We start from the raw sequence: 115,343 nt of genomic DNA, 5'->3' as shown, positions 1-115,343 counted from the left end.
GGCGGTGGGTGAAGAGAAAATCTCGCCGACGGCCACGGCATCCACCAGGCCTGGGCCGACGTAACCGAGGAAGGCCGGTTCATGGCCGGAGCCGCCGCCGGTGACGATGCCGACGCGGCCGGCTGCCGATGGCTTGGCCTTGGTGATGACCCTTGGGTTGGTTTCGTACTGGCGCAGCTCGGGGTGCGCGACCAGGATGCCGCGCAGCATGTCCTCGACCACTTGGTCCGGATCGTTGATGACTCGATTCATAACGCGGGTTCCTGTTCTTGTTCTTGAAGGGCAACACTTTTAATTGTGAAAGCTGGCTTATTGTGGCGAGCAAGCTTGCTTGCGCTGGGGTGCGAAGCGCCCCCAAAAAGCCGCAGACCGCTGCGCAGTCAGCGGGAGCAAGCTCCCTCGCCACAGCAAGCCCGGCTCCCACAGGGTCAGGGGGTGTCGCTGAAGTCAGGGTTGCAGGACTACTTTGAGCGACTTGTCCCCACGCTCCATCACCGCAAACGCTTCCTTGAAGTCCGCCAACGCAAACTTGTGAGTCACCACGTCGCGCATGTCGATCTTGCGGTTACCGATAAAGTCGATGGCGCGCGGGTACATGTACGGCCCCAGGTGTGAACCCAAAATATCCAGTTCCTTGCGGTCGCCGATGATCGACCAATCTACCGTGGCCTCGTCATTGAACACGCTGAATTCGACGAAGCGCCCCAGTTTGCGCAGCATCGCCAGGCCCTGGTTCACCGCCTTGTGGTGCCCGGTGGCTTCGATATAAATGTCGCACCCATAGCCGTCGGTGATCGCGCGGATTTTGGCCATCACGTCGACTTCCGCCGGGTTCCACACTTCGTCGGCGCCCATGCGCAGGGCGAGGGCGGCGCGTTCGGGTTTCATGTCCAGCACGATGAGCTTTTTCGGGTTGCGCAGGCGCACCGCGCCGATAATGCCCAGGCCCAAGGTGCCGGCACCGGCGACCACCACCACGTCGTCATGGTCGACATTCGCGCGCTCGGCCGCGTGCAGCGAGCAGGCCAGCGGCTCGATCAAAATGGCTTCATCCGGCGCGATGGATTCCGGGACTTTGTGGATGATGCCTTCCTTGGTAAAGATCATGTACTGGGCCATGGCGCCCTGCACGTTGTTCTGGAAACCGTAGAGGTCGTGCTTCTGGCACATCCAGTACTGGCCGTGGTTGCAGAAACGGCAGCCCCAGCACGGCACGATCTGCTCGGAGATCACTCGGTCACCGACTGCCACGCCACGTTTTTCTGCGCCTGGGCCGAGGGCAACCACACGGCAGACGAACTCATGCCCCGGAATCATCGGCGGCTTCACATAGCGCGGTTGCTCGGCATCGCCCCAGAACGACGGCGCGCCGCGATAGGTCTTGATGTCACCCATGCAGATGCCGCACAGCTCGACTTTGGTGAGAATCTCGTCGGGGCCGGGCGTGGGCACGTCGACAGTTTCCAGGCGATAGTCTTCCGGGCCGTGGCAGACCACGGCCTGCATGGTTTTCGGGATGACCGGGGAGAGGTGTTCAGGTGTGCGTTCGGTGGCGGTGGACATAGCAAAAACCTCACGACAAAAGATGAATTACTGAATGCTGTAGCCGCCATCGATCACCATGTTGGCGCCGGTGATCATCTGCGCGGCGTCGCTGAGCAGGTACAGCGCCAGCCCGGCGATTTCTTCCGGCTGGGCGAAGCGGCCGGCCGGGATCTGCAATTTGGCCTTTTCACCCACTTCACCGGCCCAGGCTTTTTTGCCCAGGGCGGTCTCGACGATGGTCGGGGAAATGGCGTTGACGTTGATCTGTGGCGCCCATTCCATGGCCAGCACTTTGGTCATGCCGACGATGGCGGCCTTGCTCGCGCAGTAGGCGACGTGACGGTCCAGGCCAATCACGGCGGCCTGGGAGGCCAGGTTGACGATGCGCCCGCTGCCCTGCGCCAACATGTGTCTGGCGCAGGCCTGGGCCACAAAGAAGCTGGCCTTGAGGTTGATGTCCAGGGTGGTGTCCCAGGCGCTTTCGCTGACGTCGATGGCCTTGTCCAGCAACACCACGCCGGCGCTGTTGATCAGGTAATCCAGGCGCTGGAAATGTTCGAATACGCTGTCGATGGTGCGCTGTATCTGGCCGATCTGGCCGAGGTCGACGGCAATACCCAGGTGGCCGTCGCCCAGGCTGGCCGCGACGTGCACCACCGCCGGGTCGCGGTCGAGCAAGGCCACGCGGGCGCCGCGTTCCACCAGCAGGTGGGCGCAGGCCAGGCCAATGCCGGCGGCGCCGCCGGTGATCACCGCGCAACGGCCGGTGAGGTCGAAGGCTTGGTTCCAGAATCCAGACATGAATGACTCCATTTTCGAAAGCAGTTGATCGTTCCCACGCTCTGCGTGGGAATGCCGCCTGGGACGCTCTGCGTCCCGATGTTGGGTGACGCGGAGCGTCACGGGATGCATTCCCACGCGGAGCGTGGGAACGATCAAGCTACTTGCCGCCGCTGACTTGTTGGTACAGCGCATCGGCATTCGCGTTAGTGACGGGCACCCACGGCAGGATGTAGTTCTTGGCGGTGCCATCGCCCCATTTCACGTCCTTGCCGTAGCGCTCCCAGATCACCGATTGCGGCTTGTAGTCCTTGCCGGCCAGTGCGCGCAACGCCACATCCAGCGCGCCTTGGGATTGGGCCTGGGCGTCTTGCAGGAAGGTGGTGACTTCGTCTTTCTTCGCCGCCTGGATCGCGTCCGGCATGCCGTCGATAGAGGTGACCGGCACGTCTTTGGAGGTCAACCCGTGGGACTTCAGCGCCTGCACGGCACCCAGGGCCATATCGTCGTTTTGCGCGATCACGCCGTTGATGCCTTTGGGGTGCGCGTTCAGCCAGTCTTCGGTGAGGGTCAGGGCCTGGGCGCGGTCCCAGTTGGCGGTCTTTTTCTCGATGATCTTGATGTCCGGGTGCTTGCTCAGCACTTCCAGCTCGCCTTTTTCCCGATCGATCTGCGCCGACTGGCCAATCGGGCCCTGGATGATCACCACATTACCTTTGCCGTTGAGCTTGTCGACCATGGCCTGGGCCTGCAGGCGGCCGCCTTCCACGTCGTCGTTACCCACATAAGGCACGGAGGCATCGGCTACTTTCGTATTGGAGGCGATGACCACCACGTCGTTGCTCATGGCTTGCTTCACGGTGCCGACACCGGCCTTGGTGTCGATCGGCACGAACAGGATGGCGTCGTAGTGCTGGGTCACCATGTTTTCGATCTGGTTGTTCTGGGTCAGGGCGTCATAGTTGCCGTCGAACACCGTCAGTTGCACGGTGCCGTCTTTGACCGCCGGGTGTTCTTTCAGCTCGCGGACCCAGTTCTGCATGAACTGGCCCTTGAGGCCGTAGACGGCCGCGCCGATCTTGTAGGTCTTGCCATCGGCGGCAAAGGCAATGCTGCTGGCGAGCAGGGTGAGGGTCGCCGCGGCGGCCAAAGTGGTACCAAGTTTCATGAGTAGAACTCCGGTTATTGTTGTGGGTCGTTCTCTAGCGTTTTTTCTTGCGCCACACGTCGATCAGTACTGCGAACACGATGATCAGGCCCTTGGCGACCTGCTGGTAATAGGAGGACACGCCGAGCAGGTTCAGCCCGTTGTTGATCACGCCGATCAGCAGCGCACCAAACAGCGTGCCGACAATGCTGCCGGTGCCGCCCGACAGGCTGGTGCCGCCGATTACCACGGCGGCAATCGCGTCCAGCTCATAAGAAACCCCGGCCTGGGGCAGGGCGGAGGTGGTGCGTGCCGAGAGCACTACGCCGGCCAACCCGGCGAGCAGACCCGAGACCACGTACACCGAAAACATCACCTTGCGCACGCCGATACCCGAGGTGCGCGCACTCTTTTCATTGCCGCCCACCGCGTACACGTAGCGGCCGTAAGTGGTGTAGCGCAGCACCATCCAGAAGATCAGTGCGACCACCGCAAAGATCACGATGGGTACGCCAATCGGGCCGATCTTGCCGATGCCCAGCGCCAGGTAGGCGTCGGGCAGGTCGGTGATCGGGCTGCCGTCATTGAGGATGAAGGTCATGCCCCGCGCGATGCTGAGCATGCCGAGGGTGGCCACGAACGGCGGGATCGACAGGTTGGCGACCATAAAACCGTTGACCACACCGAGCATCGCGCCGGCAAACATCCCCGCACTGACTGCCGCCAGCAGGCCATAACCCTGGGTCGCAACCATGGCGCTGCACAGCCCGGCAAAGGCCAGGATCGAGCCCACCGACAGGTCGATGCCTTTGGTGAGGATCACGTAGGTCATGCCTACGGCCAGGATGCCGTTGATCGAGGTCTGGCGCAGGATGTCCATCCAGTTGCGCCAGGTCATGAAGTATTCGCTGGAAAACGCCATCACCACGCACAGCAGGATAAACACCAGCGGCAGGCCGAAGCGGTCGAGGGACAAGCGCAGGCGATTGCGCGGCGCGGTGGTCATGGGCGGTGCGATGGTTTTGGCATTCATGAGGCAAGACTCAACAAGGCTTCCTGGGAAAGGGCGGTGTCGGTGCTGATGGTCACCAGTCGGCCGCCCTTGAATACGGCGATGCGATCACTTAAATGCAGCAGTTCCGGGGCTTCGGACGACACCACGATGGCAGCGCCACCGGCGCGCACGAACTGGTCGAGCAGGTGGTAGATCTCCTGCTTGGCGCCTTCATCGATGCCACGGGTCGGCTCGTCGCAGAGCAGGCACACCGGCTCGGTCGACAGGCATTTGGCGAGCACGACTTTCTGCTGGTTGCCGCCGCTCATGGACGCTACCGGCAATTCCAGTGAACTGGTCTTGATCTGCAGGCGCTTGACCATGTCCTCGGCCAGTTGGGTTTCCTTGCGCGCATTGATCAGCGACCAACTCGACAGGCGCTTGTAGGCCGACAGTGCAATGTTGGACAGAATGCTGCCGGTGAGCACCAGGCCGCTGTCTTTGCGGTCTTCGGTGACCAGCGACATGCCGGCGTTGATCGTGGCTTTGGGCAGGCCGATGGGCATGGGCTTGCCTTGCAGGGTCACGCTGCCGGAGTCCGCAACCGTCAGCCCATAGATGCAGTTGAGAAACTCGCTGCGCCCCGAACCCATCAGCCCATAGATGCCGAGGATTTCGCCCTGGCGCAGTTGCAGGCTGATGTCGTGGAACTCGCCATTGCGGCTCAGGTTATCGACTTGCAGGCAGGTAGTGGCGGCGCATTCGCGGCCGACCTTGTGGTCGATGCGTGTCAGCTCCTGGCCGACAATCCCGCGCACCAGGTGGTTGCGGTCGATATCGGCCATGCGCCCGCTTTCCACAAAGGCGCCGTCACGGAAGATGCTGTAGTCGTCGGCGATCTGCGCCAGCTCGCTCAAGCGGTGCGACACGTAGACGATGCCGGCGCCGCGCGCGGTGAGGCGGCGAATGGCCTTGAACAGGGTTTCCGCTTCGCGCTCGCCGATTGCCGAGGTCGGTTCGTCCATGATCATCACCTGGCAGTCATGGCTGAACGCCTTGGCGATTTCCACCAGTTGAATCTGCGCCACGCTCAGGCGGTGCATGGGGCTGGTGGCATCGACCTCGAATTCCAGGCTTTCGAGCAGCTCGCGGGTGCGGCGGTTGAGGGTCTTGCTGTCGACGATGCAACCGGCGCGGCGCGGTTCGCGGCCCAGCCAGATATTTTCGGCGACGGTCATGTAAGGGATGGGCTCCAGTTCCTGGGTGATCATCGCGATCCCCGCCGCCAGGGCTTCACTTGGGCGGTTGAACTGTACGGGCGTGCCGTTGAGCAGGATGGTCCCGGCGTCACGCTGGGTGATGCCCATCAGGATGCTCAGGAAGGTCGACTTGCCGGCGCCATTGCCGCCGCACAGCGCATGCACGCTGCCGGCCCGCAGAGAAAGGCGCCCGTCACGCAGGGCAGGCACCCCGGCGTAAGCCTTGGCGACGTGTTCAGCCTGGAGCAGTAATGGCGTGGCCATCGGCGTGTCCTCGTGCTGTGAATTCTTATTAGGTCGCACAGTCATGTTTTGCTGTGATCATATGTGTATCAAATGAAATTCTGATCAGTCAATCGCTTTCACTAAAAAGTTATAAATACGCCTGTTTGCGCAAATCAAGCCTGTTTATACGGCTTTGACTAGGAGGTCAGCTAAAACTCGCTTGACAGAAGGGCCGCAATACCCGAGAAATAACTGAGCGAAATTTCATTGACTGATCAAATGATCAGTCTAAAGCACCTAAACGGCAGCGGAGCCAGACGCCATGAACACACCTTTCCCGGTGGCTATCGGATGCGATGAAGCGGGTTTTGAGCTCAAAGAGCTGTTAAAGCGCCATATCGAGGCGCTGGGTTACCCGGTGACCGACTTCGGCACCCACTCCACCGCGCCGGTGCTGTACCCGGACATCGCGCTGGCGGTGGCCACCGCCATCAATGCTGGGCAGCAACGCCTCGGCGTGCTGGTATGCGGCACCGGGATTGGCATGGCCATCTCGGCCAATAAAGTGCTGGGCATTCGTGCGGCCCAGGCCCACGACACCTATTCGGCGGAGCGCGCCCGCAAGAGCAACGATGCACAAATCCTCTCTATTGGTGCACGGGTGATCGGCGCCGAACTGGCCAAAAGCATCGTCAAATCGTTTCTGGAGTCGGAGTTTGAGGCGGCGCGTTCCGGGGCCAAGGTCGAGCGTATCAATGCGATCGAGCGCGATGGGCATCAGTAGTGGACGGGACGGGGCAAGAGTCGGGAGAATGGGTTTTTGACGCCGAAACGGAAGCCCGTCCCCATGAGTGACAGTACCCAGCGCATTGCCAGCGATATCGATCAGATGACCGAAGTGGCGATGCTCTATTACCTTGAGAACGTCACTCAGGAGGCCATTGCCAAGCGCTTCGACCTGTCGCGGGCCAAAGTCAGCCGCTTGCTCAAGCGTGCGCGCGATGAAGGGATTGTCGAGGTGCGGGTGTTGCAGCACCCGGCAATGAACAACGAGCTGGAGCGCGCGCTGGTGGAGCGCTTCAAGCTCGACCGTGCGTTGATCGCCGTCGACCACAGCGACCCCGACACCCAGCGCTCGGCCGTCGCCAGCCTGGTGGCCAACTACCTGAACAAAACCTTGAGCGACGGCATGATCGTCGCCGTCGGCATGGGCCGTAACGTTGGCGCGGTCGCCGACAACGTGTTCTTGCCGGTGACGCGCAACTGCACATTTGTCTGCGCGATTGGTGGTTCGCTCAAGGCGGGCGAATACATGAACCCCGACCATATCTGCCGACGCCTGGCCCTGCGTTTTGGTGGCGAGAGTGAAAGTCTGTATGCGCCGGCACTGGTGGCCAACCCGGAATTGCGCGGCGTGCTGATCAACAATGACACCGTGCGCTCAACCCTTGATCGGGCGCGGCGTGCAGACATCGCGCTGATCGGTATTGGCGACATGAGCGAGAACAGCAACATGGTGCGCATGGGCTGGTTCTCGCCGCAGGAGATCGCGCAGGCGCGCTTGTCCGGCACGGTGGGCGACATGATGGGGTATGACTTTATCGACATCCACGGCCAGCCGGCGGTCAACGCGATTCAAGGTCGGGTGATCGGGTTGACCGTGCAGGAGTTGTTTCGCATCCCGGATGTGGTGGCGATTGCCAGCGAGAACACCAAGGCGGCGGCGACGCTTGGCGCGTTGCGCTCGGGGGTGATTAATACGTTGGCGACCACGGTGACGAATGCGCACACGATTCTGGCGCTGGATGATGCGACGCGTAAGTCCTGAATGTACAAAGGTCAAAAACTGTGGGAGCTGGCTTGCCTGCGATACAGACAACTCGGTCTTTCAGTAACACCGAGGTGATGCTATCGCAGGCAAGCCAGCTCCCACAGGGGTTATGTGTTGGGCTTACAGATTTTGTAATAGTTTTGCAGTGTGGGAAATTTGAGTTTCGACTGTACGATTCAAGTCCTTTTCTCACTGCAGGACTTGCATGAACACCCTCTCGGAGCCTCCCAGTCGTCTTTCCCCAAGGCACTCACTGTCGCTGTTCCCGCTGAAGCACCCCGTATTCCGACTGCTAACCTTGTCCCGGTCCATTGACCGCGCCTTGCCGTGTCCGGCGTTCTGAAAACTTTAAAGAGACTCTATTAAATGGAATGGTTAGCGGATCCAACGGCCTGGCTCGGCCTGTTGACCTTGATTGTGCTGGAACTGGTGCTGGGCATCGACAACCTGGTGTTTATCGCGATCCTGGCGGACAAATTGCCGCCGGAGCAGCGCGACCGTGCGCGGTTGATCGGTTTGTCGCTGGCATTGCTGATGCGTTTGGGCCTGCTGGCGAGTATTTCCTGGTTGGTGACGCTCACGCAGCCGCTGTTCGAGGTGTTCGACAAGAGCTTCTCTGGGCGTGACCTGATCATGTTGTTTGGTGGTGTGTTCCTGTTGTTCAAGGCCACCATGGAGTTGCACGAACGCCTTGAAGGCCATGTGGCGCAGCGCACGGGCAATGTGGCTTACGCCATGTTCTGGCCGATCGTGGCGCAGATCGTGGTGCTCGACGCGGTGTTCTCCCTCGACGCGGTGATTACCGCCGTGGGTATGGTGGATGAGTTGGCCGTGATGATGATCGCGGTGATCGTGTCCATCGGCCTGATGATCGTGGCGAGCAAGCCGCTGACCCGTTTCGTCAACGCGCACCCGACGGTCATTATGTTGTGCCTGGGCTTTTTGATGATGATTGGTTTCGCCCTGACCGCCGAAGGCCTGGGCTTCCATATTCCCAAAGGCTACCTGTACGCGGCGATTGGTTTCTCGATCCTGATCGAGCTGTTCAACCAGATTGCCCGCGCCCGTCGCAAGAAGTCGGCGCAGGGCACCTTGCCCGTGCGCCAGCGTACCGCCCATGCGGTGATGCGTTTGCTCGGTGGCCGCAGTTTGGCGGTAGAGGGCGTGGATGACGACGTTGCTGACCTGCTGGGTGAGCCGGATGCCGGCCAAGGCCCGCTGTTTGATCGACGTGAGCGCGTGATGATCAGCGGCGTGCTGCAATTGGCCGAGCGGCCGATCCGTACCTTGATGACGCCGCGGGCCAAGGTCGACTGTATCGATCTGGCGGACGACGCCGACACCATCCGGCAAAAACTGATGCATTCGTCCTATTCGCGCCTGCCGTTGATCCGCAACGGCGCTGTGGATGAGCCGTTGGGTTTTGTGCACAAAAAGGAACTGCTCAAGGAGTACCTGGCCGGTAATGAGCCTAACCTTGAGCACCTGGCGCGCCGGGCGGTCAATTTGCTGGAGAGCTTTTCGATCCTGAACGCCCTGGAGCAAATGCGCCAGGAGTCAACTCACATTGCGTTCGTGATCAACGAATTCGGCGACTTCATGGGCGTGTTGAGCATGACCGACATCCTTGAGTCCATCGCCGGTGAGTTGCCGGACGCCAGCGAAATCGAAGGGCCGGATATTGTCGAGGAGGGCGAGGGCTACCGCGCCAATGGCGCCTTGAACCTTAACCTGGTGCGCCAGCGTACCGGCTTCAAGGCTGCCGCAACCCAGGACTATCAAACCCTCGCCGGGTTGGTGATGAGCCTGCTCGACCGCCTGCCCGTGGTGGGTGATAGCCTCGAGCATGAGGGCTGGCGCTTGACCGTCGCGGCGGTTGAGGAGCGTCGGGTCATACAGGTGCTGTTATTTCCCTTGATGAATAATCCTCAAACAGGTCGCTGAAAAACGCATCAGCGTCTAAGGGGCGGCCAACAAGCTGCTCCTGCACCTTGCCAAACTGGTACACCAGCGTCGCCGGGGTGCCCGATACGCTGGGCACCCTCGGATTTCGGTCGGTATTCACGATCAGTGCTGTTACAGGGCCAGCGTATTGTTTGGCGATGGTCTCGAACCTCTCGTCGAGTCCAACGCAGCCCGGGCAATCGGGATGAGTGAATAACACGATGGCCGCCGCATATTTTTTCAGTTGCGCCTCGTAGTCCTCCAGATCGCTGTAAGTCATGCTTGCAATGCCCATAGGATTTCCTTGCGTGCCCGCTCATAGACGTTGGGTACATACGCTAGAACTGCCGGGCAGGGCCGTCTACTGTCAACCTTCACAGGTAGACATGCTCACGCATCCATGGCGCGCGCACTGCAAGGGTGCGCGGTAACACTGTTCTGGCGCACTCGATTGAGGGTTGTCACCGGTGTGTGGGGTCTTGGGTAGCAAGCCGATTCGAAAGGGTGGCGTAACGCCGCGTCCTGGCCAGTTAACTATCCATATGATTTAAAAAGAATTTATCCCTGACATATTTTTCCGTTAGCGCGTGTGGCACACTTTCTGCTGTCTATTCCGTTGTTACATACCAAGTTCCGGTATAGCGGAATACACAACTCCTGGAGTGCTTGTCATGCATCACCGACCTTCCGTGTTTAAAGCGTGTGTTTTTCTCTTCGCCGCATCGGCTTCCCTCGCAAGCGTTGTGCACGCGGCGGACAGCAAGCTCGATGATGTGCTCAAACGTGGGCATCTCATTGTGGGTACAGGCAGTACCAATGCGCCGTGGCACTTCCAGGGAGCGGATGGCAAGTTGCAGGGTTTTGATATCGACATCGGCCGAATCGTGGCTAAAGGTTTGTTCAACGACCCAAGCAAGGTCGAGTTTGTGGTGCAGTCCTCTGACGCGCGTATTCCCAACCTGCTGACCGACAAGGTCGACATGAGTTGCCAGTTCATCACCGTCACCGCCAGCCGTGCACAGCAGGTTGCCTTCACCCTGCCTTACTACCGCGAAGGTGTGGGCCTGTTGCTGCCGAACAACAGCAAATACAAGGAAATCGAAGACCTGCAAGCGGCGGGCGATGGCGTGACCGTGGCCGTGCTGCAAAACGTGTATGCCGAAGAGCTGGTGCACCAGGCGTTGCCAAAGGCCAAGGTTGACCAGTACGACAGCGTCGACCTGATGTACCAGGCGGTGAACTCCGGCCGTGCCGATGCCGCCGCCACCGACCAGTCCTCGGTCAAGTACCTGATGGTGCAAAACCCGGGCCGCTACCGCAGCCCGACCTACGCCTGGAGCCCGCAAACCTACGCGTGCGCGGTCAAGCGTGGCGATCAGGACTGGCTGAACTTCGTCAACACCGCGCTGCATGAAGCCATGACCGGCGTGGAATTCCCGGCCTACAAAGCCTCGTTCAAACAATGGTTCGGTGTGGATTTGCCAGAACCTGCGATCGGTTTCCCGGTTGAGTTCAAGTAAATCGTAAATCCTGGGGCGTCGCTGACGGCGCCCCGAGCAGGTACTGCCGACCATGAACTATCAGTTGAACTTTGCCGCCGTGTGGCGTGATTTCCCCAGCTTGCTGGCGGGGCTCGGCCTGGGCCTCGAACTGGCCTTGCTGTCGATCGCCATCGGTTGCGTGATCGGCCTGATGATGGCGTTTGCCATGCTGTCCAAGCACCGGGCGTTGCGAATCTTCGCCTCGGTGTATGTGACGGTGATCCGCAATACGCCGATCCTCGTGCTGATCCTGTTGATCTACTTTGCCTTGCCCACACTGGGGGTCCGGCTCGACAAGATCCCCTCGTTCATCATCACCCTGTCGCTGTATGCCGGTGCTTACCTGACCGAAGTGTTCCGCGCCGGGCTGTTGAATATTCCCAAGGGCTTGCGTGAAGCCGGCTTGGCCATCGGTTTGGGCGAGTGGCGAATCCGCGCCTACATCACCGTGCCGGTGATGTTGCGCAACGTGTTGCCGGCCCTGTCGAACAACTTTATTTCGCTGTTCAAGGACACGTCGCTGGCGGCCGCGATTGCGGTGCCGGAGCTGACCTACTACGCCCGCAAGATCAACGTCGAAAGCTACCGGGTGATTGAAACCTGGATGGTCACGACCGCGCTCTACGTGGCGGCCTGTTACTTCATTGCCATGCTGCTCCGTTACCTGGAACAGCGTCTGGCGATCCGTCGTTAAGGAGGGTTTGCATGTACGAGTCCCCAAGCTGGCTGCATGAGTTGTGGATCGCCCGGGATACGCTCTGGGCGGGGTTTCAAACCAGTATTTATTGCTCGGTGCTGGCGATTATCTTTGGCACGCTGATCGGTATCTTTGCCGGGTTGATCCTCACCTACGGCAAGTTCTGGATGCGCGCGCCGTTTCGTCTGTACGTCGATCTGGTGCGCGGTACGCCGGTGTTTGTGCTGGTGCTGGCGTGTTTTTACATGCTGCCGGCGCTCGGTTGGCAGATCAGCGCGTTCCAGGCCGGCGCCGTCGGGTTGACGCTGTTTTGCGGCTCCCACGTGGCGGAAATCGTGCGCGGCGCGCTGCAAGCCATTCCCCGTGGGCAATTGGAAGCGGGCAAGGCGATTGGGCTCACGTTCAAACAATCGCTGACCTACGTGCTGTTGCCCCAGGCGTTGCGCCAGATCCTGCCGACCTGGGTCAATTCCTCCACCGAAATCGTCAAGGCCTCGACCTTGCTCTCGGTGATCGGCGTGGCCGAACTGCTGCTCAGCACCCAGCAAGTCATCGCACGTACCTTCATGACCCTGGAGTTCTACCTGTTCGCCGGGTTTCTGTTCTTTGTCATCAACTACGCCATCGAGTTATTCGGTCGCTACATTGAAAAGCGGGTGGCCTTGCCATGAACCAACCTCAAACCAACCAACCGCTGCTGAACATTCGCGGCCTGCGTAAACAATACGGCCAGGTCGAAGTGCTCAAGGGCGTCGACCTGTCCATGCAGCGCGGCAACGTGGTGACGTTGATCGGCTCCAGCGGCTCGGGCAAGACCACTTTGCTGCGTTGCGTCAACCTGCTCGAAGAGTTCCAGGGCGGGCAGATCAGCCTGGACGGCGAGTCCATCGGCTACAGCGAAATCGCCGGTAAACGTGTGCGTCACCCCGAGCGGGTGATTGCCCAGCACCGTGCGATGACCGGCATGGCCTTCCAGCAATTCAACCTGTTTCCGCATCTGACCGCGTTGCAAAACGTCACCCTTGGCCTGCTCAAGGTCAAGAAGATGGGCAAGGACGAGGCTGTGGCCCTGGCCGAAAAATGGCTGGACCGCGTAGGTCTGCTGGAACGCCGCAACCACTTCCCCGGTCAACTTTCCGGCGGTCAGCAACAGCGCGTGGCGATTGCCCGCGCCATTGCCATGAACCCCAGCCTGATGCTGTTTGATGAAGTCACCTCGGCCCTCGACCCGGAACTGGTGGGCGAAGTGCTCAGTGTGATCAAGGGGTTGGCGGAAGAGGGCATGACCATGTTGCTGGTCACCCACGAAATGCGCTTTGCCTATGAAGTGTCGGACAAGATCGTCTTCATGAACCAGGGCCGCATTGAAGAGCAGGGGGCGCCGAAAGACATCTTCGAACGCCCGCAATCGCCGCGCCTGGCGGAATTTTTGAAGAACATTCGTTTTTAATCAGGAGCAATTTTTATGAGCATTACTCGTTACGGCGCCGGCAGCACCGCCGGTGGTGGCCAGCCGCGACCTTTCGCCCGCGCCGTGGAAGCTGACGGCTGGCTCTACGTGTCGGGCCAGGTGCCGGCGGTAGACGGTGAAATCATCACCGGCGGCATCATCGAGCAAACCCGCCAGACCATGCGCAACGTGGTGGCGATTCTGGAAGAGGCCGGTTACGAACTCAAAGACGTGGTGCGCGTCGGCGTATGGCTGGAAGACCCACGGGACTTCTGGAGCTTCAACAAAGTGTTCGGCGAATACTTCACCCCGGAACACGCCCCGGCACGCGCCTGTGTGCAGGCCAACATGATGGTGGACTGCAAGGTCGAGATCGATTGCGTGGCCTACAAGAAAAAAGGCTAAATGCCCCTCTCTTGAGATCACTGAAATCCAATGTGGGAGCTGGCTTGCCTGCGATGACGGCGTGTCAGGCAGCCCTGGGTAACTGAACCACCGCCATCGCGGGCAAGCCCGCTCCCACAGGGTACCACTGTGCAGCATTACCACTATGACCGGACCGACGACTGCCATGACCGAAGACACCATCAAACGCCGCGCCAAAGGACTGGACCGTGCATTCGATATCCTCGATTTTCTCAAGGAGATCGGCCAGCCCCTGCGCCCGAATGATATTGCCAGCGGCATCGGTAGCCCCAAATCCACCGTCTATGAACTGGTCGCGTCGTTGCTGGAGCGGCGCATTCTGGAAACGGTGGGCAAGGACGGTCACGTCTACCTCGGCCGCCAGCTGTACTTTCTCGGCCAGGCGCACCTGCGCCATTTCGACCTGACCCGCGAGGCCGACCACGCCTTGCAGGAGATCGTCAGCCAGACCCATGAAACCGCGCAGATGTGCCTGCTTAACGGGCGAAAATACACGGTGGCGCTGATGCGCGAAGGCGAGCGGCATTTTCGTATCTCCTCGGACATTGGCGAAAACGCGCCAATCCCCTGGACCGCTTCGGGGCGCTTGTTGCTGGGGCACTTGAGCGACCAGCAGATCATCGACCTGATCGACTACGACGACTTCATCCTGCCGGACGGCCAGCGCCTGCCGCTGGAAACCTTCCTGGCGCAAATCCGTCAAGCCACCCTCGATGGGTTTTTCTCCTTCGACAGCGTGGCCGACACCTTCACCCATTGCTTTGCCGCCCCGGTGCGGGACGCGCAGGGCATCAGCATCGCGACCTTGTGCATCGTTGCACCGCGCGCCGATGCGACCAAAAACTACAACGACTATCGCCGGGTGTTGATCGACAGCGCCAATAACCTGGCCCGGCGTATCAACGAATAGGAGTACTTCATGTCTGCCCTCAATGCCGTTGAAAAAGGCGCCGCTGCCATTGGCGCCCATCTGGTCCGTGACGTCAGCCTGCCGGCCCTGGTGCTGCACCGCGATGCACTGGAACACAACATCCGCTGGATGCAGGCATTTGTCAGCAACAGCGGTGCAGAGCTCGCGCCCCATGGCAAAACCAGCATGATGCCGGCGCTGTTCCAGCGTCAGATCGAGGCGGGCGCCTGGGGTATCACCCTGGCCAACGCCGTGCAGACCCGCGCCGCCTATGCCGGTGGCGTGCGCCGCGTGTTGATGGCCAACCAGCTGGTGGGCGCGCCGAACATGGCGCTGATCGCCGACCTGCTGGCGGACCCGCATTTTGACTTTCACTGCATGGTTGATCATCCGGACAACGTCGCTGACCTGGGGCTGTTTTTCGCCGCCCGTGGCCTGCGCCTGAACGTGATGATCGAATACGGTGTGGTCGGTGGCCGTTGCGGGTGCCGCAGCGAGCAGGAAGTGCGCGAGCTGGCCAAGGCAATCAAGGCCCAACCGGCCCTGGCCCTGACGGGTATTGAAGGCTACGAAGGTGTGATCCACGGCGAACACGCCGTCAGCGGCATCCGTGACTTCGCCGCCAGCCTGGTGCGCCTGGCCGTGGACCTGCAAAACAATGGCTCGTTCGACTTGCCCAAGCCGATCATCACCGCCTCGGGGTCGGCCTGGTACGACCTGATCGCCGAGTCGTTCGAAGCGCAAAACGCCGCCGGGCGCTTCCTCAGCGTGTTGCGCCCCGGCAGCTATGTGGCCCACGACCATGGCATCTACAAAGAAGCGCAGTGCTGCGTGCTTGATCGTCGCGGCGACCTCAACGAAGGCCTGCGCCCGGCCCTGGAAGTCTGGGCCCACGTGCAATCGATGCCCGAGCCTGGCTTTGCGGTGGTTGCCCTGGGCAAGCGTGACGTGGCCTACGACGCCGGTTTGCCGGTGCCGCTCAAGCGCTACAAGGCCGGGATTGTGCCGGCTGAAGGCGATGATGTAACCGCGTGCAAAGTCACGGCGGTGATGGACCAGCACGCGTTCATGAGCGTGGCGCCGGGGGTTGAGTTGCGTATCGGCGACATCATCTCCTTTGGCACTTCGCACCCGTGCCTGACCTTTGACAAGTGGCAGGTGGGTTGCCTGGTGGATGAGCGGTTGCAGGTCGTTGAATCCTTGGATACCTGCTTCTAAACCGCGTCGTGGCCATCGCAGGCAAGCCAGCTCCCACATTCGACCGAGTTCCTTCAGTTGAAATGCATTCCAGCTGTGGGAGCTGGCTTGCCTGCGATGAGGCCCTCCCACACACCAAGAGTCCCCAGGCATGAACACAACTCCCCGCATCGCCCTGATCGGCGAATGCATGATCGAACTGCAACACCGCGCCGATGGCAGCCTGCAACAGAGCTTCGGCGGCGACACCTTGAACGCGGCGGTGTACCTGCGCCGCGAGTTGGGCGCCGTCGGCACGGTCGACTACGTGACCGCCCTGGGCGATGACAGTTTCAGCGATGCCATGTGCCAGCAATGGACCGCCGAAGGCCTTGGCCTGGGCATGGTCCAGCGCCTGCCCGGGCGTCTACCGGGGTTGTACTGCATCCAGACTGACGCCAATGGCGAACGCAAATTTCTCTACTGGCGCAACGAAGCCGCTGTGCGCGACTGCTTTACCACGCCGGCAGCCGAGCCGATCCTGGCGGCGTTGCCGGACTACGACGTGGTGTATTTCAGCGGCATCACCCTGGCGGTACTGGGTGGAGTCGGACGTGAGCGCTTGCTGCAAACCCTGATCGAAACCCGCCGGCGCGGTGGCAAGGTGGTGTTCGACAACAACTATCGCCCGCGCCTGTGGGCGAGTGTCGACGCGGCGCGCGCGGCGTATCACCAGGTGTTGGCCGAGGTGGATATCGCCCTGCTGACCGAGGATGACGAGCGCGCGTTGTTTGGTTATGCCAACAGCGAGCAGGTGTTCGCGGCGTACCCGGCGATTGCAGAAGTGGTGCTCAAGCGCGGGGCGGATGCGTGCTTGATCCGTTGTAATGGCGAGCGCTTTGCGGTGCCGGCGCTGAAGGTCGAGAAGGTGGTGGATACGACGGCGGCGGGGGACTCGTTCAGTGCGGCGTATTTGGCCAGTCGGCTCAAGGGCGGCTCGCCTGAGCAGGCGGCGTTGGCCGGGCATCGGTTGGCGAGTAGGGTGATTCAGGTGCCCGGGGCTTTGATTGCGCGGTGAATGGCCGCCTGCGGCGGTTCGCAGGCAAGCCAGCTCCCACATTTGACTGCATTTTTCCAGTTGAAATGCGCTCAAGTGTGGGAGCTGGCTTGCCTGCGATAGCGGTCCTGAGCCAACCCCTCAGTCGCGGTAAAACACCTGCACCAGGTGGTAACCAAACTTGCTCTTGATCGGCCCGTGCACCACTTTCACCGGCTTCTTGAAGATAACGGCATCAATAACCCCCACCATCTGCCCAGGCCGCACTTCACCCAAATCACCGCCGCGCTTGCCGGAGGGGCAAGTGGAGTACTTTTTGGCCAGCACATCAAACGCTTCGCCCTTGGCAATGCGCTGCTTGAGCTGTTCGGCTTCTTCGCTGGTTTTCACCAGAATATGACGGGCTTGGGCTTTCATAAGGTTCTACCAGGTGTGCGACGGCGCGCGATTATGCCTGAACTCATTCGTCGACGTTGATCATGCTGCGGATTTTAGTCGCCAGCAGATCAATGGAAAACGGCTTGGCCACCATGTCCATGCCGTCCTCCAGGAAGCCCTGGCGCTCGGCGGCTTGTTCAGCGTAACCGGTCATAAATAATACGCGCAGGCCCGGCCGGTGCTGACGGGCGATTTCGGCCAGTTGCCTGCCGTTCATGCCCGGCAGGCCGACATCGGTGACCAGCAGGTCCACGCGCAGGTCCGATTCCAGCAGCGGCAGCGCGGTGCGCGCATCTGCCGCCTGGTGAGCGGTGTAGCCCAGCTCGGCGAGCACATTGACCACCAGCATGCGCACCGCCGGGTCATCCTCGACCACCACCACCGCTTCACCGGCGAGTGCCAGCGGCGCTTCGCCCAAATGCGGCGGCAGGTTGCTTTCCAGCGCGGTGCCGTGCAACCGCGGCAGGTACAGGCGCACGCAGGTGCCCTGGCCGGGTTCGCTTTGGATGGTCACATGGCCGCCGGATTGCTGGGCAAAGCCGTAGATCATCGACAACCCCAGGCCGGTGCCCTGGCCGATGGGCTTGGTGGTGAAGAACGGGTCGAAGGCCTTGGCGAGAATCTTCGGCGCCATGCCGGTGCCGTTGTCGCAGACGCCGAGCATCACGTAGTCGCCGGCCTTGACCGGCTCCAGCGTGGTGATGTCGGTGCCGTCCAGGTAACTGTTGGCAGTTTCGATGCGCAATTCGCCGCCGTCGGGCATCGCGTCGCGGGCGTTGATCACCAGGTTGAGCAAGGCGTTTTCCAGCTGGCTGGCATCGGTGTTGACCGGCCAGATATCTTTGCCCAATTGCACCTTGAGCGTGATATGCGCGCCTTTGGTGCGACGGAACAAATCTTCCAGGGACGCCACCAGCTCGTTCGGGTCCAGTGGCCGGCGGTCCAGCGATTGGCGGCGTGAGAAGGCCAGCAGCCGGTGGGTGAGGGCGGCCGCGCGATGGGCGGACGACACGGCCGCATCGGTAAAACGGCCGATTTCGTCGCTGCGCCCGGCGGCGATATAGCGCTGCATCAAGTCCAGGCTGCCGATAATGCCGGTGAGCATATTGTTGAAGTCATGGGCGATACCGCCGGTGAGCTGGCCGACCGCTTCCATTTTTTGTGCATGGCGCAGTGCGTCTTCGGCGCGCTCACGCTCGAACATCTCGTTTTGCAGGCGCTGGTTGGCCTCGGCCAATGCCTGGGTGCGCTGGGCCACGCGTTCTTCAAGGTTTTCGTTGAGGTGGCGCAGGGCTTCTTCGGTGAGTTTGCGTTCGGTCTCATCGATCACAAAAATGTAGAAACCATTCACCGAGCCGTCATTGCTGAAGCGCGGCAAGTACTTCATCAGCGCATGGCGCGGCCGGCCGTCGCGGTGCGGGGTGATGGTCATGAAGCTGCAGGCCTTGCCGCGCAGCGCGGCGTCGATCTTGTCCGCGCGCCCGGCATACACCTCGTCGCCGAGTACTTCGCGGATGCTTTTGCCGTACAGCTCCTGGGGCGTCATGCCGTACCAATCGAGGTAGGCGCTATTGTTGAGGCGAAAGCGCTGCTCGTGGTCGACATAACCGATCAGCACCGGCATGGCGTTGATGATCAGTTGCAGCTCGGTCTGGCTTTGACGCAGCGCCTGTTCGGTCTGCTTGCGCTCGGTCAGGTCCAGCGCTGCCCCCAGGAAACGCGCCGGGCGGCCTTGGTGGTCCTTGTAGCAGCGGCCGCGGGCAAACACCCAGCGCACCTCGCCATCGGCCTGCAGCAGGCGGTATTCCTCGGCGTATTCGGTGCCGAAGGTGATGCAATGCTTGATGCTGCGCGCGACCATGCCGCGGTCTTCGGGGTGAACGCCGTGCAGGTAGTCACTGATGGGGAGCAGGCCGGCGTCTTGCGGGTCGACACCGTGCAAGTGGGCAAAGTGGGCGTCGGCGATAAAGCGGTCTTCGCCGATATCCCAGTCCCAGGTGCCCACCGCATCGGTTGCCGCCAGTGCCAGTTGCAGACGTTGTTCGCTGTTGTGCTGGGCCTTGAGGCTGTCCTCGGAGCGCTGTTGCAGTTCGAGGGTTTTGCTGCGCCGCTCATTGGTCTCGATGGCAGTGACCAAGATCCCGGCCACGCTGCCGCCTTCGTCGCGCACCGGGCTGTAGGTGAGGTCGAGCCAGATTTCGGTGTCGCGGTTATTGCGTTGCAGCACAAAGCGCTGTTCGCTGAAGGTGCGCACCTGGCCGCCGAGCACCGCGTCGTAGATCGGCGCAGTAAAACTCTCAAGCTCCGGCCAGGTGTCATGGGCCGGTTGGCCCAGCGCCTCGGGATGCTTGTTGCCCGCGAGCACGGCGAAGCTGTCGTTATAGAGCTGGGTGAGCTGGCTGCCCCACAACAGCAGCATCGGCATCGGTGAATGGACGACGATATCGACGGCTGTGCGCAGGCTTTGCGGCCAGTCACCGGCCTCACCGAGCGGGCTTTGCGCCCAGTTCAGCCGCGCAATCAATGCGGCGGCTTCGCTACCGGTGGATGTTCCATTCATGAAAAAGCCCTGCACCTGACACTTTGAAATACGACAACAGCCGATTATCCCGCGAGACGGGAACGGCTGACTACCCCTCGAAAAATAGCATGCATTGAGGCGTTGTCTTCAAATCAGTGCGTCAGAGCTGAAACCTTTCATCCGTCCGCCAGCTCAGGGCGGTTGCGAAACTGTTCCAGCGCCTGCGGGTTTGCCAGGGCATCGGTGTTTTTGACCGGCTCGCCATGCACCACATTGCGCACCGCCAGCTCGACGATCTTGCCACTGATGGTGCGCGGTATGTCGCTGACGGCGAGGATCTTCGCCGGGACATGGCGCGGCGTGGTGTTGGCGCGGATCACCTGACGAATCTGCTGCTCCAGCGCGTCATCCAGCGTGATGCCTTCGTTGAGCCGCACAAACAACACCACCCGCACATCGTCCTGCCAGCGTTGGCCGATGGCCAGGCTTTCCAGGACCTGCGGGACTTTTTCCACCTGGCGATAAATTTCTGCGGTGCCGATGCGCACACCGCCGGGGTTGAGCACCGCGTCGGAGCGCCCATGAATCAGCAGGCTGCCATTGGCGCGCTGCTCGGCGTAGTCGCCCTGGGCCCATACGCCGGGGAACTGGCTGAAATACGAAGCCCGCAGTTTTTTCTGGTCGGGGTCATTCCACAGGCCAATCGGCATGGCCGGAAAGTGCCGGGTACACACCAGCTCGCCTTTTTCCCCGACCAGCGGCTGGCCCTGGTCGTCCCACACTTCGATGGCCATGGCCAGGCTCTTGCACTGCATTTCGCCGCGCCGTACCGGCAGCACCGGGTTGCCGATCACAAAGCAGGAGACGATATCGGTGCCGCCCGACATTGACGACAGGCACAGCTCGGCCTTGATCTCGCGGTACACATAGTCATAACTCTGCGGCGATAGCGGCGAGCCGGTCGAGATCAGGCCTTTGAGGCTGCCCAAATCGTGGCTCAGGCGCGGTTGCAGGCCAGCCTTTTCCAGGGTGGCGAGAAACTTGGGGCTGGTACCGAATACGCTGATTTTTTCCGCGTCGATCAGGTCGATCAGCCGCTCGGGGCCGGGGTGAAACGGCGAGCCGTCATACAGCACCGCCGTGGCACCCAGGGCCAGCACTGACACCAGCCAGTTCCACATCATCCAGCCGCAGGTGGTGTAGTAGAACAGGCAGTCTTCGCGCGACAGGTCGGCGTGCAGTCCGTGTTCCTTTAGATGGGTGAGCAGCACGCCGCCGGTGCCGTGGATGATGCACTTGGGCACGCCCGTGGTGCCGCTGGAGTACAGGATATACAGCGGATGATCGAACGGCACCGGGACAAATTCAGGCTCGCCGCCGGGTTGGTAGAAGTCGTTCCACAGTGCGACCCTGGCGTGGGTGCGGTAGTCCTCGACGCGCGCCTGGGGCTGGGCATACGGCACGATGATCAACTGTTCCAGGGACGGCAGGCGTTCGAGGATTTCATTGAGTTTGGTGCTTTGGTCGATGTTTTTGCCGGCGTAGCGGTAGCCCGCGCAGGTGATCAACACCTTGGGTTCTATCTGGCCGAAACGGTCGATCACGCCTTGGGTGCCGAAGTCCGGCGAGGAGCACGACCAGATCGCGCCCAGGCTGGTGGTGGCAAGCATGCCGACCAGGGTTTGCCAGGTGTTGGGCATGCACGCAGCCACGCGGTCGCCCTGGGTCACACCGGCCGCCCGCAAGCTGCGCTGCAAGCCTGCGACATGCTCGGCCAGTTCGGCATAGGTCAGTTGTTCGCGCTGGCCCTCTTCGCTGACCGCCACCACCGCCGGGTGAGCATCCCGACGGCGCAGCAGGTGTTCGGCAAAGTTCAGGGTCGCGCCTGGGAACCACTCGGCGCTGGGCATTGCCGCGCCTTCGATCAGCGTGGTGCTGGGCGGGTTGCGAAAGTGTACGTCGAAAAAGGACACGATCGCCTGCCAGAAGGCTGGGCGCTGGTCGATGCTCCACTGGTGCAGGGCTGGGTAGTCGCGCAGCTGCACGCCGTAGTGTTGGTTGATGAAGCGCCGGAACTGGTCCATTCGCGTGTTGGCGATGCGTTCGGGGGAGGGTTGCCAGAGGATCTCGGACATTTGCGCAATCTCTTGTTTTTGTACAAAACCTCCAGCCAACACAGGTCGCAACTGTGGGAGCTGGCTTGCCTGATTTACTGGGCCAGCCAGCCGCCATCGATATTCCACGCGGCGCCGCGCACTTGGGCGCCAGCTTCACTGCACAGGAACAACACCAACTCACCCAGCTGTGGCGGCGTCACAAACTCCAGCGACGGCTGTTTCTCGGCCAGCAAATCATGCTGCGCCTGCTGCGGATCAACGCCCTTGGCCGCTCGATCATCAATCTGCTTTTGCACCAGCGGCGTCAACACCCAGCCTGGGCAGATGGCATTGCAGGTGACGTTACCGGTGGCGGTCTCCAGGCCCACCACCTTGGTCAGGCCGATGACCCCGTGTTTAGCCGCCACGTAGGCCGCCTTGCCCACCGAACCGACCAAACCATGCACCGATGCGATATTGACGATGCGCCCCCAGCCCTTGGCCTTCATGCCCGGTAAACTCAAGCGCGTGCTGTGGAACACCGACGACAGGTTGATCGCGATGATCGAATCCCAGCGTTCCACCGGGAAGTCTTCCACGGCCGCCACGTGCTGAATACCGGCGTTGTTGACCAGAATGTCGACGCCGCCGAACTCGCGCTCGGCGTAGGCAAACATGTCGGCAATTTGCGCCGGGTCGCTGACGTCCGCCGGGTGATGCCCGACCTTGCCGCCGAACGCCTGCACCTGGGCGACCGCCGCACTGGCGTCGCCGAAGCCGTTGAGGATCAGGTCGGCGCCGGCCTTGGCCAGGCTCAGTGCGATGCCCAAGCCGATGCCGCTGGTAGAGCCGGTAACCAGGGCGGTCTTGCCATTCAAAGTCGTCATGAAAACCTCACACAATGCCAGTGGCGTAGAAAGTACCGATCACCACGAACACCGCGAGGGTCTTGATGATCGTGATGCCGAAGATGTCCTTGTAGGCTTCGCGGTGGGTCAACCCGGTGACCGCGAGCAGGGTGATGACCGCGCCGTTATGGGGCAGGGTGTCCATGCCGCCACTGGCCATGGCCGCAACCCGGTGCAGCACTTCAAGGGGGATATTGGCCGCATGGGCCGCCGAAATAAAGCTCTCGGACATGGCCGCCAAAGCGATGCTCATGCCGCCGGAGGCAGAGCCGGTGATACCGGCCAGCAGGGTCACGGTAATCGCTTCGTTGACCAGCGGGTTGGGGATGCCCTTGAGCCAGTCCGCCAGCACCAGAAAGCCTGGCAGCGAGGCGATCACCGCGCCAAAGCCGTATTCCGAGGCGGTGTTCATGGCCGCCAGCAGCGCGCCGCTGACCGCGCTTTTACTGCCTTCGGCGAGCTTGCTTTTGATCGCCGACCAGCCGAACACCAGCACCATGACGATGCCCACCAGCAACGCCGCCTGCACTGCCCAAATCGCCGTGAGCTTGGCGATGTCGGTGGTCACCGGCGCGCTCATGCCCGGCAGGCTGAGGCTGTGGGTCTTGCCGTACCACTGCGGGATCCAGTGGGTGAACAGCAGGTTCATCACGCCCACCAGAATCAGCGGCGACAGCGCGACCCACGGGTTGGGCAGCGCCAGGTTGTCGGCGGTTTCCGGCTCGTTGCGCAGCTCGGTGCCATAACCTTCACCGGCGCGTTGTGCCTTGTTGCGCTGGCGCGCCAGGTAGAGCATGCCGGTGCAGAACACGAAGACCGTGCCGATCAAACCCAGCCACGGCGCCGCCCAGGCGGTGGTGTTGAAGAAGGTGCTGGGGATGATGTTCTGGATCTGCGGCGTGCCGGGCAGGGCGTCCATGGTGAACGAAAACGCACCGAGGGCGATGGTCGCCGGGATCAGGCGCTTGGGAATGTTGCTCTGGCGGAACATCTCCGCCGCAAACGGGTACACCGCAAACACCACCACAAACAGCGACACGCCGCCGTAGGTGAGCAGGGCGCAGACCAGCACAATCACCAGCATCGCCTGGCGCGTGCCAAGCAAGCGGATGGCGGCGGCCACAATCGAGCGCGAAAAACCCGACAGCTCGATCAGCTTGCCGAACACCGCGCCGAGCAGGAACACCGGGAAATACAGTTTGATAAAGCCGACCATTTTCTCCATGAACACCCCGGTAAACGCGGGGGCGACGGCGGACGGGTCGGTGAGCAGCACGGCGCCGAGGGCGGCGATAGGGGCAAACAGGATCACGCTGTAGCCACGGTAGGCAGCCAGCATCAGCAGCGCGAGGGCTGCCAGGGCAATGATCACACTCATGGTGTGTCTCCAGATCGAATTGTTATTTTTGTGGGGGTGGTGCGTTGGAGAGGGGCTATAGCGAGATGTGTGCCAATTGATTAAGTTGTTGAAATATATAGATATTATTATTTTGTGCGGGTGCAATTCTTGAGATTATCTCTTTTTTGAGACTGACAAGGATCAAAAGTGGGAGCTGGCTTGCCTGCGATAGCGGTGGTTCAGTTCAATAGGTATTGACTGATGGGCCTCTATCGCAGGCAAGCCAGCTCCCACAGTGGACTGTCTTTGTTTGTGGAGTTTTGTCTATTTATTGAGACTCGCTCATGTCCAATGCCACCATTTTTTTGTACAGGGTCGATCTACCCAGCCCCAACCGCTTGGCGGCTTCCACCACATTGCCTTCACAGGCCTTGAGTGCCGCCGCAATCACCTGCCGATCAAAGCGCTCCCGCGCCGCCGCAAATGTCTCGCCCTCGACCGTCTCCACCCGCCCACGGGCCACCGGGCTGAACGTGCCGATCGCCGCGCGAATCTCTTCGGCATCCAGCACCAGGTCATCACTCAACAACGCCGCGCGTTCCAGTACGTTGCGCAGTTCACGGATATTCCCCGGCCACGCGTGCTGCGCCAGCAACGCCAAGGCTTCGCGGTCAAGCTCATGCTGGCTGCGCAACTCTTCAAGAATCGCCTCGCTCAACGCCGGAATATCTTCCAGGCGCTCACGCAACGGCGGCACCTGGATCGGCAGCACGTTCAGGCGGTAATACAAGTCCGCCCGGAATTCGCCGCGCTTGATCGCCGCTTCCAGGTCCATGGACGTGGCCGCGATCACCCGCACATCGCTGTGCACCATTTCGTTGGAGCCCACCGGCTCGTATTCCTTTTCCTGCAACACCCGCAGCAGTTTGCTTTGCAGCGGCAGTGGCATGTCGCCGATTTCATCGAGGAACAGCGTGCCGCCCTGGGCGATTTGCAACTTGCCGGGGCGGCCCTTGCGGTCGGCGCCGGTGAAGGCGCCCGGTGCTGTGCCGAAGAACTCGGCTTCGAGCAGGTCGCCGGGAATGGCCGCGCTGTTGATGCTGACAAATGCTTTATGGGCGCGCGTTGATGCGCCGTGGATGGCCTGGGCCAGCAACTCTTTACCGGTGCCGGTTTCGCCCAGCAGCAACACGGGCGACTCGGCACTCGCACTGCGTCGTGCCCGGCGTTTGACTTCCAGGCTGGCCGCGCTGGTGCCAATAAAATGCGCGAAGTTGTATTTGCTCTGGCGTGAACGCAGCAGCGAACGGGTGGAGGCCAGCTCCTGCTGCATGCTCAGGTAGCGCTCGATCAGCGGCGACAAGTTGCGCAGCTCATCAAACAGCGCAAACCCGATCGCGCCGATCACCGCGCCTGCGTCATCGTGGATCGGCAGGCGCATCACCACCAACGGGCCTTTGGGCGTGTCCTGGATATCCAGCAGAATCGGCTGATCGTTGCGCACCACCTGGCGTAACAGGCTATTGGAAATCACTTGCTCGCACGGCTGGCCGATGGCTTCATCGGCGCTTTTAAGACCAAAACGTTTGGCGTAGCGCTCATTCATCCACACGATATTCGCGTCGCGATCGACAATCACCGTGCCTTCGCTGGACTGCTCGATGATCTCGAACAGCGACTGGATGGCCAGGCCGCGAACCTGCTGGTAGTCCTTGAGGCTGTCGCTGATGTTCATGCTCACACTGCCAACGCAAAATATGATTGGAATACGGTCCTGTGGGAGCTGGCTTGCCTGCGATGGCGTCCTCAAGATCGCCATCGCAGGCAAGCCAGCGCCTACAAGGGAATGTGCGCCGCCGCCAGCAGCTCTTTGGTATAGGGATGTTGCGGCGCGTCGAACACCACATGGCTCGCACCGCGCTCCACCACCTTGCCGTCCTTGATCACGATCATGTCGTGGGCCATGGCCCGCACCACCGCCAGGTCGTGGCTGATAAACAGATAGGTCAGGCCGTATTTTTCCTGCAGTTCACGCAACAGCGCCACCACTTGTTTCTGCACGGTGCGGTCGAGGGCTGAGGTCGGTTCATCCAGCAGCATCAGCGCAGGCTTGAGCACCAAGGCGCGGGCGATCGCGATGCGTTGACGCTGGCCACCGGAAAACTCATGGGGGTAACGATGACGGCTGGCGGGGTCGAGGCCCACGTCCTTGAGCACCTGGATCACTTGCGCATCGCGGTCGGCCAGGCTGCACGGCGCGTGCACTTCCAGGCCTTCGCTGATGATCTGTTGCACCGACATGCGCGGGCTGAGGCTGCCGAACGGGTCTTGGAACACCACCTGCATCTGCTTGCGCCATGGGCGCATCTGCTGGTTGTTCAGCGGGTCGAGGGCTTCACCCTGAAAACGGATACTGCCGGTGGAATCGAGCAAGCGCAGGATCGCCTGGCCGAGGGTGGATTTGCCCGAGCCGGACTCGCCGACAATCCCCAAGGTTTTGCCGCGCTGCACGCTAAGGCTAATGCCGTCGACTGCGCGCAGCCAGGTTTTGCGCCTGAACAGCCCGCCGCCGAGGGGGAATTGCACGCTCAGGTCGTCGACTTGCAACACCGTCTCACGTTCATCACTGCACAGCGCATCGCCGGACGGCTCGGCATCCAGCAGCAGGCGGCTGTAGGGGTGTTGCGGCGCAGTGAACAGCGTCTCGCAGTCGGCCTGCTCGACAATCTCCCCGGCGCGCATTACACACACACGCTGGGCAATGCTGCGCACCAGGTTGAGGTCATGGCTGATCAGCAGCAGCGACATGCCCAGGCGTTGTTGCAACGACTTGAGCAGCAGCAGGATCTTGCGCTGCACGGTCACGTCCAGCGCGGTGGTGGGTTCGTCGGCAATCAGCAGCTCCGGCTCGCAGGCCAGGGCCATGGCGATCATCACCCGCTGGCGCTGGCCGCCGGAGAGTTGATGCGGGTAAGCCTTGAGGCGCTCCTGGGGTTTCTGGATGCCCACCAGTTCGAGCAGCTCAAGAATGCGTGACTGCGCCGCCTTGCCGCCCAGGCCCTTGTGCAGCAGCAGGGTTTCGCCGATCTGTTTTTCGATGCTGTGCAGCGGGTTGAGCGAGGTCATCGGCTCCTGGAAAATCATCGCAATACGGTTGCCGCGCAGCTTTTGCAAGGTGGCCGTCGACGCGCCGATCAGCTCCTGGCCGCGATACTTCACCGAGCCTGTGGTGTGCGTGCCCGCGTCTGGCAGCAATTGCAGAATCGAGTGGGCGGTTACCGACTTGCCCGAACCCGACTCGCCGACCAAGGCCAGGCATTCGCCAGGGCGCACGTCCAGGCACAGTTTGCTCACCACGGTCTGGCCGCTGAAGGCGACGCTGAGGTCGCGGATCTCGATCAGGTTCATACGCAATTACTCATGAGCGTGGGTCGAAGGCATCACGTAATGCCTCGCCGATAAAGACCAGCAGCGACAGGATCAGCGCCAAGGTGAAAAATGCCGTCAGGCCCAGCCAGGGCGCTTGCAGGTTTTGCTTGCCCTGAGCAATCAGTTCGCCCAGGGACGCGCTGCCGGCGGGCATGCCGAACCCGAGAAAGTCCAGGGCGCTCAAGGTTGAAATTGCCCCGGTCAAGATAAACGGCAGGTAGCTCAAGGTGGCGGTCATGGCGTTGGGCAGGATATGCCGGCGAATGATCTTGCCATCGCCCAGGCCCAGGGCGCGTGCGGCCTTGACGTATTCCAGGTTGCGCCCGCGCAGGAACTCGGCGCGCACCACGTCCACCAGGGCCAGCCAGGAAAACAGCGCCATGATCCCCAACAGCCACCAGAAATTCGGTTCGACAAAGCCGGACAAAATGATCAGCAGGTACAGCACCGGAAGTCCGGACCACACTTCCAGAATGCGCTGACCGAGCAGGTCGACCCAGCCGCCGTAATAGCCCTGCAAGGCGCCAGCGGCGATGCCGATGGCGGCACTGATGGCAGTGAGTGCCAGGGCAAACAGGATCGACACCCGTGCGCCGAAGATGACCCGCGCCAGCACATCGCGGGATTGATCATCGGTGCCCAGCCAGTTCACCGTCGAGGGCGGGCTGGGGGCAGGGCGGGTCAGTTCGTAGTTGGGCGTGTCGTCGCTGAACGGGATCGGCGGGAACAGCATCCAGCCGCCGTCCTGCTTGATCAGCTTTTGCACGTAGTCACTGCGGTAGTCGGCCTGGAAGGGCAACTGGCCGCCGAACTGTTGCTCGGTGTAGCGCTTGAACACCGGGAAATACAGCTCGTTCTTGAAGCTCAGCACCAAGGGTTTGTCATTGGCGATCAACTCGCCGCCCAGGGTCAGGATAAACAGGCCGATAAACAGCCACAGCGACCACCAGCCACGGCGGTTCTTCTTGAAGCGCTCGAAACGCCGACGGGCCACCGGAGACAGATTAAGCATCAGGCGTTCCTCGCGGCGAAGTCGATACGCGGGTCCACCAGGGTGTAGCAGAGGTCGCCGATGAGTTTTATCAAGAGCCCGAACAGGGTGAAGATAAACAACGAGCCAAAGACCACCGGGTAGTCGCGGGATACGGCGGCTTCGTAGCTCATGCGGCCCAGGCCATCGAGGGAAAAGATCACTTCGATCAACAGGGAACCGGCAAAAAACACGCTGATAAATGCCTGGGGAATCCCCGAGATCACCAGCAGCATGGCATTGCGAAACACATGGCCGTAGAGCACCCGGCGTTCACTCAAGCCCTTGGCACGGGCGGTGACCACGTATTGGCGCGTGATTTCATTCAGGAATGAGTTTTTGGTGAGGATGGTCAGCGTCGCGAACCCGCCGATCACCAGGGCGCTGACGGGCAACACCAGGTGCCAGAAGTAGTCGGCAATTTTGCCGATTGTGCTGAGTTCGTCGAAGTTCTCCGAGACCAGCCCGCGCACCGGGAACCAGTTCAGCGAGGTGCCACCGGCGAACAGCACGATCAGGAACATCGCAAACAGGAAGGCCGGCATCGCATAACCGATGACAATCGCGGTGCTGCTCCACACGTCAAAGCTGCTGCCGTGGCGCACGGCCTTGCGAATCCCCAAGGGGATCGACACCAGATAGGTGATCAAGGTGGCCCATAAACCGAGGGAAATGGTCACCGGCATTTTTTCCAGGATCAGGTCGATCACGCTTTTGCCGCGAAAGAAGCTGTTACCGAAATCCAGTTGGGCGTAGTTCTTGAGCATCAGCCACAGACGTTCCGGCGCGGGCTTGTCGAAGCCGTATTGCTTTTCGATGTCCTTGATCAATTTGGGGTCCAGGCCACGGCTGGCGCGCGAGCCGTTGACGGCTTCGCCGCCACCACCGCCAATGCCGCCGCCACCGATGCCCTGCAGGTGGGCAATGGCTTGTTCAACCGGGCCGCCGGGCGCGGCCTGCACGATCACGAAATTGACCAGCAGGATGATCACCAGCGTGGGGATAATCAGCAGCAGGCGCCGCACGATATAGGCAAACATCAGCGCGTTCCTCCGCGTTTTTTCAGCTCGGCGTTCATTTGCTCATTCGTCAGTGGTGTGGGGCTGATTTCCCACCAGGTTTCCAGCGCTTCGTCGTTTTTGGCCTCGATGGCCGGGCGACCGAAACGGTTCCACCAGGCAGCGGAAGTGCCGGGCGGGTAATAGTTGGGGATCCACAGGTAGTTCCATTGCAGCACGCGGTCCAGGGCATGGGCGTAAGTGAGCATCTGCGCCTGGGTGTTGGCTTTGACCAGCCCGCTGATCAGGGTATCGACGGCGGGGTCTTTGAGCACCATGTAGTTGTTCGCACCAGGGTCGTAGGCGGCCTGCGAGCCGAAGTAGTTGTACAGCTCCATGCCTGGCGACGTGGTGACCGGGAAACCGATGACGATCATGTCGTAGTCGCGGGCCATGATGCGGTTGACGTACTGGGACGAGTCTATGCGGCGGATATTCAGGGTGATGCCGATCTGCGCCAGGTTGCGCTTGTACGGCAGCAGTAGGCGCTCCAGACCGGCCTGGGCATTGAGGAAGGTGAACTCCAGTGGCTCGCCGTCGGCGTTGACCAGCTTGTCGCCCTTGGGTGTCCAGCCGGCGGCTTCCAGCAGTGCCAGGGCTTGCAGCTGTTTGTCACGGATCATGCCGCTGCCGTCGGTGACCGGCGCCTTGAAAACTTGGGTGAATACTTCGTCGGGCACCTGGCCGCGCAGTGGCTCAAGAATCGCCAGTTCCTCTGGGGTCGGCGGTTGGCTTGCAGCCAGCGGGCTGTTGGAGAAGAAGCTCTGCTGGCGGATGTACATATTGCGCATCATCTGCCGGTTGGCCCATTCGAAGTCCCACAGCATCGCCAGCGCCTGGCGCACGCGGCGGTCCTTGAACATCGGTTTTTGCACGTTGAACACATAGCCCTGGGCCGGTTGCGGCATCTCTTTGGCCAAGTGCGCACGTTGCAGGCGGCCATCGTCGAGGGCCGGGCCGTTGTAGCCGATGGAGTAGCCCGTAGCGGAGAACTCGCGGTTGAAGTCATAGGCGCCGCCACGCAGCACCTGGCGGGCCACCTCGGTGTCGCCGAAGTACTCCAGGCTCAAGTGGTCGAAGTTGTACAGGCCCCGGCTGACGGGCAAGTCCTTGCCCCACCAGTCGGGGTCGCGGGTGAAAGTGATGGTGCTGCCGGAGTCGATTTTGCTGATTTTGTACGGGCCGCTGCCCAGCGGCGCTTCGTAGCCGCCACCGTTGGCGAAGTCGCGGGTTTTCCACCAATGCTCGGGGAATACCGGCAGGGTGGCGATATCCAGAGGCAGGGTGCGGTTTTCATTGCTGGAAAAGTCGAAGCGCACCTGGCGCTCGCCTTCGACTTCGACGTGTTTGACGTCGGCGAACAGGGTGCGAAAGCGCAGGCTGCCTTGGGTCATCAGCAGGTCGAAGCTGTAGCGTACATCTTCGGCGGTGATCGGCGTGCCATCGGCAAAGCGTGCCTTGGGGTTGAGGTAGAAGCGCAGCGAGAGGCCGTCGTCGGCGCGTTCCATTTTTTCGGCGACCAGGCCGTAAACGGTGTAGGGCTCATCCAGGGAGCGCTGGGCCAGCGGGGCGTAGAGCCAGCCGTCGACCTGGGAGACGCCGATGCCTTTGTCTATGTACGGCAATACATGGTCGAAGCGCCCGATTTCGATGGCTGAGCGTCGCAGGCTGCCGCCTTTGGGCGCGTTGGGGTTGGCGTAGTCGAAATGGGTGAAGCCGGTGGGGTACTTGGCCGGTTCGCCGTAGACCGTGAGGTAGGTTTGCGGGGCCGCGATCACGGCGGTGCTGGCCAGTAGCAGGGCCAGGGTGTAGCTGAAGAGTTTTGTGGAAAAAACCAATCGCATTATCAGCCTTGAGCGCCGGGTGAACAGTAATAGGGATTTGTACGTTAACGGCTTATGGGTTGCCAGTCACTTGATGCACAACGGCCCACCAAAAGGCGGGCCGTTGTTTATAGCATCAGCGCGGACGGGATCAGTCCTGGCGGCTGGTGACTTCCAGCAGGTGGTAGCCGAACTGGGTTTTTACCGGGCCTTGCACGGTGTTGACGGGGGCGCTGAAGACGACGGTGTCGAATTCCTTGACCATCTGGCCTGGGCCGAACGAACCCAGGTTGCCACCGTCGCGGCTGGATGGGCAGCTGGAGTTGGCTTTGGCGATTTCTGCGAAATCGGCGCCGCCTTCGATCTGGGCCTTGAGTTCGTTGCACTTGTCTTCGGTGGAAACGAGGATGTGGCGGGCGGTGGCTTTGGCCATGGGGGTAACTCCTTGAAGTAAAAAGGGTGAGCCTACCGGATTCAGGTGGTTTTTTGTTGGCAAAGTTCCATCTTGTGGTGGGTTGGGTTGGGTTGATTGAGTACATATCCGTTGCTGCGGTAACGGCCACTTAGGGTTCCGCCCTTACGGCGGGTCACTTTTGGCAAACGCCCCAAAAGTAACCAAAAGGTCTTCGCCCCACCACTCGGCACCTCGCTAATGCTCGGTGTGCCCTCACTCCGGCTTGAATCCGTGGGCCGCCGCGATGGGCCATCCTTGGCCCAGCGCGGCTAACCCGGCGTCCTGCCGGGTTACCCACGGATTCAAGCCTGCGTTCGGCCATCGTGGTTAACGGGGCGCCTCAGATCAAAAGCAAGATCAAGATCTACAGCACGGCGGCCTGAAAGCCGACCTGAGTGGTTGAATCAAAAGCGAAAGGCGAAAGCGGATTTGCATACACTGAAGATCTGCTTTTCTGTGGGAGCTGGCTTGCCTGCGATGCAGACACCTTGGTGTATCAGGTACACCGAGTTGATGCCATCGCAGGCAAGCCAGCTCCCACCTTTGATCGAGTATGGCTCTGCTGTTGCTGTTGCTGTTGCTGTTGCTCCGGCTCTTACATCCTTTTCGATGACGAAGTCAGCGGTCTTTTGATCTGCGCTTTTGATCTTGATCTTGATCTGAAATCGCCCCGTTAAACACGATGGCCGGAATCTGACAGGGATTTGGGGGGTAAACCGGCAGGGATGCCGGTTTAGCCGCGCTGGGCCAAGGATGGCCCATCGCGGCGGCCCCCCAAATCACTGTCGGATTGCGGGCATGCCGAGCCATAGCGAGGCACCGAGTGTTGGGGCGAGGACCTTTTGGTTACTTTTGACTGGGCCGGCATTCCGGTCCTTGCAAAAGTGACCCGCTGTAAGAGCGGAAGCATAGGCCGCCGTTACTTAAATAACGGATATGTACACGATCAAACCACAACAGCAGGCACCAAAAACGCAGCTTCCAACAACTGCCGCGTATAAGCATGCTGCGGATCCGCAAAGATCCCCGCCGCGTCCCCCTGTTCCACCACCTGCCCATGCTTGACCACCATCAACTGGTGACTCAAGGCCTTCACCACCGCCAAATCATGGCTGATAAACAGGTACGTCAGGTTGTACTTGGCCTGCAGCCCCCGCAATAATTCCACCACTTGCCGCTGCACCGTGCGGTCCAGCGCGGACGTCGGTTCATCGAGCAGTATCAAGCGGGGCTTGAGCACCAAGGCACGGGCGATGGCAATGCGTTGACGCTGCCCACCGGAAAACTCATGGGGGTAACGATGCCGCGACTCCGGGTCCAGGCCCACTTCCTTGAGCGCTGCAATAATCGCCACTTCCTGCTCGGCCGGCGTGCCCATCTTGTGGATACGCAACCCTTCGCCAACGATCTCACTCACACACATCCGCGGGCTCAAGCTGCCGAACGGGTCTTGAAACACCACCTGCATCTCCCGCCGTAGCGGGCGCACCTGTTGCTGAGTCAAGCGGTCAAGTTGCTGGCCTTCAAAGCGAATCCCGCCTTTGCTGGCGATCAAGCGCAAAATCGCCAGGCCCAGGGTGGACTTGCCCGAGCCGCTTTCACCGACGATGCCCAGCGTCTGGCCCTGGGGCAGGCTGAAGTTGATGCCGTCCACCGCCTTGACGTAATCGACGGTGTTGCGCAAAAAGCCCTTTTTGATCGGGAACCAGACCTTCAGGTCGTCGACTTCCAGGAGTGGCGGCCCGACCTCGTTACTGGCTGGCCCACCGCTGGGCTCCGCCGCCAGCAGTTCCTGGGTGTAAGGGTGCTGGGGCGACTGAAACAGCGTCTCGCAATCAGCCTGTTCAACGATGCAACCCTGCTGCATCACACACACACGATGGGCGATGCGCCGCACCAGGTTCAAGTCATGGCTGATCAGCAGCAATGCCATGCCCAGCCGGGCCTGCAGCTCTTTGAGCAGTTCCAGGATCTTCAATTGCACGGTGACGTCGAGGGCCGTGGTCGGTTCGTCGGCGATCAGCAGTTCGGGCTCGTTGGCCAACGCCATGGCGATCATCACCCGCTGGCGCTGGCCGCCGGACAGTTCGTGGGGCAGGGCTTTGAGGCGCTTGTGCGGCTCGGGGATGCCCACCAGTTCAAGCAGTTCCAGGGTGCGCCGGGTCGCGACTTTACCGGTCAGGCCTTTGTGCAGGCCGAGCACTTCGTTGATCTGCTTCTCGATCGAATGCAGTGGGTTCAACGAGGTCATTGGCTCCTGGAAGATCATCGCAATGCGGTTGCCGCGAATATGCCGGATGGTTTTCTCTTTGAGGGTCAGCAGATCATGCCCGGAATAGCTGATGGTGCCGGCCGGGTGCCGCGCCAGCGGGTAGGGCAACAGGCGCAGGATCGAGTGGGCGGTCACCGATTTGCCCGAGCCGCTTTCGCCGACCAGCGCCAGGGTTTCGCCGCGCTTGATATCGAAGCTGACATTGTTGACCACGCGGTGATGATGCTCGCCGGTGACGAACTCGACGCAGAGGTCGCGGACTTCGATCAGATTGTCCTGATTCATCTCATTTCCTCGGGTCGAAGGCATCGCGAGCGGACTCGCCGATAAACACCAGCAAACTCAACATGATCGCCAACACGGCAAACGCACTCATGCCCAGCCACGGCGCTTGCAGGTTGGATTTGCCCTGGGCCACCAGTTCGCCCAGGGACGGCGAACCGGCCGGCAGGCCGAAACCGAGAAAATCCAGGGCGGTGAGGGTGCCAATGGCACCGGTGAGGATGAACGGCATGAACGTCATGGTCGAGACCATGGCATTGGGCAGGATATGCCGGAACATGATCGCGCCGTTCTGCATGCCCAGCGCTCGGGCGGCACGCACATATTCCAGGTTGCGCCCGCGCAGGAACTCGGCGCGCACCACGTCCACCAGGCTCATCCACGAAAACAGCAACATGATGCCCAGCAGCCACCAGAAGTTGGGCTGCACAAAGCTGGCGAGGATGATCAGCAGGTACAGCACCGGCAAACCCGACCAGATCTCCAGGAAACGCTGGCCGGCCAGGTCGACCCAGCCGCCATAGAAACCCTGCAAGGCGCCAGCGATGACGCCGATGATCGAGCTGAGCACGGTCAGCGTCAGGGCAAACAGCACCGACACACGAAAGCCGTAGATCACTCGCGCCAGCACATCGCGGCCCTGGTCGTCGGTGCCCAGCAGGTTCACCGAAGACGGCGGCGCTGGCGCGGGGACTTTCAGGTCGTAGTTGATGCTCTGGTAGCTGAACGGGATGGGCGCCCACAGCGTCCAGGCGTCCTTGGCCTTGAGCAGTTCCTGGATATACGGGCTTTTGTAGTTGGCCTCCAGCGGGAATTCGCCGCCAAACGTGGTCTCCGGGTAGCGTTTAAGCGCCGGGAAATACCAGCCACCGTCGTAATGGACTGCCAGCGGTTTATCGTTGGCGATCAACTCGGCGCCCAGGCTGAGCACGAACAGAATCAGGAACAGCCACAGCGACCACCAGCCACGTTTGTTGGCTTTGAAACGCTCGAACCGGCGGCGATTGAGGGGGGACAGGTTCATCTCAATGCTCCCGGCTGGCGAAGTCGATGCGCGGATCGACCAGGGTGTAAGTGAGGTCGCCGATCAGTTTCACGATCAGCCCCAGCAGGGTGAAGATAAACAGCGTGCCGAACACCACCGGGTAATCGCGGTTGATCGCCGCTTCAAAGCTCATCAGGCCCAGGCCGTCGAGGGAAAAGATCACCTCGACCAGCAACGAGCCGGTGAAGAAGATCCCGATAAACGCCGAGGGGAAACCGGCAATTACCAGCAGCATGGCGTTACGAAACACGTGGCCGTAAAGCACGCGGTGGTTGGTCAGGCCCTTGGCTTTGGCGGTGACCACATACTGTTTGTTGATTTCGTCGAGGAAGCTGTTTTTGGTCAGCAGGGTCATGGTTGCGAAGTTGCCGATCACCAACGCGGTGACGGGCAGGGCCAGGTGCCAGAAATAATCGAGGATCTTGCCGCCTACGCTCAGTTCCTCGAAGTTGTTGGACGTCAGCCCACGCAAGGGGAACCAGTCCAGGTAACTGCCGCCGGCAAACACCACGATCAGCAGGATCGCGAACAAAAACGCCGGGATGGCATAGCCGACGATGATCGCCGAACTGGTCCACACGTCAAAGTGGCTACCGTGCCGCGTGGCCTTGGCGATGCCCAGCGGGATCGACACCAGGTACATGATCAGCGTGCTCCATAGCCCGAGGGAGATGGACACTGGCATCTTTTCCTTGATCAGGTCGATGACCTTGGCGTCGCGAAAGAAGCTGTCGCCAAAATCCAGTCGTGCATAGTTCTTGACCATGATCCACAAGCGTTCCGGCGCCGACTTGTCGAAGCCGTACATCTTTTCGATTTCCTTGATCAGCGCCGGGTCCAGGCCCTGGGCGCCGCGGTAGCTGGAACCGGCCACCGAGACCTCGGCGCCGCCACCGGCAATGCGGCTGGTGGCGCCGTCGAACCCTTCGAGCTTGGCGATCATCTGCTCCACCGGGCCACCGGGGGCGGCCTGGATGATGATGAAGTTGATCAGCAGGATCCCGAACAGTGTGGGGATGATCAGCAACAGGCGGCGAACAATATAGGCCAGCATTTAATCGCCTCCGCTCGCCGGATCGGCGTTCTGGACAGTGTCGACGGCAGGTTTGGCCCACCAGGTGGCCGTGCCGACGTCGTAACGTGGCGGGACTTTGGGGTGGCCCAAGTGATCCCAGTACGCCACGCGGTAAGTCTTGATGTGCCAGTTGGGAATCACGTAGTAGCCAAACTGCAAGACCCGATCCAGCGCCTTGGCATGGTCGACCAGGCTTTGGCGCGAGTCGGCGTTGATCAGTTCTTCGACGAGTTGGTCGACCACCGGGTCCTTGAGGCCCATGTAGTTGCGGCTGCCGGATTTGTCGGCGGCGGCGGACGACCAGAATTCGCGCTGCTCGTTACCCGGCGAGGTGGACTGCGGGAAGCTGCCTACCAGCATGTCGAAGTCCCGCGAGCGCAGGCGGTTGATGTATTGCGAAACGTCAACGCGGCGGATTACCAGGTTGATCCCAAGGTCTGCCAGGTTGCGCTTGAAGGGCAGCAGCACCCGTTCGAAATCGGTCTGGGTCAACAGAAACTCGATGTTTACCGGCTTGCCGGTGGCGTCGACCATCTTGTCGTCGACGATCTTCCAGCCAGCCTCCTGCAACAGCTGGTAAGCCTCACGCTGCTGGGTACGGATCATGCCGCTGCCGTCGGTTTTGGCCGGCTCGAAGGCTTGGGTGAAGACTTCGGCGGGGAGCTTGTCGCGAAACGGCGCCAGGATGGCGGTTTCCGCCGGGCCGGGCAGGCCGGTGGCGGCCATCTCCGAGTTTTCGAAGTAGCTGCGGGTGCGGGTGTAGGCGCCATTGAACAGCTGTTTGTTGCTCCACTCGAAATCCAGCAGCAGGCTGATGGCCTTGCGCACCCGCACATCCTGGAACATCGGTTTGCGCGTATTGAACACAAACCCCTGCATGCCGGTGGGGTTGCCGTTGGGAATTTCTTCCTTGATCAACCGGCCCTGGGCCACGGCCGGAATGTTGTAGGCGTTGGCCCAGTTCTTGGCGCTGAATTCCAGCCAATAGTCGAACTGCCCGGCTTTCAAGGCTTCCAGCGCCACGGTGCTGTCACGGTAGTAGTCGGTGATGCGGTTATCGAAGTTGTAGAAGCCCTGGGTCACCGGCAGGTCTTTGGCCCAGTAATCCTTGACCCGCTCATAGCGCACCATGCGTCCCGGTTTGACCTCGGCGACCTTGTACGGCCCGCTGCCCAGCGGTATTTCCAGGTTGCCCTTGGCAAAGTCGCGCGTTGCCCACCAATGCTTGGGCAATACCGGCAGTTGGCCGAGGATCAGCGGTAATTCACGGTTATTGGTGCGTTTGAACTTGAACAGCACACGCAGCGGGTCTTCGGCGACCACTTCTTCGACGTCGGCGTAATAGTTGCGGTAGAGCGGCGAACCGTCCTTGATCAGCGCCTGGAAGGTGAACACCACGTCTTCGGCCCGGATCGGGTGGCCATCATGGAAGCGCGCTTCGGGGCGCAGGTAGAAGCGCACCCAACTGTTATCCGGAGCCTTTTCGATCTTGCCGGCCACCAGGCCGTACTCGGTGACGGGCTCGTCCAGACTTTGCATGGCCAAGGTGTCGTAGATCAGCGGCAGGTTGTCTGCGGGCACGCCCTTGCTGATGTAAGGGTTGAGGCTGTCGAAGCCGCCCATGCTCGATTCACGGAAGGTGCCGCCCTTGGGCGCGTCGGGGTTTACATAGTCGAAATGCTTGAAGTCGGCGGGGTACTTGGGTGGCTCGCTGTACAGGGTCAGCGCATGTTGCGGCGCGGCATTGGCTGCGCCGCACGCTAACAAGGCGCCAAACAGGGCGGTGCGCAAGGTCATCATTGGGCTTTCTCCGAAGCTTTCAGCCACCACGCGCTCAAACCCAGGCTATAGGGCGGCGTGGTGACAAAGGCGAACCGGTTGCGGTACGCCAAGCGATGATAGTTGAGGTACCAGTTGGGAATACTGTAGTGCTGCCACAGCAGCACCCGGTCGAGGGCGCGGCCGGCGGCCAATTGTTCTTCGCGGGTCTGCGCCGCCAGCAGTTGGTCGAGCAGGTGGTCGACCACCGGGTTGGCGATGCCGGCGTAGTTTTTGCTGCCCTTGATGGCCGCCTGGCTGGAGTGGAAGTACTGCCACTGCTCAAGGCCCGGGCTCAAGGTCTGGTTGAGGGTGATCAGGATCATGTCGTAGTCGAACTGATCCAGGCGCTGCTTGTATTGCGCCCGGTCAACCGTGCGCAGGCGCGCGTCGATGCCGATACTTTTGAGGTTTTCGACGTAGGGCTGCAGGATGCGTTCAAGGTTCGGGTTGACCAGCAGAATCTCGAAGCGCAGCGGTTGGCCCTTGCTGTCGAGCAGGCGCTGGTCTGAGAGTTTCCAGCCCGCTTCGCCGAGCAAGGCCAGGGCGCGGCGCAACGTCTCGCGCGGGATGCCGCGGCCGTCGGTCTGCGGCAGGCTGAAGGCTTGAGTGAACAGGTTGGGCGGCAACTGGTCGCGGTAGGGCGAGAGCATCAGCCATTCATGCCCCACTGGCACGCCGGTCGCAGAAAACTCACTGTTGGGGTAGTAACTGAGCGTGCGTTTATAGGCGCTGCTGAACAGGGTGCGGTTGGTCCATTCAAAATCGAACATCAACCCCAGGGCTTCACGCACTTTGGTCTGGCTGAAGATCGGCCGCCGCGTGTTCATGAACAAGCCCTGGCTCTGGGTCGGGATCTGGTGGGCGATCTGCGCCTTGATCACGTCGCCGCGGTTGACCGCGGGGAAGTTGTAGCCAGTGGCCCAGTTCTTGGCCTGGTGTTCGATATAGAGGTCGAATTCACCGGCCTTGAAGGCTTCGAAGGCCACGTCGCTGTCGCGGTAGAACTCCACTTCGACCTTGTCGTAGTTGTAGAACCCCTGGTTGACCGGCAGGTCTTTGCCCCAGTAATCCTTGACCCGCTCGAACACCAGCTGGCGGCCCGGGGTGACCTTGGTGATGCGATACGGCCCGCTGCCCAAAGGCGGCTCGAAGGTGGTGGCCTTGAAGTCGCGGTTCTTCCAGTAATGCTGGGGTAGAACCGGCAGTTCGCCCAGACGCAGGATCAGCAGTGGGTTGCCGGCGCGTTTGAATACAAAACGGATGCGATGGCGGTTGAGAATGTCGACCCGCGCCACTTCCTGCAGGTTGGTGCGGTACTGCGGGTGGCCTTCGGTGAGCAGGGTGCGATAGGAAAATGCCACGTCATAAGCGGTGATCGGCTTGCCATCATGGAAGCGCGCTTCCGGGCGCAGGTTGAACACCACCCAACTGCGGTCCTCGCTGTACTCCACCGATTGGGCAATCAGCCCGTAGCTGGAGGTGGGCTCGTCACCGGACGGCGCGTACTGGCCGGTGCCGACCATCAGCGGTTCGTTCAGCTCGTTGACGCCGTATTGCAGGAAATTGGGCGTGGAAACCGGGCTGGTGCCCTTGAAGGTGTAGGGGTTGAGGGTATCGAAGGTGCCAAATGCCATGACCCGCAATGTCCCGCCTTTGGGCGCTGCAGGGTTTACCCAGTCGAAGTGGGTGAATTTGGCCGGGTACTTGAGTGTGCCGAACTGCGTGTAACCGTGGCTCTCGGTAATCGTCGCGTTCGCAGCAAAGCTCAAGGCCAGACTTATTAGTAGAAGGAGGGGACGCTTCAAGTCAGAGATCCGATCCAGGCGGCTTGGGCTTTATGATCGGTACAGTAACAGCTTGTTCCGGTTGGAAAAAGGTGGCTGAAACCACTGGAGATCCAATGTGGGAGCGGGCTTGCTCGCGAATGCAGTGTGTCAGTCAACAGAGATGTTGAATGTGCCACCGCTTTCGCGAGCAAGCCCGCTCCCACATTTGCTCCCCAGTGTTCTTGAGGGGTTAGCGCGGCCCGGAAACCACCAGCATCTGCCCCGGCTTCAACGCCTGGCCAGTACGCGGGTTCCAACGCTTGAGATGTTGCATCTCGACGTTGAAGCGCTTGGCGACGATGTACAGCGAGTCGCCTTTCTTGACCTTGTACTGCACCGGTTTCTTGCTGCTGGCCACCAGTTTGCGGGTGTCCTGCATCACCAGGGTCTGGCCGACCTTGAGGGCCTGGCCATTGAGTTTATTCCAGCGCTGCAGGTCATGTACATCGACCTTGTTCGCCTTGGCGATCAGCGTGAGGTTGTCGCCACTGCGGACTTTGTAGTTGCGGGTACGCCCGGCCACCCGTGTGCTCTCAACTTCGTCGAACACCTGCTTTTTCGGGCGCATCGCCAGCAATTCTTCGGGCTTCATCGTCGAAAGGGTGCTGGTGAGCAACTGCGCCTTGGAGCTTGGCACGAGCAAATGCTGCGGGCCGTCCAGGGTGGTGCGTTGTTTCAGGGCCGGGTTGAGCTGGAACAGTTCGTCTTCGTCGATCTCGGCCAGCGCGGCAACCCGGGACAGGTCCATGCTTTGCTTGACTTCAACCACTTCGAAGTACGGCGTGTTGGCAATCGGGCTCAGGTTGACGCCATAGGCCTCGGGGGCCAGCACCACTTGGGACAGCGCCAGGAACTTGGGCACGTAGTCCTTGGTTTCCTGGGGCAGGGGCAGGTTCCAGTAGTCGGTGGGCAGGCCGAGCTTTTCGTTGCGCTCGATCGCCCGGCTGACCGTGCCTTCGCCGGCATTGTAGGCCGCCAGGGCCAGCAGCCAGTCGCCGTTGAACATGTCATGCAGGCGCGTCAGATAGTCCAGGGCGGCGGTGGTGGAGGCGGTGATATCGCGGCGGCCGTCGTAGGCGCGGGTCTGGCGCAGGTTGAAGTAGCGCCCGGTGGAGGGGATGAACTGCCACAGGCCGACCGCATCGCTGCGCGAATAGGCCATCGGGTTGTAGGCACTTTCGATCACTGGCAGCAGCGCCAGCTCCAGGGGCATGTTGCGTTCTTCAAGGCGTTCAACGATGTAATGAATGTAGAGGCTGCCGCGTTCTCCGGCGTTCTCTAAAAAGGACGGGTTGCTGGCGAACCACAAGCGTTGTTGCTCGATGCGCGGGTTCACACCCAGGCCGTCCTGCAATTGAAAGCCCCGGCGCATGCGTTCCCAGACATCCTGGGGCACTTCGGGGCTAGGCTTCTCTGAGAGCCAAATAGGTTTTTGCTTGATCTTGGCAGCAAGATTGGGTTTGGGTTGCACGGTGGATTGTGCAGCGAAATTGGTCGATTGGCAGCCCGCCAGAGTCGCGGAAACGGCCACCGCCACGGCTTGAGCCAGGCGGGTCAATGCGTCTGAAGAAATGGATTTACGAATAGATGACGACATTGGCTGGAAGTAAGTTCCGGGCAAAAATGTCGGGCGATTCTAGAAAGCGCTTTGGTTCCGGTCAACCATTCAGAAATTCCGTATCAGATTGCATCCGCTTAGAACTTATCTTTCCAAGCCCTCAAGCTAGCAAACACCTCGGCCCCAGTGCGGTTGTCGCGACCGTTCCGTTCGTCCGCTTTTTGTTTAACGGATGTTTCGGCGGTACGCAGGAAAGGGTTAGTACGTTTTTCCAGGGTCAGGTTGGAGGGAAGTGTCATTTCACCACGGGCGCGCAATTGCTTGACGGTCTCGACGCGTTCGGCGATATCGGCATTGTCCGGTTCCACGGCCTGGGCAAATTTGAGGTTACTTTGCGTGTACTCATGGGTGCAGTACACCAGCGTGTCGGCGGGCAGGGCGGCCAGGCGCGCAAGCGAGGCGTGCATTTGTTCCGGGGTGCCTTCGAACAGGCGCCCGCAGCCGGCGGCAAACAGGGTATCGCCACAAAACAGCACGCCCTGGTGGTAATAGGCGATATGGCCGAGGGTGTGGCCGGGCACGCTATAAACGTCGAAGTCCCAGCCGAGCGCGTTGATGCGCGCGTTATCGTGCAGGGCCACGTCCCGCGCCGGGATCTTTTCGTTCGCCGGGCCGTAAACCTTGGCGCCGGTTGCATGTTTGAGCTGTTCGACGCCGCCGACATGATCATGGTGGTGGTGGGTGATCAGGATGTCGCTGAGCCTGTACCCAGGGTTTTGCTTGAGCCAGGCCAGCACCGGCGCGGCATCGCCGGGGTCGACCACGGCGCAGCGTAGGGTATCAGGGTCTTGTAACAACCAGATGTAGTTATCGGTGAAGGCGGGCAGGGCACTGATCTGTATCATTCTTCGATTCGCCAAGCTGAACACTTTGGTGCATCTTAGAACGTCTAGGCGAATTGGAGAATGCAATGACTGATAAAGCGTTCGCCCAGGCCGATCCTGAATGGCTGGCCCTGATCAGCGCAGCCCGTGATTGGCTGTCCGGGCCGATCGGGCAATTTTTGCTGGACGAAGAGCGGCGCATGCTCGAAGACGAGCTGGGCCGGTTCTTTGGTGGCTACCTGGTGCACTACGGCCCGTCGGCCCAGACGCCGCCCGCTGCGCCGCAGGTGCAACGCAATGTGCGCCTGGGCGCGCCGTTGCCTGGGGTCGAGATTGTGTGCGAGGAACAGGCCTGGCCGCTGAGCGAACATGCTGCCGATGTAGTGGTGCTGCAGCACGGCCTGGATTTCTGCCTGTCGCCCCACGGTTTGCTGCGCGAGGCCGCCAGCAGCGTGCGCCCAGGTGGCCATTTGCTGATCATCGGCATCAACCCCTGGAGCAGTTGGGGCCTGCGCCATGTGTTCGCCCATGACGGCCTGCGCCAGGCGCGCTGCATCGCGCCGTCGCGGGTGGGCGACTGGTTGAACCTGCTGGGCTTCGCGCTGGAGAAACGCCGCTTCGGGTGCTATCGTCCGCCGCTTGCGTCTGCCAAGTGGCAAGGACGGCTGGCCGGCTGGGAGCGCCGGGCGGGTGCCTGGCAACTGTCGGGCGGTGGCTTCTATTTATTGGTCGCGCGCAAGATCGTGGTCGGGCTGCGGCCGGTGCGGCAGGTCGCGCGTCAGCCCATGGGCAAGCTGGTGCCGATGCCGATGGCCAAGGTCAACCGCAAGCAGAGCGAACCGTAACCCCTCTTTTTGATTGAAGACCGAGCAACTGATGACCGATACCGTAGAACTCTTCACCGATGGCGCCTGCAAGGGCAACCCTGGCCCCGGCGGATGGGGCGCGTTGCTGGTGTGCAAAGGTGTGGAGAAGGAACTGTGGGGCGGCGAAGCCAACACCACCAACAACCGCATGGAGCTGATGGGCGCCATTCGCGGCCTGGAAGAACTCAAGCGTCGCTGTGACGTGCTGTTGGTGACCGACTCGCAATACGTGATGAAGGGCATCAACGAGTGGATGGTCAACTGGAAGAAGCGCGGCTGGAAAACCGCGGCCAAAGAGCCGGTAAAGAATGCCGACCTGTGGCAACTCCTCGATGAGCAATGCAACCGCCATGACATCACCTGGAAATGGGTACGCGGCCACATCGGCCACCCGGGCAACGAGCGCGCCGATCAATTGGCCAACCGTGGCGTGGATGAAGTTCGGGGCTACAAACAGAGCTGAGCCGGCTGACGTGTTAACATCGCGCCCCTTGATTCACACCACACTGCACACCACCGTTGAGAGCTGAACCCTGATGGCCATCCGATCTGTTGTACTCGATACCGAAACCACCGGCATGCCGGTGACCGATGGTCACCGGATCATTGAAATCGGCTGTGTCGAATTGATGGGTCGCCGCCTCACCGGGCGTCACTTTCACGTCTACCTGCAACCGGATCGTGACAGTGACGAGGGCGCAATTGGCGTCCACGGTATTACGGATGAATTCCTCAAGGGCAAGCCGCGCTTTGCTGAAGTGGCGGACGAGTTTTTCGAGTTCATCAACGGCGCTCAACTGATCATCCATAACGCGGCGTTCGACGTCGGGTTCATCAATAACGAGTTTGCCCTGATGGGGCAGACCGAGCGTGCGGATATCGCCCAGCACTGCTCGATTCTCGATACCTTGATGATGGCCCGTGAGCGTCACCCCGGCCAGCGCAACAGCCTGGATGCGTTGTGCAAACGTTATGGGGTTGATAACTCTGGCCGTGAATTGCACGGCGCCTTGCTCGACTCCGAGATTCTCGCCGACGTTTACCTGACCATGACCGGCGGGCAGACCAGCCTGTCCCTGGCCGGTAATGCTTCCGATGGCAGCGGCTCGGCGGAAGGTTCGGGCAACCGTCCTTCGGAAATCCGCCGTTTGGCGGCGGATCGCAAGCCGACCACCATCATCCGTGCCAGCGAGCAGGATCTGGCTGAGCATGCGGCGCGCCTGGAAGCGATTGCCAAGTCGGCGGGCGCGCCGGCGTTGTGGTCGCAACTGACTCAGCAATAATCACGGCTGAACACGATTAAAAAATGTGGGAGCTGGCTTGCCTGCGTTGGCATCAACTCGGTGTGCCTGAAGTACCGAGGTGCCTGCATCGCAGGCAAGCCAGCTCCCACAGTAGATTTGCGTCGTCTGTAAAATCTTCATTCGCCACATCCCCTCCCAGCTTCTACCCTGAGTGCATAGCCCTCAGGACTCAAAGCACTCATGTACAAAGACCTGAAGTTCCCTGTTCTTATCGTGCACCGTGACATCAAGGCCGACACCGTTGCCGGTGATAGGGTCAGAGGCATCGCCAGGGAGTTGGAACAAGAGGGCTTCAGTATTTTTTCTGCGGTGGATTACGCCGAAGGCCGATTGGTGGCTTCTACCCATCATGGCCTGGCGTGCATGTTGATTGCCGCCGAGGGCGCTGGCGAAAACACCCACCTGCTGCAAAACATGGTCGAGCTGATTCGCCTGGCGCGGGTGAGGGCGCCCAACCTGCCGATCTTTGCCCTGGGCGAGCAGGTCACCCTGGAAAACGCGCCGGCCGATGCCATGAGCGAGCTCAACCAACTGCGCGGCATTCTGTACCTGTTCGAAGACACCGTGCCGTTTCTGGCCCGCCAAGTGGCTCGCGCTGCACGCGCCTACCTTGATGGCTTGTTGCCGCCGTTCTTCAAAGCGCTGGTGCAGCACACGGCCGATTCCAACTATTCCTGGCACACCCCCGGCCATGGCGGCGGTGTGGCTTATCGCAAAAGCCCGGTGGGGCAGGCGTTTCATCAATTCTTTGGCGAAAACACCCTGCGTTCGGACTTGTCCGTGTCGGTGCCGGAGCTGGGGTCATTGCTCGATCACACCGGGCCCTTGGCCGAAGCCGAAGCCCGCGCGGCGCGTAACTTTGGCGCCGATCACACGTTCTTTGTGATCAACGGCACCTCGACGGCCAACAAGATCGTCTGGCATTCCATGGTCGGGCGCGATGACTTGGTGTTGGTGGATCGAAACTGCCACAAGTCGGTGCTGCATTCGATCATCATGACCGGCGCGATCCCGCTGTACCTGTGCCCGGAGCGCAATGAACTGGGGATTATCGGCCCGATCCCCTTAAGCGAATTCAGCCCCGAGTCGATCCGCGCCAAAATTGAAGCCAGCCCCTTGACCCGTGGCCGGCCGGCGAAAGTGAAACTGGCGGTGGTCACCAACTCCACCTATGACGGACTGTGCTACAACGCCGAACTGATCAAACAGCAACTGGGCAACAGTGTCGAGGTGTTGCACTTCGACGAGGCCTGGTACGCCTACGCGGCCTTTCACGAATTCTTTGCCGGGCGTTATGGCATGGGCACCTCGCGCACACCGGACAGCCCGCTGGTGTTCACCACCCACTCGACCCACAAATTGCTCGCGGCCTTCAGCCAGGCGTCGATGATCCACGTGCAGGACGGTGGCGCGCGCCAGCTGGACCGCGACCGCTTCAACGAAGCCTTCATGATGCACATCTCCACTTCGCCGCAATACAGCATCATCGCCTCGCTGGATGTGGCTTCGGCGATGATGGAAGGCCCGGCCGGGCGCTCGCTGTTGCAGGAGATGTTCGACGAAGCCCTGAGCTTTCGCCGTGCCCTGGCCAACCTGCGCCAGCATATTGCTGCCGAAGACTGGTGGTTCTCCATCTGGCAACCACCGTCGGTGGCCGGCATCGACCGGGTCGCCACCGCGGATTGGCTGTTGCACCCGCAGGATGACTGGCATGGCTTTGGCGATGTGGCCGAAGACTATGTGTTGCTGGACCCGATCAAAGTCACTTTGGTGATGCCCGGCCTCAACGCCGGTGGCGCCTTGAGCGACTGCGGAATTCCCGCCGCAGTGGTCAGCAAATTCCTCTGGGAACGGGGGCTGGTGGTGGAAAAGACCGGTTTGTATTCCTTCCTGGTGTTGTTCTCCATGGGCATTACCAAAGGCAAATGGAGTACCTTGCTCACCGAATTGCTGGAGTTCAAGCGCAACTACGACGCCAATGCCAGCCTGGCCAGTTGTTTACCCTCGGTGTTCAAAGAAGGCCCGGCACGTTATCAAGGCCTGGGTTTGCGTGACCTGTGCGACCAATTGCATAGTTGTTACCGCAGCAACGCCACCGCCAAGCACCTCAAGCGGATGTACACCGTGTTGCCGGAAATTGCGATGAAACCGGCCGATGCCTACGACCAACTGGTCAGGGGTGAAGTCGAAGCCGTTTCCATTGACGCCTTGCCAGGACGCATCGCAGCCGTGATGCTGGTGCCTTATCCGCCGGGCATCCCGTTGATCATGCCGGGCGAGCGCTTTACCGAGTCGACACGCTCGATCATCGACTATCTGGCATTTGCCCGTACGTTCGATAGCAGTTTCCCCGGTTTTGTCGCCGATGTTCATGGGTTGCAACACGAAGATGACGGCAGTGGCCGTTGTTACACCGTCGATTGCATCAAGGGTTAAGGATGTTTATGCAAGCTGTAATGAACCCGAAGTATCCGGGGCTCAGCGTTCGGGTCGCCGACGAAGGCTTTGACGCCTACGTGTGGGGCAATGATTTCAGCTTTGAGGTCAGCGCCTATGGCGTACCGGAGATGGGCAAGCGCGTCGACCAATGGGCGCTGGAGCGCATTCTGCCGTACCGCAAGTGTTACGGCATCGACCCGGAAGAGTTCGCCAGTTTCCGCGATGCTCCCGACAGTGCGATTTTTATGGCGTACCTGGATGATCGCGCGGTGGGGCACATTGTGGTCAGCACCAACTGGAATGGTTTTGCCCATGTCGACGAGCTGGCGGTGGCCATGCCTGCACGGCGCCATGGTGTAGCCAAGGCATTGCTGGATGTGGCGCAGTTCTGGAGCCGCAAGAAGAACTTGCCGGGCATGATGCTCGAAACCCAGAACAATAACCTCGGCGCTTGCCGTTTGTATGAGCGCTGCGGGTATGTGATGGGTGGGATCGATCAATTGCGCTATCGCGGGATTGACCCGCAAACCCGCGAAGTGGCAATTTTCTGGTATCGGTTGTTCACGTCTGAGCGGCAGACGGCCTGAATGCCCTTGCCCCTGGCGTTCAGGCCGCGTTGAGGTGCGGCAGGCTAAGTCATGAATCGATCCACGAATGTTCGGTACCAATGGTAACCTGCAACTGGTCACGGAGTGAGCGGTAGTGCTTCTTGGCTTGCTCCAGACTCTGTTTTAGCCCATCAGGCTCACTCAGGCCTTTATTGGCGTAGTACTGGTGAATGTCGTCTTCCAGGCTGAACGGTATACCGGGCACCGCGCCATGTTTGACCTGCTGCATTTTTTCTTTGCTCATTCCATCGAATCCCGCATCGTAAATGTCCGGTCGCTTGGACCTCAGTACATCGTCAAGCAGGTTCGGGCCGACGGTCTCAAAGATCTTGCCTTCGTACTCCAGAAAATCTGAAGTGTAGGTGAACCCGCCGTTGACCTCTCTGGAAAGTTTCGGGCGGTTGGCCGCAAAATACGCTTTGTTTTCAGTGAAGCGCCGGTTCATCTCGGCGATCATTTCGGTGACCACCGGGTTATCCGGTTGCGTGGCGAAGTTACTGGTGTTGTAGAAGGGTTTGTAGTCAGTGATTTTGTGAGCGACTGGTTTGCTGAGCAGCATATCCGAGTCACCCGCGTTCAAACCGGCGGATCCCACCGCGCCTTTGATGGTGTCGTCGGTGTCGAGATAAATGCCACCATATTTATTCATCAACGGATAGCGAGCTACATCGGAAGTGGCGGCAAGGTTTTTTCCTTGGCCTCTGCGGAAGTAGGCATACAGTTCGGTGTTCTTCAAGGGTTGGAAAAAGTCTTCTTCATGCAAATTCATGACGGTGACGCCGGGCGCATCCTTTTCCAGCTTGAGTTTGATGGTCTGCAGCAACTCTGGCGTGTCGGCGTCGACGTGCACAATGGATTTGAAACCGGGCATTTTTTCGGCGTTGGTCGCGATATTCTTGATCAGCTTGTCGGGTATTTCGCCGCCGGCCCAGAAGTAGTGAATGTTGGTTGGGATGGGCCTGATATTGCTGGACTTCTGCAAGATAGCCGGTGGGGTTGCATCGATAAACCTGAAGTTGTGCTCGGGGATCTTCTGGGCATTTTTATATTCCTCCAAGGGTCCCATCTGCCACTTGTTCTTTGCGCTTCTCCAGAAGTACTCGGTGGTGACGCCGTTGGCGTTACCCGAACCGGCCATCCAGGCACCCACCTTGGTATCAAAGGTGGTGACATAGTTCATGCCTCGGTAATTGATGGTGAAGGGGTATGAGGAACCCGTGGTTATTTTTACGTCGTCTACCGGTACGACGTATGTGTTTTCATCGAGTTTCCAGGGTGACGGGGAGTTACCACCCAATAAGCGATTGGCAGTGGCGCGAGGCTCCCAGCCGGCGCTGCCCAGGTCCCGGACCACAATGTTGTCTCGGGCGGCACTGGGGTGTTGGATAACCCGCTGGCCATCCTTGATGGTGGACTGATAGAGCTTGCCGTTGACTTTTATATATTCTTTGTTGTTCGGGCCGACGTAGATATTCGCCTGCAAGCCTTTAACCTGCAGCAGGTCCGGGGAAACGATGGCCTCATATTCAAGCAGCGAGGTTCTATCAAAGACTTTGACGCTCTCACCGGCCGCCGCCGCCGCAGGCTGGAAATCTTTCAACGGTGAACCGTAGGGACGCCCCTTGGTTGCATCGAAGGCATACCATTTGCCGCCCTGGAACAACGCATCACCTTCCAGCATTTCACCAGCAACCCTGGAGGTGCCTATGGCAACCAAGCCATGCTGTGTGCTGGCGGCTTTGAGCACGTCGTAGCTGCCGCTGGCGCCCTTGAGGGTATTGAATACGCTCTTTCCCTTGGACCAGGTCCAGCGGCTGATACCTTTGAGCAAATCGCCCGCACCGCCCAACGGGTTGAGCGCGTCGATTGCGACGGTACCCAGAAACCGGGCGGTTCTTGCTGCACCCTTGAGGCCGGCCACGCCTTTGGCGAGGGCTTTACTCGCATGTGCTGCCTTGCCGGCGCCCAGAGTCACCAGACCGATCACGTCCATGCCAAGGTCAAGCAAACCCTCACCGATATTGCCCTGCGTGAAGTTAACAATCGCAGACCTGAACGGGATCATATTCAGGAAAAACTCCCCGATGGTCTTGTTGGCGGCACTGGTTTTGTCGTAAGACGTTGTTCCTCGGGCATGTTGCAGTAGCTCATCGCCCTGCAAGTCCATGCGTTTGGTGAGTATTTTGGCGATGTAGCGGGTGCGGTCTGAATCGAAGACCTGTGGTGTTACTGTGGTCGCCGGCTTTTCCTTGGCCTGCTCGGCATGTTCGTCTTCGAACGGGTTGAATCGTACGGTTCTATGCAGTGTGTTGGCGTCTCGATTATCGAGCCGGGTGTAGGGTGGCGAGTAAATGTGAGCCAGGTAATTGTGTTTGGAAATGGTCCCGGCGCGTGTATCGATGCGGTAAATATTGACCTGTCCCCCACGGGTGATTTTCACATCCAGCGTATGGCCTTTTTGGATCAGGCTTTTGGTCGAGAAATCGAGGCCGATGAGGTAGCTGTCGGTATGAAAAAACTCGAGTTTTCCATCATCGAAGTTTTCTTTATCTTCGGGTGGCACCGTCGAAATCAGGTATTGGGTCATCCCCGAGTGGCCTTTTTCCAACTCTGCTATGGCCGATGTGTAGCGTTGGGTAAAGGTGTCTGCGACGGAAAGTTCGCCGCTATCGGAAAGCGCGCAAAATTGCTTGATGGGGATGCGTTTGTCATTGGTGACCCAATGTTCGCTGTCATCATTATTGACTTTGTCGCCGTGCATGACGACATCGAGCATTGAATATGTTCCGGGGAAGCGACCGGGGCGTCCTTCGATCAGTCGGGCTTTCGTGAGGTTTTTCGCCTTGAAGACCTCATCGGATATGCCTGGAAATTTCTCCCTGAGCAGTTCCATTCCCAGGTTTTCACGCATCGGGATGGGGGTTGCGAGTGCCCGGCTGATGTCTTGCAAGGTTTGCTGCTGGGCGCTAAAGGTACTTTGCACAGTGTGCATCTGCGTGTCGTCGGGCGTCGTGCCTGCATTCAAGTAGCCTTTGACTTCACCCCAATTGTGCAACGCTTCGCGATGGATATGCTGCGAGAGCGGTGTGCCGATGTCGATGCCCTCTGCGGCGGCGAGCACTTCGCTGTAGGTCATTGTGAGTGTGCGCCCCGGCGATTCAGCTTCCAGCTTGGCGGCGGCGATCGTCAACTGTGTCCAGGGAATGCTGCCGTAGGTCACGCTCGCCGGAATGTCCTTGACCAGGTATTCAGGGGCGCAGTGGGCCAACAACATGCGGGCCGCCAGTTGAGCCGATGCCGCAGAGGCTCGGCCTGTTGCCACCAGATGACGGCTCAAACCCTCGATGACGACCGTGGCCGGTCGGTACCAATGCTGGCGTTGCCCAAGATCAAAGCCGGCAACGCGGTTACGCGCCGGAGTGCCCACGGATTGGGGATTCAGCCCCAGATGAATCGCAGCCAACAAATAGTCATTGACGCTGGTGTTCGTTGCAATGCCGCCCAACCGGGTTTGAATGGCCTGGCCCAGCGCTTGCGCCTTGGCCGATCCCAGCAGCGTTTCTACTGCGCTGCTGGTGAATTTGAAATCATTGCTGGACAACTCGCACGCGGACAACAGATAGCCCAGCACGCCTTTGGGATCAGTCAGTGGCAGTTCCGGCAGCGTTGAGTCAGGAGCGTTCAGCAGGTCGATGATAGCTTGTTTGTCTTGCGCCGAGAGCGGGATCGGCCAGGACAGCGCGCCGCTGAAGTTGCCCAGGGGCGGGGTCTGAACGTGCTTTGTCGCTAGCTGATAAAGGGCCTGCAACGCGTTCAGGGTTTTGGGCAGGGGCAAGTCGCTGCCGCTGAGGTATGTGCCCAATTTGACGATGCTGGTCGGCGCCAGATTGTGCTTTTGATAGTAGCTGGAGCCTTCACAGACCGGTATTGAGGTGCTATTCCAGTGCGACGTCAGCCTGCCTTCGAGCAGGCTTTGTTGCTCACTGGAAAGGGGGGGCGGGAAGGCGGCGTGCAGTTCTTCCAGGCTTGTGCGCAGTTTTGCCGCCAGGGTTTCCCAGTTACACCGATCGGCAAAAGCTTTTTTAAGCGCTGCCGGGTTGTCCAGGGTGCCAGGGGTTGCATCGTTGGCTGAGGCTTCAATCGAATTCGGTTGAGCGCTAGTTAACGCACCGGCGTCCTGCGGTGGGTTGAGACTGGCAGGGTTTTGAAGGGCTCGATCAGTAAGGACAGAATGGAGGGTAGTCATAGAAAACGCTTCCTTGTTTAGAGTATGTCGTCCAGTGGAAAGCACTCGGCTGTGCTTTCTGCTTCTGTGAGTGCGACGCTTCTAGAACAAGGTTCCAGCGGGAGTTTTTAGAGTTTATGTCGGTGAAAGCGCACTAGATGGTGCGCAGGGCGGGGTCAGGTGGATGCAGTAACGGTCAGCAAGGTTTCGGCCTTGTCGGCGACGATTTCCAACAGTGCATTCAACGCCGGAGCAGGTTCAGATTCCTTCAACGTCAATGCGTAAAGGACCACAGGCATCGGCGGCGATAACGGGCACGCATCCAGCCCAGCTTCCCGCGCGCCGAAGGCGGTAAACGGATCGACAATCGCCAGACCCGCTCCGGCCTCCACCATGCTGCGCATCATCTGGTAGGTCTGCACCCGTGTCTGCACCAACGGCAGTGGGCGCAGGGCTTGCAGTTTTGCGTCCAGCAGACGACTTAGCGGGTCGTGACCTTCCAGCCCGATCATTGACTGCCCGGCCAGGTCCTGCAGTGCAATGTACTTTTGCTTGGGTTTGAGCCAGCCATGGGGCGCGAGCAGTTGCAGCTTGCCTTGGGCCAGTACGGTGCTTTGGATTTGTGGGTGCTGCGGATCATGCAGGCTCAGGCCCACGTCGGCTTCGCGCAGCAGCAGGCTCCTGACGATCTCCCGGGTCGGTTGGCTCGACAGGGTGCACGGTGTGTCCTGAAAGCGCCGGCGCAGCATAGCCAGGCTTTGCGGCAACAATTGGTTAGCCAAGGGCTGCGTGCACAAGGCGCGCAAGGGCGGGGCGTGATGATGTTTGAGGCGCCCGGCCAGGCGTTGCAACGGCTCCAGCGCTTCATAGAGGTGGGCGATTTCAGCCTGCAGCTCAAGGGTTTCGCGCGTCGCTTGCAAGCGCCCGCGCACACTGGCGAACAGCATGAAGCCCAATTGCTGCTCAGCGTCCTTGAGGGTTGCGTCCACATCGCCCACGGGGAGTTGCAACCATTCGGCGGCGGTGCCGAGATGTCCGGTCTGCAAGATGGCCTGAATCACTTCGATATGACGTAAACGCATCGCCGGAGTCTATGTTCAGTGCGATGGGGTTTCAATGCCTGGGTAAAAAAGAGCACAGGCATGGGTGAGTGTTGGCTACCGTTAGTGGGTATGTCACTGTCACGGGCAGGGTATACAACGAGTGTATCAATCGAGGGAAAGGGGAGCCTCAACATGCCATCAAGTCGCTTAAGCGGAAAAATACTCACCCAGCGCGGCTTCACGCGCTGGGCGGTGCTGGTGGTGCTGGTCATTATTGGCTTGTTGGCCTTGGCGCTGGGGCCGCGCTTGTTTGGGGATGTAACGCTGACGGAAATCGCCACTGCCAAGGCGCAGGTGGCTGAGCTGGGCAAGGCTGTCGAGCAGTTCCATCAGGATACCGGCCGCTATCCTACGGATGAGGAGGGCCTGGAGGTGCTGACCGTGCAACCTGCGGCATCAGCCAATGGGAAAGGACCCTACGTCAAGGATGAGTTATTGACCGACCCTTGGGGCATTGCCTATCAGTACCACTACCCGGCGACCCAGCCCAACACCCCCTTCGACCTGTTTTCATTCGGCAAGGACCGAACCCTGGGCGGCGTCGGCGATAACAAGGATATTACCTACGGCGACCACTGAATCACCTGGCATTCCCCATCGACCTGATTAGAATGACGCATCTGATCATCAACGACCAATGCCGCTCACCCGGCACTTAAAACAACAACAGGTCTGGTCTCACATGCCTCTACCCTCGACGTTTTTCGGGGTAAGGGCCAAACAGCTGCTGGTCTTGGTGACCATTGGCTGCGTGGCTGCTTATCTCCTCAATAATCAAGACGAACGCACCCCGGAAAACCACGCCCTTGAGGCGTTTATCCGTTCCCAGGAACAGGTGAGCGAGCAGGTGGGGGCTGTGCTGGAGATTGCGCTGGTCAGGCAGGTGGTGGCGTATCCCGCTTACGGCACGCCGGGCTACAAGCGTTCGCTGTATGCCGTTGAAGGGGAGCGGGGGCGGTTGCTGGTAACGCTCAAGCAGCTGGACGGTGAGCAGGACGTGGAGGTAACGCAGATGCGCCGGCCGTGATCCCCCGGCCCAGTCAACGCCAGTAATGGCCAGGACTGAGCAGGTCGATAAGGCGGGATCTTATGACGCGAGGGTGGTTTGCGATTCGCGGACGATAATAGTCCCCGACTGGATCAATTTGAATTCATCGCCTTCCAATTTTTCTACACGGTCGCCAATGGCCAGCTTGTAGGTGGTGGTAGGCGTCGAGCCAGCCTGGCTGTCCTGCGCCGGGTTGGATTCCTGGAACTCATGCACCGAATACACGCGTCCTTCCGCGTCTCTGGCATGGAACTGTCCGACAAGTACTGCAGCCATCTGTTTAGAACCTCTGGAGATAAACACTCGATTTGCGGTTCTGTAGACCGTCATGGAGCGGGGTAGTTTACCTATGGGAAAAAAATACTATTCGTTGATGTTTTCAGACGCTTCCTACGCTGGTGAGTGCGTGGCAAACAGCTTCGGGATTATCAAAACCCGCTGGTTAACGCGTCACGAAGGCTCTATAACTAAAGGCTCCTTTAGTCAGATGTCGGGAAAACCTCAATGAGCAAGGTCTATACGATTGCCGTCCTGGTTGGCAGCCTTAGAAAAGAGTCGATCAACCGTAAGGTCGCGTTGGCATTGGCCGAACTGGCCCCTGCCAACCTCAAGTTGAACATTGTGGAAATTGGCGATTTGCCGCTCTACAACGAAGACATCGACGGTACTGCGCCGCCCGCAGCCTACAGTACTTTCCGTCAGCAAGTACGCTCATCCGACGCGGTGTTGTTTGTGACACCGGAATACAACCGCTCCGTGCCGGCCCCGTTGAAGAATGCCATTGACGTTGGGTCTCGTCCTTATGGGCAAAGTGTCTATGGGGGTAAGCCTGGGGCGATCATCAGTGTGTCGCCGGGGGCCATTGGTGGGTTTGGGGCGAACCATCATTTGCGTCAGTCGCTGGTGTTTCTGGATGTGCCGTGTATGCAGCAGCCCGAGGCGTATCTGGGTGGGGCGGGGAGCGTGTTTGATGAGGCGGGTAAGGTGTCGGAGAAGACCCGGCCGTTCTTGCAGGCGTTTATTGATGCCTATGGTAAGTGGGTTGAGAAACAGTTGGGCTGATGGCGGGGTAGGGCCGTGGTGTTTGGGTGTATATCCGTTATTTAGGTAACGGCTGCTATTGGTTCCGCTTTTACAGCGGGTCACTTTTGCAAGGACCGGAATGCCGGCCCAGTCAAAAGTAACCAAAAGGTCCTCGCCCCACCACTCGGTGCCTCGCTTGGGCTCGGCATGCCAGAACGAAGGCTTGAATCCGTGGGCCGCCGCGATGGGCCATCCTTGGCAGAGCACGGCGGCCTGAAAGCCGACCTGAGTGGTTAGATCAAAAGCGAAAGCGGATGTGCATCCACTGGAGGTCTGCTTTTCTGTGGGAGCTGGCTTGCCTGCGATGCAGACGCCTCGGAGTGTCGGGTACACCCGGTTGATGCCATCGCAGGCAAGCCAGCTCCCACCCTTGACCGAGTATGGCTCTGCAGGCCCTAACCCCCAGCCGACCCCAATCGATCAGCAAGCTTCAGCGCCATCCCCGCACTTTCAAGGCGCGACACCTGATCCACCTCCGCCCCCAAAATAGTCTTTTCCACATAAAGCGAGTGCACATCGGTCACCCCGATAAACCCCAGCCACGCCTCCATATAGGGCTTCTGAAAGTCCATCCCCTGCGCGCCAGGTGCCGAAAAATCCATCCCCCGTGCATACACATTCACCGCGATCTTGTCATGCAACAACCCCCGCACTCCATGCTCCGGGCTGAACTCAAACAGCACGTCCTTCTGTGATACCACGTCGATAAAGTGCTTGAGCTTGTAGGGAATCGCGAAATTCCACAGCGGCACCGAAAACACCAGCACATCAGCTTGATGCAGGTGAGCCGCTAGCGCTGTGAGTGTCGTCCAGGCAGCGCTTTGTTCTGCGCTTAACGGCGTACCCGCGATGCCCGCGTATTTGGCGTCCATCACCGGTCCGGCAAACTCCGGCAATTCCAGCGCCCATAAATCCAGGGTCACCACCTGGGTGTCCGGGGCGTTCTGCTGATAGCGAGCTATAAACTGACGAGCGATCTCCAGGGACGCGGAGCGTTGTTTGCGCGGCGAGCATTCGATGTGCAGGAGTGTGGTCATGGTGGCCTCGGGAAAGTTGACCTGGGCATTGCAACATAGCGAGCATTGAAATATAAATCGTATTTAAATCATCTATTGATCACAAATCAGAATATGTTCGATGCCTTGTTGCTCAAAACCTTCGTCACAGTGGTCGATGAGGGCGGTTTCAGCCGCGCCGCAGAGCGCCTGCACCTGACCCAGTCGGCCGTCAGTGGGCATTTGCGCCGCCTGGAGGAACAGGTGGGCAAACCCTTGCTCACCCGCACCACCCGGTCCCAGCAATTGACGCCCGATGGTGAACGGCTGATGGCCTATGCCCGTGGCATCCTCGCGTTGAACCGGGACGCCTGGGCCGAGCTGACGCGCTCGGCGATTAAAGGCAACCTGCGCGTAGGCGTATCGGAGGAGTTCGCGGATGCGCGCCTGTTACGTGAACTGCAAAACGTCGCGGCGCAATACCCTGGCATGCACATCAGCGTGCAAGTGGGCATTCCCGGTTCGTTGTTGAGTTTGATGAAGCAGGGTGAGCTGGAGGTGGTGGTCGGCTCGTTGTGCGAATCCAGTGAGCCAGGTTTGGCACTATGGCGTGAGCCGTTAGTGTGGGCCTGGTCCGGGCAGCCGCTCGTAGCCTTGCCGAACCCGTTGCCCCTGGCCTTGTTTCCCGAGCCTTGCCCGTATCGCGAGGCGGCGCTGACGCGTCTTGCCCAAGCGGGCATCGCCCAGCGCAGCGCCATGCAGTGCAGCAGTTACGCGGCGCTGCATGCCGCCGCAGCGGCCGGGTTTGCGATTGCACCGATGGCGCAGAGCCAGGTCGGGCCGGGCTTGGCGATACTCGGCGCCGAACACGGCTTGCCCGCGTTGCCCGATGCCGAGTTCCGCCTGTTCAGCGCCCCGGAGGCGGACCCGCGCCTGGTCGAGGTCGTCACCCAGGTGGTGGTCCGCTACGGCGCTGTTCGCTGGCACTGAGGCTCAGCGCAACCAGTTGGTGCGCGCCAGTTCGATCACTTCATCGCCACGCCCGCTCATCACCGCCTTGAGCATATACAGGCTGAACCCCTTGGCCTGTTCCAGCTTGATGGTCGGCGGCATCACCAGTTCCTGGGTAGCGGTAACCACGTCCACCAGCACCGGGCCGTCATGGGCCAGGGCGCGGCGCAAGGCCGGTTCCAGGTCTTCGGACTGCTCCACGCGAATGCCGAGGATGCCCATGGCGTTGGACATGGCGGCAAAGTCCGGGTTTTTCAGCTCGGTGCCGGTGTCCAGGTAACCGGCGGCTTTCATCTCCATGGCGACAAACCCGAGTGACGAGTTATCAAACACAATGACCTTCACCGGCAATTTCAACTGCGCCAGCGAGATGAAGTCGCCCATCAACATGGCAAAGCCACCGTCGCCGGACATCGAGATCACCTGCCGTTCAGGAAATGCTGCCTGTGCACCAATGGCTTGTGGCATGGCATTGGCCATCGAGCCGTGGTTGAACGAGCCGATCAGGCGGCGTTTGCCGTTCATCTTCAAATACCGCGCAGCCCAGACGGTGGGCGAGCCGACGTCGGCGGTGAAGATCGCATCGTCGTCGGCCAGCTCGCTGAGCAAGCGCGCCACGTACTGCGGGTGAATCGGCCGGTCGGCCTTCGATGGCTGCGCCAGGTCATCCAGGCCTTGGCGGGCTTTTTCATAGTGCTTGAGCGAGGTGTCGAGGAAGCTGCGGTCGGCCTTGCGCGTCAGGCGTGGCAACAGCGCGTCAATTGTCTCGCCAACATCGGCGGCGATGCCCAGGTCCAGGGTGGCGCGACGGCCCAGCGCCTGCGGGTTGCGGTCGACCTGGATGATCCTGGCGTCGGTCGGGTAGAACTGGCGATAGGGGAAGTCGGTGCCGAGCATGATCAGCGTGTCGCAGTTGAGCATTGCGTGGTAACCGGAGCTGAAGCCGATCAGGCCGGTCATGCCCACATCAAACGGGTTGTCCCACTCCACATGCTCCTTGCCGCGCAAGGCGTGCACCACTGGCGCGCCCAAAGCATCGGCCAGGGCTACCACCTGGTCGTGAGCGCCGGCGCAGCCGCTGCCGCACAGCAGGGTGACTTTCTCGCTGCTGTGCAGGATCTCGCTGAGGCGCTGCAGGTCTTGTTCCGCCGGCAAAGTGCGCGGTGCGTGCAGGGCCGGCCAGGGCTTGAGTTTGTCTTCGACTTCCAGCAGCGAGATATCGCCTGGGATCACCACCACCGCCACGCCGCGGTTGAGGATCGCTGAACGCATGGCGCGGTGCAGCACTTGGGGCATCTGCGCAGGGTTGGTGACCAGCTCGATAAAGTGGCTGCACTCTTTGAACAGTTCCTGCGGGTGGGTTTCCTGAAAGTAGTTCAAGCCGATCTCGGAGGAGGGGATTTGCGCCGCGATAGCCAGCACCGGCACATGGTTGCGATGGCAGTCGAACAGGCCATTGATCAAGTGCAGGTTGCCCGGCCCGCAGCTGCCGGCGCATACCGTCAGCTCGCCAGTGGCGGCTGCTTCGGCGCCGGCGGCGAAGGCGGCCACTTCTTCGTGGCGCACGTGCATCCACTCGATGCTGTCCATGGTGCGCAGGGCGTCGGTGAGGCCATTGAGGCTGTCGCCGGTCAGGCCCCAGATGCGCTTGATGCCCGCCTGTTCAAGGGTGGTCGCCAACTGCTGGGCCAGGTTGATTTTCGCCATGAAGAACTCCAATCGTCAGTGAGGTTAAAGGCTGCTGATTAGTAGAGGACAGTTCGAACACCGCGGATGTTCACCCTTGAATGTGAAGATTGCGTCACGGGGCCGACTAAACGCCGCGCATAAAAAAACCCTGGCAAGCCAGGGTTTTTCACAGCAGCAGGCTCAGCGGCGACGGAACAGCGGCAACGGTTCATCCGTGGCAGCCTGGTACGTGACCGAGAAGTCCTTGAGGCTTTCCAGCGCTTCATACGGGTCTTTGTCGGCGCGCAGGGCGAAGGCATCGAACCCGCAACGGCGCAGGTAGAACAGCTGGTCGCGCAGCACATCGCCAATCGCACGCAGTTCGCCCTTGTAACCATAACGGTCACGCAGCAGGCGCGCGTTGGAATAGTTGCGCCCGTCGGTGAAGGCCGGGAAGTTCAGGGCGATCACCTGGAAGTGCTGCACGTCGTCGCCGATCTCTTCGGCTTCCTCGTCGGCGTCCAGCCACACACCCAGGCCGCCGTCGCGGGCCTTGAGGGCGTGCCCGTGTTCACGCCACAGGGCCAGCGGCACGATCAGGTCGTCACAGTTGGAGATGCCGTCGAAGCTCGCGTCCTTGGGCAGCAGGTGCCAGGTTTCGTCGAGGACTTCGTTGTTCTTAATGATTCGCTGCATAGACGCGCTCCTTGAACAGGTCGATGCCGATGCGCTGGTAGGTGTCGATGAAACGCTCATCTTCGGTGCGCTGTTCGATGTACACGTCGATCAGCTTGCCGATCACCTCAGGCATGGCTTCCTGGGCGAAGGACGGGCCGAGGATCTTGCCCAGGCTCGCATCGCGGCTGGCGCTGCCACCCAGGGACACTTGGTAGAATTCTTCGCCTTTCTTGTCCACGCCCAGGATGCCGATGTGGCCGACGTGGTGGTGACCACAGGCGTTCATGCAACCGGAGATGTTCAGGTCCAGCTCGCCGATGTCGAACAGGTAGTCCAGGTCGTCGAAACGGCGCTGGATCGATTCGGCAATCGGGATCGACTTGGCGTTGGCCAGGGAGCAGAAGTCGCCACCCGGGCAGCAGATGATGTCGGTCAGCAGGCCGATGTTCGGCGTGGCAAAACCGCCTTCGCGCAGTTCGCCCCACAGGGTGAACAGTTGGCTCTGCTCGACGTCCGCGAGGATGATGTTCTGCTCGTGGGAAGTGCGCAGTTGGCCGAAGCTGTAGCGTTCGGCCAGATCGGCGACGGCGTCCAGCTGTTTGTCGGTGATATCGCCCGGGGCAACACCGGTTGGCTTGAGCGACAGGGTCACGGCCACATAGCCCGGCTTTTTGTGCGCCAGGGTGTTGCGCGTGCGCCAGCGGGCGAAACCTGGGTGTTGCTGGTCGAGGGCAGCCAGTTCGGCGTCCTGATTGCTCAGGGCTTTGTACTCAGGGTCGACGAAGTGCTTGGCTACACGGTGTACTTCGGCTTCGGTCAGGGTGGTCTGGCCGCCGCGCAGGTGTTCCATCTCGGCGTCGACCTTCTGGGCAAATACCTCAGGGGTCAGCGCTTTGACCAGGATCTTGATCCGGGCCTTGTACTTGTTGTCACGACGGCCATAGCGGTTGTAGACCCGCAGGATGGCGTCGAGGTAACTCAACAGGTCCTGCCACGGCAGGAACTCATTGATGAACGCACCGACTACTGGTGTACGGCCCAGGCCGCCACCGACCAGCACACGGAAACCCAACTCGCCGGCGGCGTTGTGCACGGGCTCAAGGCCAATATCATGCACTTCGATCGCTGCGCGGTCCGAGGTCGAGCCATTGATGGCGATCTTGAACTTGCGCGGCAGGTAGGCGAATTCCGGGTGGAAGGTGGTCCACTGGCGCACGATTTCGCACCACGGGCGTGGGTCGATCAGCTCGTCAGCGGCAACGCCGGCAAATTGGTCGGTGGTCACGTTGCGCAGGCAGTTACCACTGGTCTGAATGGCGTGCATCTGCACGGTGGCCAGCTCAGCCAGGATGTCCGGCACGTCTTCCAGTGCCGGCCAGTTGAACTGTACGTTCTGGCGGGTACTGATGTGGGCGTAGCCTTTGTCGAAGTCGCGGGCAATCTTGGCCATCATGCGCGTCTGGCGCGAAGTCAGTTGGCCATAAGGCACGGCAACCCGCAGCATCGGCGCAAAGCGCTGAACATAAAGGCCATTTTGCAGGCGCAGAGGGCGGAACTCTTCTTCGCTCAGTTCACCTGCTAGGTAGCGTCGGGTCTGATCACGGAACTGCTTGACGCGGTCCTCGATGATGCGCTGATCGTATTCGTCGTATACGTACATATAGGTCCTGTTCTCGGCAAATCTGCGCGCACGGCCGCGCACTCCCAACGGAGCCGGCGCACGATACCAGTTTGCGTTTATGCGCAAAAGTGATGTTTGAGTATATGTAAATAACCAAATTGACTAATGAGAACCGTTATCGCGATACCCACATTTGTCATGCGGGCAATCATGATCTTTACTGTCGTCGAGTCTTAGTGCAATCACCTATAAAACCGACAAGAGGCGATGCGATGAGCAATTCAACCAAAGCACGTAAACCTGACAGTACCGTTGATGCCTGGGCCATTCTGTTTCTGATAATTTTAGTGGTTGGAACCGCCGTATTCTGGGTTAGCCACCAATAAAGAAGGTTGATTGAACCTCGATTGACTGTCTCATTGCCATTATGATGGCGATCAACATTCGAGGCACAAACAACCATGCTGAAGGTTCTGATTGCGTGTGTGGGGTTGCTGGGCGTGGCCTATGGGGCGATGGCCCAGGCAACCTCAGTGGTGTTTCTCAACCCGGGCACGTCCGCTGAAAGCTTCTGGGTCAGCTATGCGCAATTTATGCAGGCCGCTGCCAAGGACCTCGGCCTGGATTTGCGCGTGCGTTATTCCGAGCGCAGCGCCGCTAACACCTTGGCCCAGGCCCGCGAAGCACTGCAAGGCAGCGAGCGGCCCGATTACCTGGTGTTGGTCAACGAGCAATACGTCGCCCCGCAGATATTGCGCTTGGCCCAGGGCAGTGGGGTCAAGTTGCTGATCGTGAATAACGCACTGACCGCCGATCAGGTGCAATTGCTCGATGCGCATAAAGATGCCCGCTGGATCGGCAGCCTGGTGGCCGACGACGAGCAAGCCGGTTACCTGATGCTCACCGATTTGTTGCGCAACCACGGCCCGGTGACGCCGGGCACTTCGTTGGACCTGCTGGCGTTTTCCGGCGCCAAGAACACGCCAGCCGCACAGTTGCGTGAACAAGGGTTGCACCGCGCCTTGGCCGAACACCCCGAAGTGCGCCTGCGCCAGTTGGTCTACGGCGAGTGGAGCCGCCAGCGCGCCTTTGAACAAGCCACGCAACTGTTCAAACGCTACCCACAGACGGCGCTGGTGTGGTCGGCCAATGATGAGATGGCATTGGGCGCCATGCAGGCGCTGCAAGACAGCGGTCGTGTGCCAGGCAAGGACGCGCTGTTCAGCGCGATCAATAGCTCGCCCGACATCCTCAAGGCACGCCTGGATGGGCGCCTGAGTACTTTGGTCGCGGGGCATTTCACCCTGGGCGGCTGGGCGATGGTGCTGATCAATGATGACGCCAAAGGGCTTGATATTGGCGCCTACGGCGGGCGTGACCGTAAAGAGGCGTTATTCCAGCTGATTGATGCCAACCAATCAAAACGTTTGTCAGGGCCAATGCCTGCGGTGGATTTCCGCGCACTGTCAGCCGTGGGTAAGCCCGTGTCCTACCGTTACCCGTTCAGCCTGCAACTGCTGTTGCATTAAACCCCGGCCAGGTGCAGTACCAGCTTGACGATGCCAAATAACGTCAGCGCAAACACCGCCGTAAATACAATACCCAGTACGACAAAATGACTGGGTTTGCCATGGGTGAAATCTCGAGCGCGGTTTTTGCCGCTTTGTACACCGAAGGCCGCCGCCATGATGCTGTGCAGCATCTGCCAGAAGGTCGGCGGCTTGTTGTTGGCTGGATCGTTCATAAATCCCTCGTCCGCAAGGCTGTCCTACAGAGCATAGACAATCGGGCAGCCCGCGACTGGCTTGTATCATCCCTCTGAACTCTGCCTTTTGATCGTTCCCACGGGAGGGAACGATCAGAACAACCTTACACTTCCAGGATCAAGAACAGTTTCTGATCCAGCGGCGCCTCAATCAGGGCCTTGTCCAGGTTGATCACGGCGCGGTTGTTTGCCCTGGCTTGATCAATCAGTTCCTTGCGGGTAAAGCGCCGCTCCGCCGGGGTCTTCAAGTGGCCGAAGTCAGGTTTTGATGCCGGCGACTCGACGGATCGGTAATGGAAATGCGCGAACCACAGGTCCGCATCTTCCGACCGTTGCCCGGGCTTGATTTTGCGCTTGTCGCGTATGACATATTCGGTGAGGTAGTCGCCGGCCTTCAGCGGCACGCGTTTTTTCACCAGGTTGATGTCGACAAAACCATGAGTGTGCAGATAGTCGACCTTAGCGGCTTTGGGGCGTTGCAGCAGGTAACCTTCGGCGCACAGCTGCCGAGCCTGGGCTGTTGCGGCTCTGGCCTCTTCGCGGTAGCTGTTCCTCAAGTCAATGGTGGGTTCGTCGGTCGCGCTTTTGAGTTCCTCGGCAAGTGCTTCGAATTTGGCCGCGTGCTGGCTCAACATTACATCCCAATCATGGGGATCGACTTCCTCACGTTGACTGGGCTCCAACAGTTTGCGCTGCTGGAAGCGAATGCTGGCATCAATGCCTGCGCGCTGAGCCTTGATGGCTTGGGCATCTGCCCTGATTCTTCTCAATGGGCGAGCCGCGGGCGTGGGCGCTTTGGTCGGCACGCTTGCGGGCTCGACGATTTTCCACACGCCTTCGCTGGCGTGTTCGTGGTACGTAGCGACGATGGCGCCGGTAAGCGTGTCGACAATGTCGACGTAATTGCCCGGTTCATCAGCCTGGCCGGTACGCACGTCGCCGACCAGGCTTTTCTTGTCGGCGGTTTTGATGACCCGTCGGTTGGCCGGTTTTTGTCGCTTGGCTTTGTCGCGGGCGGGCCTGGGGGCCAGCCGTTCTTCAACCAGGATCAAGTTGGCCAATTGCGCTTCGAGGCTGGTGCGGTCCTCGCTCAGTTGCTGCACAAATGGCGCGCGGTACTGCTCTCGCAGCAGCGCACAGCCCATGTCCGTCAGCGAGAGAACGGCGTTTTCCAGGCTTTCATAGCGCTGCAGCACATCCTTGAGTACGTTGATTTGCTCAGTCTCGGAGTAACCGGCAGTCGTGCGCATTTCCGTGTGTGCGTTGACAGTAGCGTAGATCTGGCGGTCGGCGAGGAGTTCCAGGAACGGACGCTCTTGGGGTTTATCGGCGTCAAGCGCGCGATTGAGCAGCACCTCGACCAGCGATAACAGGATGTGCTGCTTGATGACGAGCGAGGAAATGTTTTGGAATTCTGGATGCTCTTTCAACAAGCTTTCACGCAGTGCCGGGCTGGCTTGTTGCATGATGGCTTCGCATTTTTCTGCGCTCTCGAGCAGTTCATTGAGCGCCTCCAGTCGCTGCGTTGCGGCGCTGATATATTCGTCATAGCCATCAGTGATGTAGTTGGGCAGTTCCCTGTCGATACGTTTGAGCAACGCTGAAAAGCTTTCGCCGCGCGGGGTCTCCAGCGTGTCGGCGATTTTTTGATGCTGGTGCGCATAAGTCGCCAACCAGTGCTTGTAAATATTCGACGTCGCGTTATCGCGTGCCTCTTTGTATGTCGGCTCTGTTCTGTCCAGCTCCATCATTTCCGTCGCCATGGCTTCGCTCTGTTGCAGCCCGGTTAGAAGCCCCTGCGCATTTGTGCGGTAATTGTCGACGGCGATATCCCATTGAACTCTGGCGCGCGCCGTGGAGCGTTGGCGTTGCGCATGGCGCTCGGCGATCCGGGGTTGCAATGCCGGCAACAGTCCGGGGTTGTTGAGCATTTCCCAGTCCTTTCTGAGGGCGAGTTTCTGTTCAGCCAATTGAGTGCGCGCCATGGTCACGGCTTGAAGAAGCTGCTGCAGATGGTTCGCCATCGGCGTTAATTCACGGCTATGAACTTCCAGCATTGGGTTCAGTTGTGCCAGCCGTTGTTTCTTGCGATCGATTAACGCAGCCACTCTTTGTCTGGGCATGCCGCCCTCCAGCCTGGCATGCCGGTCCAGCCGCCAATGCCCTTGGCCGTCGCTGAGCAACCTGAAGCCGGGGCGCTGCGGGTGCTGCGGATGCACCAGGTAGACCTCGTTGAAACCCGGTACCACGCTCACCTGGAACAGCAGGCCGCCGACGCTGGCGTGCCAGGCCCCGTCAATGCGGTACAGCCCTTTAAGCGCACCGCTGAGCTGCACGGGCGGCAACGTTTCAGGCCATGGCACCCGTACTTCCAGTAACGCGTTGAGCAGCTTGGCGCCGGCCCGGGGGCTGGCAATCGAGCGGCTGAAGTCCAGAGCCGTGTGGCCGGTGGCGGGTGGCTCGCCGGGCAGCGCCACGGCGCCATGGCGCACCTGTGGCGCCGCTTGCGCCGGTGGCCGTCCCGCCGCGCGGCGCCAGGCTTCCAGTTGCAGGGCGTGCTCCTGCGCGGAGGGTTGGGACAAGGGCTGTTGGGACCGATTGGCGGGCGCGGCGGCATGCAGCAGCACCATCGCGGTATTGAGCAACAGATCGATCAGTGCCAGCTCGCGGGTGGTGGGGTTATCGCTGTCCAGGCCGGCCAGATCCTGCTCCAGGCTGCTGACCAGCACCAGGAACCAGCCAGCCAGCATGGCCGGGCCCTGCACCAGCGGTAACAGCAGGGTATTGAACAGCAGCCATGCGCCTTCCATCACCACGGCCCAGCGGCTTTCGTGGTTGGACACCGACTCGCGGTCCGCCAGGTCGACCAGGGCCCGTGCGGTGCTGCCGAACAGATGATTGAGCAGTTGACCGTTGACTTGCGATTGCAGCCATTCGCCTGCCCCTTCATCCACGGCCAGGGTCGCAGGTGCCGGATTTTCAGGGAGGCTGAATTCGTCCCCAGGCAGGAAGCGAATGATGTGCGGTTCCTTGATGCCGCCATGCTCGTAGATGGGGCGGGCCTTGTCGCTCAGCCACGCCAGCACTGTGTCTTGCAGCGCGCCGGGTACGGCCAGTGCGTCGAGCAGGGCCTGGCGGGTCGGGTATTCATGCAGGGCGTCGGCATACAGCGGCTGGTACAGCAGGTGCGGGCCGACACGCGCATCACGCGGTTCGATAATAAACGCATTATTGACCTCATCTGGCGCAGCGCCGGGTTTGCGGCACAGGGCCAATGGGCGCAAAACAATCTCCTGCTCGTCGACGACCCTGTCCGAGGGCATCTCGCCCATCAACGCCTTCACATAGCGATAACCGGTGACGGTGACGCCATGCTGCCCGCGGATCTTGTATTCCAGCGCCTGCATCGGCAGCTTGACCTTGAGTTCACGGGTAAACAGGGTTTCCCGGCGCCGTGCGTCAACCGTGTCGGACAACAAGGTGTCTTTGATTTTTTGCGGGTACATGGTGCCGATATCGACGCGCTGGATCAGCCCGGTACTGCCCAACAGATAGTCTGCGTTGAGCCAGCTTGGAAGGGGCGTTGCATTTTTGGAAAACAGCGTGAGTGTGCCTTTAGGCTTGCCGGCGAGGTTCTTCAGCGCCAGTTCCGTCAGCGACATGCGCACATGCTCGATAATGCCAGCACCGCCTGGGTAGCCGGCAGCCACGGCAAAGTCCAGCACTACCTCATCGGGGTCGCAGTCGCCATGATCGGTTTGCATCTGCTTGCGCAACGCATCGCGACTGAAGCTGTAGATGTTTTCTATGCCCTCATTGAACGCCTGACCCTGGTTTTGCCGCATCACCTGTGCCATGTCTTGCAGGTGGCGATGGTAGGCAAAGCGGTCAGCGTCGTTGGCTTGAGCGAGCCACGGTGGCAGGTGCTCATCGACCTTTTGCAAGGTCGCCGTTGCGGCTGTCGGCACCTGGGTAAACAGCAGCGCCGGATCGGTGAGTTTTTCCAGGCGTCGCCCAAGGGTCACTTCGTCCTGGCCCTGAAACTTCAACGTCGCCAGGTCTTCCAGTTGCTGATTGAGGATCAGGCCGGCCTGTTGCTCGAACACGTTGCCATCGGGTTCATTGCGTCGCCAGGTGAGGCTGTCGAACTGGAACCGCGTCTGCATGCTGGTTGCCCAGGCTTGGCCGAATTCATCCAGGCCGTCAAACACCTGAATATCCCCGGCCACGCTGTACAGCAGCACCTGCTTGTCGCGCACCAGCAGCAGGTCGGGTGTCAGCAGGCGAACTTCCTGGTCGGCATTGACGAGTGTGTTCTCAACAAAATAAACATAAGTGGCGGGCGAAGATTTGGGGAGACGCTCGGTCTGTGTCGGCCAGGTGGCGACGACCCTGAGCATGTCCTGCTGGGTCGGGTTCAAGCTCGATCCGCTCGTGGCACTCGCGGTCATCCGGCCGTTGAGAAACTCGCCCAGCCACTGCCAGCGGCTGCTGCCATGGCTGTCGGTTTCGCTCCAATAGTCGGCCAGCGCCGCCTGGAAATACAGGTGAATCGATTCGGGCAGGTCATCAATGATGCTTGCGATTGCCTGCATGTCGATCAGCGTCGGGGCATCAGGCTTGAGGATCGTGGGGATCTGTTGCGTCAGATAGTACGCCAGTTCGCGTTTGGGCCGCAGGTCGAGCAACTGCGGGTTGAGCACATGGGTGATGGCGACTTCCATCAGCGGTCGGTAGGTGTACACACCCTCCGGGTGTGGAATAGCCAGCTTAAGCGTGGACAGGTCCAGTTTGAGTGTCGGATAGCGTTCCAGGATGCGGCTGCGCAGCGCATTGAACACCACGGAATACAAGGCCGGGCGCGTAGCGAAATGCGCATGGATGGCCTGGGCGGGTAGCTGGCTCAGGGCCGTGGAGGAACTCGGGGTGGGCATGATGAAATCCTTTTGCCTGTTTGATGGGGAAGCAACAGGAAATCGGATTTGGTCGCGGTGAAGGCGTTACAGGAGTACCACCGACGCGCTGTACCACCCTAGGCGAGCGGCACATCCTGGCATACACCAGTCATCTACCGCTCGGACGCCAATAGCCACCAGCTGGACTATGAAGCGCTCGGGCGGTTCGAGTCGAAAAGCTTATGGCCCGCAAACAGAAATTGATGGAGGTATGCCGCACGGCGCATCAGCGTCTGGCAGGCAGTCAGCCGGGGGGCTGGTGCAATGTCCGCTTTCACCTCAACCGGTCGGTCATCACGTCCCTGAGATGACCATTACCTGGGTCGAATGGTATGCCCGCTGATTGACCTCAGTTGTCATACCCCAGGTTCGGCGCCAGCCAGCGCTCCGTCACGCTGAGGTCCTGGCCTTTGCGCGCGGTGTAGCTGGCGACCTGGTCTTTGTCGATCTTGCCCACGGCAAAGTATTGCGCCTGCGGGTGGGCGAAGTACCAGCCGCTGACGGCCGCCGCCGGGAACATGGCGTAGTGCTCGGTAAGGAATACACCACTGCGCCCGGCGTGCATTTCCTGGGCCTCGGGGTCCAACAGTTGGAACAGTTGGGCTTTCTCGGTGTGGTCCGGGCATGCCGGGTAGCCGGGGGCAGGGCGGATACCGGTGTATTGCTCTTTGATCAGTGCCTCGTTATCGAGCTGTTCGTCCCGGGCGTAACCCCAGTGTTCTTTACGCACTTGCTGGTGCAGCCATTCGGCGCAGGCCTCGGCCAGGCGATCGGCCAGGGCTTTGACCATGATCGAGTTGTAGTCGTCGCCAGCGTCCTGATAGGCCTTGGCGACTTCTTCGGCGCCGATGCCTGCGGTGGTGATAAAACCACCGATGTAGTCGGTCACGCCGCTGTCTTTAGGCGCGACGAAGTCGGCCAGGGAGAAGTTCGGCTTGCCGTCGGTCTTGATGATCTGCTGGCGCAGGTGGTGCAGCCTGGCAATCGGCTGGCCATCGTCGCCATACACCTCCAAGTCATCGTCCTGCACCTGGTTGGTCGGCCAGAAACCGAATACGGCGCGGGCGCTGATGAGCTTTTCGTCGATCAGCTTGTTGAGCATTTCCTGGGCATCGGCATACAGCGCAGTGGCGGCTTCACCGACCACTTCGTCTTCAAGGATGCGCGGGAACTTGCCGGCCAGGTCCCAGGAGATAAAGAACGGCGTCCAGTCGATGTATTCGGCCAGCACCTTGAGGTCGATATTGTCCAGCACCCTGGAGCCGGTGAAGGTCGGTTTGACCGGTGTGTAGCTGCTCCAGTCGAACTGCGGCTTCTTGGCGATGGCGGCCGGATAGCTCAGGCGCTCGGTGCGCGCACTGCGGTTGGCAGTACGTTCGCGCACGTCGATGTATTCCAGGCGGGTTTTTTCGACAAAACCGGCTTTCAGTTCCTTGGACAGCAACTGCGTGGCCACACCCACGGCGCGCGAGGCGTCGGTGACGTAGATCACCGCATCGTTGCTGTACTTGGGCTCGATTTTCACCGCCGTGTGCGCCTTGGAAGTGGTGGCGCCGCCGATCATCAAGGGCAGGTGGAAGTCCTGGCGCTGCATCTCACGGGCCACATGCACCATTTCATCCAGCGACGGCGTGATCAGGCCGGACAGGCCGATGATGTCGCACTTCTGCTCCTTGGCCACCTGCAGGATCTTCTCCGCCGGCACCATCACACCCAGGTCCACGATGTCATAGCCGTTGCAACCGAGCACCACGCCGACGATGTTCTTGCCGATGTCATGCACGTCGCCCTTGACCGTGGCCATCAGGATCTTGCCCTTGGCCTCCGGCTTGTCGCCTTTTTCCAGCTCGATAAACGGAATCAAGTGCGCCACGGCCTGCTTCATCACCCGGGCTGATTTAACCACTTGAGGCAGGAACATCTTGCCGGCGCCAAACAGGTCGCCGACGATGTTCATGCCGGACATCAACGGGCCTTCGATCACTTCGATCGGGCGTGCGAACGACTGGCGCGATTCTTCGGTGTCTTCGACGATATGCGTGGTGATGCCCTTGACCAGCGCGTGTTCCAGGCGCTTGTTGACGTCCCAGCCGCGCCATTCCTCGGTCTCGGCTTCCTTGACGCTGCCGTCGCCCTTGTACTTGTCGGCAATCGCCAGCAGGGCGTCGGTGCCTTCCGGCGTGCGGTTAAGCACCACGTCTTCCACCGCGTCACGCAGCTCGGCCGGGATCTGGTCGTAGATCTCCAGCTGGCCGGCGTTGACGATGCCCATGGTCAGGCCGTTGCGAATCGCATACAGCAGGAACACCGAGTGGATCGCCTCACGCACCGGGTTGTTGCCCCGGAACGAGAACGACACGTTGGACACGCCGCCGGAGGTCAGTGCATACGGCAGCTCGTCACGGATGTAGGCACAGGCGTTGATGAAATCGACGGCGTAGTTGTTGTGTTCTTCGATACCGGTAGCGACCGCGAAGATGTTCGGGTCGAAAATGATGTCTTCCGGCGGAAAGCCGACTTCATTCACCAGAATGTCGTAGGAACGTTTGCAGATCTCTTTTTTGCGCGCTTCGGTGTCGGCCTGGCCGGCTTCGTCGAAGGCCATCACCACCACCGCTGCGCCATACCGCTTGCACAGCTTGGCGTGGTGGATGAACTGCTCGACGCCTTCTTTCATGCTGATCGAGTTGACGATGCCCTTGCCCTGGATGCACTTGAGGCCGGCTTCGATCACGTCCCACTTGGAGGAGTCGATCATGATCGGCACACGGGAGATGTCCGGCTCGCCGGCAATCAGGTTGAGGAAGGTCACCATGGCCTTCTTCGAATCGAGCATGCCCTCGTCCATGTTGATGTCGATCACCTGCGCGCCGGCTTCCACCTGTTGCAAGGCGACTTCCAGGGCTTCGGTGTAGTTGTCTTCACGGATCAGCCGGGCGAACTTGGCGGAACCGGTGATGTTGGTACGCTCGCCGACGTTGACGAACAACGAGCTGCGATCAATGGTGAACGGCTCCAGGCCCGACAGGCGGCAGGCCTTGGGAATATCCGGGATGACACGTGGCGCATAACCGGCCACCGCCTTGGCGATGGCCTCAATGTGGCCCGGCGTGGTGCCGCAGCAGCCGCCGACAATGTTGAGGAAACCGCTCTGGGCGAATTCTTCGATGACTTTTGCGGTTTGCGACGGCAGTTCGTCGTACTCGCCGAACTCGTTGGGCAGGCCGGCGTTCGGGTGCGCCGACACATGGGTGTTGGCCTTGTTCGACAGCTCTTCCAGGTACGGGCGCAGTTCGCTGGCGCCCAGGGCGCAGTTGAGGCCGACCGAAATCGGCTTGGCGTGCGCCACCGAGTTCCAGAACGCTTCGGTGGTCTGGCCCGACAGGGTACGGCCGGAGGCGTCGGTGATGGTGCCGGAAATCATGATCGGCAGTTCGACATTCAATTCCTCGAACACGCCTTGCACGGCGAAGATCGCGGCCTTGGCGTTGAGCGTGTCGAAGATGGTCTCGATCAGGATCAGGTCGGCGCCGCCTTCGATCAGGCCTTTGGTGGCCTCGGTGTAGTTTTCCACCAGTTCATCGAAGGTCACGTTGCGGTAGCCGGGGTTGTTCACATCCGGCGACAGCGAGCAGGTGCGGCTGGTCGGGCCAAGCACGCCGGCGACAAAACGCGGCTTGGCCGGGTTCTCCAGGGTCTTGGCATCGGCGATCTTGCGCGCCAGGCGTGCGCCTTCTACGTTCAGTTCATAGGCCAGTTCTTCCATGCCGTAGTCGGCCATGGAAATACGCGTGGCGTTGAAGGTGTTGGTTTCCAGAATGTCGGCGCCGGCATCCAGGTAAGCCTTTTCGATACCGCCAATTACGTCCGGGCGGGTAAGTACCAGCAGGTCGTTGTTGCCCTTGACGTCACTCGGCCAGTCGGCGAAGCGTTTGCCGCGATAATCCTGCTCTTCGAGCTTGTAGCTCTGGATCATCGTGCCCATACCGCCGTCGAGGATCAGGATTCGGTCCTTGAGGGCTTGATGAAGGGCTTGCAGACGAACGCTACGGTCGGACATGGGGCTACTCTGGTCAGGCATTTCGGAGGGCGTGAATCATAACAAACCTGTGCCGATTTAGAGCATGTCCTGGTTTTGCATGAATATCGTTCATGTTGGTGCGGGTCTTGGCCCGGTAGAATTGCCGGCACTTATAGCGCACGCATTGAATCGGGACCGGATACATGTCACTTCGTCTACTCACCAGCGCCGTCCTGGCACTGGTCGCCTGCGTTGCACAGGCCAACGGACCCGCCCCGGCGATTTCGTATACCCGCGACATTCAGCCGATCTTCACCGAAAAGTGCGTGGCCTGCCATGCCTGCTACGACTCCGCGTGCCAATTAAACCTGGGCAGCGCCGAGGGTGCGTCCCGTGGCGCGAGCAAAACCCCGGTGTATGACGGCGAGCGCAGCCAGGCCACGCCGACCACGCGTTTGTTCTACGACGCATTCGGCAAACAGGCCTGGCAACAAAAAGGCTTCTATTCGGTACTCGACGCCCAAGGCAGCCAGGCCGCATTGATGGCGCGCATGCTGGAGCTGGGGCATAACGCGCCGCTGCAACCCAATGCCAAGTTGCCCGATGAGATTGTGTTGGGCCTCAACCGCCAAAACATGTGCGCCATGCCCGGCGAGTTCAATGCCTACGCCGGCAGCCATCCCAAGGAAGGCATGCCGCTGGCGGTCACCGGTTTGACCGGCCAGCAATACCAAACCTTGCAGCGCTGGCTCGCCTCCGGTGCGCCGATTGACGAGCAAGGCCTGGCGCCAAGTGCCAGGGAAGCCCTGCAAGTACAGCAGTGGGAAAACCTGTTCAACCAGCCTGGCGCCCGTGAAAGCCTGGTGGCGCGCTGGCTGTACGAGCATTTGTACCTGGCGCATATTTATTTCGAAAACGGTGAGCCGGGGCATTTCTTCCAATGGGTGCGTTCGCGCACGCCAAGTGGCCAGCCCATCGACCTGATCGCCACCCGTCGACCCAACGATGACCCGGGCACCCAGGTGTATTACCGCCTGTGGCCGGTGCAGGGCGTGATCGTGCATAAAACCCACATCACTTACCCGTTCAGCGCGGCGAAAATGGCGCGGATCAAAGACCTGTTCTATTCCGGCGACTGGCAGGTGAGTGCCTTGCCGGGCTATGGCCCCGGTCGTCGTGCCAACCCGTTCGAAACCTTTGAAGCCATCCCGGCCAAGGCGCGCTACCAGTTCATGCTCGATAACGCCGAGTATTTTGTACGCACCTTCATTCGCGGGCCGGTCTGTCGTGGTCAGATCGCCACGGACGTGATTCGCGATAACTTCTGGACCCTGTTCCAGGACCCGGACCACGACCTGTACATCACCGATGCACGCTATCGCGGCCAGGCTACTCCGCTGCTGGCGATGCCGGGGCAGAACGATGACGTGGGCAGTGTGCTGAGCCTGTGGCTGGCCTATCGCGACAAGCGCAACCAATACGAAGCCTTGCGCCGTGACAGCTACGCGGACGTGCCGCCGCCGAGCTGGTCGACCTTGTGGGCGGGTAATGACAACGCCTTGCTGACGATTTTCCGGCATTTCGACAGTGCTTCGGTGACCAAAGGCTTGATTGGCGAAGTACCGCAGACGATGTGGTTGTTCGACTATCCGCTGCTGGAGCGCACCTATTACCAGTTGGCGGTGAATTTCGATGTGTTCGGCAATGTGTCGCACCAGGCCCAGACCCGGCTGTATTTCGACCTGATCCGCAACGGCGCCGAGCAGAACTTCCTGCGCCTGATGCCGGCCGATACCCGCGATGACTTTATGGATGATTGGTACCAGAACAGCGGCAAGCTCAAGCTGTGGCTGGACTACGAGGCGATTGACGACGACAAGCCAAGCGGCTTGCATCTGGATGAAAAAGACCCGAAACGTGACTTTGCCAACCAGTTATTGACGCGTTACGGCGATTTGAATGCCAGCCCGGATCCGATCAACCGCTGCACGGGTGCTTATTGCTCGCGCGATGGTATCGACCCGGCGTTGCAGGACGCGGAGCAGGCATTGAGCCGGCTGACATCACGCCCGGCGGCGGGGCTCAAGGTGATTGATCAGTTGCCTGAGGCGACCATGCTGCGTATCGAGACCGCCAGCGGCAAGCGCGTGGTTTACAGCCTGCTGCGTAACCGCGCGCACAGTAATGTGGCGTTCCTGCTGGGCGAGGCTTATCGCTATCAGCCGGGGTTGGATACGGTGACGATCTATCCGGGTGTGCTTAGCAGTTATCCGAACTTCATCTTCAACGTCCCGGCGCAGGAAGTGCCGGCGTTTGTGGCGGCTATGGAAAACGCCAAGGATGCCAAGCGGTTCGAGAAAATTGTTGATCGGTGGGGTGTGCGGCGCAGTCATCCGCTGTTCTGGCAATACTTTCACGACCTGTCGCAGTACATCCGCGAGACTGCGCCGTTGGAAGACGGGGTGCTGGATATGAATCGGTATGAGAATCTCTGATGAGTTGGTTGGGCCTTTTCCGACAAAATTACTCGGACTTTGTACCTGCGTAATATTTTGGCGTAAACTGCCGGCAAGCCTGTGAGGAGTTTCCATGACTGCCATAACCATTACCGACGCCGCCCACGATTACCTGGCTGACCTGCTGTCCAAGCAGAACACCCCAGGCATCGGCATCCGCGTCTTTATCACCCAGCCCGGCACCCAGTACGCCGAGACTTGCATCGCCTACTGCAAGCCCGGGGAAGAGAAACCTGAAGACACCGCCCTGGGGCTCAAAAGCTTCACTGCGTACATCGACAACTTCAGCGAAGCCTTCCTCGATGACGCCGTGGTCGACTACGCCACCGATCGCATGGGCGGCCAGTTGACCATCAAGGCGCCCAACGCCAAGGTACCGAACGTCAACGCCGACAGCCCGGTCAACGAGCGCATCAACTACTACCTGCAAACCGAGATCAACCCTGGGCTGGCCAGCCACGGCGGTCAGGTCAGCTTGATCGATGTGGTCGAAGACGGTATTGCCGTGCTCAAGTTCGGCGGCGGCTGCCAAGGCTGCGGCCAGGCGGACGTGACCTTGCGTGAAGGCATCGAGCGCACCTTGCTCGAACGTATCCCGGAGCTCAAGGGTGTGCGTGACGTGACCGACCACACGCAGAAAGAAAACGCCTACTACTGAGTAAGGTGTTCACTGCGAATAAAAAAACGGCGCCCCGTGAGCGCCGTTTTTTATGCTTAAAATTCAGTGCGTTACGCAGTCTATTTAACAAAGTAGATCAACTGTGGGAGCTGGCTTGCCTGCGATGACGGCCTATCAGCCAACAAATCCGGTGGCTGATACACCGCTATCGCAGGCAAGCCAGCTCCCACACTTCAGGGGCGATATAGGTGCGCATGGCCCGCCCGATACAGCGACGATTCGCTGAAACCATCACTGGCCAGCACCCGACCCACCACAATCAACGCCGTACGCCGAAACCCTTTGGCCGCTACTTTCTCGGCAATATCCGCCAACGTGCCCAGCACCCAATCCTGATCCGGCCACGTCGCGCGGTGTACCACGGCAATCGGGCAGTCCGCGCCGTAGTGCGGTAGCAGTTCGGCGACGATTTTCTCCAGGTGGTTGACCCCCAGGTGAATTGCCATCGTTGTGCCATGCTGCGCCAAGCTGTCGAATGCCTCACCCGCCGGCATGCTGGTTTTATCGGCATAACGGGTCAGGATCACACTCTGGGCGATGTCCGGCAGGGTCAGCTCTGTTTCCAGCAACGCGGCGCAAGCCGACACTGCAGTCACCCCAGGGATGATCTGGAACGGTATGCCCAACTCACGCAAATAACGGATTTGCTCGCCAATCGCGCCATACAGGCTCGGGTCGCCGGAGTGAACGCGGGCCACATCCTGGCCGTTGGCGTGGGCTGCCTTGATCAGCTCAATGATCTGTTCCAGGTGCAATTCGGCGCTGTTGACTACCTGTTCAGCCTGATGACCTTGCAATACCGCTGCCGGCACCAGGGAGCCGGCATAGATGATCACCGGGCAGCTGCGGATCAGCCGCTGGCCCTTGACGGTGATCAATTCCGGGTCGCCGGGGCCTGCGCCGATAAAGTAGACGGTCATGGGAATTCCTGTTGAAAAACGGGCGAGCATGAAAGTTGCTCATGATCGAGGAGGGCAATTATCGGGATTTTAGTCGGCGCACGCCAATGCAAAGGTGGCCTGGGCGGTTTTTTTGCGCGTGATCAACAGGCGGGCAGGGCGCTGGGAGAGCTGTTCAGCCAGGGCCAGGGCGGCGCTTTCGGCGATGCCATAGCAACCTGTATGCGCAAAAGCGACGGCTGACTTGTGGCTCAAGCGCTGTTCATAACCGGCCAATTGTGCAGCACTGAAACACTGCAAAGGCAGCTCCAGCAGTCGGGCCAGGGCCAGCAGGCCGGGTTCAGCCTGTTTGCGATCAATGCTCGCCAACGCGGTGATGCGTTGGCGTTCAATGCCGCCGTCGGCGAGGGCTGCGTCAAACAGGCCGAGCAGGGTGTGAACATCACAGCCGCGCTGGCAGCCCAGGCCGACCACCAGTGTCATGCCGAGTATTGACTGTCGCGGTTGCGGCGAAACAGCCATGCGCTGATCCAGCCCAAGGCCAGCCAGAAGGCCACGTTAGTCAGGTGCGAGGCGATTTTGAACTGTGCTTCCAGGGCTTCGGGTGCCAGCATCGAATGCACTTGCGGTTGCGGCGCGCCGATCACGTGGGGCACGACCAGGATCGCCACGCCCAACACCTTGAGCAGCCAGCTACGACCAAACACCAGCAGTGCGATACCGGCGGCGGTGGAGGCCGCGGTGCCGATCCACCAGATCTGCCGTTGCGCCAGGTCGGCGGCAGCCGTGCCCGGCAACTCCGGCGGCAGCCCCAGGGTGGGCGCCAGTACAAACGTCGCGTAACCGGCCAAGCCCCAGAGCAACCCTTGAGCCGTGCGGGTCGGCGCGCGCAAGGTGTAGAGACCGGCCAGCATCAGCGCGAAACCGACCGCTACCACCAGGTTGCCGCCAGTGGTCGACAACACACGCTGCCAGCCATTTTCCGGCTCCCAGGCTTCGGCGTCGTGGGTGTGGGCTGGGGCGCCATCGGCGTGTTCGTGCGCCACTTCGACGGCCGGGGCATTTTCAAAGGTTTCCGCCTGCAGAATCAGCGGGGCGACCCAAAAGCTTTGCAGCAGGGTCAGCAACAGGGCGGCCAGCAGGCCAGTGAAACCTGCGGTTTGGGCAATACGCTTGATCATGTCGGCAGGCCTCAGTGGCACGGGAACGCGGCGCTGTGGCGGGTATCGTGGGCGGCGTTGTGCACCGCTTCGATATGCGAGAAACCGGCGAAGTACACCAGGCACGCGCCGAGGATCGACGCGCCGATGGCGGCGCCCAGGCGTTGGCTCAAGGTAGTGGTGCTGCTGGCGGTGTGCGAAGTGCTGCTGATGATCGACATGGCGCGTCCCTTCAGGGGTTCAGGGTGACGCAGGCGCATGAAAACCCCGCGAGGCAGGCACGCAGGGTTCTGAACAGCGCCCGCCCACCGCGGGTTTGTTATCTGGTTTTTTCGGGCCGGTCTCCGGGCTTGCGAGGGGCGCTCTTGGGAAAAGAGGTGGGCCGTATCAAGCATCTCCTTCCCATGCACAGGCACAGTGGATTTGATGCTTCGCTCGCTTACCGTTGCGGGGGCAGCACCGGACTCGTCATCACGCTATGACTCACCGGTTTCCCGTTTCACCCTGTGAAGGGCACCCGAAACAAGATGTGTAGGAGAGCATGGGCGGGCGACGGTAGTCAAATCGCGCGAGCCCCTGTAGCCTTGCACCTTCGAGGTTCTTCGGCCCACGCCGAAGCTAAGAAGGGAACGCGGTCCAAGCCGCGGCTGCCCCCGCAACTGTGAAGGGTTCAGCTGCCTGCCACGCCACTGCCATAACGGCGGGAAGGCGCAGCCAGCGCGGGTCGCAAGACCTGCAAACCCCAAGCCAGGAGACCTGCCTCGCAACCGATTTTCTACTTAACCGGGCGGGGTGATCCGGTGACGAAATCCGCTGCTGCGCGCCGTCGCAGGGTCTATCGTCCCGTCTGCCCGCCCCCAAGGGCATCCGATGAAAACACTGGCCAAACTCCCCGTCACCATCGTTACCGGCTTCCTCGGTTCGGGTAAAACCACCTTGCTGCGCCATATGCTCGACAACGCTCAAGGCCGTCGCATCGCCGTGATCGTCAACGAATTCGGCGAACTGGGCATCGACGGTGAGATCCTCAAACAGTGCTCCATCGGTTGCACCGAAGAAGAAGCCAACGGCCGCGTTTACGAACTGGCCAACGGCTGCCTGTGCTGCACCGTGCAGGAAGAGTTCTTCCCGGTGATGCGCGAGCTGGTTGCACGTCGCGGCGACCTCGACCATATCCTTATTGAAACCTCGGGCCTGGCCCTGCCAAAACCGCTGGTGCAAGCCTTCCAGTGGCCGGAAATCCGCAGCGCCTGCACGGTTGACGCGGTAATCACCGTGGTCGACAGCCCGGCCGTGGCTGCCGGCACCTTCGCCGCCTTCCCGGACCAGGTTGACGCCCAGCGCAAACTCGACCCGAACCTGGACCACGAATCGCCGCTGCACGAGCTGTTTGCCGACCAGTTGGCCAGCGCCGACCTGGTGATCCTCAACAAATCCGACCTGATCAGCGCCGAAGACCTGGCCCGCGTGCGCCTGGAAGTCGCCGAAGAACTGCCGCCGGCCGTAAAAATCATCGAAGCCAGCAGCGGTCGCCTGCCATTGGACGTGCTGATCGGCCTGGGCGCGGGTTCCGAAGAACACATCGACGGCCGCCACAGCCATCACGATCATCACCATGAAGGTGAAGACGATCACGACCACGATGCGTTCGACTCCATCTCCATCGACCTGCCGCAAGCGGACGAAGCGCTGCTGCTCGACGCCCTGACCCAGTTGGTGGTGCAACACGGCATCCTGCGCGTCAAAGGCTTCGCGGCGATCCCGAACAAGCCGATGCGCCTGCTGATCCAGGGTGTGGGCACGCGTTTTGACAAACATTTCGATCGCGCCTGGGGCGCCGACGAAGCGCGCATCACACGCCTGGTGCTGATCGGCCAGGAGCTGGATGCGGCGGGCCTCGAAGCGCAATTGCGCGCAGCGCTCAGCGTTTAACCCATGCACCTGCTCAGGACTCAGCCGGGTGGTTTCGTTTCGGACGACAATATTGCCGACCTTGGGCAAACCCCTGCCGAGCTGGTGATCCTGTGCAGCGGTGATTCCAGCCTTGCACTGTTGGCCGAGGCCGGCCAGCAGTTGCCCGTCGACTACCCCAGCTTTCGCCTGGCCAACCCCATGCAGGTGCAAAACCACGCCTCGGTCGACCTCTACGTCGACGAGGTGCTGCGCCACGCCAAGGTCATCCTGATTTCTCTGCACGGTGGCATCGGTTATTGGCGCTACGGCATCGAGCGCCTGGTGGAGTTGGCCGAGCGCGGCGTGCAGTTGATTCTGGTGCCGGGCGATGATCGCCCCGACCCGGAACTCAGCGGCTTAAGCACCGTTGGCATGGCTGAGCGCGACCGCCTCTGGCACTTCCTGCGCCAGGGCGGTTTGGGCAATGCGCTGGATTTCTACCGTTGCCTGGCCAGCAGCCACCTGGGCCGCGATTACGCCTGGGACGAGCCGCAAACCCTGGCGCGCACGGCGATTTATCACCCGCATAAACCCCACCCACGGCTGAACGACTGGCAGACCGATTGGCACGCCGACTGGCCGGTGGCGGCGGTGTTGTTCTACCGCTCGCACTTGCAGGCGGCCAATACCGGTTTTATCGATGTGTTCTGCCAACGCTTGCAGGCGGCGGGTCTTAACCCGCTGCCGATGGCGGTGGCCAGTTTGAAAGAACCCGGCTGCCTGACAGTGGTCGAGGACTTGCTGGATGCAGTGCAGGCGGCGGTGATTTTGAACACCACCGGCTTTGCCCAATCCAGCCCGGAGGCCCCGCACCTGCGGCCGTTTCGCCGCAATATCCCGGTGATCCAGGCGATCTGCGCCCAGGACAATCAACCTGGCTGGGAGGCCAGTGAACAGGGCCTTGGCCCGCGTGACCTGGCCATGCACATTGCCTTGCCGGAGCTGGACGGGCGCATTATCAGCCGGCCCATCAGCTTTAAAGATTTAGCCTGGCGCAGCGAGCGCAGCCAATCCGACGTGGTGTGCTACCGCGCAGCGCCGGAACGCATGGATTTTGTCGCTGAACTGGCGCGGCGTTGGGTCGAACTGGCGCGAGTACCCAATGCCGACAAACGCATTGCGCTGATCCTGGCCAATTACCCGACCCGCGACGGCCGCATCGGCAATGGCGTGGGCCTGGATACGCCGGCAGCGGCGCTGAATATCCTGCGTGCGCTGCAAGCCGAAGGTTACCCGGTGCCGAGTGAGTTGCCCGCCAGCGGCACTGCCTTGATCCATGAATTGCTCGGCGGCGTCACCAACGACCTCGACAGCCTCGACCTGCGCCCGTGCCATCAAAGCCTGAGCCTGGACGCCTACGAGGCGATGTTCCAGCGCTTGCCCGAAGCCAATCGCCAGGCCGTGCTGGAGCGCTGGGGCGCGCCGCACAACGACCCGATGTGCCGCGACGGGCGCATGATGATCGCCGGCCTGCGCCTGGGCCTGACCTTCGTCGGCATTCAGCCGGCACGCGGTTATCAGGTGGACCACAGCGCGGTGTACCACGACCCCGACCTGGTGCCGCCCCACGGCTACCTGGCGTTCTACTTCTGGTTGCGCCACACCTACGGCGCCCATGGCGTGATCCATGTGGGCAAGCATGGCAACCTTGAATGGCTGCCGGGCAAGGGTGTCGGGCTGTCGCAACATTGCTGGCCGGATGCGCTGCTCGGGCCATTGCCGAATATCTACCCGTTTATCGTCAATGACCCAGGCGAGGGCGCCCAGGCCAAGCGCCGCACCCAGGCGGTGATCATCGACCACCTGATGCCGCCGCTGACCCGCGCCGAAACCTATGGCCCGCTGCGTAACCTGGAGCTGTTGGCAGACGAATATTACGAAGCGCAGTTACTTGACCTACGCCGTGCCCTCGAGCTGCAAAAAGACATTCTCAAGCTGGTGCGCGAAACCCGAATCGACCAGGAACTTGAGCTGGATAACGACGCCGACGCGGCGGTCTGGCTGCCGCGCCTGGACACCTACCTGTGCGACTTGAAGGAGTCGCAGATCCGCGACGGCCTGCATATTTTTGGCGAGTCGCCCGAAGGCCGCCTGCGCATCGACACCTTGCTGGCCTTGCTGCGCATTCCCCGTGGCGATGGCCGTGGCCCGCAATCGAGCCTGCTGCGGGTGTTGGCCAAAGCCTTCGACCTGGGTTTCGACCCGCTCGATTGTGCCCTGTCCGAGCCCTGGACCGGGCGCCGTCCCGAGGTGTTACAGAAGATTGACGCGCAGCTGTGGCGTACCGCCGGTGACACCCGCGAACGCCTGGAACTGTATGCCGCGCGCCTGATCGAGCAGGCACTGGAAGGGCCGCTCGAACAGCTCGAAGAACCCGGTTGGGAAGACGTGAAGTCGGTCATCGAAGGCCTGCGTATTGTTGTCGCGCCGCGCCTGGACGCCTGCGGCCCCGCCGAAATGCGCGGCCTGCTGGATGCCCTGAGTGGCCGTTTCGTACCTGCTGGCCCCAGCGGTGCGCCAAGTCGCGGGCGCCTCGACGTGCTGCCTACCGGGCGTAATTTCTTCAGCGTGGATGTGCGCAACCTGCCCACTACCACGGCCTGGCGCATCGGCTTTCAATCCGCCAACCTGATCCTTGAGCGGCACTTGCAAGACCACGGCGACCATCTGCGCCAGCTCGGTCTCTCTGTATGGGGCACCGCCACCATGCGCACTGGCGGCGACGATATCGCCCAGGCCATGGCGCTGATGGGCGTGCGCCCGGTATGGGCCACCGGCAGCCAGCGTGTGGATGACTTTGAAATCCTGCCGATCAGCTTGTTGGATCGCCCACGGGTGGATGTGACGCTACGCGTGTCCGGGTTCTTCCGCGATGCGTTCGCCAACCTGATCCGCCTGTTCGATGCGGCGGTGCAGGCGGTGGCGGCGCTGGATGAGCCAGACGACATGAACCCGCTGGCGGCCAAGGTGCGCAGTGAGCGTGAAGCGTTGCTCGAGTCGGGCCTGGATGAAGCGGCCGCGGCAAAGCAGGCCGGCTGGCGCATCTTTGGCGCTAAACCCGGTGCCTATGGCGCGGGTGTGCAGGGCGCGATTGACGGTCGCCTGTGGCAAAGCCGCGAAGACCTGGCCGAGGTCTACCTGAACTGGGGCGGCTACGCCTATGGGGGTGCCGACGAAGGCACCGCCGCCCGCGACCAATTCGCCCAGCGCCTGAGCCAGGTACAGGCGGTGTTGCACAACCAGGACAACCGCGAACACGACCTGCTCGATTCCAACGATTACTACCAATTCCAGGGCGGCATGCTCGCCGCCGTGGAAACCCTGAGTGGCGACAAGGCCGCCAGCTACCATGGCGACCACAGCCAGCCGGACCTGCCGAAGATCCGCACCTTGAAGGAAGAGCTCAACCGGGTGATCCGCTCCCGTGCCGCTAACCCCAAGTGGATCGACGGCGTGAAACGCCACGGTTATAAAGGCGCATTCGAGATGGCGGCCACGGTGGACAATTTGTTCGCATTCGACGCCACCACTGCATTGATCGACGATCACCAATACGCCTTGCTTGCCGACGCTTACCTGCTCGACGCCGACACCCGCGCCTTTGTGCAGCAGCACAACCCGGCGGCATTGCGCGACATGACCGAACGCATGCTCGAAGCCCAGCAACGCGGCATGTGGCAGGCGCCGGGCGCGTATCGCGAGGCGTTGGAAAACCTGTTGCTGGACATAGAAGAAGACAGCTGATGACCGATATTCCCACACTGTGGCGAGCGGGCTTGCCCCGCGTTGGGCCGCGTAGCGGCCCCAATAAGGTCAACCTGGTTTTCCTGAAAGAACGCGGCGTTTGGATTTAGGGCTGCTTCGCAGCCCAACGCGGGGCAAGCCCGCTCGCCACAAGAAATAGCAGAATTTAAAGAGAGCAGGTATGACCGATATCCCCCATTTCCCGCTGTCCGCCGTGGTCGGCGCCGATGAGCTGAAACTGGCGCTGTGCCTGACCGCCATCGACCCGAAAATCGGCGGTGTGCTGATCGAAGGCCCGCGTGGCATGGCCAAGTCGACACTGGCGCGTGGCCTGGCGGATCTGTTGGTCAGCGGCCAGTTCGTCACCTTGCCGCTGGGCGCCACCGAAGAGCGCCTGGTCGGCACTCTGGACCTGGACGCCGCGCTGGGCGAGGGCCGGGCGCAGTTTTCCCCCGGCGTATTGGCCAAGGCCGATGGTGGTGTGTTGTATGTCGATGAAGTCAACTTGCTGCCCGATCACCTGGTCGACCTGCTGTTGGACGTGGCCGCCAGCGGCACCAACCTGATTGAGCGCGATGGCATCTCACATCGCCATTCGGCGCGTTTTGTGCTGATCGGCACCATGAACCCGGAGGAGGGTGAGTTGCGCCCGCAACTGCTCGACCGTTTCGGCTTTAATGTGGCGCTGAGCGGGCAGACTTTGCCGAGCGAGCGCGGGCAGATCATCCGGCGCCGCCTGGATTTCGACAGCAACCCGGCGGCGTTCTGCCGCCAATGGGCCGAACCGCAGGCGGCGTTGCGTGAGCGTTGCACCCAGGCGCGCCAGCGGCTCGACAGTATTGAACTGGACGACCAGGCCCTGGCGCAGATCACCGAGCGGTGCTTTGCCGCTGGCGTCGATGGCTTGCGCGCCGACCTGGTCTGGTTGCGTGGCGCGCGCGCCCATGCTGCCTGGCGCGGCGCGAGTGCCATCGCCGAGGAAGATATAGAAGCGGTGGCCGAGTTCGCCTTGCGTCATCGCCGCCAACCGCAAACGCCGTCGACAAGCCCGCCCGATCCAGGCCAGGCTGCAAAACCGTCTGACCCATCACCCGGCCAGGGCCAGTGGGGCGATATGCCCGCGCCCGCATTGCCCACGGGCGCCCGCCGGGAAGTACCCACCTGGCCAAAAAAGCCCTAGGCATTCGCCCTCGACCTGACGCGGGGGCGGATGCCCGGCCCAAGGCAGGGCGACTGGAACATGGCAGGCACGGCAAGGCACGCAGCGCCCAGCGTGGCGCGATCAATTGGCCGGGCACCTTGCTCGGTGGCCGGCCGCAGTGCCGTGAGGATCTGCTTTATCACCTGCGCAGCCGCGCGGCCCATGAGTTGTGGCTGGTGATTGTCGATGCCTCGGCGTCCACCCGCCGCCATGGCGCGCTGAGCGACGCCAAAGGCCTGCTCGCCCAGCTGTTTGACGACGCCTACCGGCAGCGCGCGCGCATGGCGTTATTGACCGCCAGCGGGCACTCGCCTAAATGGCAGGTGCAGGGGCTCAAGGCCGCCAAAGGCTTGAGTGGCTGGCTGGCGCAGCTGGGCGCCGGTGGCGGCACACCGTTGCTGGCGGCGTTGTCCGAAGCTGGCCAATGGCTGCACGCGCGCCGCCGGCGTTACCCGGCCGAGCAGCAGCGGCTGCTGGTGATTACCGATGGGCGGCTCAAGGCTATCGCTGGGTTGCCCGTGCTCGATTGTCCTGGGCTACTGGTGGATATCGAGCGCGGCCCGATCAGGCTGGGCCGCGCAAAACAGCTGGCGCTTGAGCTGCATCTGGACTATCGGCCTATCGATAGTTTGTAGGCTTGATAAAATTGAACGCTGCCTGATTCCCGCTTGTCCCCGCTTCCCATGTCACCCCCTGCCTGCCAAATCCCTTAATTTTCCAAGCCTGCCGGACGCCACTCCAGGCCCTCGGCTGTGCCCGCGATTTTTTCCCGGCGCCAGCACACCCGCTTCAAACGGCAGCTGAATACGGACGTTCTACTCAACCGTGACTTATCAGGCAGGTTACCCCATGCAGTTCAGTGAATTATTGGCAGCGATTTCCACCCATGCGATCCGTCTTCAATTGGAAGAAGGCGACCTGATTATTCTCGGCGATGACGAAGCCCTGGATGACGATCTGTGGGATCAACTGATCGCGCACAAACCTCAATTGCTTGCCTTCGTGGCTGAACACGGCGGTGACTGGCTAAGCCCGGCTTACCGCATTACCCCCGACATGCTGGCACTGGTCACGCTCGACCAGCCGGCCATCGACCGCATCGTCGCCACCATCCCCGGTGGCGCGGCGAATGTGCAGGATATTTACCCGCTGGCGCCGCTGCAGGAAGGCATGCTGTACCACCACCTTTCGGCGCAGCAAGGTGACCCCTACGTGCTGCACGCGCAGTTTGTGTTCGACAGCCGCGCGCGCCTTGACGCGTTTGCCGAGGCGCTGCAATGGGTGATCGACCGCCACGATATCCTGCGCACGTCCATGGCCTGGGAGCGTTTGGACGAACCGCTGCAAGTGGTGTGGCGCAAGGCAACCCTGGCCTGCGAAGAAGCCCATTTTGCCGACGGCGACCGCCTGGCGCAGTTGCTCGCCCGCTATGACGCCCGCGCCTATCGCATGGACCTGGGCCAGGCACCGTTACTGTGCCTAGTGTTTGCCAATGACCCGGCCAACCAGCGCGTGGTGGCGATGCTGTTGTTCCACCACACCATCCTCGACCACACCGCGCTGGACGTGGTGCGCCATGAGATCCAACTGTATCTGGCCGGTGAGCACGCCCAGGCGGCCGAGCCGGTGGCGTTTCGCAGCTATATCGCCCAGGTGCGCCACGGCGTCAGCGAACAGGCGCATGAGGCGTTCTTCCGCGACATGCTGGCGGATATCGATGCGCCGACTTTGCCCTTCGGCCTGCAGGATGTGCAAGGCGATGGGCACGGCATCGATGAAGTGCGGGTGCCCGTCGACAGCAGCCTGAGCCGCCGCCTGCGTGGCCTGGCACGGCCACTGGGCGTCAGCGTGGCGAGCATCATGCACCTGGCCCTGGCGCGCGTGCTGGGCGTGGTGTCCGGGCGCGATGCCGTGGTGTTCGGCACGGTGATGCTTGGCCGCATGGGCGCCGGCGATGGCGGTGAACGCGCGCTGGGTATGTTTATCAACACCTTGCCGTTGCGCGTGGATGTAGGCGAGCAGGGCGTGCGCGCCGGGGTCAAGGCCACCCACGAACGCCTCACCACCTTGCTCAATCACGAGCATGCGTCCCTGGCGCTGGCCCAGCGTTGCAGCGGTGTGGCGGCGCCGACGCCGCTGTTCAGTGCGATGCTCAACTACCGTCACAGTGCCGCCACCGATATGGCGGCGGTGATCGAGGTGGCCGAGGGCATTCAGGTTCTGGGCGCCGAAGAGCGCACCAACTACCCGCTGACGGTCAACGTCGACGACCTGGGCGAAGACTTTGCACTGACGGTAATGGTCGATGCGTCCATCGGCGCGCAACGGGTCGCCGGTTACCTGCACACGACCCTGCACAGCCTGGCCGATGCCCTGGAGCAGCGACCGGATATGCCGCTCTGCGGCCTGAATATCCTGCCTGATACCGAACGTCACCATCTGCTGCACAGCCTCAATCAAAGCCCAACGCACTACAGCGACACGGCCCTGATCCACGCGCAAGTCGAAGCCCACGCCGCCGCTCAACCCAATGCCATCGCCCTGCGTTTCGACACCCAGCGCATCACCTACCGCCAACTCAACGAACGCGCCAACCAGGTCGCCCACCGCCTGCTGGCCGAGGGCATTCGCCCTGATGATCGCGTGGCGATCTGCGTCGAGCGTGGCCCGGAGATGATTATTGGTCTGCTGGGTATCCTCAAGGCTGGCGCCGGTTATGTGCCCATCGACCCGGCTTACCCGCTGGAGCGCATCGCCTATACCCTGGCCGATAGCATGCCATTGGCGGTGTTGGTGCAAGCCAACACCCAGCATCTGGTCGGTGATTTGACCCGCATCGACCTCAACAGCCTGCGCGCAGAATCTATCGTCAACCCGCGCGTTGCGCTCAGCCCGGCCCACCTGGCCTATGTGATCTACACCTCCGGCTCCACCGGTCTGCCCAAAGGCGTGATGATCGAACACCGCCACGTGGCGCGGCTGTTCACCGCCACCGAGCATTGGTTTGGCTTCAACGCCAATGATGTGTGGGCGCTGTTCCATTCCTTCGCGTTCGACTTCTCGGTCTGGGAGATCTGGGGCGCGCTGATGCACGGCGGCCAGTTGCTGATCGTGCCGCAACTGGTCAGCCGCTCGCCGGATGAGTGCTACGCGCTGATCTGTGACGCGGGTGTGAGCATCCTCAACCAGACGCCCAGCGCATTTCGCCAGTTGATCGCGGCCCAGAGCGCCCAGGCGCATTCACTGCGCCAGGTTATTTTCGGCGGCGAAGCCCTGGAACCGGGCATGCTCAAACCGTGGTACGCCCGCGCCATCAACGCTGGCACCCAATTGGTCAACATGTATGGCATCACCGAAACCACCGTGCACGTGACCTACCGCGCCCTGGAAGCGGCGGATGCGCAGTTGGTTGGCGTAAGCCCGATTGGTGTGCGCATTCCCGACCTGCAGCTGTATGTGCTGGATGCGCGTCGCGAGCCGTTGCCGATGGGTGTGGTCGGCGAGTTGTATGTCGGCGGCGCCGGTGTGGCGCGCGGTTACCTCAACCGTGACCAACTGAATGCCGAACGCTTCCTGGCCGACCCGGCCACCGGCCTGCGCATGTACAAGACCGGTGACCTCGGCCGCCTGCTGGCCGATGGCAGCGTCGAATACCTGGGCCGTAACGATGACCAGGTGAAGATCCGCGGCTTCCGCATTGAACTGGGCGAAATCGAAGCCACTCTGGCCAGCGCCAACGGCGTGCGTGACGCGGTGGTTATCGCCCGTGAAGACGAGCCCGGTGACAAACGCCTGGTGGCCTACGTGATCGCCGAGCGCGAACTCGGTGCCGCTGAACTGCGCGACCATCTGCTGCTGAGCCTGGCCGAATACATGGTGCCCAGCGCCTTCGTGCTGCTGGACCAATTCCCGCTGACCACCAACGGCAAGCTCGACCGCAAAGCCTTGCCCGCGCCGGATGCCGACGCCCTCGCGCGGCGAGACTACGCCGCCCCGCAAGGCGCTGTGGAAAGCACCATCGCCGGCATCTGGCAGTCGCTGTTGAAACTCGACAACGTCGGGCGCGACGACAACTTCTTCGAGCTGGGCGGCCACTCGCTGCTGGCGGTCAAGCTGATCGAACGCATGCGCCAGGTGGAGTTGAGCTGCGACGTGCGCGTGCTGTTCGGCCAACCCACCTTGCGCGCACTCGCCGCGGCGGTGGGCGGGCAGCAGGAAGTGCAGGTGCCGGCGAATATGATCACGGCGAGCAGCGCACACATCAGCCCCGACATGCTGCCACTGGTGACGCTGGACCAGGCGGCCATCGACCACATCCTCCAGCACGTGCCCGGCGGCATCGCCAACGTGCAGGATATCTACGGCCTGGCGCCGTTGCAGGCCGGCATCCTGTATCACCACCTGGCAACGACCGAGGGCGACCCCTACGTGTTGCAGGTGCAGTTCAATTTTGCCGACCAAATGGCGGTGGACGCGTTTACCCGCGCCTTGCACTGTGTGATCGAGCGTAACGACATCCTGCGCACCGGCATTCTGTGGGAAGGCCTGGATGAGCCGGTGCAAGTGGTGTTGCGCCAGGCGCCGCTGCACGTCGAGCGCCTCGACGTGCCGGCTGATGATGCGCTGGCGCAGCTGCAACAGCGCTTTGACCCACGCCATTTCCGCCTCGACCTGAGCCGCGCGTCGCTGATGCATTTCGGTTATGCGCAACAACAGGATGGCTTTGCAGGCATCCTGCTGCTGCACCATATCCTGCTCGACCACACCGCCCTGCAGGTGTTGGTGGAGGAGATGAGCGCCAGCCTGGCCGGCCACAGCACGCAACTGCCGCCGGCGGTGCAATACCGCAATTACGTGGCCCAGGCGCGTTTGGGCGTGACCCAGGCGCAACACGAAGCCTTTTTCAGCGACATGCTGGGTGATATTGACGAGCCCACGCTGGCGTTCGGTTTGCAGGATGTCAACGGCGACGGCAGCGGCATCGTCGAGGCGCATTTGCCGCTGGCCCCGGCGCTCAGCCAGGGCCTGCGCGAACAGGCGCGACAGCTGGGTGTCAGCAGCGCGAGCCTGGTGCACCTGGCCTGGGCGCAGGTGCTGGCCCAGGTCTCCGGCCAGCAGGATGTGGTGTTTGGTACCGTACTGCTGGGGCGCATGCAAGGCGGCGAGGGCGCCGACCGGGCGCTGGGAATGTTCATCAACACCTTGCCGCTGCGCGTCAGCCTGGGCGCCACCAGCGTGCAGGCCGGCGTGCGCGCCACCCATGCGCGCCTGGCGCAGTTGCTTGGGCACGAGCACGCTTCGCTGTCCCTGGCCCAGCGTTGCAGTGGTGTACCGGGTTCGTTGCCGCTGTTCAGTACCTTGCTCAACTTCCGTCACAGCGCCCCGGACGAGGCACCGGGAGACAGCCCGTTTGCCACGCACGGTATCGAGATTCTCAGTTCCCAGGAGCGCAGCAACTACCCGTTGGTGCTCAACGTCGATGACCTCGGCACCGGCTTTGCGCTGACCGTACAAGGCGTGGCCAGTCTGGATGTGCAGCGCGTGGGCGACTACATGCTCACCGCGCTCAGCCACCTGGTGACCGCGCTGCAACAAGCGCCGACCACCGCGTTGCAGGCGGTGTCGATTTTGCCGGCGGCCGAGCGTCACCAGCTGTTGGTCGAGTTCAACGCCACCGCGCGCCAATACCCGTCGCAGCTCACTGTGCACCAGCTGTTCGAAGCTCAGGCACTGGCGCGGCCCGAAGCCGTGGCGGCGGTGCAGGGTGCGTTGTCCTTGAGCTATCGTGACCTCAACCGCCGTGCCAACCGCCTGGCCCATCACCTGATCAACCAGGGCGTGCAACCGGGTGAGTGCGTGGCGATTGCGTTGCCACGCTCGCTGGATTTGCTGGTGAGCCAACTGGCGATCCTCAAGTGCGCAGCGGTGTATGTGCCGCTGGACATCAACGCGCCGCTCGAACGCCAGGCCTTTATGGTGCAGGACAGCGGAGCGCGGCATGTACTCCATACCCTGGCCGACCTGAACCTGGATAGCCTGTCGCCGCGCAACCCGGAGCTTGCGCAGTCTTCGGACGAGGTGGCGTACATCATGTACACCTCCGGCTCCACTGGCGCGCCCAAAGGCGTGCAAGTGCCGCACCGCGCCGTTTCGCGGCTGGTACTCAACAACGGCTATGCCGATTTCAACGAGCGCGACCGCGTGGCCTTCGCCTCCAACCCGGCGTTCGACGCCAGCACCCTGGATGTGTGGGCGCCGTTGCTCAATGGCGGTTGCGTGGTGGTGGTCGAGCATGCGGTGCTGCTGTCCCAGGCCGCATTTGCCGACCTGTTGCAGGAACAGGCCGTGAGCGTGCTGTGGATGACGGCAGGCTTGTTCCATCAATACGCCGACGCGTTGCTGCCGGTGCTGCGCCAGTTGCGCTACCTGATCGTCGGCGGCGATGTGCTTGACCCGCTGGTGATCGGCCGGGTGCTCAAGCACGGCAAGCCGCAACACCTGTTAAACGGCTACGGGCCGACCGAAGCCACCACCTTCTCGACCACGTTTGAAATCACCACGCCGGGCGCGGGCGCTGTGCCTATCGGCCGACCTATCGCAAATGCACAGGCCTATGTGCTGGATGCGCGCCAGCAGCCGCTGGCGTTGGGTGTGGTCGGCGAGCTGTACATCGGCGGTGCAGGCGTGGCCAAGGGGTACTTGAACCAGCCGCAACTGACGGCCGAAAAATTCATCCTCAACCCGTTCGGTGAAGGCCTGTTGTACCGCACCGGCGACCTTGCCAGCTGGCAGGCCGACGGTACCTTGCTGTACCAGGGGCGCAATGATTTGCAGGTGAAGATCCGTGGTTTCCGCATCGAGCCCGGCGAAATCGAGAGCTGCCTGGCGACCTTCCCAGACGTGCGCGATGTTGTGGTAGTGGCCCGCGAAGACGAGCCCGGCGACAAACGCCTGGTGGCGTACTACACCGCCTCGGCAGCGTTGCCAATCGAAGCCCTGCGCGGCCATCTGCAAGGCCAGCTACCGGATTACATGGTGCCGTCGGCTTATATGTGGCTTGAGCTGTTACCGCTTACCGCCAATGGCAAGCTGGACCGCAAAGGCCTGCCGGTGCCGGATCAAAGTGCGCTGCTCAGCCGTGGCTACGAAGCCCCGGAAGGTGAAGTGGAAACCGTGCTGGCGCAGATCTGGCAGGACGTGCTCAAGCTTGAACGCGTCGGGCGCCATGATCATTTCTTCGAGTTGGGCGGGCACTCGTTGCTGGCGGTCAGCCTGATCGAACGCATGCGTCAGGTCGGCCTGAGCGCGGATGTACGTGTGCTGTTCAGCCAGCCGAGCCTGGCGGCACTCGCGGCGGCAGTCGGCAGTGGGCGTGAAATTGTGGTGCCGGCCAATGGCATTGCGCCGGGCTGCACACAGATCACGCCGTCGATGCTGACCCTGGTGCAGCTTGATCAACCGGCCATCGAACGCATCGTCGCCAACGTGCCCGGTGGTGCGGCCAATGTGCAGGATATCTACCCGCTGGCGCCGTTGCAGGAAGGCATTCTTTATCACCATATCAGCGCCGAACAGGGCGACCCGTACCTGCTGCAATCGCGCATGGCGTTCGATAGCCTGCAGCGTTTGCACGGCTTTATGGGCGCGCTGCAACAGGTAGTAGCGCGTCACGACATCCTGCGCACCGGCGTGGTCTGGGAAGGCTTGGACAGCCCGGTGCAAGTGGTCTGGCGCGACGCGCAACTGAGTGTGCAGGAGGTGATCCTGGACCCGGCCGAGGGCGGCATCATCGAGCAATTGCACGCACGTTTCGATGCCCGTCACTACCGCCTGGACATTACCCAGGCGCCATTGCTGCGCATGGTTTACGCCCAGGACCCGGCGAATAACCGAGTCGCAGCGATCCTGCTGTTCCACCACCTGGCGCTGGACCACACGGCCATGGAAGTGGTGGGCCAGGAGATGCGCGCGTTCCTGTTCAACCAGGCGGACGCGCTGCCCGTGGCGGCGCCGTTTCGCAACTACGTGGCCCAGGCACGCCTGGGCGTGAGCGTGGCCGAGCATGAACAGTTCTTCGGCGCCATGCTCGCCGATGTGGACGAACCGACCTTGCCGTTTGGCGTGCAGGACGTGCAGGGTGATGGCCGTGATATCGAAGAGGCCGAGCAGCACCTGGACGCGGCGCTGGCCATGCGCGTGCGTGAGCAGGCGCGCCTGTTGGGCGTAAGTGCGGCGAGCCTGATGCACCTGGCCTGGGCGCAAGTGCTGGGCCTGGTGTCCGGGCGTGATGACGTGGTGTTTGGCACTGTATTGATGGGGCGCATGCAGGCAGGTGAGGGCGCCGATCGGGCGCTGGGCATGTTTATCAACACCTTGCCGCTGCGGGTGAATGTCGCGGCGGGCGCCGCCGTGGCGGTCAAGGCCACCCATTCGCGCTTGAGCGCCTTGCTCGGGCACGAACACGCGTCCCTGGCGCTGGCCCAGCGTTGCAGCGGCGTGCCGACCAGCGTGCCGCTGTTCAGCGCCTTGCTCAATTTCCGCCACAGCCGCCCCGACGAAATGGCCCGCGATGGCCACGGCATCTGGGAAGGCGTGCAACTGCTGGGCGGTGAAGAGCGCAGCAACTACCCGCTGACCTTGAGCGTGGATGATTTTGGCGCAGGCTTTGGCCTCAGCGTGCTGGCGCTGCCGCAGATCGGCGCCCAGCGCCTGTGCGGCTATATGCATAACGCCGTGGAGCAACTGGTCGAGGCCTTGGAAAACGCCGCCGATACCGCGCTCAACCGCCTGCCGATACTGCCGTCGGCCGAACGCGACACCCTGCTGCGTGAATTCAACACGACGGCTGCAGATTTCCCCACCGGGCACACCCTGCACGGTGCCTTTGAAGCCCAGGTCGAGCGCCAGCCCCACGCAATTGCGGTGCAGCAGGGCGAACGGTCGCTGACCTACCAGCAACTCAATCAACGCGCCAACCAACTGGCCCATCACCTGCTCGCGCTCGGCGTACGGCCCGACGATCGCGTGGCGATCTGCTGCCGTCGTGGCCCGCAGATGCTCATCGGGCTGCTGGGCATACTCAAGGCCGGCGCCGGTTATGTGCCGATCGACCCGGCCTATCCCGCCGAGCGTATCGCCTATCTGTTGCAGGACAGTGCGCCGGTGGCCGTGCTGGCCGAGCCCAGTACGCAAGCGTTGCTGGGGGCGTTCGCCACAGTCGACCTGCTGGGCGAAAGCTGGCAGCACCACGCCGTCAGCAATCCGCAGCTCGCAGCGCTGACCCCGGCGCACCTGGCCTACGTGATCTACACCTCCGGCTCCACCGGCCAGCCCAAAGGCGTGATGGTGGAGCACCGCAATGTGGAAAACCTGGTGCACTGGCACTGCGAAGCCTTCGGCCTGGATGCGCGCAGCCATACCAGCAGTGTCGCCGGTTTTGGCTTCGACGCCATGGCCTGGGAAGTCTGGCCGGCGCTGTGTGCCGGTGCGACCCTGCATTTGCCGCCTGTCACGGTGGGCAATGAAAACGTCGACGAACTGCTGGCCTGGTGGCTGGCGCAGCCGCTGGACGTCAGCTTCCTGCCCACGCCAGTGGCCGAATACGCCTTCAGCCAGCACCTGCAACACCCGACCTTGCGCATCCTGCTGATTGGCGGCGACCGCCTGCGGCAGTTCACCCAGGAGCGACGTTTTGCGCTGATCAACAACTACGGACCGACCGAGGCCACGGTGGTCGCCACCTCCGGCCGTGTCCGCGCCGGGCAGGCGCTGCATATCGGCCGGCCGGTGGCGAATGCCAGCACCTACTTGCTCGATGCACAGCTGCGCCCGGTGCCGGTGGGCGTGGCCGGTGAGCTGTATGTGGGCGGCAGCGGCGTGGCGCGCGGTTACCTGAACCGTGCGGACCTGACCGCCGAACGCTTCCTGCAAGACCCGTTCAACCCGGGGCGCATGTACCGCACCGGCGACCTGGCGCGCTGGTTGCCCGACGGTAATATCGAGTACCTGGGCCGCAATGATGATCAGGTCAAAGTGCGTGGCGTACGCGTGGAGCTGGGCGAGATCGAAAGTCGCCTGGCGGCAGTGGAAGGCGTTGGCGAGGCCGTGGTGCTGGTGCGCGAAGGCCGTTTGCTGGCCTGGTTCACGGAAAACTACCCGCTGGCGATTGAAACCCTGCGTTCGCAGCTACAAGCACAACTGCCCGACGCGCTGGTGCCGGTGGCCTACATCAAGCTCGACGCATTGCCCCTGACCGCCAACGGCAAGCTGGATCGCAAGGCCTTGCCGGAACCTGACCAGGCGGCATTGCTCAGCCGCGACTTTGAAGCGCCCCAGGGCGCAGTGGAAACCACCCTGGCGCGGATCTGGGCCGAGGTGTTGCAGGTCGAACAGGTCGGCCGTCATGACCACTTCTTCGAGCTCGGCGGCCATTCGTTGCTGGCCGTGAGCCTGATCGAACGCATGCGTCAAGCGGACCTCAGCGCGGATGTCCGTGTGCTGTTCAGCCAGCCGACCCTGGCCGCGCTGGCGGCTGCCGTGGGCAGTGGCCGCGAAGTGCAGGTGCCGGCGAACCGGATCGCAGCCGATTGCCTGCGCATCACGCCGGACATGCTGCCCCTGGTTGATATCGACCAGTCGACCCTCGATCACGCCGTCAGCCGCATCCCCGGTGGCGCCGCCAATGTGCAGGATATCTACCCGCTGGCGCCGTTGCAGGAGGGCATTCTTTACCACTACCTCACCGCCGAACAGGGCGACCCGTACCTGCTGCAATCGCACCTGGCCTTCGACAGCCTCGAGCGCCTGCAGGCCTTCGCCCATGCGCTGCAACAGGTGATCGACCGCCATGACATCCTGCGCACGGGTGTGGTCTGGGAAGGCCTTGCGCAACCGCTGCAAGTGGTGTGGCGCCAGGCCCGATTGCCGCTTGAAGAGCTGCAGTTGCAGGGCGATGTACTCGCCGGCCTGCACGCGCGTTTTGATGCGCGGCGTTATCGCCTGGACATCAGCCAGGCGCCGCTTATCTGCCTCAAGTACGCCAAGGACCCGGCCAACCAGCGCGTGGTGGTGGTGTTGCTCTATCACCATATTGCGCTGGACCACACCGCGTTCGACGTGGTGCTGCGTGAAATGCAAGGGCATTTGTTGGGGCACGCCGCCCCGACGGCGGCGCCGATGCCGTACCGCAACTACGTGGCCCAGGCGCGATTGGGCGTCAGTGAGCAGGAGCACGAGGCGTTCTTTCGCGAGATGCTCGCCGATGTCGATGAACCGACCTTGCCGTTCGGCTTGCAGGACGTGCGCGGCGACGGCAGCGCGATTGAGGAACACAGCCTGCACCTGGACAGCGACCTCAACCGCCGCCTGCGGGCCCAGGCACGTTTACTCGGTGTGAGCACGGCGAGCCTGTTCCACCTGGCCTGGGGCCAAGTGTTGGCGGCCACTTCGGGGCGCCACAGCGTGGTGTTCGGCACCGTGCTGGTCGGCCGATTGCAAGGCGGTGAGGGCGCTGATCGTGCGCTCGGGGTGTTTATCAATACCTTGCCGCTGCGCCTGGATATCGACGCGCAAGGCGCACGCGATGCCGTGCGTGCCACCCACACGCGGCTCACCGCGTTGCTGGGCCATGAGCACGCGTCCCTGGCCCTGGCCCAGCGTTGCAGCGGGGTGGCGGCCCCGGCGCCGTTGTTCAGCTCGATGCTCAACTATCGCCATCGCGGCGCCGCGACGCGTTCTGCCGAGGCGCAACACGCCTGGGAAGGCATGCAGACGCTGGTCAACGATGGCCGCACCAACTACCCGCTGACCCTCAACGTGGATGACTTGGGCGATGGTTACGATATCACCGCCCTGGCGCAGGTTGACGCGCAACGGGTGTGTGGTTACCTGCAGAACGCCCTGGCCGGGCTGGTCGAAGCCTTGGAGCAGGCACCGCACCAGGCGCTCAATCGCCTGCCGATCCTGGGCGCCGAGGAACGCCAAAAACTGCTGGTAGCGTTCAACGCCACCGAGGTCGCTTACAACCTCGACCAGACCCTGCATGGCCTGTTCGAGGCTCAGGTCGAACGCACCCCTGATGCGGTGGCGGTCAAGGCCGGTGACCAGCAGTTGACCTACCGGGCACTCAACGAACGCGCCAACCGCCTGGCCCATCACCTGCGCGAGCTCGGCGTGCAGCCGGATTCGCGCGTGGGTATTTGCGTCGAGCGTGGCCTGGACATGGTGGTCGGCCTGTTCGCGATCCTTAAGGCTGGTGGCGGTTATGTGCCGCTGGACCCGGCGTATCCACTCGAACGCATCGCTTACATGCTGCAAGACAGCGCGCCGGTGGTGGTACTGGCGCAAGGCGCAACCCGCCAGTTGTTGGGTGACGTGCCGGTGCTGGACCTGGATCACCTCACCTGGCAACACCACAGCACGAGCAACCCGCTGGTGCCAGGCCTTACCGCCCGGCACCAGGCCTATGTGATCTACACCTCCGGCTCCACCGGCCAGCCCAAAGGCGTGATCAATGAACACGCCGGCGTGGTCAACCGCTTGCTGTGGATGCAGGACGCCTATGGCCTCAAGGCCCATGACGCGGTGCTGCAGAAAACCCCGTTCAGCTTCGACGTGTCGGTGTGGGAGTTCTTCTGGCCGCTGTTTACCGGCGCACGGTTGGTGATGGCCCGCCCGGGTGGGCACAAAGAGCCGGAGTACCTGTGCCAGGTGATCGAGGCTGAGCAGATCACCACCTTGCATTTCGTGCCGTCGATGCTCGATGTGTTCCTGGCCCATGGTGATGTCAGCCAGGCCAAAGGGCTGGCGCGGGTGATGTGCAGCGGCGAAGCCTTGCCGGGCAGCCTGGTACGGCGCTTCAAAGCACAACTGCCGGGGGTTGGGCTGTACAACCTGTATGGCCCGACAGAAGCGGCGGTCGATGTCACCGCGTGGAACTGCGCACGGCCCGACGTGCCGGACAACACGCCGATCGGCAAGCCGATTGCCAATACACGCATGTACGTGCTGGACGCCCAGTTGCAGCCGGTGCCATTGGGGGTGGTGGGCGAGTTGTTCATCGGCGGCGTGCAAGTGGCGCGCGGGTATCTGAACCGCCCGGAACTGACCGCCGAACGCTTCCTCAAGGACCCGTTTACCGACGGGCGCATGTACCGCACCGGCGACGTTGGCCGTTACCTGCCCGACGGCAATATCGAGTACCTGGGCCGCAACGATGACCAGGTGAAGATCCGTGGCCTGCGCATCGAACTGGGCGAAATCCAGGCGCGCTTGCTGGAGCATCCGCAGGTCAACGAGGCCGCCGTGGTCGCCCGTGAAGAGCGCCTGGTGGCGTACTACACCGGCGCACACACCGACATCGACCGCTTGCGCGCCCACCTGTTGCAGCACTTGCCGGACTTTATGGTGCCTGCGGTGTTTGTGCACCTGGAGGCATTGCCACTGAGCCCCAACGGCAAGCTCGACCGCAAGGCGTTGCCGGTGCCGGGCATGGACGCACTGAATGTGCGCGAATACGCGGCCCCCGAAGGCGACACCGAAATCCTTATGGCAGCGCTGTGGGCTGAACTGCTCAACGTTGAGCGCGTTGGGCGCCATGACAACTTCTTTGAGCTGGGCGGGCACTCGCTGCTGGCCGTGAGCTTGATCGGACGCCTGCGCCAGGAAGGCCTGGAAGCCGATGTGCGGGCGCTGTTCGAACAGCCGAGCCTGGCCGGCTACGCCGCTATTACCGAACGAATGGAGATCGTCCTGTGAGCATTTCTGAGTTATTGAGCACGCTGAAAACCAAGGACGTGCAACTGGCGCTCAAGGGCGAGCAGTTGTCGGTGCAAGGCAACAAACAAACGCTGAGCGACCCTTTGATCCTGGCGGCGTTGCGCGAGCACAAAGCGGCCTTGATCGAACTGATCAAGGCCGGTGAATACTCGGCCTCCAAGGCCGGCGAAGTGCAGGTGCCGGCCAATGGCATCCCGCTAGGTGCCGAGCACATCACCCCGGCGATGCTGAGCCTGTCGACGTTGAGCCAGGACGAGATCGAGCGCATCGTGGCCACGGTCGACGGCGGTGTGGCGAATATCCAGGACATTTACCCGCTGGCGCCGTTGCAGGAAGGCATTCTGTTCCACCACGTCAGCGCCGAGCAGGGCGACCCGTACGTGATGCAGTCGCAGTTCGCGTTCGACAGCCTGGAGCGTTTCGAGGCCTTTGCCCAAGCGTTGCAGCGCGTGATGGACCGCCACGATATCCTGCGCACCGGGGTGGTCTGGGACGGTTTGCAGCAACCCTCGCAAGTGGTGTGGCGCCAGGCACGCCTGCCGGTGCAGGCGCTGCAATTGAACCCGGCCGACGGCGATATTGCCGCTCAACTGCACGGGCTGTTCGATGCCCGCCACTATCGCCTCGACGTGACCCGGGCGCCGCTGCTGCGCCTGGTGCGGGCCGACGACCGGCTGAACCAGCGCATTGTCGCCACCTTGCTGTTCCACCATATGGCCCTCGACCACAGCGCCCTCGAAGTGGTGTGCCATGAAATGCAGGCGTGCCTGCTGGGGCAGGGCGCGGCGCTTGGCCAGGCCGTGCCGTTTCGCAATTATGTGGCGCAGGCACGCCTGGGTATCAGCGAGCCGGAACACGAAAATTTCTTCCGCCAGATGCTCGGCGATATCAGCGAGCCGACCCTGCCATACGGCTTGCAGGACGTGCAGGGCGATGCCCGTGGCATCAGCGAAGTCAGCCTGCCTTTGCCCGCAGCACTCAGCCGGCGGTTGCGCGCGCAAGCCCGGCAATTGGGCGTGAGTGCCGCCAGCCTGTTCCATATGGGCTGGGCGCAGGTGTTGGCGGTGCTGGCCGGTAAAGAGCAGGTGGTGTTCGGCACCGTATTGATGGGCCGCATGCAAGGCAGCCATGACACGGATCGGGCGCTGGGCATTTTCATCAACACCTTGCCGTTTCGCGTCGACGTGGACGCCCAGGACCTACGCACCGGGGTCAAGGCCACCCACGCGCGGCTCACCACCTTGTTGCGCCATGAACACGCGCCGCTGGCCCTGGCCCAACGCTGCAGCGGGGTGGTGGCGCCGACGCCGCTGTTCAGCGCCTTGCTCAACTATCGCCACAGCGCCCCGGCCGCCAGCGCCGAAGCCGTGTCGGCCTGGCACGGGATCGCGGCGCTCAGCGCCGAAGAACGCACCAACTACCCGCTGACCCTGAGTGTGGATGACCTGGGTGAAGGCTTTGGCCTGAGCCTGCTGGCCAGCCAGCGGGTCGATCCGCAGCGCGTGTGCAGCTATCTGCAAACCGCCCTGGAGAACCTGGTGACGGCGCTGGAGCAAGCACCGCACACCGCGCTCAATCAGCTGTCGGTGCTGCCCGCCGCCGAGCGGCAGTTGCTGCTTGAGCAGTTCAACGCCACCCAGGTCGATTTCGCTCACGGCAGCACCTTGCACGGCCGCGTCGAAGCCCAGGCCGCGCTCACGCCGGACGCGATCGCCGCCGTGCAGCAGGGCCGCCAACTGACTTACGCCGAACTCAACCAGCAAGCCAACCTGCTGGCCCATCACCTGTTGGCGCTGGGGGTCAAACCCGATGACCGCGTGGCCATCGTCGCGCGGCGTGGCCTGGACACCCTGGCCGGGTTGCTGGCCATCCTCAAGGCTGGCGCCTGCTATGTGCCGGTGGACCCATCGCACCCGGCCGAGCGCCTGAGCTACCTGCTGAGCGACAGCGCCCCGGTGGCGGTGCTGACCCAACAGGCACAGCTCGAGCGCTTGCCGGCGCTGGACGTGCCGGTGATCCAGCTGGACCGCTACACCTGGCAGCACCATTCAGCCAGCAATCCAAAAGCCGCCGTCAGCCCTTCGAACCTCGCCTATGTGATCTACACCTCCGGCTCCACCGGCCTGCCCAAAGGGGTGATGGTGGAGCACCACACGGTGGCCAACCTGGTGGACTGGCATTGCCGCGCCTTTGACTTGTGCGCCGGGCGCCACACCGCCAGTGTTGCCGGCTTTGGTTTTGATGCGATGGCCTGGGAAGTGTGGCCGGCGCTGTGTGTCGGCGCGACCCTGCACCTGCCGCCCGCCACGGACGGCGCCGAAGATATCGACGCGCTGCTGAGCTGGTGGTGCGCGCAGCCACTGGACGTGTGCTTCCTGCCCACGCCGGTGGCCGAATACGCGTTCAGCCAGCACATCGAACACCCTACATTGCGCACCTTGCTCATCGGCGGTGACCGCCTGCGCCAGTTTGCGCGGGCACAGCGATTTGAGCTGATCAACAACTACGGCCCCACCGAAGCCACGGTGGTTGCCACTTCCGGCAAGGTCGAAGCAGGCCAGCCGTTGCATATCGGCAAACCGGTGGCCAATGCCACGGTGTACCTGCTCGATGAACAACAACGGCCGGTGCCATTGGGGGTAGCCGGTGAGCTGTACGTGGGTGGCAAGGGCGTGGCGCGTGGTTACCTCAACCGCCCGGACCTGACCGCCGAGCGCTTCCTGCAAGACCCGTTCAACCCGGGGCGCATGTACCGCACCGGCGACCTGGCGCGTTGGTTGCCGGACGGTACGCTTGAATACCTGGGGCGCAACGATGATCAGGTGAAGATCCGTGGCATGCGTATCGAGCTTGGCGAGATTGAAACCCAGCTCGGCCAACTGCCTGGGATCCAGGAAGCGGTGGTGCTGGTGCGCGAGGAGCGACTGGTCGCCTATTTCACCGAGAGCCCGCAACTCGACCCGCTGGCGGTCGGTGATATCCGCGCCCACCTGGTTGCGCATCTGCCGGACTACATGGTCCCGGTCGCCTATGTGAAGCTCGAGGCGTTGCCACTCACCGCCAACGGCAAGCTCGACCGCAAGGCCTTGCCAGCGCCGGACATGGCCGCGGTGTTTACCCGCGAATACGCAGCGCCCGAGGGCGAGATCGAAAGCGTGCTCGCGCAGATCTGGGCCGATGTGCTGCAGGTGCAGCGTGTCGGGCGGCACGACCATTTCTTCGAACTGGGCGGGCACTCGTTGCTGGCGATGCGCATGGTCTCGCAAGTGCGCCAGCGCCTGGGGGTGGAACTGGTGCTGGGCGACTTGTTTGCCAATGCGGAGCTGGCGGCGGTCGCCGCAGTGCTGGCGCAGTCAGGGCGCAGCACCTTGCCGGATATTCTGCCGGCCAATCGTGATGAGCTCGTGCCGTTGTCGTTCGCCCAGCAGCGCCTGTGGTTTCTGGCGCTGATGGAAGGCGCCAATACCGCCTATAACATTCCCATCGGCCTGCGTTTGCGTGGCCAGTTGCATGTCGAGGCGCTGCAACGGGCGCTGGCGCGCATTGTTGCGCGGCATGAAACCCTGCGCAGCCGCTTTGCCCAACAGGGCGACCAAGCCCAGGTACTGATCGTACCGGCTGAAGACATGCTGCCCCTGCAAGTGCAGGATTTGCGCCGCCACCCGCAACCGCAGCAGGCGCTGGATGCCTTGATTCAGGGCGAAGCCTCGGCACCGTTCGACCTGGAGCGCGGCCCGTTGCTGCGTGGGCGCCTGGTGGTGATGGCCGACGATCACCATGTGCTGCTGCTGACCCTGCACCATATCGTTTCCGATGGCTGGTCGATGGGCGTGCTCACCCGTGAGTTGATGGCGCTGTATCAAGCCTTCAGCCACGGCATGCCTGACCCATTGCCAAGCCTGCCGATTCAGTACGGCGACTTCGCCGTGTGGCAGCGTTTGTGGCTGAGCGGCGAAGTGCTGCAGCGCCAAAGTACCTATTGGCAACAGGCACTGGGCGGTGCGCCGGCCTTGCTCACGCTGCCTACCGATCGCCCACGCCCTGTGCAGCAGGACTACGCCGGCAACAGCGTCGAAGTGCGCCTGGACGAACGCCTGACCGCCGGGCTCAAGGCCTTGAGCCAACGCCATGGCACCACGCTGTACATGACCTTGATGACGGCCTGGGCCTCCCTGCTGGCGCGGCTGTCCGGGCAACACGACCTGGTGATCGGCACGCCAGTGGCCAACCGTACCCGCAGCGAGGTGGAAGGGCTGATCGGCCTGTTCGTCAACACCCTGGCGGTGCGCATCGACACCTCGGGCGAGCTGAGCACCGAGGCCTTGCTGGCACGGGTCAAGGCGCTGACGCTGGCGGCCCAGGCGCATCAGGACTTGCCATTTGAGCAGGTGGTGGAAATCACCCGGCCGGTGCGCAGCCTGGCCCACAGCCCGCTGTTCCAGACCCTGCTGAGCTGGCAGGACAGCAGCGCGCCGACCCTGGCGCTGGGCGACCTGGCCCTGGAAGGCATCGTCGAGAACAGCCACTTTGCCAAGTTCGACCTGTCGTTGAACCTGGGTGAAGTGCAGGGCAGCATTCTCGGCGCGCTTGAATTTGCCGTGGCGCTGTTTGATGAGTCGACCGTGCAGCGGTACGCCGGGTATTTCACCCGCACCTTGCAGGCAATGGTCGATAACGACCAGGCGGTGTTGGAACATGCGCCGTTGTTGGATGAGTGTGAGCGTCAGCACCTGCTGGTCGATCTCAACGCCACCGCGGTGGACTACAACCTCGACCAGACACTGCACGGGATGTTTGAAGCGCAGGTGGTGCGCACGCCGAACGCGATTGCGGTGAAGGCAGGTGAGCGGCAACTGACCTACGCTGAGCTGAATGCGCAGGCTAATCAGCTGGCCCATCACCTGCTGGCGCTGGGTGTACAGCCGGATTCGCGGGTGGCGATCTGCGTCGAGCGCAGCCTGGAGATGGTCATTGGCCTGTATGCGATCCTCAAGGCCGGCGCGGCGTATGTGCCGCTGGACCCGGCTTATCCGCAGGAGCGCCTGGCCTACATGCTGCAAGACAGTGCGCCGCTGGTGGTGCTGGCCCAAGGCGCAACACGTGGCTTGCTCGGCGCAGTGGCGGTAGTCGACCTGGACCAGCCCACCTGGCAGCATCTGCCCGCAGGCAACCCTCACGTCCAGGGCGTGAGCGCCTATGTGATCTACACCTCCGGCTCTACCGGCCAGCCCAAAGGCGTGATCAACGACCACGCCGGGGTAGTCAACCGCCTGCTGTGGATGCAGGACGAATACGGCCTGAACGCGCAGGATTCGGTGCTGCAGAAAACCCCGTTCAGCTTTGACGTATCGGTGTGGGAATTCTTCTGGCCGCTGTTTACCGGCGCGCGTCTGGTGATGGCGCGCCCCGGCGGGCACAAAGAGCCCGAATACCTGTGCGACGTGATCGAGGCCGAACAGATCACTACCTTGCACTTTGTGCCGTCGATGCTCGATGTGTTCCTGGCCCACGGCGATGTCAGCCAGGCCATAGGGCTAGCGCGGGTGATGTGCAGCGGCGAAGCCTTGCCGGGCAGCCTGGTACGGCGCTTCAAGCAGCAACTGCCGGGCAGCCAATTGCATAACCTGTATGGGCCGACCGAAGCGGCGGTCGACGTCACCGCCTGGAACTGTGCCGGTCTGGTAACCCCGGACAACACGCCGATCGGCAAACCCATCGCCAACACCCGCATGTACCTGCTCGACAGCCAGTTGCAACCGGTGCCGCTGGGTGTGGTGGGCGAGTTGTTTATCGCGGGCGTACAAGTGGCGCGCGGGTATCTGAACCGGCCGGAGCTGACCGCCGAGCGTTTCCTTGACGACCCCTTCAGGCAGGGGCGCATGTACCGCACCGGTGATGTCGGGCGTTACTTGCCGGACGGCAATATCGAGTACCTGGGGCGTAATGATGACCAGGTGAAAATTCGGGGTTTGCGCATCGAGCTGGGTGAAGTCCAGGCGCGGCTGCTCGAGCATCCTCAGGTCAACGAAGCCGCTGTAATCGCCCGTGAAGAGCGGCTGGTGGCTTACTACACCGGCACGCCGAGCGACATCGACGCGCTGCGCGGTCATCTGCTGCGGCATCTGCCGGAGTTCATGGTGCCGGCGATTTTCGTGCATCTGCAGGCGTTGCCGCTCAGCCCCAACGGCAAGCTCGACCGCAAGGCGCTGCCGGCGCCGGGCCTGGATTCGGTGGTGGTGCGCGAGTACGAAGCGCCCCAGGGCGATACCGAAATGGCCTTGGCCAGCCTGTGGGCCGAACTGCTCAATGTTGAGCGCGTGGGCCGTCACGACAACTTCTTTGAACTGGGCGGGCATTCGCTGCTGGCCGTCAGTCTGATGGGGCGCATGCGCCGCCTGGGCTTGTCGGCGGATGTAAAGGTGCTGTTCGGCCAGCCGACGCTCTCGGCGTTGGCGGCGGCGCAGGGCCGTGGGCGCGAAGTGGCGGTGCCGGCCAATGGCATCGCCGAAGGCTGCAGCCACATCACCCCGGCTATGTTGCCCTTGATCCAGATGGACCAGGCTGCCGTCGACCGCATCGTCGCGTGCATTCCGGGCGGTGCGGCGAATGTGCAGGATATCTACCCGCTGGCGCCGTTGCAGGCCGGCATCCTGTATCACCATCGGGCTGTGCTTGAAGGCGATGCCTACCTGTTGCGGGCGCAGTTTGCCTTCGATAGCCGTCTGCGCCTGGACGCCTTTGCCCATGCATTGCAGGCGGTGATTCAGCGGCATGACATCCTGCGTTCCTCCTTCCATTGGGAGGGCCTGGAAGAACCGGTGCAAGTGGTTTGGCGTGAGGCCTCGCTCAGCGTTGAAGCCGGTGCTGTGCCACAGCGCCTGGACCTGACGCAAGCGCCGTTGATGCGGCTGGTCTATACCGAGGAGCCGCAGCGCGTGGTCGCCACGTTGTTGTTCCATCATTTGGTGATGGACCACGTCGCGCTGGACATCCTGCAGCATGAAATGCAGGCGTTCCTGCTCGGTAGTCAGCACACGCTGGGCGCGGCCGTCCCGTATCGAAACTATGTGGCCCAGACTGTGGCCCAGACCCGCCTGGGCGTTGACGACCACGAAACCTTCTTGCGCGAAATGCTCGGTGAAATCGACGAGCCAACCGACGTCCAATACCTGGGCGCCGATGAACACGCGCATCTGGCCGTCGACCCGCAGTTGAGCCAGCGTCTGCGCACCCAGGCCCGCCAGGCAGGCGTGAGTGCCGCCAGCCTGATGCACCTGGCCTGGGCGCAGGTGCTGGGCAAGGTCAGTGGCCGCGAACAGGTGGTGTTCGGCACTGTGATGCTCGGCCGCCTGCAAGGCGGCGAAGGTGCGGAGCGCGCCATGGGCGTATTTATCAATACCTTGCCGCTGCGCGTTGACCTGGGCGAACACTCGGTACGCACGGCGTTGCGTGCCACCCATGCGCGCCTGACCCAATTGCTCAGCCATGAGCACGCGCCGCTGGCATTGGCCCAGCAGTGCAGCGGCGTGCCAGTGGGTACGCCGTTGTTCAACGTGCTGTTCAACTACCGCCACAGCGCGCCGCACAGTGGTGGCGTGGCCGACGCATGGCAGGGGATTGCGCTGCTCAGTGCCGAGGAACAGACCAATTACGGGGTGTCGGTGAGTGTCGATGACCTCGGCGAGGGTTTCAGCCTGACCGCCATCGGGCAGGGCGCCCGGCGTTTGTGTGATTACCTGAACATTGCCCTTGAGCAACTGGTTGAGGCGCTGGAGCACCACAGTGATAGGGGCATCAGCCGCTTGCCAATCCTGCCGGCGGCCGAGCGTCAACAGCTGGCAGGTTTCAATGCCACCACCCGTGTGTTCCCCCGCGAGCACACGGTGCAGCGCTTGTTCGAAGCCCAGGCCCACGCACGGCCTGACGCGGTGGCTGCGTTGCACGCTGACGCGGTAATGAGCTACGGCGAACTCAACACCCGCGCCAACCGCTTGGCCCATCACCTGATGAGCCTGGGTGTGCGCCCGGCCGATAACGTCGCGATCCTGCTGCCGCGCTCCCTGGACCTGCTGGTCAGTCAATTGGCGATCCTCAAGTGTGCGGCGGCCTATGTGCCGCTGGACATAAACGCACCCGCCGAACGCCAGGGCTTCATGTTGCAGGACAGCGGCGCGAGCTGGCTGTTGACCCGCAGTGACGCGGCGCTTGAGTTCCCGGCGCGGCGCCTGGATCTGGACACCCTGACCCTGGACCCGCAACCGAGCCACAACCCTGACCTGTCGCAGTCCTCGGACAGCGTGGCGTACATCATGTACACCTCCGGCTCCACGGGCACACCGAAGGGCGTATTGGTGCCTCATCGCGGCATCACACGGCTGGTGCTCAACAACGGTTACGCCGACTTCAACGCCGCCGACCGCGTGGCGTTTGCCTCCAACCCGGCGTTCGACGCCAGCACCATGGATGTGTGGGGCGCGCTGCTCAACGGCGGCCAGGTGCAGGTGATCGACCATTCCACGTTGCTCGACCCCGCTGCATTCGGCCGTGCGCTGCACGGTGCGACGGTGTTGTTCGTGACCACCGCGTTGTTCAACCAGTACGTGCAGATGATCCCCGAAGCCCTGGCCGGCTTGCGCATTTTGCTCTGCGGCGGCGAGCGTGCCGACCCGGCGGCGTTCCGCAGCCTGCTGGCGCAGGCGCCGGGCTTGCGCCTGGTGCATTGCTACGGGCCGACTGAAACCACCACCTACGCCACCACTTACGAGGTGCAGGCGATCGCCGCCGATGCTGACAGCGTGGCGGTCGGTCGACCGATTTCCAACACGCAGATTCATGTGCTGGATGCGTACTTGCAGCCACTGCCGGTGGGCGTGATCGGCGAAATCTGCATCGGCGGTGACGGCGTGGCCAAGGGTTATTTGAACCGGCCGGAGCTGACCGCCGAGAAGTTTGTCGACGACCCGTTCAACCCAGGCGCCTTGATGTACCGCACCGGCGACCTTGGCCGCTGGACAGCGGACGGCTTGCTGGAGTGCATCGGGCGTAACGACGACCAAGTGAAGATCCGTGGTTTCCGCATCGAGTTGGGCGAGATCGAAGCGCGCCTGGCGACCTTGGCGAGCATCCAGGACGTAGTGGTGCTGGCCCGTGAGGACGTGCCCGGTGACCAGCGTCTGGTGGCGTATTTCACCTGGGCTGGCGAGCCCGTAGACGTCGACAGTGTGCGTGCGCACCTGCACGGCCAGTTGCCGGACTACATGCTGCCGTCGGCCTATGTGCCGCTGGCGCAGTTGCCGCTGACGGCCAATGGCAAGATCGATCGCAAAGCCTTGCCGGTTCCGGCGTTGGAGGCCTTGCTCAGCCGCGACTTCGAGGCGCCGGCCGATGCACTGGAGCAGTCGCTCGCCGGCCTGTGGGCCAAGGTGTTGAAACTGGAGCAGGTGGGGCGTCACGACAGCTTCTTTGAGCTGGGCGGGCATTCCTTGCTGGCGATTCGACTGGTCAACCTGATGGAGGCAGCGGGCTTGCAGGTGTCGCTGGCCGAGCTGTTCCAGCACGTCAGCGTGGCCTCGGTGGCGGCGATGTTGCGCCAGCGCACCGGCGAGCCGGTGCGCGACACCTCGCTGATTACCGTGCGCAGCAGCGGCTCGCAGCCGCCGTTGTTTCTGGTGCACGAGTTCAGTGGCATGGACGTGTATTTCCCGGCGCTGGGTCAGCACTTGCCCGGCGACTATCCGATCTACGGCCTGCCGGGCGCGGCACTGGGCGAGGCGCACCTGAACACCATGGAAGGCTTGGCGGCGCGCATGGTCGGCCTGATCCGCGAGGTTCAGCCACACGGGCCCTACCGCGTGGCGGGCTGGTCGTTTGGCGGCGTGCTGGCCTATGAAGTGGCGATGCAATTGCTGGGGCTGGATGAACCGGTAGCGTTCCTCGGCCTGATCGACAGCTACGTGCCGCGCATGACCGACCAAGGCAAGGCGCGCTGGAGTGGGCCGGATGCGCTTAAGCGGCATTTGCTGTTGCAGTGCACGGCGTATTGGAAAGCACAGGGAGGTGTGGATGAACTGGCGAGCCTTGAACAGCTTGAGGCGGGCATTGGACAGCTGGACTTTGCGGGTTTGCTGCAACGCTGTCGCGATCAAGGTCTGCTATACGCGCAAATGGCAGCGGCTACGGACGCGGACCTCTTGAGTTTTATCGAGCGTGAAGTCGGCCACGGGCATGCGCTGGCGCACTACAGCCTGTTCCTGCTGCCGGTGCCGGTGCATCTGTTCAGTGCCCGCGAACGGCCGACCGAGCTGTCGCGGCGCAGTGAGTCGCTGGGCTGGGAAGACGCTTTGGCGCCTGGGCAATTGCGCCGGGTCGAGGTGCCGGGCGATCACCAAAGCATGATGCAGGCGCCGCATATTCAAGGCTTGGGCGCGGCGATGGCGCAGGCCCTGGCCGCGAGTGCGCCGGTGATGGAAGCGGTGCATCAACCGGTGCTGCGCATTCAGAGTGGGCGTGCGGGGTTTGCGCCGGTGTTTTGTGTGCCGGGAGCGGGTGACAGCGTCACCGGGTTTGTGGGGTTGAGCGAGGCACTCGGGCGCGACTGGCCGCTGTTCGGTTTGCAGCCGCGCGGGCTGGATGGAGAGGCGGTGCCCCATAGCCAGGTGGAAGCGGCAGCGCAGTGTTACCTGGCGGCGCTGGCGCACGAGTGTCCGCGTGGGCCGGTGCATCTGGTCGGGCATTCATTTGGTGGCTGGGTCGCGCTGGAGATGGCGCTGCGCTTGCAGGCGATGGGCCGTGAGGTGGCGTCGTTGACGGTGATCGACAGTGAGTCGCCGGGCGGTGCGGGCAAGCCTTATTCGACCACGGCCGCGTTGTTGCGCTTGATTGAGGCCATGCAGTTGTCGGCGGGCAAGTCGCTGGGCATTGACCGGGTGGAGTTTGCCGGGCGCGATGAGGTGGCGCAGCAGCAGTGGTTGCATGCGGGGATGGTGAGCGTGGGGTTGTTGCCGGGGCGTGCCAGTGTGGATGCGATGGCGGGGCCGGCGCGTACTTATGCGGCGGCGTTGCGCACGGTGTATCGGCCGGCGCAGCGGTTCAACGGGGTGGTGCGGTTGGTGCTGGCGCAGGATCCGGCGTTGGATGCGGCGGGTAATCAGCGTGAGCAGGGGTTGATGGTGGAAGGGTGGCGGCGCCAGGGGAACGGGTTGCAGGTTTGGTATGGTGCGGGGAATCACTTTACGTTGCTTAAGGCGCCGAATGTTTTGGGGTTGGCGCGGTGGTGGCTTGAGGGGGTGGTGGTTGGGGAGGTGGTGTCGTGAGGGGGGAATGCCGGGTACATATCCGTTGTTTTTGTGATGGCGACTTAGGGTTCCGCTCTTACAGCGGGTCACTTTTGGCAAACGCCCCAAAAGTAACCAAAAGGTCTGTGCCCCACCACTCGGTGCCTCGCGTAGGCTCGGCATGCCCGCACTCCGGCTTGAATCCGTGGGCCGCCGCGATGGGCCATCCTTGGCCCAGCGCGGCTAACCCGGCGTCCTGCCGGGTTACCCACGGATTCAAGCCTGCGTTCGGCCATCGTGGTTAACGGGGCGCCTCAGATCAAGATCAAAAGCAGAGCACGGCGGCCTAGTAGCCGACCTGAGTGGTTAGATCAAAAGCGAAAAGCGGAGTTGCATATACCTGGGATCTGCTTTTCTGTGGGAGCTGGCTTGCCTGCGATGCAGACACCTCGGTGTGTCAGGCACACCGAGTTGATGCTATCGCAGGCAAGCCAGCTCCCACACTGGACCGTGCCGTTTTAGGCCCTCTTCATCTTTTTATGGTCATTTATGGAAAAGTCAAAGTTTCGCAAAATTGGAATGCTCGCGGTGTTGGCTGTTGCCATTGGCCTGGTGGTGTACACGGTGCAGGCTCCTGCCGATGCGCCGCAGTACCTCACTGCCACGGCTGAGCGCGGTGATATTGAGAATGCGGTGTTGGCCACCGGTTTGCTTGAGGGCATCAAGCAGGTCGATGTTGGCGCGCAGGTGTCGGGGCAGTTGAAGTCGCTCAAGGTCAAGGTCGGCGACAAGGTGAAGAAGGGCCAGTGGTTGGCGGAGATCGACCCGCTGATTCTGCAAAACACCTTGCGTAAAGCCCAGGTGGATGAGGAAAACCTGCAGGCCCAGCGCCGCGCCACGGCGGCGCAGCTCAAGCAGGCCAAGTCGGTGTATGAGCGCTACAAGGGCTTGCAGGTGGATGAGTCGGTATCGCGTCAGGATTTTGAAGACGCCGAGTCCACGTTCCAGGTGCAACAGGCCAACCTGTTGTCCCTGGATGCGCAGATCAAAAGCGCGCATATCCAGATCGATACCGCCAAGGTCAATCTGGCGTACACGCGCATCGTCGCGCCCATTGACGGCGATGTAGTCGGCATCGTCACGCAGGAAGGCCAGACCGTGATCGCCAACCAGTTGGCGCCGGTGCTGCTCAAGCTGGCCGACCTGGACACCATGACCGTCAAGGCCCAGGTGTCGGAGGCCGATGTGATCCATATCAGCCCCGGCCAGCAGGTGTATTTCACCATCCTGGGTGAAGCCGACAAGCGCTACTACGCCAAGCTGCGTGGCACGGAGCCGGCGCCACAGAACTTCCTCGAAACCCAGACCGCCGGTACGCCCAAGCAGAACACCGCGGTGTTTTACAACGCGCTGTTCGACGTGCCTAACCCGGACCATCGTCTGCGCATCGCCATGACCGCCCAAGTGCGTATTGTGCTCGACACTGCCCAGGCGGCCTTGATAGTGCCGGTGGCGGCGCTTGGTGCGCGCAATAACGACGGCACTTACCCGTTACGGGTGCTGGACGCCAAGGGCAAGGCGCTGTCGCGGGATGTGAAAACCGGCATCAATAACAACGTCAAGGTGCAGATCCTGGAGGGCCTGGCCGAGGGCGACAAAGTCGTGATCGGCGACGCCAGCCCAGCTGTGGCGGGGAACTGAGCCATGACCCAACCCCTGTTGGAGCTCAAGGGCATTACCCGCAGTTTCATGGCCGGCGAGCGCGAGTTCATCGCACTCAAGGGCATCGACCTGACGATTCATGCCGGCGAAATGGTCGCGATCATCGGTGCCTCGGGTTCGGGCAAATCCACCTTGATGAATATCCTCGGCGGCCTGGACTACGCCACCGCCGGCAGCTACAAGATCAACGGCATCGAGACCCGCTCGCTGGGCGATGAACAGTTGGCGGAACTGCGCCGGGATTACTTCGGGTTTATCTTCCAGCGCTACCATTTGCTCGCGCACTTGAGCGCCTTGCATAACGTGGAAATGCCGGCGATCTACGCCGGTACGCCCGAGAGCCAACGGCACAGCCGGGCGCGCGACCTGCTCACGCGCCTGGGCCTGGCGGGGCACACCACCCACCGCCCGAGCCAGCTCTCCGGTGGCCAGCAACAGCGCGTAAGTATCGCCCGGGCCTTGATGAATGGCGGTGAGGTGATCCTCGCCGACGAGCCCACCGGCGCCCTCGACACCCACAGCGGCAAGGAGGTGATGCGCATCCTCGCCGAGCTGCACGCGGCCGGGCACACGGTGATTATCGTCACCCACGACCCCAAGGTGGCGGCGAACGCCCAGCGGATTGTCGAGGTGTGCGATGGTGAAATAGTCAGCGACAAGTCCAATGACAGTGTGGGGCTGGATTTGCCCAGCGAAGCGCCGATTGAGCCCAAGCGCAGCGGCGCTCGGCGCCTGGTGGCGAGCCTGGGGTTGTTCAAGGAGGCCTTCAATATGGCCTGGGTCGCGCTGATTTCCCATCGCATGCGTACCTTGCTGACCATGCTGGGTATTGTCATCGGCATTACCTCGGTGGTGTCGATTTCAGCGATCGGCGAGGGGGCCAAGCGTTATGTGCTCAAGGACATCCAGGCGATTGGCAGCAACACCATCGATATCTTTTCCGGCACCAGTTTCGGCGACAGTCGTGCGTCGGCCATCGAGACGTTGATGCCGTCGGATGTGGAGGCGTTGAATCAACTGTATTACGTCGACAGCGCCACGCCGGTGGTAGGGCGCAACCTGTTGCTGCGCTTTGGCAATATCGACCTGGATGCGCAGGTGAATGGCGTCAGTGATCGGTATTTCAAAGTGAAGGGGCTCAAGCTCGAAGCCGGGATTGCCTTCAGTGAAAGTGATGCGCGGCGTCAGGCGCAGGTGGTGGTGATTGACCACAACACTCGGCATCGCCTGTTCGGGCCGAACGTGGACCCACTGGGGCAGGTGATTTTGGTTGGGAACCTGCCGTGTACGGTGATCGGGGTGACGGCTGACAATAAAAACATGTTCGCTGCCAGTAAGGCGTTGAACGTGTGGGTACCTTATGAAACGGCGGCGGGGCGGCTGTTGGGGCAGCGGCATCTGGACAGCATTACCGTGCGTATCAAGGATGGGCAGCCGAGCAAGGTGGTGGAAGACAACGTTAACAAGCTGATGCTGCAGCGGCATGGGACCAAGGATTTTTTCACCAATAACCTTGATAGCATCATGCAGACGGTGCAGAAAACCAGCCGCTCCCTGGCGCTGCTGTTGTCGCTGATTGCGGTGATTTCGTTGTTGGTGGGTGGGATTGGGGTGATGAATATCATGCTGGTGTCGGTCACTGAGCGCACCCGTGAGATTGGGATTCGCATGGCGGTGGGGGCGCGGCAGTCGGATATTCGCCAGCAGTTTCTGGTGGAGGCGGTGATGGTGTGTTTGATCGGCGGGGTTATTGGGATTTCGTTGTCTTACGCCATTGGGTATCTGTTTTCGCTGTTTGTGAAGGAGTGGGAGATGGTGTTTTCCGTGGGGTCGATTGTGACGGCGTTTGCGTGTTCGACGTTGATCGGGATTGTGTTTGGTTTTGTGCCGGCACGGAATGCGGCTCGGTTGGACCCGATTGAGGCACTGGCGCGGGATTGATTTTTGTTGGTAGTGTTTGATGGGGGTGGGGGGTGGTTTGCTGGTGTACATATCCGTTGCTGCGGTAACGGCTGAGTAGGGTTCCGCTCTTACAGCGGGTCACTTTTGGCAAACGCCCCAAAAGTAACCAAAAGGTCTGTGCCCCACCACTCGGCACCTCGCTTAGGCTCGGTGTGCCCTCACTCCGGCTTGAATCCGTGGGCCGCCGCGATGGGCCATCCTTGGCCCAGCGCGGCTAACCCGGCGTCCTGCCGGGTTACCCACGGATTCAAGCCTGCGTTCGGCCATCGTGGTTAACGGGGCGCCTCAGATCAAGATCAAGATCTACAGCACGGCGGCCTGAAAGCCGACCTGAGTGGTTAGATCAAAAGCGAAAAGCGGATTTGCATACACCTGGGATCTGCTTTTCTGTGGGAGCTGGCTTGCCTGCGATGCAGACACCTTGGTGTATCAGGTGCACCGAGTTGATGCCATCGCAGGCAAGCCAGCTCCCACCTTAGACCGAGTATGGCTCTGCTGTTGCTGTTGCTGTTGCTGTTGCTCCGGCCCTTACATCCTTTTCGATGACGAAGTCAGCGGTCTTTTGATCTGCGCTTTTGATCTTGATCTGAAATCGCCCCGTTAAACACGATGGCCGGAATCTGACAGTGATTTGGGGGGTAAACCGGCAGGGATGCCGGTTTAGCCGCGCTGGGCCAAGGATGGCCCATCGCGGCGGCCCCCCAAATCACTGGCGGATTGCGGGCATGCCGAGCCACAGCGAGGCACCGAGTGTTGGGGCGTGTACGGGACAACCACATGGGTTACACAAAAGTGCATTCACATAGGTAACACTTTGAGTGAAATATAGCCGTCCTTGTCTGCATTCCTCGCATCCACTTGTCCGAGGATCACTGGGCCGAAAATAACAGCCCACACATCGTCGCTCAGCATCTCCATTCCAGTAGTCTGGTATTTCAGTAAATGCCCCACATAAATCCGCAGACCTGACCGATAAATCATCCCGTTTGAGTCAGTCCGGTAACACTCAATATGACTTGCATAACCCATCTCCGGCAGTTTCTCAGGATAGGCTCGAGGTGAAGGTGAATAGCATGAAGCCGGTGTTTTCTGGCTCAGCGCTTCATGCCCTCGCTCGTAATTGTAGTGCTGTATGAAACGATCAAAGTGTTTCTGCTGAGACTCCCAAGCAACCGCAGGTGGATTGGGCAAAGTGCTTTTCAGTGTTCGGTGCATACGCTCGTGCCGGCCATTTTGGTCTGGCCGACCAGGCTCGATACGCTCTGGAATGATCCCCAGCCGTAGCCACCAGATCGACAACTGTGACAGCCCTCCGCGCCCTGTGCTGGCAAACGGCACTCCGTTGTCAGTACGGATCCGCTCAGGCAAACCATACTCGCGAAACACCCGTTCGAACGTCTCTTGGGTCTCCTTGAAATTGGTGCTGGGCATGCTCTGACAGGCAAGCAAGAAGCGACTGGCATGGTCCATGATTGTTAGCGGATAACACCATACGCCCGCACCTGTCAGGTACTGGCCTTTGTAGTCAGCGCTGAAAAGCTGATTAGGTACATCTGCCTTACGTAACGGTTTTGGATAGACAGCAACCTTTGGCCGCAGGGGTCGCGGCGTGATCAGATCGGCTGCTTTGAGGACGTTATAAATAGTCGTTTTCGAGGGCGGATCCTGGTCAGGAAAACGCCTTATCAAATCACTCTGGATCTTTTTCGGACCAGGGATTGTCTCGCCTATAGAACGAAGTTCGATAATCGCCTGCTTTACCGTCAAAGGCACCACATAAGTCTGGTGGTGCCGACGGCGACTACGCTCATCAAGCCCGCTGGGGCCTTCTGCTTTGTATCGCTCGATCCACTTGTAGCCGGTCTTTCGGCTGATTTCATAGTCTCGACATAGCTGGCTAAGGCTGTGTTTTCCAGTCAGGTATTCAGCGACAAACATCACTTTGAGGTCCATAGGTTTCAGCTCTTTCCAGGGCATGGTCAGATCCTCACGAAATCGACCCTGCCAGTTAAAAACTGTTACCTATGTGCGTGAACTGATTTGTAACCCATGTGGGTGAGTCATACCCGCGAAGACTTTTTGGTTACTTTTGTGTCTCTATGTACGGACCGGACACATGGTTGACGGGTGTGCGGGGACATGGTGGACACTTCTCGGCGAAGCCAGCTTCGCCGGGAGGCCATCATGCCCTGGAACACGAGAGACGCCATGAGCCTAAAACAAGAGT

The 115,343-nt window shown here is 61.5% G+C and carries 71 protein-coding genes and 2 riboswitches (1 of these 73 running past the window's edge); of the genes, 31 read left to right on the top strand and 40 right to left on the bottom strand.

Going from position 1 to position 115,343, the window contains the following annotated elements:
* From HBO23_RS26120 to HBO23_RS26095, 6 genes are all read right to left on the bottom strand, one after another.
* Positions 1 to 252, bottom strand: partial view of a dihydroxyacetone kinase subunit DhaK gene (locus tag HBO23_RS26120; protein WP_017135925.1) — the 5' end (the start) only. 750 nt of this gene lie to the left of the window's left edge; the window shows 252 of its 1,002 coding nt (coding positions 1–252); it begins with the start codon at positions 250 to 252; its stop codon lies beyond the left edge, outside the window.
* A gap of 195 nt (positions 253 to 447) precedes the next feature.
* Positions 448 to 1,563 (bottom strand): erythritol/L-threitol dehydrogenase, encoded by a 1,116-nt coding sequence (locus HBO23_RS26115; protein WP_017135924.1) that lies wholly within the window; start codon positions 1,561 to 1,563, stop codon positions 448 to 450.
* 27 nt (positions 1,564 to 1,590) lie between these two features.
* A complete protein-coding gene (locus HBO23_RS26110; RefSeq protein ID WP_170040284.1) occupies positions 1,591 to 2,346 on the bottom strand; it encodes an SDR family oxidoreductase in 756 nt (251 codons plus the stop codon).
* A 139-nt stretch (positions 2,347 to 2,485) separates the two neighbouring features.
* Positions 2,486 to 3,493, bottom strand: coding sequence for a substrate-binding domain-containing protein (locus tag HBO23_RS26105; protein WP_017135923.1), 1,008 nt, complete (start codon positions 3,491 to 3,493; stop codon positions 2,486 to 2,488).
* Positions 3,494 to 3,527: 34 nt separating this feature from the next.
* Positions 3,528 to 4,505 (bottom strand): ABC transporter permease, encoded by a 978-nt coding sequence (locus HBO23_RS26100; RefSeq protein ID WP_017135922.1) that lies wholly within the window; start codon positions 4,503 to 4,505, stop codon positions 3,528 to 3,530.
* Complete coding sequence (locus HBO23_RS26095; RefSeq protein WP_170040282.1) at positions 4,502 to 5,989, bottom strand: sugar ABC transporter ATP-binding protein; 1,488 nt, start codon at positions 5,987 to 5,989, stop codon at positions 4,502 to 4,504. Before HBO23_RS26095 ends, HBO23_RS26100 begins: the two co-directional genes overlap by 4 nt.
* 283 nt (positions 5,990 to 6,272) lie before the next feature.
* Here HBO23_RS26095 and rpiB point away from each other — a divergent pair, with 283 nt between their 5' ends.
* The 3 genes from rpiB to HBO23_RS26080 all read left to right on the top strand — a co-directional run bounded on the left by rpiB (position 6,273) and on the right by HBO23_RS26080 (position 9,725).
* Complete coding sequence (gene rpiB / locus HBO23_RS26090; protein WP_016969738.1) at positions 6,273 to 6,734, top strand: ribose 5-phosphate isomerase B; 462 nt, start codon at positions 6,273 to 6,275, stop codon at positions 6,732 to 6,734.
* 63 nt (positions 6,735 to 6,797) lie between these two features.
* Positions 6,798 to 7,778, top strand: a complete 981-nt coding sequence (locus HBO23_RS26085) for a sugar-binding transcriptional regulator (protein WP_017527998.1) — start codon at positions 6,798 to 6,800, stop codon at positions 7,776 to 7,778.
* Positions 7,779 to 8,147: 369 nt separating this feature from the next.
* On the top strand, positions 8,148 to 9,725 hold the full coding sequence (locus tag HBO23_RS26080; protein ID WP_017135919.1) for a TerC family protein: 1,578 nt from the start codon (positions 8,148 to 8,150) through the stop codon (positions 9,723 to 9,725).
* On the opposite strand, the gene HBO23_RS26075 is transcribed toward HBO23_RS26080, so the two are convergent.
* Positions 9,673 to 10,020, bottom strand: coding sequence for a thioredoxin family protein (locus HBO23_RS26075; RefSeq protein ID WP_017135918.1), 348 nt, complete (start codon positions 10,018 to 10,020; stop codon positions 9,673 to 9,675). The genes HBO23_RS26080 and HBO23_RS26075 overlap by 53 nt on opposite strands.
* 376 nt (positions 10,021 to 10,396) lie before the next feature.
* Here HBO23_RS26075 and HBO23_RS26070 point away from each other — a divergent pair, with 376 nt between their 5' ends.
* The 8 genes from HBO23_RS26070 to HBO23_RS26035 all read left to right on the top strand — a co-directional run bounded on the left by HBO23_RS26070 (position 10,397) and on the right by HBO23_RS26035 (position 17,003).
* Positions 10,397 to 11,245 carry a transporter substrate-binding domain-containing protein gene (locus HBO23_RS26070; RefSeq protein ID WP_017135917.1) on the top strand — a complete coding sequence of 283 codons (849 nt, stop codon included), beginning with the start codon at positions 10,397 to 10,399 and terminating at the stop codon, positions 11,243 to 11,245.
* Positions 11,246 to 11,297: 52 nt separating this feature from the next.
* Positions 11,298 to 11,960: an amino acid ABC transporter permease gene (locus tag HBO23_RS26065; protein ID WP_169987647.1), complete on the top strand. Its 663-nt coding sequence runs from the start codon at positions 11,298 to 11,300 to the stop codon at positions 11,958 to 11,960.
* A gap of 11 nt (positions 11,961 to 11,971) precedes the next feature.
* Entirely contained in the window at positions 11,972 to 12,634 is a 663-nt protein-coding gene (locus HBO23_RS26060) for an amino acid ABC transporter permease (protein WP_017135915.1), read from the top strand.
* Entirely contained in the window at positions 12,631 to 13,413 is a 783-nt protein-coding gene (locus HBO23_RS26055) for an amino acid ABC transporter ATP-binding protein (protein WP_017135914.1), read from the top strand. Before HBO23_RS26060 ends, HBO23_RS26055 begins: the two co-directional genes overlap by 4 nt.
* A 15-nt stretch (positions 13,414 to 13,428) precedes the next feature.
* On the top strand, positions 13,429 to 13,818 hold the full coding sequence (locus HBO23_RS26050; RefSeq protein WP_010210958.1) for a RidA family protein: 390 nt from the start codon (positions 13,429 to 13,431) through the stop codon (positions 13,816 to 13,818).
* Positions 13,819 to 13,984: 166 nt separating this feature from the next.
* On the top strand, positions 13,985 to 14,749 hold the full coding sequence (locus HBO23_RS26045) for an IclR family transcriptional regulator (protein ID WP_017135913.1): 765 nt from the start codon (positions 13,985 to 13,987) through the stop codon (positions 14,747 to 14,749).
* Between the two features lie 9 nt (positions 14,750 to 14,758).
* Positions 14,759 to 15,967: an amino acid deaminase gene (locus HBO23_RS26040; RefSeq protein WP_170040280.1), complete on the top strand. Its 1,209-nt coding sequence runs from the start codon at positions 14,759 to 14,761 to the stop codon at positions 15,965 to 15,967.
* A gap of 130 nt (positions 15,968 to 16,097) precedes the next feature.
* Positions 16,098 to 17,003, top strand: a complete 906-nt coding sequence (locus tag HBO23_RS26035; protein ID WP_170040278.1) for a sugar kinase — start codon at positions 16,098 to 16,100, stop codon at positions 17,001 to 17,003.
* 120 nt (positions 17,004 to 17,123) lie between these two features.
* Here the strand turns inward: HBO23_RS26035 and HBO23_RS26030 are convergent, their stop codons facing one another.
* The 18 genes from HBO23_RS26030 to gloB all read right to left on the bottom strand — a co-directional run bounded on the left by HBO23_RS26030 (position 17,124) and on the right by gloB (position 42,862).
* The gene (locus HBO23_RS26030; protein ID WP_010564624.1) at positions 17,124 to 17,399 is read right to left on the bottom strand and encodes a peptidylprolyl isomerase; all 276 of its coding nucleotides are present in this window, start codon (positions 17,397 to 17,399) and stop codon (positions 17,124 to 17,126) included.
* A gap of 43 nt (positions 17,400 to 17,442) precedes the next feature.
* Positions 17,443 to 19,980 carry a PAS domain-containing protein gene (locus HBO23_RS26025; RefSeq protein ID WP_170040275.1) on the bottom strand — a complete coding sequence of 846 codons (2,538 nt, stop codon included), beginning with the start codon at positions 19,978 to 19,980 and terminating at the stop codon, positions 17,443 to 17,445.
* A gap of 137 nt (positions 19,981 to 20,117) precedes the next feature.
* On the bottom strand, positions 20,118 to 22,076 hold the full coding sequence (locus HBO23_RS26020) for an acetoacetate--CoA ligase (RefSeq protein WP_170040273.1): 1,959 nt from the start codon (positions 22,074 to 22,076) through the stop codon (positions 20,118 to 20,120).
* 74 nt (positions 22,077 to 22,150) lie between these two features.
* Positions 22,151 to 22,924: a 3-hydroxybutyrate dehydrogenase gene (hbdH, locus tag HBO23_RS26015; protein WP_099549137.1), complete on the bottom strand. Its 774-nt coding sequence runs from the start codon at positions 22,922 to 22,924 to the stop codon at positions 22,151 to 22,153.
* Between the two features lie 7 nt (positions 22,925 to 22,931).
* Positions 22,932 to 24,323: a GntP family permease gene (locus HBO23_RS26010; protein ID WP_099489563.1), complete on the bottom strand. Its 1,392-nt coding sequence runs from the start codon at positions 24,321 to 24,323 to the stop codon at positions 22,932 to 22,934.
* 289 nt (positions 24,324 to 24,612) lie between these two features.
* Positions 24,613 to 26,019 carry a sigma 54-interacting transcriptional regulator gene (locus tag HBO23_RS26005; protein ID WP_169987659.1) on the bottom strand — a complete coding sequence of 469 codons (1,407 nt, stop codon included), beginning with the start codon at positions 26,017 to 26,019 and terminating at the stop codon, positions 24,613 to 24,615.
* A gap of 101 nt (positions 26,020 to 26,120) precedes the next feature.
* Positions 26,121 to 27,692: an ABC transporter ATP-binding protein gene (locus tag HBO23_RS26000; RefSeq protein ID WP_017136941.1), complete on the bottom strand. Its 1,572-nt coding sequence runs from the start codon at positions 27,690 to 27,692 to the stop codon at positions 26,121 to 26,123.
* A gap of 10 nt (positions 27,693 to 27,702) precedes the next feature.
* On the bottom strand, positions 27,703 to 28,725 hold the full coding sequence (locus HBO23_RS25995) for an ABC transporter permease (protein WP_056859498.1): 1,023 nt from the start codon (positions 28,723 to 28,725) through the stop codon (positions 27,703 to 27,705).
* A complete protein-coding gene (locus tag HBO23_RS25990) occupies positions 28,725 to 29,783 on the bottom strand; it encodes a microcin C ABC transporter permease YejB (RefSeq protein WP_069788428.1) in 1,059 nt (352 codons plus the stop codon). Before HBO23_RS25990 ends, HBO23_RS25995 begins: the two co-directional genes overlap by 1 nt.
* The gene (locus HBO23_RS25985) at positions 29,783 to 31,645 is read right to left on the bottom strand and encodes an extracellular solute-binding protein (protein ID WP_170040270.1); all 1,863 of its coding nucleotides are present in this window, start codon (positions 31,643 to 31,645) and stop codon (positions 29,783 to 29,785) included. Before HBO23_RS25985 ends, HBO23_RS25990 begins: the two co-directional genes overlap by 1 nt.
* A 130-nt stretch (positions 31,646 to 31,775) precedes the next feature.
* Positions 31,776 to 32,057 (bottom strand): peptidylprolyl isomerase, encoded by a 282-nt coding sequence (locus HBO23_RS25980; RefSeq protein WP_010210937.1) that lies wholly within the window; start codon positions 32,055 to 32,057, stop codon positions 31,776 to 31,778.
* Between the two features lie 967 nt (positions 32,058 to 33,024).
* The gene (locus tag HBO23_RS25975) at positions 33,025 to 34,635 is read right to left on the bottom strand and encodes an ABC transporter ATP-binding protein (RefSeq protein WP_170040268.1); all 1,611 of its coding nucleotides are present in this window, start codon (positions 34,633 to 34,635) and stop codon (positions 33,025 to 33,027) included.
* Position 34,636: 1 nt separating this feature from the next.
* Positions 34,637 to 35,656 (bottom strand): ABC transporter permease, encoded by a 1,020-nt coding sequence (locus HBO23_RS25970; RefSeq protein WP_012723835.1) that lies wholly within the window; start codon positions 35,654 to 35,656, stop codon positions 34,637 to 34,639.
* 1 nt (position 35,657) lies between these two features.
* Positions 35,658 to 36,731 (bottom strand): microcin C ABC transporter permease YejB, encoded by a 1,074-nt coding sequence (locus HBO23_RS25965; RefSeq protein ID WP_058422335.1) that lies wholly within the window; start codon positions 36,729 to 36,731, stop codon positions 35,658 to 35,660.
* On the bottom strand, positions 36,732 to 38,552 hold the full coding sequence (locus tag HBO23_RS25960; RefSeq protein WP_170040265.1) for an extracellular solute-binding protein: 1,821 nt from the start codon (positions 38,550 to 38,552) through the stop codon (positions 36,732 to 36,734).
* Complete coding sequence (locus tag HBO23_RS25955; protein WP_017136935.1) at positions 38,549 to 40,378, bottom strand: extracellular solute-binding protein; 1,830 nt, start codon at positions 40,376 to 40,378, stop codon at positions 38,549 to 38,551. Before HBO23_RS25955 ends, HBO23_RS25960 begins: the two co-directional genes overlap by 4 nt.
* A gap of 211 nt (positions 40,379 to 40,589) precedes the next feature.
* The gene (locus HBO23_RS25950; protein WP_056859491.1) at positions 40,590 to 41,996 is read right to left on the bottom strand and encodes a transglycosylase SLT domain-containing protein; all 1,407 of its coding nucleotides are present in this window, start codon (positions 41,994 to 41,996) and stop codon (positions 40,590 to 40,592) included.
* Between the two features lie 98 nt (positions 41,997 to 42,094).
* A complete protein-coding gene (gloB, locus tag HBO23_RS25945; protein WP_170040262.1) occupies positions 42,095 to 42,862 on the bottom strand; it encodes a hydroxyacylglutathione hydrolase in 768 nt (255 codons plus the stop codon).
* A 65-nt stretch (positions 42,863 to 42,927) separates the two neighbouring features.
* Here gloB and HBO23_RS25940 point away from each other — a divergent pair, with 65 nt between their 5' ends.
* The 5 genes from HBO23_RS25940 to HBO23_RS25920 all read left to right on the top strand — a co-directional run bounded on the left by HBO23_RS25940 (position 42,928) and on the right by HBO23_RS25920 (position 48,037).
* Positions 42,928 to 43,686 (top strand): methyltransferase domain-containing protein, encoded by a 759-nt coding sequence (locus tag HBO23_RS25940; protein WP_017136933.1) that lies wholly within the window; start codon positions 42,928 to 42,930, stop codon positions 43,684 to 43,686.
* A 31-nt stretch (positions 43,687 to 43,717) separates the two neighbouring features.
* Positions 43,718 to 44,170 carry a ribonuclease HI gene (rnhA, locus tag HBO23_RS25935; protein WP_017136932.1) on the top strand — a complete coding sequence of 151 codons (453 nt, stop codon included), beginning with the start codon at positions 43,718 to 43,720 and terminating at the stop codon, positions 44,168 to 44,170.
* A 79-nt stretch (positions 44,171 to 44,249) separates the two neighbouring features.
* Positions 44,250 to 44,990 carry a DNA polymerase III subunit epsilon gene (gene dnaQ, locus HBO23_RS25930; RefSeq protein ID WP_170040296.1) on the top strand — a complete coding sequence of 247 codons (741 nt, stop codon included), beginning with the start codon at positions 44,250 to 44,252 and terminating at the stop codon, positions 44,988 to 44,990.
* Positions 44,991 to 45,191: 201 nt separating this feature from the next.
* Positions 45,192 to 47,447, top strand: a complete 2,256-nt coding sequence (locus tag HBO23_RS25925) for an arginine/lysine/ornithine decarboxylase (RefSeq protein WP_170040260.1) — start codon at positions 45,192 to 45,194, stop codon at positions 47,445 to 47,447.
* An 8-nt stretch (positions 47,448 to 47,455) separates the two neighbouring features.
* Positions 47,456 to 48,037, top strand: coding sequence for a GNAT family N-acetyltransferase (locus HBO23_RS25920; protein WP_026013697.1), 582 nt, complete (start codon positions 47,456 to 47,458; stop codon positions 48,035 to 48,037).
* A 49-nt stretch (positions 48,038 to 48,086) separates the two neighbouring features.
* Here HBO23_RS25920 and HBO23_RS25915 read toward each other — a convergent pair whose 3' ends face one another.
* Both HBO23_RS25915 and HBO23_RS25910 read right to left on the bottom strand, forming a co-directional pair.
* Positions 48,087 to 52,304: a glycosyltransferase gene (locus HBO23_RS25915; RefSeq protein WP_170040258.1), complete on the bottom strand. Its 4,218-nt coding sequence runs from the start codon at positions 52,302 to 52,304 to the stop codon at positions 48,087 to 48,089.
* Positions 52,305 to 52,459: 155 nt separating this feature from the next.
* Positions 52,460 to 53,365 (bottom strand): LysR substrate-binding domain-containing protein, encoded by a 906-nt coding sequence (locus HBO23_RS25910; RefSeq protein ID WP_099549128.1) that lies wholly within the window; start codon positions 53,363 to 53,365, stop codon positions 52,460 to 52,462.
* Between the two features lie 153 nt (positions 53,366 to 53,518).
* On the opposite strand from HBO23_RS25910, the gene gspG reads away from it, so the two are divergent.
* Positions 53,519 to 53,965: a type II secretion system major pseudopilin GspG gene (gene gspG, locus HBO23_RS25905; protein WP_169987670.1), complete on the top strand. Its 447-nt coding sequence runs from the start codon at positions 53,519 to 53,521 to the stop codon at positions 53,963 to 53,965.
* A 103-nt stretch (positions 53,966 to 54,068) separates the two neighbouring features.
* Positions 54,069 to 54,413 (top strand): hypothetical protein, encoded by a 345-nt coding sequence (locus HBO23_RS25900; protein WP_026013696.1) that lies wholly within the window; start codon positions 54,069 to 54,071, stop codon positions 54,411 to 54,413.
* Between the two features lie 60 nt (positions 54,414 to 54,473).
* On the opposite strand, the gene HBO23_RS25895 is transcribed toward HBO23_RS25900, so the two are convergent.
* Positions 54,474 to 54,710 carry a hypothetical protein gene (locus tag HBO23_RS25895; RefSeq protein ID WP_017136925.1) on the bottom strand — a complete coding sequence of 79 codons (237 nt, stop codon included), beginning with the start codon at positions 54,708 to 54,710 and terminating at the stop codon, positions 54,474 to 54,476.
* A gap of 228 nt (positions 54,711 to 54,938) precedes the next feature.
* On the opposite strand from HBO23_RS25895, the gene HBO23_RS25890 reads away from it, so the two are divergent.
* Positions 54,939 to 55,496 carry an NAD(P)H-dependent oxidoreductase gene (locus HBO23_RS25890; protein ID WP_170040256.1) on the top strand — a complete coding sequence of 186 codons (558 nt, stop codon included), beginning with the start codon at positions 54,939 to 54,941 and terminating at the stop codon, positions 55,494 to 55,496.
* A gap of 416 nt (positions 55,497 to 55,912) precedes the next feature.
* On the opposite strand, the gene HBO23_RS25885 is transcribed toward HBO23_RS25890, so the two are convergent.
* Entirely contained in the window at positions 55,913 to 56,554 is a 642-nt protein-coding gene (locus HBO23_RS25885) for an NAD(P)H-dependent oxidoreductase (protein WP_169987674.1), read from the bottom strand.
* Positions 56,555 to 56,647: 93 nt separating this feature from the next.
* Here HBO23_RS25885 and HBO23_RS25880 point away from each other — a divergent pair, with 93 nt between their 5' ends.
* The gene (locus HBO23_RS25880) at positions 56,648 to 57,502 is read left to right on the top strand and encodes a LysR family transcriptional regulator (protein WP_017136922.1); all 855 of its coding nucleotides are present in this window, start codon (positions 56,648 to 56,650) and stop codon (positions 57,500 to 57,502) included.
* A gap of 3 nt (positions 57,503 to 57,505) precedes the next feature.
* Here the strand turns inward: HBO23_RS25880 and poxB are convergent, their stop codons facing one another.
* The 3 genes from poxB to HBO23_RS25865 form a co-directional block, all read right to left on the bottom strand.
* Entirely contained in the window at positions 57,506 to 59,230 is a 1,725-nt protein-coding gene (gene poxB, locus HBO23_RS25875; RefSeq protein WP_170040254.1) for a ubiquinone-dependent pyruvate dehydrogenase, read from the bottom strand.
* A 162-nt stretch (positions 59,231 to 59,392) separates the two neighbouring features.
* The gene (locus tag HBO23_RS25870) at positions 59,393 to 59,887 is read right to left on the bottom strand and encodes a DUF934 domain-containing protein (protein ID WP_017136920.1); all 495 of its coding nucleotides are present in this window, start codon (positions 59,885 to 59,887) and stop codon (positions 59,393 to 59,395) included.
* Positions 59,871 to 61,529: a nitrite/sulfite reductase gene (locus tag HBO23_RS25865; protein WP_017136919.1), complete on the bottom strand. Its 1,659-nt coding sequence runs from the start codon at positions 61,527 to 61,529 to the stop codon at positions 59,871 to 59,873. The genes HBO23_RS25870 and HBO23_RS25865 overlap by 17 nt, the downstream gene beginning before the upstream one ends.
* Before the next feature lie 422 nt (positions 61,530 to 61,951).
* On the opposite strand from HBO23_RS25865, the gene HBO23_RS25860 reads away from it, so the two are divergent.
* Positions 61,952 to 63,019, top strand: a complete 1,068-nt coding sequence (locus HBO23_RS25860) for an ABC transporter substrate-binding protein (RefSeq protein WP_017136918.1) — start codon at positions 61,952 to 61,954, stop codon at positions 63,017 to 63,019.
* Here the strand turns inward: HBO23_RS25860 and HBO23_RS25855 are convergent.
* The 3 genes from HBO23_RS25855 to metH all read right to left on the bottom strand — a co-directional run bounded on the left by HBO23_RS25855 (position 63,016) and on the right by metH (position 72,270).
* Positions 63,016 to 63,234, bottom strand: a complete 219-nt coding sequence (locus HBO23_RS25855) for a DUF2970 domain-containing protein (protein WP_017136917.1) — start codon at positions 63,232 to 63,234, stop codon at positions 63,016 to 63,018. The two genes, HBO23_RS25860 and HBO23_RS25855, sit on opposite strands and share 4 nt — an antisense overlap.
* 125 nt (positions 63,235 to 63,359) lie before the next feature.
* On the bottom strand, positions 63,360 to 68,189 hold the full coding sequence (locus HBO23_RS25850) for a DUF6543 domain-containing protein (protein ID WP_170040252.1): 4,830 nt from the start codon (positions 68,187 to 68,189) through the stop codon (positions 63,360 to 63,362).
* Between the two features lie 370 nt (positions 68,190 to 68,559).
* A complete protein-coding gene (gene metH, locus HBO23_RS25845) occupies positions 68,560 to 72,270 on the bottom strand; it encodes a methionine synthase (protein ID WP_170040251.1) in 3,711 nt (1,236 codons plus the stop codon).
* A 164-nt stretch (positions 72,271 to 72,434) separates the two neighbouring features.
* Between metH and HBO23_RS25840 the strand changes: the two genes are divergently transcribed.
* Together HBO23_RS25840 and nfuA are read left to right on the top strand one after the other, a co-directional pair.
* The gene (locus HBO23_RS25840) at positions 72,435 to 74,726 is read left to right on the top strand and encodes a fatty acid cis/trans isomerase (RefSeq protein ID WP_170040250.1); all 2,292 of its coding nucleotides are present in this window, start codon (positions 72,435 to 72,437) and stop codon (positions 74,724 to 74,726) included.
* Positions 74,727 to 74,820: 94 nt separating this feature from the next.
* Positions 74,821 to 75,405, top strand: coding sequence for a Fe-S biogenesis protein NfuA (gene nfuA / locus HBO23_RS25835; protein WP_017136914.1), 585 nt, complete (start codon positions 74,821 to 74,823; stop codon positions 75,403 to 75,405).
* 194 nt (positions 75,406 to 75,599) lie between these two features.
* On the opposite strand, the gene cobM is transcribed toward nfuA, so the two are convergent.
* The 4 genes from cobM to HBO23_RS25815 form a co-directional block, all read right to left on the bottom strand.
* On the bottom strand, positions 75,600 to 76,346 hold the full coding sequence (gene cobM / locus HBO23_RS25830) for a precorrin-4 C(11)-methyltransferase (protein ID WP_099549117.1): 747 nt from the start codon (positions 76,344 to 76,346) through the stop codon (positions 75,600 to 75,602).
* Between the two features lie 69 nt (positions 76,347 to 76,415).
* Positions 76,416 to 76,808 carry a cobalamin biosynthesis protein gene (locus HBO23_RS25825; RefSeq protein ID WP_169987820.1) on the bottom strand — a complete coding sequence of 131 codons (393 nt, stop codon included), beginning with the start codon at positions 76,806 to 76,808 and terminating at the stop codon, positions 76,416 to 76,418.
* Positions 76,805 to 77,506 (bottom strand): CbtA family protein, encoded by a 702-nt coding sequence (locus HBO23_RS25820; RefSeq protein ID WP_170040249.1) that lies wholly within the window; start codon positions 77,504 to 77,506, stop codon positions 76,805 to 76,807. The genes HBO23_RS25825 and HBO23_RS25820 overlap by 4 nt, the downstream gene beginning before the upstream one ends.
* 11 nt (positions 77,507 to 77,517) lie before the next feature.
* Positions 77,518 to 77,706, bottom strand: a complete 189-nt coding sequence (locus tag HBO23_RS25815; RefSeq protein ID WP_017136910.1) for a CbtB-domain containing protein — start codon at positions 77,704 to 77,706, stop codon at positions 77,518 to 77,520.
* Between the two features lie 96 nt (positions 77,707 to 77,802).
* Positions 77,803 to 78,021: riboswitch (cobalamin riboswitch) on the bottom strand.
* A 42-nt stretch (positions 78,022 to 78,063) separates the two neighbouring features.
* A riboswitch (cobalamin riboswitch) is annotated at positions 78,064 to 78,264 on the top strand.
* A 91-nt stretch (positions 78,265 to 78,355) separates the two neighbouring features.
* On the opposite strand from HBO23_RS25815, the gene cobW reads away from it, so the two are divergent.
* From cobW to HBO23_RS25775, 8 genes are all read left to right on the top strand, one after another.
* Positions 78,356 to 79,417, top strand: coding sequence for a cobalamin biosynthesis protein CobW (gene cobW, locus HBO23_RS25810; protein ID WP_017136909.1), 1,062 nt, complete (start codon positions 78,356 to 78,358; stop codon positions 79,415 to 79,417).
* 3 nt (positions 79,418 to 79,420) lie between these two features.
* Complete coding sequence (cobN, locus tag HBO23_RS25805) at positions 79,421 to 83,182, top strand: cobaltochelatase subunit CobN (protein WP_170040248.1); 3,762 nt, start codon at positions 79,421 to 79,423, stop codon at positions 83,180 to 83,182.
* A 181-nt stretch (positions 83,183 to 83,363) separates the two neighbouring features.
* Positions 83,364 to 84,362 carry an AAA family ATPase gene (locus HBO23_RS25800; RefSeq protein WP_170040247.1) on the top strand — a complete coding sequence of 333 codons (999 nt, stop codon included), beginning with the start codon at positions 83,364 to 83,366 and terminating at the stop codon, positions 84,360 to 84,362.
* Between the two features lie 53 nt (positions 84,363 to 84,415).
* Positions 84,416 to 85,018 (top strand): VWA domain-containing protein, encoded by a 603-nt coding sequence (locus tag HBO23_RS25795; RefSeq protein ID WP_099549150.1) that lies wholly within the window; start codon positions 84,416 to 84,418, stop codon positions 85,016 to 85,018.
* A 214-nt stretch (positions 85,019 to 85,232) separates the two neighbouring features.
* A complete protein-coding gene (locus tag HBO23_RS25790; RefSeq protein WP_170040246.1) occupies positions 85,233 to 98,138 on the top strand; it encodes a non-ribosomal peptide synthetase in 12,906 nt (4,301 codons plus the stop codon).
* Positions 98,135 to 109,471, top strand: a complete 11,337-nt coding sequence (locus HBO23_RS25785; RefSeq protein ID WP_170040245.1) for a non-ribosomal peptide synthetase — start codon at positions 98,135 to 98,137, stop codon at positions 109,469 to 109,471. Before HBO23_RS25790 ends, HBO23_RS25785 begins: the two co-directional genes overlap by 4 nt.
* A 510-nt stretch (positions 109,472 to 109,981) precedes the next feature.
* Complete coding sequence (gene macA, locus HBO23_RS25780) at positions 109,982 to 111,133, top strand: macrolide transporter subunit MacA (RefSeq protein ID WP_017134518.1); 1,152 nt, start codon at positions 109,982 to 109,984, stop codon at positions 111,131 to 111,133.
* 3 nt (positions 111,134 to 111,136) lie between these two features.
* Positions 111,137 to 113,095 (top strand): MacB family efflux pump subunit, encoded by a 1,959-nt coding sequence (locus tag HBO23_RS25775; protein WP_170040244.1) that lies wholly within the window; start codon positions 111,137 to 111,139, stop codon positions 113,093 to 113,095.
* An 819-nt stretch (positions 113,096 to 113,914) separates the two neighbouring features.
* Here HBO23_RS25775 and HBO23_RS25770 read toward each other — a convergent pair.
* The gene (locus HBO23_RS25770) at positions 113,915 to 115,093 is read right to left on the bottom strand and encodes an integrase core domain-containing protein (RefSeq protein WP_170040243.1); all 1,179 of its coding nucleotides are present in this window, start codon (positions 115,091 to 115,093) and stop codon (positions 113,915 to 113,917) included.
* Between the last annotated feature and the right edge of the window lie 250 nt (positions 115,094 to 115,343).

It is taken from the genome of Pseudomonas sp. WS 5532, assembly GCF_012985445.1.
Classification (GTDB): Bacteria; Pseudomonadota; Gammaproteobacteria; order Pseudomonadales; family Pseudomonadaceae; genus Aquipseudomonas; species Aquipseudomonas edaphica.
Note: the sequence above shows the minus strand (reverse complement) of the source record. Positions and strands in the feature narration are given on the sequence as shown.

Coding starts and splice junctions, on each gene's coding strand:
- HBO23_RS26115 (WP_017135924.1), bottom strand. CDS start 1,563: ATGTCCACCGCCACCGAACGCACACCTGAACACCTCTCCCCGGTCATC.
- HBO23_RS26110 (WP_170040284.1), bottom strand. CDS start 2,346: ATGTCTGGATTCTGGAACCAAGCCTTCGACCTCACCGGCCGTTGCGCG.
- HBO23_RS26105 (WP_017135923.1), bottom strand. CDS start 3,493: ATGAAACTTGGTACCACTTTGGCCGCCGCGGCGACCCTCACCCTGCTC.
- HBO23_RS26100 (WP_017135922.1), bottom strand. CDS start 4,505: ATGAATGCCAAAACCATCGCACCGCCCATGACCACCGCGCCGCGCAAT.
- HBO23_RS26095 (WP_170040282.1), bottom strand. CDS start 5,989: ATGGCCACGCCATTACTGCTCCAGGCTGAACACGTCGCCAAGGCTTAC.
- rpiB (WP_016969738.1), top strand. CDS start 6,273: ATGAACACACCTTTCCCGGTGGCTATCGGATGCGATGAAGCGGGTTTT.
- HBO23_RS26085 (WP_017527998.1), top strand. CDS start 6,798: ATGAGTGACAGTACCCAGCGCATTGCCAGCGATATCGATCAGATGACC.
- HBO23_RS26080 (WP_017135919.1), top strand. CDS start 8,148: ATGGAATGGTTAGCGGATCCAACGGCCTGGCTCGGCCTGTTGACCTTG.
- HBO23_RS26075 (WP_017135918.1), bottom strand. CDS start 10,020: ATGGGCATTGCAAGCATGACTTACAGCGATCTGGAGGACTACGAGGCG.
- HBO23_RS26070 (WP_017135917.1), top strand. CDS start 10,397: ATGCATCACCGACCTTCCGTGTTTAAAGCGTGTGTTTTTCTCTTCGCC.
- HBO23_RS26065 (WP_169987647.1), top strand. CDS start 11,298: ATGAACTATCAGTTGAACTTTGCCGCCGTGTGGCGTGATTTCCCCAGC.
- HBO23_RS26060 (WP_017135915.1), top strand. CDS start 11,972: ATGTACGAGTCCCCAAGCTGGCTGCATGAGTTGTGGATCGCCCGGGAT.
- HBO23_RS26055 (WP_017135914.1), top strand. CDS start 12,631: ATGAACCAACCTCAAACCAACCAACCGCTGCTGAACATTCGCGGCCTG.
- HBO23_RS26050 (WP_010210958.1), top strand. CDS start 13,429: ATGAGCATTACTCGTTACGGCGCCGGCAGCACCGCCGGTGGTGGCCAG.
- HBO23_RS26045 (WP_017135913.1), top strand. CDS start 13,985: ATGACCGAAGACACCATCAAACGCCGCGCCAAAGGACTGGACCGTGCA.
- HBO23_RS26040 (WP_170040280.1), top strand. CDS start 14,759: ATGTCTGCCCTCAATGCCGTTGAAAAAGGCGCCGCTGCCATTGGCGCC.
- HBO23_RS26035 (WP_170040278.1), top strand. CDS start 16,098: ATGAACACAACTCCCCGCATCGCCCTGATCGGCGAATGCATGATCGAA.
- HBO23_RS26030 (WP_010564624.1), bottom strand. CDS start 17,399: ATGAAAGCCCAAGCCCGTCATATTCTGGTGAAAACCAGCGAAGAAGCC.
- HBO23_RS26025 (WP_170040275.1), bottom strand. CDS start 19,980: ATGAATGGAACATCCACCGGTAGCGAAGCCGCCGCATTGATTGCGCGG.
- HBO23_RS26020 (WP_170040273.1), bottom strand. CDS start 22,076: ATGTCCGAGATCCTCTGGCAACCCTCCCCCGAACGCATCGCCAACACG.
- hbdH (WP_099549137.1), bottom strand. CDS start 22,924: ATGACGACTTTGAATGGCAAGACCGCCCTGGTTACCGGCTCTACCAGC.
- HBO23_RS26010 (WP_099489563.1), bottom strand. CDS start 24,323: ATGAGTGTGATCATTGCCCTGGCAGCCCTCGCGCTGCTGATGCTGGCT.
- HBO23_RS26005 (WP_169987659.1), bottom strand. CDS start 26,019: ATGAACATCAGCGACAGCCTCAAGGACTACCAGCAGGTTCGCGGCCTG.
- HBO23_RS26000 (WP_017136941.1), bottom strand. CDS start 27,692: ATGAACCTGATCGAGATCCGCGACCTCAGCGTCGCCTTCAGCGGCCAG.
- HBO23_RS25995 (WP_056859498.1), bottom strand. CDS start 28,725: ATGCTTAATCTGTCTCCGGTGGCCCGTCGGCGTTTCGAGCGCTTCAAG.
- HBO23_RS25990 (WP_069788428.1), bottom strand. CDS start 29,783: ATGTTTGCCTATATCGTGCGGCGCCTGCTGCTGATTATCCCCACGCTG.
- HBO23_RS25985 (WP_170040270.1), bottom strand. CDS start 31,645: ATGCGATTGGTTTTTTCCACAAAACTCTTCAGCTACACCCTGGCCCTG.
- HBO23_RS25980 (WP_010210937.1), bottom strand. CDS start 32,057: ATGGCCAAAGCCACCGCCCGCCACATCCTCGTTTCCACCGAAGACAAG.
- HBO23_RS25975 (WP_170040268.1), bottom strand. CDS start 34,635: ATGAATCAGGACAATCTGATCGAAGTCCGCGACCTCTGCGTCGAGTTC.
- HBO23_RS25970 (WP_012723835.1), bottom strand. CDS start 35,656: ATGAACCTGTCCCCCCTCAATCGCCGCCGGTTCGAGCGTTTCAAAGCC.
- HBO23_RS25965 (WP_058422335.1), bottom strand. CDS start 36,731: ATGCTGGCCTATATTGTTCGCCGCCTGTTGCTGATCATCCCCACACTG.
- HBO23_RS25960 (WP_170040265.1), bottom strand. CDS start 38,552: ATGATGACCTTGCGCACCGCCCTGTTTGGCGCCTTGTTAGCGTGCGGC.
- HBO23_RS25950 (WP_056859491.1), bottom strand. CDS start 41,996: ATGTCGTCATCTATTCGTAAATCCATTTCTTCAGACGCATTGACCCGC.
- gloB (WP_170040262.1), bottom strand. CDS start 42,862: ATGATACAGATCAGTGCCCTGCCCGCCTTCACCGATAACTACATCTGG.
- HBO23_RS25940 (WP_017136933.1), top strand. CDS start 42,928: ATGACTGATAAAGCGTTCGCCCAGGCCGATCCTGAATGGCTGGCCCTG.
- rnhA (WP_017136932.1), top strand. CDS start 43,718: ATGACCGATACCGTAGAACTCTTCACCGATGGCGCCTGCAAGGGCAAC.
- HBO23_RS25925 (WP_170040260.1), top strand. CDS start 45,192: ATGTACAAAGACCTGAAGTTCCCTGTTCTTATCGTGCACCGTGACATC.
- HBO23_RS25920 (WP_026013697.1), top strand. CDS start 47,456: ATGCAAGCTGTAATGAACCCGAAGTATCCGGGGCTCAGCGTTCGGGTC.
- HBO23_RS25915 (WP_170040258.1), bottom strand. CDS start 52,304: ATGACTACCCTCCATTCTGTCCTTACTGATCGAGCCCTTCAAAACCCT.
- HBO23_RS25910 (WP_099549128.1), bottom strand. CDS start 53,365: ATGCGTTTACGTCATATCGAAGTGATTCAGGCCATCTTGCAGACCGGA.
- gspG (WP_169987670.1), top strand. CDS start 53,519: ATGCCATCAAGTCGCTTAAGCGGAAAAATACTCACCCAGCGCGGCTTC.
- HBO23_RS25900 (WP_026013696.1), top strand. CDS start 54,069: ATGCCTCTACCCTCGACGTTTTTCGGGGTAAGGGCCAAACAGCTGCTG.
- HBO23_RS25895 (WP_017136925.1), bottom strand. CDS start 54,710: ATGGCTGCAGTACTTGTCGGACAGTTCCATGCCAGAGACGCGGAAGGA.
- HBO23_RS25890 (WP_170040256.1), top strand. CDS start 54,939: ATGAGCAAGGTCTATACGATTGCCGTCCTGGTTGGCAGCCTTAGAAAA.
- HBO23_RS25885 (WP_169987674.1), bottom strand. CDS start 56,554: ATGACCACACTCCTGCACATCGAATGCTCGCCGCGCAAACAACGCTCC.
- HBO23_RS25880 (WP_017136922.1), top strand. CDS start 56,648: ATGTTCGATGCCTTGTTGCTCAAAACCTTCGTCACAGTGGTCGATGAG.
- poxB (WP_170040254.1), bottom strand. CDS start 59,230: ATGGCGAAAATCAACCTGGCCCAGCAGTTGGCGACCACCCTTGAACAG.
- HBO23_RS25870 (WP_017136920.1), bottom strand. CDS start 59,887: ATGCAGCGAATCATTAAGAACAACGAAGTCCTCGACGAAACCTGGCAC.
- HBO23_RS25865 (WP_017136919.1), bottom strand. CDS start 61,529: ATGTACGTATACGACGAATACGATCAGCGCATCATCGAGGACCGCGTC.
- HBO23_RS25860 (WP_017136918.1), top strand. CDS start 61,952: ATGCTGAAGGTTCTGATTGCGTGTGTGGGGTTGCTGGGCGTGGCCTAT.
- HBO23_RS25855 (WP_017136917.1), bottom strand. CDS start 63,234: ATGAACGATCCAGCCAACAACAAGCCGCCGACCTTCTGGCAGATGCTG.
- HBO23_RS25850 (WP_170040252.1), bottom strand. CDS start 68,189: ATGCCCACCCCGAGTTCCTCCACGGCCCTGAGCCAGCTACCCGCCCAG.
- metH (WP_170040251.1), bottom strand. CDS start 72,270: ATGTCCGACCGTAGCGTTCGTCTGCAAGCCCTTCATCAAGCCCTCAAG.
- HBO23_RS25840 (WP_170040250.1), top strand. CDS start 72,435: ATGTCACTTCGTCTACTCACCAGCGCCGTCCTGGCACTGGTCGCCTGC.
- nfuA (WP_017136914.1), top strand. CDS start 74,821: ATGACTGCCATAACCATTACCGACGCCGCCCACGATTACCTGGCTGAC.
- cobM (WP_099549117.1), bottom strand. CDS start 76,346: ATGACCGTCTACTTTATCGGCGCAGGCCCCGGCGACCCGGAATTGATC.
- HBO23_RS25825 (WP_169987820.1), bottom strand. CDS start 76,808: ATGACACTGGTGGTCGGCCTGGGCTGCCAGCGCGGCTGTGATGTTCAC.
- HBO23_RS25820 (WP_170040249.1), bottom strand. CDS start 77,506: ATGATCAAGCGTATTGCCCAAACCGCAGGTTTCACTGGCCTGCTGGCC.
- HBO23_RS25815 (WP_017136910.1), bottom strand. CDS start 77,706: ATGTCGATCATCAGCAGCACTTCGCACACCGCCAGCAGCACCACTACC.
- cobW (WP_017136909.1), top strand. CDS start 78,356: ATGAAAACACTGGCCAAACTCCCCGTCACCATCGTTACCGGCTTCCTC.
- cobN (WP_170040248.1), top strand. CDS start 79,421: ATGCACCTGCTCAGGACTCAGCCGGGTGGTTTCGTTTCGGACGACAAT.
- HBO23_RS25800 (WP_170040247.1), top strand. CDS start 83,364: ATGACCGATATCCCCCATTTCCCGCTGTCCGCCGTGGTCGGCGCCGAT.
- HBO23_RS25790 (WP_170040246.1), top strand. CDS start 85,233: ATGCAGTTCAGTGAATTATTGGCAGCGATTTCCACCCATGCGATCCGT.
- macA (WP_017134518.1), top strand. CDS start 109,982: ATGGAAAAGTCAAAGTTTCGCAAAATTGGAATGCTCGCGGTGTTGGCT.
- HBO23_RS25775 (WP_170040244.1), top strand. CDS start 111,137: ATGACCCAACCCCTGTTGGAGCTCAAGGGCATTACCCGCAGTTTCATG.
- HBO23_RS25770 (WP_170040243.1), bottom strand. CDS start 115,093: ATGCCCTGGAAAGAGCTGAAACCTATGGACCTCAAAGTGATGTTTGTC.